Below are 115,343 nucleotides of genomic sequence, written 5' to 3'. Positions count from 1 at the left end.
GCGCGGCAGGATGTTCACGTGCAGGTGGTTGTCGCCGATATGCCCCCACGCCGCCGACTCGAGACCCGCGTCCGCAAGCGTCGAGCGGTAGAGCGCTATCACGTCATGGAGGCGCCCGTCGGGTACCGACATGTCGCTGCCGAGCTTGGTGATCGCCGGATCGGTGCGGCGTCGCTCGTCGATGAGCATGTTGACGCTTTCCGGCACCGCATGACGGAAGAAGCGCAGCGTCTCGCGGTCTGTATCGGTCCTCGCCACCCACGTGTCGGCGACGCTGCCGCCGTGCGCGACAAGGATCTTCCCGAGCAGCGCGAGGTCGCTGAGGGCGCGCTCGCGCTCGGCGCAGGACAGCTCGACATAGACGCAGCACGACCAAGCATCAGCGAGCGGGGGCAGCGCCGAGAACGCCGCACCGAGAGCGCGCTGGCGACGCAGGATGTCGAGGGCGTCGGCGTCGAAATACTCGATCGCCGTCGTATCCGAAATGGATGCGCGAACCGCCTCGGTCACCTCGCAGGCCGCCCGCTCATCGGCAAGAAAGCAGCTGACGCCCCAGGTGAAGGCGGGTACCGGCGATAAGGCGAGCTCGAGCTCGCTGATGATACCGAGCGTGCCGTCCGACCCGATGAACAGGTCGATCGCGTCCATATCGTCAGCGATGTAGTAGCCGGATGCGTTTTTGGCCTGCGGCATATCGTAGGTCGGAAGCGACAGGTCGAGCTTTCTTCCCGACTCCGTCTGGAGCCGCAGGCGTCTGCCGCAGGCGCGCACCTCCCCTCGACGCAGCGCGATGACGTCGCCGTCGGCGAGCACGACGCGCATCCCGCGGATGTGGGGGCGCATGGGGCCGTAGCGAAAGCTGCGCGCACCCGAAGCGTTGCAGGCCGCCATGCCTCCGAGGCACGCGGAGGTCTCCGTGGGATCGGTGGGAAAGAACTGCTCGGGCCCCGCGTACATGCGCTCGAGGGCGCGCAGGTCATCGGAACTCCACCCGTGCACGGGAAGCGACTTGTCCGCCAGATGACGGCGCAGCTCCGCCAGGACGACCCCGGGTTGGACGCGCAGGCAATACACCCCGTCCTCATCCACACGCAGCCCCAGATACCGGTTGGCGCGCGACAGGTTCATCACGTGTCCGCCGCCCGGAACGGCTCCCGCCGCCAAGCCCGTGCGCGCACCCTGCACCGTCACGGGTGCGGGAGCCCCATCGCCGGCAGCCTCGCGGATGCGCTGAAGCACCGCGACGATCTCCGCCTCGTCGCGCGGGAACGAGATGGAATCGGCCGAGCCGGTGCTGCGCGACTCGTCGCGCAGATAGGCCTCGTGCTCGGTATCCATAGGTATGAGGGCAACCATAAGCGGTCCTTCTTTAGTGCGATAAAGCAAATCCGAATCAACTATAGCGAACGTCCCGGCACCCCGTCCGCACGCTGCCCCGTGTTGACAGGCTCGTAACCTATGCGACATCGCCGGCGTCGGGCGATCGAGCGCGGCACATCCCTTGCGAGCGCGCTCCGGTCTGCTACGATGCCATCGTCGAACAACTATCGTCGGCGTCGCGCGCCGCGCGGCCCGACCGCACATCTTGGCGGAGCCGGATTCATATGATCATCGGATTGGGAACGCTCATCAACGTCGCCTGCATCATCGCGGGCGGCACCGTCGGCCTGTGCGGTGGCCGCTTCCTCGTGCCGCGCATGCAGGACACGATCATGAAGGCAACCGGCCTGTGCATCCTGTTCGTGGGGCTCGCCGGCACGCTCGAGCAGATGCTCGCCGTCGAGGGGGACCATCTGACAAGCGGGGGAACCGCGATGATGATCGTCTCGTTTGCGCTGGGCGCCGCCATCGGCGAGGCCATCGACCTTGACGACCGCTTCGAGCAGCTCGGCATATGGCTCAAGCGCAAGACGGGAAGCGACGACGACGCGAGCTTCGTCAACGGCTTCGTGTCGACATCGCTCACCGTCGGCATCGGGGCGATGGCGATCGTCGGCTCGATTCAAGACGGCATCCTGGGCGACTGGTCGACCCTCGCCCTCAAAGGCGCGCTCGATGCGGTCATCGTCTGCGTGATGAGCGCATCGCTGGGCCGCGGCTGCGTGTTCTCCGCCCTGCCCGTCGCCGTGATTCAAGGCAGCATCACCCTGCTCGCGCTGCCTTTGCGCCCCATCATGACCGAGGCGGCGCTCGCCAACCTCTCGCTGGTAGGGTCGATGCTCATCTTCTGCGTGGGCGTGAACCTCATCTGGGAGAAGACCTTCAAGCCGGCGAACATGTTGCCAGCCGTCGTGATCGCGGTCGTCTGGGCCCTTGTGGCCTGATGTCGCAGCGTTCTAGATGGCGTCGTACGGCAGGCGATGGCGCCGCGGATAGTACAGCGCGAGCGTCACGATGCCGACGGGAGGAAGCGCGATGAACACCGCGAGCAATACGAGGCGCGCCACATAGAAGCGCACGCGACGAAAGCCGAAGCGCGGACGCGTCTCGCAGGTCATGTGGACAAAGCCCGACCCGGGCGTGCGACCGTCGCGCAGCCAGGGCACGATGCCCTCCACCACCAGGTAGGACACGGCGAGCAGGATGCACGGAACGGCCAGCGGCAGACTCGCCCCGGGCTGCGTCAGCGAGGAGGCGAAGATGGCGACCGCCGTCATGATCGCCGTCGCCGCAACGATCAGGATGAGATCGAGCAGCAGGGCAACCAGGCGGCGCACGAGACCGGGTTTCTCGGTGACGTCATCATCGTCGGCCTCGGGATCGACCGGCAGGGCAAAGGCGATGAGCGCAGCGGCGGCCCAGCCAATGACCGCACCGCCCGTGTTCCACATGAGGTCGTTGATATCAAACGTGCGATAGGCGTACGGATACAGCCCGTAGATACCCGTGAGCTGCGTGGTCTCGATAGCGAGCGACGCCAGGAAGCCGATGACCGCCGACGCGATGAACCCGCGGCGGAAGACACGGTGGCAAAAGAAGCCGAACGGCATGAAGAACACGACGTTCGCGAGGATCTGGAACAGCGCCGCGGGACCTCCGTAGCGCAGGTCGTCCACGAAGCGCAAGGGATTCAGCTGAGGGGCGATACCGTAGGTGATACCCGGCCCCGACGTGCCGCTCGGCAACGGGTAGAGCGTGAAGCACGCGAGCGACAGCACATAGAGCACGGCCAGGTAGACGCTTACCGCCGACCAGGCGCGCAGCTTTCCGTCGCGATGGTACAGATAGGCCAGGATAGGGAGGGTGAGCACAAACGAGGCGACCGGCCACAGGCCGATCGCCAGCGCAAACTCATCGGTAAAGTTGAGCAGAAACCTCATGGATCGGCTTAGACCAGCTTGCCGTTGCAGTGGTCGATCATGTGCTGGACCATCTGGGCGACCCAGCCGGTGAAGTCGCGGCGGCGCGGCTTGAGCTCGCCGTCGACCAGCTCGTCGTAGCTTACCTTGGCCTTGGCAAAGCGCGTGACCTTGAAGTCGTCATCGTGCGACAGGCAGCGCTCGACCGCCTTGTACGCGCCGAGGCCGAGCAGCAGCTTGGGGTTGTACATGACGTGCGCGGCGCCGCTGTCGTCCGTATAGGCGACGATGGCCTTGGCGACGCCGATCTGATTGGCGGCCAGGCAGGCGGCGTCCTCGGTCGCCGCCATGGTGTCGAGCAGGTCCTGAGCGATCGCCGCGTCCTCGGCGGTCGCCTTCTCGCAGGGCTGAGAGAGGATGGCGTCGTCGTTCACGAGCTCCTTGATCATGAGGGTCATCCCTTCGGTAGGCATATAGGTGTATGCGCTCAGCGCGCCACACGATAGTATCGTAAGACGGCGGCAAACGACACGCATGCACGGGATATGTATATCATGGTCGGCAGCGCATGCGCGATACGGCGGGTTCCCGCCAACACGGCGCGGCGCGCAAGAGAGGAGAAGGCATGCTCAACGTGGTCCTCGCGGGACCGGAGATCCCCGCCAACACCGGCAATATCGGCAGGACCTGCGTGGTTGCCGGCGCCCGGCTTCATCTGGTCGAGCCGATCGGCTTTTCGCTCGACCACCGCATGCTGCATCGAGCGGGCCTTGGCTACTGGGAAAACCTCGATGTGACGGTGTATGCCAGCTGGGATGATTTTCTTGCACGCTGTGGGCTCGCGCCGGACGGCAACGACCCCAGACTGCACCTGCTCACCAAGAAGGCGCGACGCACCTACGCCGAAAGCACGTATCGCGATGGCGACTACCTCGTATTCGGCAGTGAGAGCTCCGGCATCCCGGAGGACGTGCTCGCGCTTGCCCCCGCACGCTGCGAGCGAATCCCCATGCTCGCCGACCGCACCTCCCTCGCCAATCGCGACGCTTGGGAAGCGCGCGACCGCACGCTCCATCCCGACGGCGACGAGGACGCCTCTCCCCTGCTCAGGCAGGACATCTGCGGCAATTTCGTCGACGTGCGCGACTACCGCATCAGCGCGCTCAACCTCTCGAACGCCGCCGCCATCGTGCTGTATGAAGCCTTGCGACAGACCGGGTTTCCCGGAATGGAATAGGCAGCACGCGGCGCACGGAACGATGCGCAGCTTGAGCGAGCGGGGCGTCCGGGTGAACCGGACGCCCCGCTCGCTTGTAATGTTTTATATTATCTGCCCACCAGCCGGAAACGCTACCCCCGTTTAGGGTGCGATTTTGCGGCGTGCCTCCACGTAGACCGAATGCTCGCATCGCTTCTACCTGCAGGTTCTTTACAGCAAGCGCCCAGCCTACTCGACCGGGCGCCTCAAAACCGAACCCTAAACGGGGTTTTCGAAATCTACGGGTGCCGCAACCGTCGCTGAGGCGAATCGAAGCGATCTACTCCTTGCCGTCCCAGCAGTACGTGCAGACCTTGGTGGGGTCGATACCGATGGCCTCGAGCATGCCGGGCAGCGACTGGTAGCCCAGGCTGTCGAAGCCCAGCTGCTCGCAGATGCGGCGCAGCATGCAGCCGCCGCGCTCGGTCGAGCTGTCGGCGTACTCGTCGAGGTGCTTGTCGCCCTCGGGGCCCTCGAGCTCGCGCACCACGCGGCGAGCGATGAGGTCCATATCGGACTTGCCGCGCGAGAACGACAGATACTTGCAGCTGAACATGATGGGCGGGCATGCGGAGCGCATGTGCACCTCTTTGGCGCCCGCCTCGTACAGGAAGTTGACGGTCTTGCCGAGCTGCGTGCCGCGCACGATGGAATCGTCCACGAACAGGAGCTTCTTGCCGTTGATGAGCTCGGGCACGGGGATCTGCTTCATCTCGGCGATGCGATTGCGCACGCTCTGGTTGGCCGGCATGAACGAGCGCGACCACGTGGGCGTGTACTTGATGAACGGACGGGCGAACGTGGCGCCGCACTCGTTGGCGTAGCCGATTGCGTGCGGCAGGCCCGAATCGGGCACGCCCGCAACGTAGTCGACGTCGGGCAGCGTGCCGGCAGCCGCCTCGTCGCGCGCCATGATTTGGCCGTTGCGATAGCGCATGACCTCGACGTTCTTGCCCTCGTAGTTGGAGTTGGGGTATCCGTAGTACACCCACAGGAACGCGCAGATCTTCATCTGGTCGCCCGCGGGGGCCACCGTCTCATAACCCTCGGCGGTGATGCGCACGATCTCGCCGGGACCGAGCTCGTAGGAATCCTCATAGCCGAGCTTGTGGTAGACGAACGACTCGAAGGAGATGCAGTAGCCGTTGCCCTCGAGGTCGCGGCCGATCAGCACGGGGAGGCGACCCATGCGGTCACGCGCCGCGAAAATCGTGCCGTCCTCGGTCATGACGAGCAGCGTGAGCGAGCCCTCGACCGCGCGCTGGGCAAACATGATGCCCTCGACGAGGTCCTCTTTCTGGTTGATGAGCGCCGCCACGAGCTCGGTGTTGTTCACCGCGCCGGAGCTCATCGCCATGAACTGGGCACCGCCCTGCTCGAAGTACTGCTCGATGAGTTGGTTGGCGTTGTTGATGATGCCGACGGTGGTGATGGCGAACACACCGTGGTGCGAGCGCACCAAAAGCGGCTGAGGGTCGGTATCGCTGATGCAGCCGATGCCGCTCGTGCCGTGGAAGCGGGCAAGGTCCGCATCGAAACGCGAGCGGAACGGCGTGTTCTCGATCGAGTGGATCTCCTTCTGGAACCCTCCGGTGCCCTCGCAGAACACCATGCCGGCACGACGCGTGCCGAGGTGGGAGTGATAGTCGACGCCAAAGAACACATCGAGCACGACGTCGCGCTTAGACGCCGCACCAAAGAATCCGCCCATACCATGCCCTCCTGATAGGTTTTAGCGAACTCGCATAGTATAGAATGCCGAGCCTTCCCGCGCGGGCAAAATCGCAGATTATACAAGGTGCCGCGAGAATGAACACGAATGGGTCACGGCGACGCCGCGAAAGCGGCGGCGCTGACGCGGGCTCAACGGTTCAAATCCGAAGGCAATCAGCCAAGGCACTGGCCGCATGGAGCGTAGCCCACGTCTTCGGCCTGGTCGAGCGAGCCGGTGAACTCCTTGCGGTTCGACGGAGCGATATCCTCCGCACCGGGACAGGCGGGATCGTGAACCTTATGGGAGTTGGTGTTCAGGATGTACGACCCGACTTCGCCCGATGCCGCATCCTCGGCAGCCTGGGCGTCCTCGTCGGCAAGGCGCGCGTCGCCGGTGGCGTAGTCGATCTCGACACCGGGCTGCACGTTGGGGCACCACACGGAATAATCGATGCCCCGGCCGTCGTCCTCAAGCGAATAGGCCTCGACCTGAACTCCGCGGCACACGAGCTCATCGCCCTCGAACACCGGCGTCGAGCGGTAGAGCACGTGGTTGTCAGTGTCGTAGATGTAGCCCGCGACCTCTTCCTCATAGATGCGCATGACGTCGGCGTTCATGTAGCGCGTGCCCGTCACCAGGTTGCGCTCGTTGGCGTTTTCGGCCGACAGCGCCCAGCCGATCAGATGGCTGCGGTTGTAGAGCGACTCGCCCTCGACGAAATCGTAGCGGATGGAGTGCCAGCCCGACGGATGCACCTCGCTGATGCTCTCGCGCTCCTCGCCGTAATCGGGGATGGTCTCAGGACCCAGACATGCCTCGGCCTCGCCGCAACGGCCCAGGCCGTCCAGGTCGCTGTACGATTCGTACCCAAGGTTGTCCTCGGCGTACGCGATTTCCTCTTCGGTAAATGACGCCTGCTCGACGGACGGCTCGTCGGACAGCTCGACATACGAGCCGGATTGCGAAGCAGCCTGCCCGCAGGCAGAAAGCGCCAAAGCGAGCAACAGCGAGATGAAGGCAGACAGGAACCGCGCGGGCATGCATCCTCCTTGTAGGCAAAACAAAACGAACCCTATTGTTCCATAGGAGGGCCCGCCCGCAGGGCGGTTCAGCCAACGGTTCGCATGGACTCCAGAGTCAGCGGACGGCGAGGAGCCTGGCGCTCAGTGAGGGCCACGACACCCGGCTCGTGCGCGATCGAACCTATGCGGCCCGTCCTTGTCTGACGCTTGTGTTCGCGCTATTCGCCGAGGTAGCGGTCACGAAGTTCGGCACGGGCGGCGGCATCGACGCCGAGCGCCCGCTCGATGTAGCCGAGCATTCCTCCGAACTCCCGGTCCACAGCATCCTTCGCCGCTGCAAGATAGCGCCGGTCCACGCCCTCGAAGGGGTCTGCGGGAATCCCGTCCTCAACGGCAATGCCGTAGAAGCGATTCGTCGCCATATAGTCCGCCTCGATGACCTCCCAAGGCACCCCGAGGGCGCATTCGATGAAAACGCTCGCCATGCCGCAGCGATCCTTGCCCGCGGTGCAGTGCCACAGGGCCGCCCCTTCGGTGCACGCCAGAATCTCGCGGAAAAACGCCGTGTACGCCTCGATGCCGCAATCGTCGAGCAGCATGTGCGGATAGAGGGTGATCATCAGCTCGGACGGTTCGGCCGCGCCGCGCGCCACCTGGGCGCGCACGCGGTCCATGTCCGCCTGGCTGCGCGATACGCCGGAGGCAGCCTCCTCGAACACCGGAAGATGGACGAAGCGCAAACCCGGAAACGCATCGATGGGGTCGGGGCGCTCGGCGCACTCGTCATTCGTGCGCAGGTCGATGTCGAGCCGCAGGTCGTACTCATCGCGCAGGCGCGCAAGATCGCCGTCGGTCGCCCGCGCGAGCAGACCGGAGCGAAGCAGCAGGCGCGGACGGATGCGGCAGCCGTCCGAGGTGGGCATGCCGCCCAGGTCGCGCGTGTTGGGAAGCCCCTCGAACGCGATGATGCCGTTGTCGGTATGCCCTGCCGTCTGCGCTGCGTCCAGTGCCACGTGATCTCCTCCTCCGCTTTCCGCTGCGCCAACCTTACCAGAGGCGAGACGCCTTGTTGTCAGCCGCAGGTAAAACATCACACGCAGTGCCCGTCTACCGCGCCCCACGTTCGCCCGCCGCTTCGCCTCGCTCACCCTGCCGGCGAATTGACGTCCCCGCTCACCATTCTTCCAGTTCCGAGCAGATTCTGCTCGGCATCCTCGCGCTGTCGTTGCTGACCATCGTGATGAACCGCGTCATGGTCATCGGTCGCTCGCAGGTCCAACTGCTCATCTTCTCGCCCGAATACGAGCGGATCCGCGAGCTGATTCTTGGCGAACAGGACGCTGGCGCCACGATGCTCCCCATCGAGCAGGGCTATACGCGCACCGACAGCAAGGCCGTGCTGTGCGTGATTCCGCGCCGCAAGCTGTGGCCCATGCGCGAGATGATCAACACGGCGGATCCGCACGCCTTCTGGGTCATCTCCGAGGTCAGCGAGGTCCGCGCGCGAACTCGGCCGCTGCATGGCGTAGCGACAAGATTGCGACAAGATTGAACCCGGCGCCAACTTGTCGGGCTACCCGAAGATCTTTGCCACGGCAGCCTGGTAATCAGCGACCGTGCGAACCTTTCTGACAGCCCGGTGAACCGATACGGGATCATCGAACGCATGCTGAGCGTAGGACCACCACTCCTTCATGCGAAAGACCGCATTCCCGCCCATCTGCGCCTCATAAGCATCGAACAGCTTGTCATGGAACCGCTTGAGCTCGGCGAGCATGAGCGCCGGACCGCCGTTCAGCATGCGTGCCAGCGCCGGGTTGTACAAAAGCCCACGGCCCAGCATCACGTGGCGCGTCTCCGGATAGGCCGCGAGCAGCGCGTCCCTGTCGCCGCAGGTGAAGATATCCCCGTTGTACGCTACGGGAAACGGCGCGCGACGCAGGGTCTCGCCGTAGGGCTCCCAGCGCGGCTTGCCCCGATAGAAGTCCTTCCGGACGCGCGGATGCACGATGAGCTCCGCCAGCGGATGGCGGCAATACACATCGAGAATCGCTCCGTACTCCTCGTCGTTCGCGACGCCGATTCGCGTCTTGACCGACACCGGAAGAGGCGACCGGCTGCACACCTCGCTCAAAAACGTATCGAGAGCGTCCAGATCGCGCAGGAAGCCCGCTCCCCTGCCCTTGCCGACAACCGTGCCCGAGGGGCACCCGACGTTCAGGTTGACCTCGCGGTAGCCCATCTTCGCCAGAAGCTCGGATGACCACACGAACTCGTCGGCATTCTTCGTCAATAGCTGTGGAACGACATGGAGGCCTTGGTTGTTGGCTGGATCGACCTCTCCGCAGTCGCGCTTGCCAAACGAGCTGCCGACGCGCGGCGGCGTGAGAAACGGCGTGTAGTAGCGGTCGAGCGCACCGAAGCACTCCGCATGGATTCGACGGAACGTATGGCCGGTCAGCCCCTCCATGGGGGCAAGCGACAGCAACGGCTTCCGCGGGCCAGACGTGGTGCCCGTCTTCGACATAATGACACACTCCTCTGCTCATTTTCTGGAGCCATATTACCCCAGACACACGTCGCGCCACGGGAAGCAGGTTACTTGACGCCCTGCGAGGAAAGCAGGCGCTCGCGGTAGAACGTCGCGATTTGATGGTCGAGCTGACGAGAAGTCCGGTGTTCGTCAGCAGCAGCGTTCATGTAGAACTCGCGCTGCTCCTGGTTGGGAATACGCATCAACCTGCGATAATGCGTCCAGCTCAATTCTTGACGCAGCGCGTCAAGAATCGGAAAAGCTTGGTGGAATTTTCTCATGTTGGTAAGGTTGGTGTAGTCAAACCCCTTTCCGTACTCCGACGTCAACCTCTCAGCGAGGTACTGCACCAAGTGCTTCCCATACTCAGCACGCTCTCCCGTTGCCTCGGAAATCTGGCGCCCGATCTCCCAATATGCCTCGACCATGACGCTGTTGACGGAACGCTCCACCTTACCGCGCGCAGACTCCAGCGTCTCGCGAACAGACACGTAAACCCGCTCGTCACTGCTCTCGTCATATCGCTTGATGGAATTCTTGACCATACCGAACCCTCCGTCCCACTCACGGCAGAAGCCTGTTTAGCATGTGAGCTCCGGACTTTGCGGGTGCCGGAAAACGGAGGCGCGCAACCGTCCGAGAACTTCAAGTGCAATCAACCCGTGTAGCCCTGATCGCCCGCAAGCACGCACCATTGGGGGCCTCCGTGCCGCTCTTGTCGTTCCCGTACCTTGTGGAGAAGCATATCATAATATAGAACATATGTTCGTGTCAATTAGTCCAATTTGTCCTTTTTAGAATACCGGCTCCTGACCGGCCGAAATCTATCCCATTTCGGAAAAGCCACGGCCCCGTTTCCGCACATTTGGCGAAAACGGGGCCGCAAAACCGCTAGTCTTGGAGAAAATCAGGCGAAAAGCTATTCCCATTCGATCGTGCCGCAGGGTTTCGGCGTCAGATCGTAGGCGACGCGGCAGATGCCCGGGACCTCGGCGAGGATGCGGTCGGTGATCTTCTTGAGCAGCGCCCAGTCGAGCTCAGGCACCGTGGCGGTCATGGCGTCGACGGTGTTGACGGCGCGGATGATGGCCGGCCACGCATAGAGGCGCTTGCCGTCGCGCACGCCGGTGGCGCGCATGTCGGGCACCACGACGAAGTACTGCCACACCTTGCCGACAAGGCCGGCCTCGGCAAACTCCTCGCGCAGGATGGCGTCGGCTTCGCGCAGGGCAGCCAGGCGGTCGCGCGTGATGGCGCCCAGGCAGCGCACGCCCAGGCCGGGGCCGGGGAACGGCTGGCGCTCGACCATGGACTCGGGCAGACCCAGCTCGCGGCCGACGACGCGGACCTCGTCCTTGAAAAGCAGCTTCACGGGCTCGCAGAGCTCGAACTGCAGGTCGTCGGGCAGGCCGCCCACGTTGTGGTGGGCCTTCACGCCGTCGGACTCGAGGATGTCGGGATAGATGGTGCCCTGCGCCAGGAAGCTCACCTGGTCGCCGACCTTGCGGGCCTCCTCCTCGAACACACGGATGAACTCGGCGCCGATGATCTTGCGCTTCTTCTCGGGCTCCTCGACGCCGGCAAGCAGGTCGAGGAAGCGATCGGTCGCGTCCACGTACACGAGGTTCGCATCCATCTGGTTCTTGAACACGTCGATGACCTGCTCGGACTCGCCCTTGCGCATGAGGCCGTGGTTCACGTGCACGCAGATGAGCTGCTTGCCCACCGCCTTGATGAGCAGGGCAGCGACCACGGAGGAGTCAACGCCGCCGGATAGCGCCAGCAGGACGTTCTTGTCGCCGATCTGCTCGCGGCACGCCGCCACCTGCTGGTCGATAAACTCGCGAGCCAGATCGGGGGTGGTGATGCGCACCATATCGTCGGGACGCTTGTTGGGATCCATGGGCTCCTCCTTTGCCGAAAATGATCGTTACCGCGCATTGTATCCGAGACGAGAGCTCGCATCGCTGCCGCATCCGGCAGTCGCACCGTCCTTTCTGCCAGCGGAGACGCGCATATCACAGGTGGGCGCGACGTCGCGTGAGCTGCTACCATGGCAGCAGGCGATCACACCGAACGCCTTGCGCCACCGAAGGGAAATCCCATGCTCGATGTATGCCGCGTGCTCAAAAGCGCCGTCGCGCCCAAGCCGGGCAAGCTGACGGAGCTGCCCACCCCCTGGGGCGAGCAGCTCGATCGCGCCCACCCTCTACCGGAACACCCCCGCCCCACCCTCGTGCGCGACCGGTGGGCCTCGCTCAACGGGCCGTGGGAATACGCATTCGTCGCACTCGATTCCGCCAAACCCGAACGCGCCCTCACCGCTCGTGAAGCGATCGAGACCGTCCGCGCGGCTCGCATGCCGCACGGATTCGATAGCACCATCACGGTGCCGTTCTCCCCTGAAGCACCCCTGTCCGGTGTCGGCCGCGTTCTTTCGCCATGCGAACTGCTTTGGTACCGGCGCAGCTTCGAGACGCCAGCGCTCGGTTCGCGCGAACGACTCATCGTGCACTTTGGGGCGGTCGATTGGGTTTGCGCGCTGTTTGTAAACGGTCAGATCGCGACGACGCACCAAGGTGGCTATCTCCCCTTCTCCCTCGACATCACGCCGTTTCTTACCGCTACCGACATCGAGCTTGCGCTCTGCGTCTACGATCCCAGCGATGCCGGCAAGCAGCCGCGCGGCAAACAGCGCCTCGACGCGAGCGGCATCTGGTACACGCCTCAAAGCGGAATCTGGCAAAGCGTATGGTATGAGATCGTCCCCGATGCATACCTGACGTCGCTTACGCTCAATGGCGCGGCGGATGGAACGTTGCGCGTCGACGCCTTCGCGTGCGATCCGAACGCGCAACTGGGTGACGATTCACAGCTCGTCGTATCCGTGAGCGACCACACGGGCGCCGAGGTCGCCCGTGGCGCCCTTGCGTTCGAGCGCGCGGCCCAAGCACACAGCGCATGGAGGGCGCGCGGGTGCATCCTTGTGGAGCACCCGCACCTTTGGAGCCCCGACGACCCGTATCTGTACGGTATCCAGGCAACGCTCATCCCGCAGGCGAGTGAAACCCCCGTGGATATCGCACGCAGCTACTGCGGCTTTCGCTCTGTCGAGGTGCGGCGCGACCGTGAAGGCGTCTCCCGCTTTTTCCTCAACGGTGAGCCCCTGTTCATCAAAGGGGTGCTCGACCAGGGTTACTGGCCCGACGGCCTCATGACCGCCCCGTCCGACGAGGCTCTTGTCCACGACATCCAGCAGCTCAAAGATGCCGGCTTCAATATGCTTCGCAAGCACATCAAGGTCGAGGCGGCGCGCTGGTACTACCATTGCGACCGTATAGGCATGTTCGTATGGCAAGATGCGGTGTCAGGCGGAAAGACCTATAGCCCATGGTATTCAAGCCGCAAGCCCACGCTGTTCTCCGCGTCATGGGGCGCCTTCCGTGACGACACGCCCAAACACCGTCGCGCGCTTGCCGCAGATGACGAGGCATATCGCACCGAATGGAGCGAGACCTGCACTGATATGGTCAAGCTGCTCGCCGGTCATCCGTCCATCGTCACCTGGGTGCTCTTCAACGAAGGCTGGGGTCAGTTCGATGCAGACAAGGCCGCCGAGCAGGTTCATCGGCTCGATCCGACACGCCCTATCGATGCCGTAAGCGGCTGGTATGACCAGCATTGCGGGGACTACCTTTCGCACCACAACTACTTCCGCCCGCTTACCGTCGCCCAAGACCGTCGTGCGCTTCAGGGTTACGCCGCCGCCCATGGCTGTCGAGCGTTCGTGATATCGGAGTTCGGCGGCTGGACGCAGCGCATCGAAGGACACGCTGCCACGGCGACCAGTTACGGCTACGGCAACTTTGCGGCCCTCGACGCGTGGCGCGAGGCGGTGCGACGGACGCTCGCGCAAGCCGAGGCGCTCGTACCTCGTGGCCTTGCCGGCTACGTATACACACAGCTCTCAGACGTGGAGGGCGAGCTCAACGGCATCCTCACCTACGATCGGCGCGTCAACAAGCTCCTCGACTAGCCTATTCGTCCGTACCGTTCACCTCGGCCCCAGCGACATCTTCGACATCCGCATCGGTTGCGTCCGCCTCGCCGCGCGCCTCGTCGAACTTCGCCTTCATCGTGGGGTTGCCCCACGTGAGCTTGCGAATCGTGAGTCCTTGGGCCTTGTCGTTGGCCAGACGCAGGTTGTTCTCGGACGAGATCAGGTTGTCCTTCACCTTCTGCAGGTGCTTGATGGTGGTGTCGATCTCGTCGATCGCGGTCTGGAACTTGCGGCTCGCCAGCTCGAAGTTCTTGGAGAACCCGTCTTGGAACTTGCCGAGCTTCTCCTCGAACTTCGTCACATCGATGTTCTGCTGGCGCACGATAGCGAGCTCCTGCTTGTACTTCAGCGAGTTCAGGGCGGCGTTGCGCAGCAGCGTGATGATGGGGATGAAGAACTGGGGACGGATCACGTACATCTTGGGATAGCGGTAGCCCACGTCGACGATGCCCGCGTTGTACAGCTCGCTTTCGGGCTCGAGCAGGCTCACGAGGATCGCGTACTCGCAGCCCTTCTTGGTGCGGTCCGCATCGAGCTTCTTGAAGAAGTCCTCGTTTTTGTGCTTGGTCGCCGTGGCATCGTTCTCGTTTTTCATCTCGAACATGATCGAGATAATCTCGTTGCCGTCCTTGTCGGCCTCACGGAAGATGAAGTCGCCTTTGGTGCCCTCGGAGGCATCGTTGTCCTTCTCAAAGTAGGCGTGGGGAAACGCCGTCATGCGCAGGCGGTTGAACTCGGTCTCGCAGTGCTGCTCGAGCGACTCTCCCACCATCTTGGTGGACAGACGGACCTTCATGTCCTTCAGGCGCTCGATCTCGTCGTCCTTGTAGCGCAGCAGCTCCTCGGTGTTCTTGCGAACCTGGGCGAGCTCAAGGCTATGCGCCGTCTCCATCTGCTGCTTTTCGGCGTCGCGCACCGCCAACTCGCGGGCGAGCTCGGCGCGTGCTTCATCGCGCTCGCGCTCCGACGCGGCAACCGCCTGCGTTACCGCAAGCTCACGCTCGGCGGAACCGGCGGCGAGCCGCTGCTTGAGTTCGGCGATCTGGGCGTCGCGGTCGGACAGGCAGCGCTGGTACTCCTCGCGCGCGGCATCCTCCGCCGCCCGTGCCTCCTCGCGCGCCTGCGAGCCGGCCTGCTGCACCGCCATGCTCTGCGCATCGGCGGCGGCGGCCAGCTTCGCGTTCAGCTCGGCGATCTGGGCGTCGCGCGCGGCAATGTCGCGCTCGAGTTCCTGACGCGCGCTCGCCTGCTCCAAGGCCGATGCGTCCTGCTGCTGCTTGAGCTGCGCCTGGAGCTGGTCGATCGTGCGCTGGAGCTCGGCCGACGTCTTGCCCGCCTGCTCGCGCGCCTCCGCCGCCGCCTTGTCACTCGCAAGGGCGCGCTCCTGCTCCGCCGAGGCGAGTTTGGCGGTCAGCTCGGCGATCCTCGCGTCCCGTTCGGACAGGCTATCGGCGAGCTGGCCGGCAGCGGTCGCTTTGAGCTCGGCAACCTGCGCGTCGTGCTCGGCTTGGATGCTCTGGATGCGCTTGTCGGCCTCGGAGCGCTCCAGCTGGAGCGCCTGCTCGTGCTCGCGATGCATGATCGCCTCGCGCTCATGGAGGTCGTGCGTGAACTGCTCGTCGCGCACCTGACGCACGATGTCCGCATAGCTGTTCTCATCGACCGTAAAGACGGCACCGCACTTCGGGCACTTGATCTCGTTCATATCCGCACTCCTCGTCTGCGCGTCGCGCTGCTCATCCGAATGCTACTACACCCATACCGCATACCAAAGCCGGCAGACCGCTTTGCGCGCTCGCCGATCAGCGGGCGTCCGTCACGTACAGGCCAACACGCACCTGATGCCACGGGCTCCGCTCGGGTGCCACCTGCTGCACGCGGCACTCGAAGGCATCGCCATGCCCAAAGAACAGCATGGTCGAGATGAGCTCGTTGTGGTCTGCCGGCACATACCCCAGCTTGACGCCGTCGAATCGCACCGCGACCGCGGCGGGATCATGCGGGTTGTCCGTCTCGGGCACCAACGTGAGCTTTGTTCCCGGCTTCAGCTGGTCGAGCACGGTCGCGCCGTCCCAGTACTGAAATCCCGCGATATGGAACGAAGAGAGATTGCGTGACGGTTCGTACATGATGGCCTCCTTGGCTCGTTAAGCGCCCCGCATGTGCGGGCGTTTCCCCATGCCATCAATCTACAACCCCTCGTGGACACAAAATCGCCCATCCCCGTGTGCAACGGCGACGGGCCCAGCCGCATACCGAACATGCGCAGCTGGGCCCGTTACTATTCCACCCGTCAAAGCGAGGTGCCGCACGATCGCACGCGGCGGCGATCCTACTCCCCGTCCGCGCGCAAATCGTCGGCGTCGATTGCCTGCATCCAGGCGATGTAGACGTTGGGATAGTGTCCGTAGAGCACCTGCATGGGGTCGACGTCGGCCAAAAGGTCATGAACCAGTGAGGCGATGCCGCCCACCGTGGTGATGTCTTCGGCCGTCGGCACCTCGCGCGCGATGTCGTCGATCAGCTTGTCCACACGCTCGCGGTCCTCGGGCACATACGGGCTCTCGGTGCCGACGTTGGCCTTGAACGCCGCGCGCATGTCGTCGTAATGCTCGTCGAACGCCTCGTCGCCGTAGCCGGGCAACCACAGGTCGTGGCCGTAGCGCGCATACCCCCAAGCCGCCAGCGGCAGACGCGGCACCATGTCGCTCGGGTTCATGATGTTGAAGATGTTGTCGTACAGCTCGTCGTGCACGTTGCCGAACTCCGTGACCTCGGGCGTGGCAAACGTGTAGCAGTAGATGTTGTTGAGCGATGCGAGCGCGCGCAGACCCGTGGTCATATCGTCGGCGTACGACGCGGCAAGGTTCGCCGTCGCAGCGCCGCGGGAGTGGCCCGTGAACAGCAGGGCGATGTCATCGCCGCCACCGTCCTCGGAAAGGCGCTCGGCCAAATCGCTCACGATCTCGTCGGCGGCGCGCATGAAGCCCTCGTGATCGATGGCGTCCATCTCGTAGTCGGCGGCGTCGCCCATGTTGAAGTCGCTCAGCCACTCGGACCCGTAGCTGCCGCGCACGGACACCAGGTAGAGGGTCTTCTCCGCACCGTCGGCGTTCTTCACGCGCTTGGTGGCAACCGAGTACGCCACGACGTCATCCGTACCGGCGAAGAAGTCGACGATCTCGTCGAACACCTCGCTGCGATACTGGTAGGACGCGGTCGAGATATCATCGAAGCCGAGCGCGGCAAGCGCCTGCTCCATGTAGGCGGGCGCGTTGGATCCGGCCTGGTAGTAACCCGACTCCGAGTTGGCGATAGCCGAGAGCACCGAGCACGTGGTGGCGAGCTCGTGGTTGTAGACGGTCGGATCCTCGAAGAACCACGCGTCATCCCAGGCGATATCGGTCGCCACCTGGTGGCCGTCGGTCTCGGCCATGCTCGTGTACTCCACGTGCGCCGTGAAGGCACCCGTCTTGCCGCTGGAGTTCTCGAGCTCCTCGGGAGCGCTCGGGGGCTGGACCGCCCCGAGCCCCAGGCGCTCCTGCTCCTGGCGATGGCGGACGGCCACGGTGATGGCGATAGCCGATCCGACCACCAGCACGGCGAGCACCGTCACGATGCGGACGAACCATTTGTGACGACGATAGAACGAGGGGCGCGCCTCGGGCGCCTTGGCGTCCGCCTTGGGCGCCTTCTCGTCCTCGGGGTGCTGCTTGTCTTCTGCGGTCGATGCCATAATCCGTCGCCTTTCCGTCGGCGGTTTTCCCTGCAATGCGCGGGGCATCCCCATGCCCTCGTGCGCTTCGTAACCTTATAGCATATCGGAACGATGCGTCTGCCTTAGAGCAGGTGAACGACTGTCAACCTTTGTTTGTCCAAAGCCATTCGCGGTCAGCGCGCAATAGGCTAACGGGACCTTCTACCCGACGATGTAGGACTCGACGCGCGGCGCCAAGCGCTCAGCGAAGGCCGCGCGCATGGCCGCAAGGTCTTCGCCGCCCGTGAGCGAACGGGCCCCGGCGGGACAGCCCACGATGCAGCGCATGCAGGTGATGCAGGCGTCCGTATCGGTTGAAGCGAGGTTCGCCGGGTCGATCGCGCCGGCCGGGCACTGGCGGGCGCAGGAGCCGCAGCCGGTGCAGACGCCCGCATCGGCTTGAGCCCGGAAGGGCGAGCCGGCAAAGTCACGATACGGGCGGTTGCCGGGGATGTCGGCCAGCTCGGCATCGCGGGCGTCAGAAATGCGGGCGAGCTTGTCGAGCACGGCGTGGGCAAGGTTATCGACCGCCTCAAGATCCGTCTTGTCGGGCCGACCCTTTGCAACATCGATCATCAGCGAGTGATGCGCACAGATGGCACCGAGCGCAACCGGGATGAAGCCGCGCTCGCGCACCGTGTCCGCCAGCTCGAGGAAGGTGTCGTCCACCGCGCGGTTGCCAAAGGTGATGATGAGCACGGTAGGCGTGTCGTGGCCCTCGCACCGCGCAAATTGCGCGAGCGCCGGCGCTGGCACGCGCCCACCGAAGGACGGCACCGCGAAAACAGCGAGGTCGTTGGGGTCAAAAGTGGGGACGTCGGAACCTGCCGGCGCGATGTCCGCGGCGCGGGCGGGGATGCCCGCCGCCTCGATCGCAGCGGTGAAGCGCTCGGTGATGGTACGGGTCGTCCCCGCGCCGGTAAAGTATGCGGCGGTGCAGGCGCTAATGTTCATGTTGTCCCCCATATCCCCTGTTCATCAGCAGTCGCCGACAAGCCATTCAAGCGCGATAAAGCCCCAGCGAAGCACCTTCTATACGCAACCATAATAGGGCGAAGCAACGCCGAAAGATCAATATCGTCGACGACTCGCAGCAACGCAAGAGTTTTCATCCCATTGAAAACTCTTGCGGAAATAGCAAAAGCTTTCAATGGGATGAAAACTCTCGCGCGAAAACATCTCGCCTGCACGCCCGCCCAGAGAGAAGAAGCATTACCATCCAACATGAGAGATCCCAATCGAATGGATGGACGACCCATGGCTATCGAAATCTACGGCGGCCTCGACCTATCGGTGGAACGCGCCGTCCGCAAAGCCCCGCAGGACTACGCTCCTGCATACGCATGGTTCATGGACCATGAGGGATTTATCGGTCCGCGGCCTTGGCGCGACCATACCCCCGCGAATATCGATATCAAGCTCTGCGCACAAAGCGGAATTCAGAAGCCGGCAGGTCACCCTTACGCCATCTCTATCTCCACGGCGGGCAACTCGGTGTATTCCGACGATACGCTCCATCATTTCGACGACGGAACGTGGATCATGGAGTATTGCGCGCACCGCCTCAACCTCGGACAGCGCGATTCCAACGTCGGCTATAACGACGCGCTCCGCCGTTGCTTACAGAGAGGACTGCCCGTCGGCGTCTTCGCCAAGGAAAGAGGCAGCGATTACCGCTGTCTCGGCCTTGCATTTGTCGAACGCTACGATTCGAATAGCGGCACGTTCTTGCTTCATGGTCCCGTGAGATCCGAGCAAGACGATCGACTCTCCCCGTTTTCCCAAAGCGAGAAAAAATGGATGGAGGATCGACTTGAGTCAGGCACGAAGACCCCTGATTTCCATGCAGACGAGATCCTCGATTTGCCGATCGATCCGCTATCCGATGACCAGGATGAACGGGAACGCGTGCTCGCATGGATTGTCCGCAGAAAGCGCCAATCCGAATTCAGAAAGCAGCTGCTCAATGCCTACGGCGGACGATGCGCCGTCACCCTTTTCGATGTTGAGCCTGCACTGCAAGCTGCGCATATTTCATCTTACCTTGGCCCAAAAAGCCAATCGGTCAACAATGGGCTTCTTCTTCGCGCGGACCTGCATATCCTATTCGACAATATGCTGATTTCCGTCAATCCTTCTGATTTCCACCTTGCCATTAGCAAGCAACTCGAAAACACAGATTACTCGGCCTTTGCAAACAGGCCGTTGACCCTGCCTCACAGCAAAAACCTTTATCCTGCAGAAGATAGATTGGCAGCGCACCACACTGCCTTCCTGCGACATGAAGCGGATCTGACTTCTGTCACTGATGCGGCTATCGTATAAAGGAGCCCCCGATGATCCGTCCCATCGTCACCTCCCCCATCATGCTGCGCATGCCGAGCGTCGATGCGACGCCGGAGGATGCGGCCACGGGCCAGGACCTGCTTGATACGCTGGCCGCGCATACGCACGAATGCGTGGGCATGGCGGCGAACATGATCGGGCAGCGCAAGCGCATCATCGTGGTGCAGGACGGACCCCGGGCGACACTCATGTACAACCCGGTCATCGTCGAGCGCGCCAACGAATACGAGACCGAAGAGGGATGCCTCTCCCTTCCTGGGACGCGCCCAACCACCCGTTACCGCCGCATCAAGGTGAGTTACCTCGACGAATCGTTCCAGCTGATCACGAAGACCTTCTCCGGCTACACCGCACAGATCATTCAGCACGAGATCGACCACTGCAATGGCGTGCTTATCTGAGGCGAGAAGCCACATGAAGCCCGAAAGGACAACACGAACGAGCGGCAGCCTTCCTGCGGCGGCAGCTTGCCCTCTTGTTTTTGCAGATTTTTCCTAGTTGTGTACCGCCTGAATTTTGACCCGTTCGGAGGGACACCCGATCGGCGACTTTTTCCAAGGATTGCAGCTGCCCAACTGTGCCGTTTTGGCCGGCATGAAAATTCACGTGTACATAACGCGTAAAAATCTGCAGAAGAGCAGGCACTGTCTGCCGTAGATCTCAGTGCGCCGCCGATATGCCACATGCGCTATCTTTTTCGCAGGCGTCAGCCCCGCACGCACGAAAGGAGGGCCTGCCATGCATGACATATGGAATCCCTGGCACGGCTGCACGCGTGTGAGCGAAGGCTGCGACAACTGCTACATGTATTACAACGACGAACGACGCGGCATCGACGGGTCGCGCGTCGTACGCACCAAGAACTTCGACTACCCCGTCCAGCGCACGCGCTCGGGGTCGTACCGCGTCCGCCCCGGCGAGCTCATCCGCGTCTGTATGACGTCCGACTTCCTCGTGCCCGAGGCCGACCCATGGCGCAACGCAGCATGGGACATCATCCGCGAGCGCCCTGACGTGCGGTTCTATATCCTCACCAAACGACCCGAGCGCTTTGCCGCCTGCCTTCCCACCGACTGGGGCGACGGCTGGGACAACGTCATACTGAACGTCACCTGCGAGAACCAGCGCCGCGCCAACGAGCGCATTCCCATCCTGCTTGCCACGCCCGCTAAGCATCGCGGCATCATGTGCGCACCGTTCATCGGGCCCGTATCCGTAGAGCATGCCGCGCCCGGCTGCCTAGGGCCCCACGGCATCGAGCAGGTTATCTGCGGTGGCGAGAACTACGGCGGGGCTCGCCCCTGCGATTTTGCCTGGGTGCGCTCCCTGCGCAGCGAGTGCGTGGCCGCCAACGTGACGTTTGCGTTCATTGAGACGGGCAGCGTGTTCGTGAAGGACGGGCGGACCTATCGTCTGCGCGGCAAGAAGCCGCAAAGCCAGCAGGCCTGGAAATCGGGCATGGGCTACCAGGGCACGCCCATCTCATGGCGCCTGACCGACCGCCTTGGCCTCGAGATCCCCGAGCAGGACCTCTATCAACCGGTCTATCACGAGCAATGCGGGCAATGCGGCAGCCGCCTGATCTGCAACGGATGCGGCTCGTGTGCTTCATGCTGGATGCGGTAGCTTGCCGACGTCATCGGCACGGCGACCGTCCGCTCGCACTGGCGCAGGAGACGTCTGCCGATTGAATCCGTGCTCGCAAGACCCCCACGCTGCTGTGTAAGGTTGCTGTTGGATTCCTACCTATATTCATCAGCAAATGTACGCGCTACGCTGTCCTCCTCCTATACACCAGCATATAGATATTCGCGAGGAGGGCTCCATAAGACCGATTCATAAGGTGCGAAAACGCAAAGAACAACGATGAAGTCATCGTACAATTCTTCAGCGAAACATGGCGCAGCTCGATATCGGCGAGATCGGAACCTATATCAGCGAGACCCCCGCGAGTCCAAAGGCGGCCAACCGAGCCGTCTCCGCAATCGCCAATCGGGTGAACCTCCTCGCTGCGTTCCCCCATTCCGGAACGCTGATTGAGCTGCCAGAATCTCCCGACGCCGAATACCGCCGCGTCTCGGCGCAGCACTATGTGATCATCTACCATGTTAAGGACGACGCGGTCTATATCGACCGTGTTGTGCACGAATCAAGCTCCTATTTCGATGCCCCGTTGGACTGAGAAGTTTTCCAAATCAAACATACTGTGAAGGTCCTGAGAACTTTTAGGAATCAGTCTCAATATGAGTCTGGTTCATCACGATTTGGTCATAATTCTAACTGTACGGCGTGCCGCCCGGAGAGGGTCCATACGGACCGGGAGCGCACGCAATCGCCTGTGATCGAAAGGGAAGATCATGAAGTTCGTTTGCCCCGTTTGCGGTTACGTTGAGGAGTTCGACGGCGATCAGCTGCCCGAGGGTTTCAAGTGCCCCCAGTGCGGCGTCTCCGGCGACCGCTTCACCAAGATGGACAGCGATATGACCTGGGCCGCTGAGCACGTCGTGGGCGTTGGCAAGCTCCCCGAGGTCCCCGAGGACATCGTCGCCGACCTGCGCGCCAACTTCGAGGGCGAGTGCTCCGAGGTCGGTATGTATCTCGCCATGGCCCGCGTCGCTCACCGCGAGGGCTATCCCGAGATCGGCCTGTACTGGGAGAAGGCCGCCTATGAGGAGGCCGAGCACGCTGCCAAGTTCGCTGAGCTGCTGGGCGAGGTCGTGACCGACTCCACCAAGAAGAACCTCGAGATGCGCGTCGAGGCCGAGAACGGCGCCACCGCCGGCAAGACCGACCTTGCCAAGCGCGCCAAGGCCGCCAACCTTGATGCCATCCACGACACCGTGCACGAGATGGCTCGTGACGAGGCCCGTCACGGCAAGGCGTTCGCCGGTCTGCTGAAGCGTTATTTCGGCTAAGTCGCAGCGTAACCACGCACGCACATATTACGTGCCGCCAGGGCGGTCCGGAGCAATCCGGGCCGCCCTTCTTTTGTGCAGCATGTCCGAGTGGACTTGCTAAGAGTCGGTCGCGTTCCCGCAGACTGGGAAAACATCCGCGGCGCCGAAATGCCGATTCCAAGCGCAGATTCGCCCCAGTCGACAGCCCGATCTACGCGAAGTGAGTGCTTCGATTCGCAAACGGCGAGTAGCTAGATGGACTGAGGGAACAAAAGCGCAGGTACATAAATTGCCACCCATACGGTATACAAAGGTTTTCCGAATCTACACACTCACTTCGCGAGTCAAGGCGCCACAAAGCAACAGAATCGCGGTAAGCGGCCGCCGAACGAGACTACGGCCGCCGAGGAAGGGCGGCACACCACGTTTCGAGACGCACCTCAAACTCCGAACGGAAGGACTGACTTCGGTAGCTGTAAGACCGTTTTGGCCATGCTGCCAACTGTCTAATCGCTCATCCTCAACTGTTTTTTGAACACTCCTTAAACCCTGCTCTTTTTCCCTGCTTGTAGAGATAATTAACAGGTTTGAAATAAGCTGCTCTGCACAAGCACAGGAGGGAAGATGCAAACAATTACACGGAGGCAGTTCGGGGCCGCCGCGCTCGCTGGCGTCCTCGCGCTCGCCGGGCTCGCCGGCTGCACCGATGCCGGCAGCTCGACGGGAAGCGCCAGCGGCTCGTCGCCGATAGCAACGACGGCAAGCTCCGACACCCTGCGCGTAGGCGTTCGCGCCGACATCGTCGGGTTCGGCTATCTCAACGAGAAAACCGGCAAGTACTACGGCCTCGAGATCGACATCGCCAACGAGCTGGCAAACCGTCTGGGCTACAAGAACGTCGAGTTCACGACGGTCCTGCCCGACAACCGCAAGGAGCTCCTGCTCGAAGGCGAGGTCGATGCGCTCGTCGCGTGCTACTCCATCGCCGATGCCCGCCTCGAGAACTTCGACTTCTCCCCCGCCTACTACGATGACAAGGTCATCGCCGTCGTCCAGAACTCGTCGCTGTTCGAGACGATCGACGACCTCAAGGGCTGCACGTTCGGCACCATGAGCGGTGCCAACGCCGCCCCGCTGCTGAACATCAAACTCTACGAAATCGGGTTCTCCGACGGCGAGGTTCGCTCGGCCAACGAGGACAACAGCGACGTGCAGTTCGATCACTGGCGTCTAGTTCAGTACCCTTCCTATCAGGAGCTTTCCGACGCACTCGAGGAGGGCGAGATCGACACGATGGTGCTCGACGGCGCCATCGCGCAGACCTACATGAACAACGAGCGCCACATCCTCGATGACTTCGTGGTCGAGGAACAGTCCTTCGGCGTCGCCACGCAGAAGGACTCCGAGCTCTCGCCCAAGGTCGCCGACGCCATCCAGGGCATGCTCGACGACGACACCATCGACACGCTCATCGACAAGTGGAACTAGGAGGCGTCGGCATGTCCAAACATCTTAGAATCAAGATTACTGCGTTGTTGATCGTCGTCGCAGCCAGCATGATCGTCATGGGCGCCCTGCTCACCAACATGCAAAGCTCGCTCAGCCACGGTAATTATGACGAGGAGATGAAACAGGAGGCCGTCCAGCTCGAACGCCTGCTCGCCGAGGCGGACGAGGAGACCGTGCAGAACACCGAGCAGTTCGACGCCATCTACCAGTCCAAGGCCGCTCAGGTCGCCTATATGGCGCAAAACGACGCCGGCTACGCCGAGACCGACGCCAAGATGGTCGAGCTGCGCGAGCTGCTCGACGTCGACAACCTGTTCGTCACCGACCGCGACGGCGAGGTCCTCGCGCAGTCCGGCGAGACGAAAGCCGATTTCACCTACGCGCGCTTCAACGCGCTGCGCGACACCTTCCGCACGCATGAACCCTCCGCTGCCGTCGAGATCGAGCTGCCCGAGCAGGACTGGCTCATGCGCTACTACGCCGACCGCATCGACGACGACACCATGGTGATCGTCGAGCAGAACCCGACCGAGCTGCGCGAGCTCATCGAGGCGACCGGCTCTACCGCGAGCGTGCTGCGCAACATCTCGATCGGCCAGCATGGCTACGTGTTCGCCGTCTCCGCCAAGGATTTGGTCATCTCCTATCACCCCGACGAGGACCTGATCGGCGCCGACGCGATCGACGCCGGCCTCAATGTCGCCGACCTCGAGGACGGCAACACCGGAATCATGAAGATCGACGGCGAGGAGCTGTTCTGCCGCGTCATGCTCCAGGGTGATACCTACTATATCTCCGCCGTTCCGGAGTCCGACACCGCCGCCTCCGGCAGCGTCACGGTCGGCGTCATCCTGTTCGTGTTCTTCGCGGTCATCGCCGCCGTCACCCTCTACGGCATCTTCGTGCTGCGCGACGAGGCCCGCCACGAGAGCGAGGAGGGATACGAGGAACACTATGTCGACCACGGCGCCTTCCGCTTCAACCGCTCCGTCGCCGGTAAGGCCGCCGTGCTCTCGATCGTCGGCTTCATCTGCGTGCTCGTGGTCTCGTTCTACATGCAGACCCTGTTCGCGCTGTCCTCACAGTCGCTCACCAACAACGAACGCGTCGAGCAGATCGCCTCGACCATCAAGCGCAGCCAGCAGCGCGCCGACGAGCTGACCGAACAGTACGGCGAGCGCTACCTATCCAAGGCCCAGGTCGCCGCCTATATCATCGATAACAACCCTGAGCTCGCCACCCGCACGAAGCTCCAGGAGCTCGCCGACGCCCTCCAGATCCAATACGTCTTCACGTTCGATGACCGGGGCGTCATGACCGCCACCAACTCCAGCTTCACCAACTTCACGCTGTCCGAGGATCCCGAAGAGCAGTCCTACGAGTTCCGCAAGCTGCTGCAGGGCGTGGAGTATCTCGTCCAAAAGCCGCAGCCCGACGAGGTTTCCGGCGAGCTGCGCCAATATATCGGCGTGACCACGCATGACAAGGAAGGCGAACTCACCGGCTTCGTGCAGCTGGGCATCCGCCCGACACGCCTCGAGAACCTGCTCGAGATCGTCCAGATCGGCAACGTCCTGGACGGCGTGCAAGCCGGCGTCGACGGTTTCGCGTTCGCAATCAACAAGTCCGACGGCACCTTCGCCTACTATCCGGACGACAACATGGTCGGCAAGAAGGCTACCGATTGCGGCATGGCCGAAGACGAGCTCAAGGACGGCTTCAGCGACTACATCACCATCAACGGCAAGCAGTACTACGCCTCCGCTACCGAGACGAGCGACTACTACGTGTTCGTCGCCGGCACCGAGGGCGCGCTCATGAACGAGCGCGCCCCGCTGACCATCACCACCGGCGTCGTCGCACTCGTGTGCCTGGCGATCGTGTTCTGCCTGCTCACCTTCGACACCACCATGCCCGCGGAGGAGCAGACCGCCGAAGGGAACGAACCCGAGGAGAACCGTGACAACAGCCGCATCGTCAACGTGAACGTCGGCGACCGCACGGTGCGCTCCGAGTCCGCTGCCAGCCGCTGGCTGAATCGCTCCTTCAACTGGGACGAGATGACGCCCGAGCAGAAGGTCGGCAAGGTGCTGCGCTGGTTCGGCAGCGCCGCGGTCATCATCGTGTTCCTGGCGATTATCTTCAAGGATGCCGTCTTCGGCGAGGACTCCCTGTTCTCCTACATCCTCGGCGGTTCGTGGGAGCGCGGCCTCAACATCTTCGCCATCACGGCGAGCCTCATGTTCGCCTGCGAGGCGCTGACCATCTCGGCCATCATCCAAAAGATCCTGCAGATGATCTCGAGCGTGCTCGATGCCCGCGGCGTGACCATATGCCGCCTCGGCGTGAGCATCGTCAAATACGCCGCCATGATCGGCATCCTGTACTGGTGCCTGGGCCTGCTCGGCGTCGACACCGCCACGCTGCTCGCCTCTGCCGGTCTTCTGACCTTTGCCGTCTCGCTCGGTGCCCAGGGCATCGTGTCCGACATCATCGCCGGCCTGTTCATCATCTTCGAGGGCGAGTTCCGCGTCGGCGACATCATCCAGGTCGGTGGCCAGCGCGGCACCGTCATGGAAATCGGCGTGCGCACGACCAAGATCAACGACGGCTCGGGCAACATCCTCGTGCTGCGCAACTCCAACATCTCCAATGTGGTCAACATGACCAAGGAGCATTCGTTCGCCGCCGTCGAGGTCGGCATCGAATACGGCGAGAGCCTGGAGCGCGTGGAGAGCATCCTTTCCAAGGAGCTGCCCAACATCAAGGACCGCCTGCCGGCCATCGTCGACGGTCCGTTCTACAAGGGCGTAACGATGCTCGCCGACAACTCGGTCAACATCAAGATCGTGGCCGAATGCGCCGAGAAGGACCGCGTCGTGCTCACCAGCGATCTGAATCGCGAGATGAAGCTGCTATTCGACAAGTACGACATCTCCATCCCGTTCCCGCAGGTCGTGGTCAACCAGCCGATTAAGTTCAAGAAGGCCACCGCCGCAGAGAAGGCCGCTGCCGACAAGTTCAATGCGGAGCAAAAGGAAGCCTTCAAGGCATACGTGGACGAGAACGAGGACTTCGACGACTTCAACGACACCGATCGTCACTAGGGCGACGCCGTCCGGCACCGTATGCTGAAAGGACCCTGGAACAACATTGGTTCCAGGGTCCTTTTCGTGTCGAATAGTCCGTGGTGCGGCGATACTCTGCCGACGGTATGCGGCCGATTTGTCGATTAGGGACGCCCTTACTCGTTGAACATCCTTTTAAGCAGGGAAAACTCCCTGGAAACAAAGCGATCGAGACGTTCGTACTTCTCGCCTTGCTTACCCTTGAGCGTCACCACGCATATGGGAATCGGAGGAGCATCTGCGGGATCGATCTTGTGCATGGCGGCAAGCGGTTTGATATCGAGCGCCTTGAGATAGACGCCCAGCACGTAGCCGTCCCGATACTCGAGGAAATCGGCAACCTCGGCGTCGGTTTGGATCTCCACCACATCCGAGCTGAGGCCGCTGCGTTGACATGCGGACAGAATCGTATCGTTAAATGAATCGATGTCTTTATTGAACAGGACCGGATAGGGCTCCAAGTCATCAAAGCTCACAAGGCGCTTGCGGCGAAGAGGATGCTTCTTGCCCATGAAGGCACCGACCGATACGTTGCCGAGCGCGCGGGTGACACAACGGGGATTCGAAAAAGCACCGATCGTAATGAGTGCGTCGATGTTGCCGGCACGCAGATCGGCCAGCGCATCGGCTCCCCTGCCGATTGCAATATGGGTCTTCGTGCCGATCATGTGGGAAATCAGTTGCGAAAGCGCGCTGCACACCAGCTCGTATTTTGCAAAGGGGGGCGATACGAGCATGATACGGAGGATCTGCTGCGACGCGTCGCCATCAGCCATGCCATACGATTCCGCCGCCCTGCCCACTGCATCGAAGCTCGCAACCGCCTCACGAGCAGGACCGACCATCGCTTTGCCAAATCCCGTGAGGGAAATACTTCTCCCCTCACGGAAAAATAGGGATTGCCCCAGCTCTTCCTCAAGCTCGATGATGGCCTTGGATACCGCTTGGACCGAAACGTCCTCGGCGCGAGCGGCCTCGGAAAAGCTGCCGTAACAGGCAGCGAGGTAGAAATACTGAAGCTGGCGGATGTTCATGCCTCAATCCCAACATGACACGTGCGCTTACGGCTGCGGAACAGCGGATCTCGGCGTATCGCCAGAATTCCGGTATTCTTCCTTAAGAATACGTCTCTTGCAAGATTCGGGATGATGGCGAGACGGCATTCGTCAACCAAGTATTGACGATAAGGCCGCTTCCTCATGAAGAACGGCGCCTGTCCGCACATCAATGCAGACAGGCGCCGTTACGGATTCGGACAACCGCGCGGCTTTCGGCCATCGACATCAGACTACTTGTCGCCGTTCAGAACGCGCGAGGCGGCGACGATCGCCACGAAGGAGAATACAGCGTAGATGAGGTTCATGTAAATCGAACCACCCTCACCGCTCCTGAACGTGAGGCCGATCTCGGCGAGGTTCAGCACGACGATGAAGGCGGAAATGTAGATGAAGGGCTTGAGCAGGTTGTCGTGCTTGGCGGCGCGCAGACCGATGATGCCGGCGACGACCATGAACAGGCCGATGATGGCGAGGATGATGCCGAACATCATGGCGATCTCGGTACCGTCTTCCATGCTGGACTCGGCAAGCGGTGCCCCGAAGAACATGACGGCAGCCGTTATCAGCGCGATGATGCCGAACACCAGATAGAACAGCCCGGTGCCCTGAACGATTCGACGATTCGGTGACATGTGTTTCTCTCCCTTTCCCGTGTGTTCGGACCTCCTAGGCCCAGTGAAAGGCATGACAGAGGATACACGCCTTTCGCAAAACCGCGTAATCGTATCGGGAGGTCGTTTCCTCGTCAAAGAGAACAGAAGATCGTCAACGAAATGGTTGACGATCGACGTGGGTTATCCGTATGGTTCGCGAACGTTATCCCCCGATACGGTACACTTTGATAGTTTGCATGCTTAACCTGCGGATAAAGGATCGCTCATGACCGATATCACCCCGTCCGACGGCAAGGGGGCCGCCCAGGGCGCCACCGCGAATTCCACGAAGGAAATCCCGCTCATTCTGAAGATCTACGGCTTCCTCTGCATGGCAGACGGTATCATCACCGTCCCGATGATCTTCATCTTCGGCGCGATGGTCATGTGGGCGCTGCAGACGAATCCCGAGCTTATCGCTGTCGGCACCGACCCGACCCTGCCTGTCGTGCTGCTCGCGATCTCGATCGTCGTCACGCTCGGTAACGGCATCGCGCTGATCATCTTCGGCCATTCGCTGCTCAAGGATCGCCGCCGCAACGCCGCGCGTTGGTCCTATGCGCTCATCGCGACCACGCTCGTGCAGATCCTTCTGCGCATCATGCTCGAGGGCATCGGCACGAATCTCATCCCCGACGCCATCCAGCTCGTCATCCTGCTCACCCTGTCGGTGACCGTCGACCCGACGCTACGCCACGAGCGCCATCTCGAGCGCACCGCACGCGATCTGACCGATCGCCAGGCGGCGCGCATGGGCATGCTCGGACGCGACCTCGAGGGCAAGGGCTACATCGAGCTCAACTTCTTCAACCTGTTCTGGGTATTCGTGGTCTGCTGCGTGCTCGGCCTGATCATCGAGACCATCTACCACATGGTCGTCGTCGAGCCGGGCGTATATCAGGATCGCGCCGGCATGCTGTTCGGCCCGTTCTCCCCCATTTACGGCTTCGGTGCCGTGCTCATGACCGTGGCGCTCAACCGCTTCTACAAGGCCAACCCCGTCATCATCTTCGTGGTGTCCGCCATTATCGGCGGCCTGTTCGAGGCGGCCGTGAGCTGGTTCATGCAGACCGGCTTCGGTGCCGTGGCGTGGGACTACTCGGGCTCCACGATCTTCGGGCTGTTCCCCGACCCGGTGGCCGCGCTGTTCGGCGGGCGCACGAGCACGCTGTTCATGTGCATGTGGGGCGCGCTCGGCTTCGTGTGGATCAAGCTCTGCCTGCCGTGGCTGCTCAAGCTCATCAACATCATCCCGTGGAAGCTGCGCTACTCCTTTACCGCCCTGTGCACTGTGCTCATGCTCGTCAACGGCGTCATGACGCTGCAGGCTCTCGACTGCTGGTTCGAGCGCCTGTCCGGCGTGGCGGGCACGACCCCGGTCGAAGCGTTCTACGCGAAGAACTTCGACGACGCCTACATGGCGCACCGCTTTGAGAGCATGACCATCACGCCCGGGGACTCCGGCCGTATCGACAGCGAAGCCGTAGCCGAACAGCCTGCGGGCGACGCGGCTGCCGCCGGGTCTTCAGCGCCCGCTGCCGTTTAGCTCAGACTGGACACGGGTCTTCGCCCGCCGGCTGTGTAGCGCTGGCTCGACACGGGCCTGTACTCGCTGCCGTGTAGCGCGGGCTCGACACGGGTCTGTACCCGCTGGCTGCATTTTGCGATTGCCGCCCGCCTCCGGTTCCTTCCGGAGGCGGGCTTCTTTTATGGACGCGCACGGTCCTAAGCTTGACCGGCGGCCCGCAACGGACCGGGTAAACCATTTACCCGGTCCGTTGTGACACGTTTCCGGGCAAATCTGTCACAACAGACCGGGTAAACATTTTATCGGGCGGGCCTGCCGAGCGCGCCCGGCTGCCGGCGCTTCGCCGACAAGAAAAGACCCCAGCCGGCTCATAGCCAGCTGGGGAAAACAGGGACAGGCATCTTTTCCCCATCGGGAAAGAGGGGCAGGCCACATGCTGATGGGTAAAGTGCCTGTCCCCATTGTCCCACTCGCATAACGAAAAACCCGACCGGCGCAAAGCCGATCGGGTTTCGTATATCGCTATGACGCGTGGCGGGGCGCCTAGAAGCGGCCACCACGGTGGTTGCCGCTGAAGCCACCGCGACCACCACGGTCGTCGCGGCCACGACCGCCACGGGGGCCGAAGTCTCCACGCGGGCCGCGGTCGCCACGGGGACCGCCGAAACCGCCGCGCGGGCCACGGTCGTCACGGCCACCACGGGAACCGCCGAAGCCGCCGCGCGGGCCACGGTCGTCACGGCCACCACGGGGTCCACGCGGACCACGGTCGCCGCGGGGACCGCCGAAGCCGCCGCGCGGGCCACGATCGTCGCGACCGCCACGCGGGCCGCGGTCGGCGTCGAGACCCATGGCGACCATCGGATCGATGATCTGGTCGAGCAGGGAGAGGATCTCGTTCGCGGAATCCGCGGAGAGGGTCGGGATGAGCTTCTTGCGCTTGTTGCCCATCGCCTCGGCCAGCTCGGCGGCATCCTCGGAGGCGAACACGACGATCTTGCGCATATCCTCCTCTTCCGGCTCGATGCGGGCGACGATATCGTGCTTCTCGGCCTCAATCATGAGGGCGTTGAGCTCGCGCAGACGCATGCCCATGAGCTCGGCCATCTCCTTTTGCTCCATGCGGGGCTTCAGCTCGAGGAGCTTCAGGGCGCGCTGTAGGTCGCGAAGACGGGCAGCGTCCTCCTCGGCCTCCTCGCGCATCATGTCGCGACGGCCGCGCAGCAAGCGGGCGGCGCGATTCACCTTGTCAAACAGTTCATCATCGAGATTCGCGACGTCTGCCTTGGGCTCGGCGTCCTGCTCCTCGGCAGCCTCGGCCTCGGGAGCCTCCTCGACGGTCTCGTCGTCGGCGACCAGCTCGGACACGGCCTCGGTCTCGACGACAACCTCGGCCGTATTCTCGACGGCCACTTCCTCGTTCTCGTTCTCGGTCACATTCACGTTGGTTTCGCTGTACTCAGACATGCGTTCCTCCTGCGCCCTCGGCGCTCTACAGGCGGCAATCCTTCCTGCCGCGATCTCACACAGGCCTTCCGGCCAGATTGCAAGTGTAGAGGTAGCAGCGCAAATACGTCACGAGAAACCGCATGCACACAAAAGCAGCGCCGACCAGGCACACGCAAGGAGCGCCGCACGCGGTCGACGCGTACCTACCGGATGCACCGGCCCTCGCATACAAAAGCCGGCCTTGGGGCAAGCGCCTCAAGGCCGGCTCTCATAGCAACCGGCGCAACGAATCCGAATAAACCCGGGCGCCTACGCCTGACGATATGTGGATAGGAAGTCGGCCAGGTCGTTTACGGCGTCACGCAACACGCCCATGCGCGGCAGGTACACGATACGGAAGTGGTCGGGCTCCGGCCAGTTGAAACCGCCACCGCGCGTGATGAGGATGCGCTTCTCGTGCAGCAGGTCGAGGGCGAACTGCTCATCGCTCGTGATGTTGAACTTCTTCACGTCGAGCTTCGGGAAGATGTAGAACGCCGCCTTGGGCTTGACCGCCGTCACGCCATCGATCGCGTTGAGCGCCTCGTACACGTAGTTGCGCTGCTCGTAGATGCGGCCGCCCGGTTCGATATAGCGCTCGACGCTCTGATAGCCGCCCAGCGCGGTCTGGACGATGGACTGGCCGGGAACGTTGGAGCACAGGCGCATGTTGGACAGCATGTTGACGCCGTACATGAAGTCCTTCATGCAGCGCTTGTTGCCTGACAGAATCATCCAGCCAATGCGGAAACCGCACGCCATATGCGACTTGGACAGGCCACAGAACGTGACGCAGGGAACGTCGGGGGCGAGCGCCGCAGTGGACACGTGCTCCAAACCGTCCATCACCAGGCGGTCGTAGATCTCGTCGGAGAAGATCATGAGTTGGTGCTTGCGCGCGATCTCGACGACCTGCTCGAGCAGGTCGCGCGGATACAGCGCACCGGTGGGGTTGTTGGGGTTGATGATGACGATGGCCTTGGTGCGGCTCGTGATCTTGGACTCGATGTCGGCGAGGTCGGGGTTCCACTCGGCCTGCTCATCGCACATGTAATGCACGGGCGTGCCGCCGGCCAGTGCGGCGCAGGCGCTCCACAGCGGATAGTCGGGCATGGGGATGAGGATCTCGTCACCGTTGTCGAGCAGCGCATTCATGCACAGCTGAATAAGCTCGGAAACGCCGTTGCCGGTGTAGATATCCTCCATGGACACGTTGGGGATCTTCTTGAGCTGCGCGTACTGCATGATGGCCTTGCGGGCGCTGAACAGGCCGCGCGCCTCGGAATAACCCTCGCACTCGGTCAGCTGGTGACGCATGTCCTGGATGACCTCTTCGGGTGAACGGAACCCAAACGGCGCGGTGTTGCCGATGTTCAGCTTGAGGATGCGCTGACCCTCGGCCTCCATGCGGGCGGCCTCATCGGTGAGGGGTCCGCGCACATCGTACAGGACGTTGTCGAGCTTGGTGGATTTCTTGAATTCGCGCATGTATGTGCTCCTTTTGCTGGCATGCCGGCTCTGTTCCGGCTGCTTGGTGCCGACGGTGGGGGAAGCGGCCTCATGCCGCGCGCTAGCTCGCTCGCCCGCGGGTACCGAGGCCTGAGCGGAGCCGCCTGCGTCCGCGAGCTCGCCCGACAGCCACGCGGCATCGACCTCGAGAATCTGGGCGAGCAGGCGCAGCATGTCGCGGCGGGGCATGGTTTTTCCGCTCACGTACTGGCTCATCTGGCTTTTCCCGAGTTTGCCGCCGAGCTCGGACGCGGCGCGAATCATGTCGGTCTGCTTGAGGCCGCGTTGCCCCATGGCCGATTTGAGCCGCTCGGCGAACATCTGGTGGTCCATGCACCCTCCGAAGTTCAAGACAAAACAGAAATTGAACTACTTGCTTACCTGAAGTTCAAAGTTCAATTTGATGACACTCTATCATATCTTGAATTGAACTTCCCCAGAAATCCGCTGGCGCGGTATCATCGTTGCAAATTCCCCATTCGCCTTCACACGCAAGGAGCGCATCATGGCCAACAACTACCTTGTCGTCATCGATATGCAGAAAGACTTTGTCGACGGCTCGTTGGGCACGCCGGAGGCACAGGCGATCGTCGACGACGTCGCCGCTTACGCCCGCGCCTTCGAGGGCACCGTCGCGTTCACGCGCGACACCCACGAGGCGGACTACCTTCAGACCCAGGAAGGCCGCAACCTGCCGGTTGAGCACTGCATCCGCGACACGGAAGGCTGGCAGCTCGTTCCCGCGCTCGAAGCCGTACGCGCCGACCGTCAGGCGCCCGTGTTCGACAAGCCCACGTTTGGGTCGGTCGAGCTCGTCTGGTGGCTTGCGCAGCAAAACGACGACGCACCCATCGACTCCATCGAGGTCATCGGCCTGTGCACGGACATCTGCGTGGTGAGCAACACCCTGCTCATCAAAGCCCACTTCCCTGAGATTCCCGTGCGCACGCACGCGCATCTGTGCGCCGGCGTCACCCCCGCTGCGCACGAGGCGGCGCTTGCCACCATGCGCAGCTGCCAGGTGCAAGTTTCCGAGTAGTTTTCGACAGTAACGGGCCTGTTTCGCGCCTTGATACGCCCGATTTCGCGTGCGCGCGGGCCATGCAAAACCTAAATCGCGTTTACGGTTCGGTTTTAACGGCACCCCTTGAGTAGCCACGCCCTTCCCACCAACAAACCCGCTGGTCAGAGAAGCACGTATAATTCGGCTACTCGGCAGGTCGCCCCAAAACCGAACCGTAAACCACTATTTTGACACGGCTACGCCAACCCGAGAAGCATGCCGATCGCGTGCACCGCGAAGGCCACGATCCACGCCACACCGCACTGCATGAGCACGACGATGAGGGCGTAGCGGCGACCAAGTTCGCTGCGCACCGCGGAGATGGCGGCCACGCACGGCGTGTACAGCAGGGTAAACGTCAAAAACACGAAGGCGGTAAGCGGCGTGAACAGCTGTGCGAGCGCGGCGGTCGAGCCGCCCATGAGCACGGTAATGGTCGCCACCACGTTTTCCTTCGCGCCGAATCCAGCCACAAGGGCGGCGGCGGAAATCCAGTTTCCAAAGCCGAGCGGGGCAAACACCGGGGCGATCAGCGCAGCGAGCGCAGCCAGCATGCTTTGGGCCTGATCGTCCACCACGTTGAAGCGAATATCGAACGTCTGCAAGAACCAGATGATGACGCTCGCCACGAAGATGATCGTAAAGGCCTTGGTCGCAAAGCCCTTCGCCTTATCCCACGCGAGCAGCGCCGTGGTCTTCACGGAAGGCAGGCGGTAGTTGGGCAGCTCCATCACGAACGGAACGGGATCGCCGCGAAACGCGGTGTGCTTGAGCACGAGCGCCACGAGCACGCCCACGACCATGCCCATGATGTACAGGGAGATCATGACGAGCGGGGCGTGGTCCGGGAAAAACGCCGCCGAGAACAGGGCGTAGACCGGAAGCTTGGCCGAGCAGCTCATGAACGGCGTGAGCATGACCGTCATCTTGCGGTCGTGCTCGGAGGGCAGGGTGCGCGTGGCCATGATGGCGGGGACGCTGCAGCCGAACCCGATCAGCATGGGCACGAAACTGCGGCCAGAAAGGCCAAGCTTGCGCAGGATCTTGTCCATGACGAAGGCGACGCGGGCCATGTAGCCGGAGTCCTCGAGGATAGAAAGCAGCAGGAAGAGCACGACGATAATGGGCAAAAACGACAGCACGCTGCCCACACCCGCGAAGACGCCGTCGATCACGAGCGAGTGCACCACCGGGTTCACGCCAAAATCGCCGAGCGCCGTGTCGACCACCGCGGTGAACTCGCCGATAGCGATCTCGAGCAGATCGGACAGGCGCTGACCGATCACGTCGAAGGTCAGCCAGAACACGAGCGCCATGATGCCGATGAACACCGGAATGGCGGTGTACTTGCCGGTGAGCACGCGGTCGGCGGCAACGGAGCGCAGATGCTCGCGGCTCTCATGCGGCTTAACGACGCACGCCCCGCACACCTGCTCGATAAACGAGAAGCGCATGTCGGCAAGGGCCGCCATGCGGTCGGTGCCCGACTCCCCCTCCATCTGAGAGATGATGTGCTCGGCGGCGTCGAGCTCGTTTTGCTCGAGCGCCAGCGCCTCGATCACGAGGCGGTCGCCCTCGATAAGCTTGGTCGCAGCGAAGCGCACGGGGATGTGCGCGGCCTCGGCGTGGTCGGTGATCAAGTGGATGAGGCCGTGGATGCAGCGGTGCAGCGCTCCCCCGTCGGGGCCGTCGGCGGCGCAGAAGTCGATGCGCCCCGGACGCTCACGATAGCGCGCGACGTGAATCGCGTGCTCGGTCAACTCGCCGATACCCTCGTTCTTGGCGGCCGAGATGGGCACGACCGGGATGCCGAGAGCAGCCTCGAGCGCGTTGACGTCCACGGTGCCGCCGTTGGCATACACCTCGTCCATCATGTTGAGCGCGAGCACCATCGGCCGGTCGAGCTCCATGAGCTGCAGGGTCAGGTACAGGTTGCGCTCGATGTTGGTGGCGTCAACGATGTCGATGATCGCGTCGGGCTGCTCGTCCAAGATAAACTGGCGGCTTACGACCTCCTCGCTCGTATAGGGCGACAGCGAGTAGATACCCGGCAGGTCGGTGATGGTCGCGTTGGGATGACCCTTGATCTGACCGTCCTTACGATCCACCGTGACGCCCGGGAAGTTGCCGACATGCTGGTTGGAGCCTGTCAGCTGGTTGAACAGCGTCGTCTTGCCGCAGTTTTGGTTGCCGGCGAGCGCGAAGGCAAGCGGTGCGCTCTCGGAGAGCGCGGCACCCTCGCGACGCGGCCGGGCGGGCTCCTCGCCCAGCGCCGGATGCGCCGTGGCGGATGGCGAGGCGTTGCGGTAGCGCAGCTCGTGCGCATCATGGACGTTGACGAGCTCGATGCGCGATGCATCATCGCGACGCAGCGTGAGTTCATAGCCGCGCAGGCGGATCTCCATGGGATCGCCCATGGGGGCGTATTTCATCATGGTGACTTCGGTGCCCGGCGTGAGCCCCATATCAAAGATGTGCTGGCGCAGCACCGCATCGTCGGATTCCACGGACGCGATGATGGCGTCCTTACCGATCTCCAACTCGTCAAGCGTCATGCTCTATCGCTTCCCTCGGTAAACCAATCGTTCGTACTCTAGCACGAATCGGCGAAACACGAGCCGACAGGCCGTCCGGGGCGGGCGCGTAATTTCACCCCAGGGGTTTTGTTGCACCGGGCAGCACATTGCACTGCCCGGTGGATGGGTCATTTGGGGACGTGTTCCCTCCAACCCATTGGCGGCCTTCACGGCCGCCAATGGGTTGGAGGGAACACGTCCCCAAATGACCCATCACTAGGACTGAAGGCAGCGCGGCTGGTGGATCTCGTCCGGACCGATGGCCACATGGTCCCGCACGTAGTCGACAAAATCGCTCATATGCGACGGCAGCGACTTGCTGTTGGGATACAGGCACCATGTCCTGCGCACGAGCGGCGAGCCGTCGCGGTAAAACAGCGGCGTCAGGTGAAGGTCGCGACTGTTCTTGAAGTTCTCGGGCACGAAGCTCAGCGCATAGCCCTTCCCCTGTGCCACGAGCTCCCACGTGAAGTCGATGTAGCCCACGTTGCGCCCCGGTGTCATGTCCGTGCCGAAGCGCTCGCGCCACCACGCCTGGAGCAGCTCGATCGACTGCTCGTTGGTCCGAAAGTCAATGCGATCGAGCGCAGGCAGATCGTCGATATCCACCGGACCGCGGCTCACCAGATACGCCTGGTTGCAGTCGACGAGGATGCGCCGCACGGGTCCCTCGAAATCGCCGCGCACGAACACGATATCGACCTCGCCGTCGAGCAGCTTGCGAAACAGCGTATCGCTCTGTTCGTTGACCACGTCAAAGCGCACCTCGGGGTCGCCGACCTCGGTGTATCCACCGAGCACGCCCCACAGGCTGTACTTGTTGAACGTGTAGGACGAGCCGATCCGAACCGTGCGCTGGCGCTCCTGCTCAAGCTCGGCCAGGCCGCGCTTGGTCTGCTCGACGAACTCCTTGTGCTCAGCGGCACGACCCGCCAGATACGTCCCCTCCGGCGTGAACACGAGGCCCTTCGGCGTGCGCTCGGCGATGCTCACCCCGAGCTCGCGCTCGATATGCTGCAGGCGCTTGGTGAGGGTCGGCTGGGTCATATAGAGCGCGGCAGCGGCGCGCGAGACGTTGGGATTGCGATACAGCTCGTCGATGATCTCCCAATCGGAATCCCTCATGCGGATAGCCCTCCTCCGTACAGCGCTGCCTGCATTTCATTATCGGCCAATACGGAGCCGAGGATCTATATCAAATAACAATAGCCGCCCGCGGTGCACCGGATCCGGGCAGCTGAACCCGGCGCATCGCGAGCGGCTATGGCAATCAAAACGGAGCAGGCCGCTTGTGGAGCACAGCAGGTAGGCAGCCCTGCCCCGCATCGATCGAAAGGAAACAGGCCACACGCGTCGACAGGACGCTCCGTCGCTTACGCGTTCGCCGCGGCGTCCTCCTCGGCGAGCTTGGCCTTGAGCAGACGCAGCTGGCCGCCGGCGAGCACGACCTCCATCTCGGCGTCGGACAGGTCGAGCGTCACCCCGAACTCGAAGTGACGCGTCTTGTTCTTGACGACCACGCGGCGCGTCGGGATCTGATCGAGCAGGCCCTCGATCTCGAGCTCGTCGCCCTGCTCGATGGAATCGTAGGCAGCCGGGTCCTCGAACAGCATGGGGATGATGCCGTGGTTGATGAGGTTGCCCTTGTGGATGCGCGCCATGCTCTTGGCGATCACGCAGCGTACGCCCAGGTACATGGGGTTGATGGCGGCATGCTCGCGACTCGATCCCTGGCCGTAGTTCTCGCCGGCGATGATGATGGACTGGCCCATCTCGCGCGCACGCTCGGCGAACTCGGGGTCGTAGCGCATGTAGCAGTACTGGGACATGAGCGGGATGTTGGAGCGCATGCTGGAGAGCTCGGCCGAAGCGGGCGTGATGTCGTCGGTCGAGATGTTGTCGCCGCCCTTGAGCGAGACGGGCACGCACAGGTGCTGGGTCGGCTCGTCGGGAATGGGCAGGAACTTGATGTTGGGACCGCGGACGATCTCGACCTGCTCGGCCTCCTTCGCGGGCAGCGGCTCGATGAGGAGGCTGTCGTCGACGGGATAGGAATCAGGCTCGCAGATCTTCCCGAGCTGCTCCACCTCGTCGCCCAGGATGTCGCGCGCGCTGGCGAACGTGCCCACGACGGCCGTGGCCGCGGCGCTCTCGGGGCTCGCCAGGTAGACCTTGGCGGTCGGGCTGCCGGCACGGCCGCGGAAGTTGCGGTTCGAGGTGCGCACGGCGACGCCGTCGGTAGCCGGCACCTGGCCGATGGCGCAGCACGGGCCGCAGGCGAACTCGAGCAGGCGCACACCGGCATCGAGCAGCATGTCGATGTAGCCGTCGTGCAGCAGCTGCTTGTAGACCTGCCTGGACTGGATGGCGCAGGTGCAGCTCACGTTCTCGTTCACATGGTGGCCGCGCAGCACGAGCGCCGCCTTGGCGATGTCGGAATAGCTCGCGTTGGTGCAGCTGCCGATGAACACCTGCTGGACGGGCACCTTCTCGACCTCGTCGAGCTTGTGCACGTTGTCGGGCAGGGCGGGGCAGGCCATGAGCGGCTCGAGCGAGGAGAGGTCGAGCTCGATGCGCTCGTCGTAGACGGCATCCTCGTCGGGCAGCAGCTCGAGGTACTGGTCCTCGCGACCTTGGGCGGCCATGAAGCGACGAACCTGCTCGTCAGCCGGGAAGATCGAGGTGGTGGCGCCCATCTCGGCGCCCATGTTGGCGATGCTGCAGCGCTCGGGGACCTCGAGGGTCTCCACGCCGGGGCCCACGTACTCAAACGCGCGGCCCAGGCCGCCCTTGACGCCTACGCGGCGCAGCATCTCCAGGATGACGTCCTTGGCGTTCACGCCGGGCTTGAGCGAGCCGGTGAGGTACACCTGCACGACCTTGGGCATGACGAGGCGCATGGGCTGACCGGCCATCGCGGTGGCGACGTCCATGCCGCCCACGCCGATCGACAGCATGCCCACCGCGCCGCTGTGCGGGGTGTGCGAGTCGCCGCCGAACAGCACCTTGCCGGGCACCGCGAAGCGCGCGGTATGGATGGCGTGGCAGATGCCGTTGCCCGGGCGCGACACGTACACGCCGAAGCGCTTGGCAGCCGACTGCAGGTAGATGTGGTCGTCAGGCGTTTTGTTGTCGATGTAGAGGAGGTTGTGGTCGAGGTTGGACACCGACAGCTCGGTGCGCACGCGGTCGAGACCGAGCGCCTCGAAGGCGAGGTAGGTCATGACGGCGTTGATGTCGTGCGTGAGCGTCTGATCGACGCGCAGCAGGATCTCCTCGCCGGGCTCCATGCTGCCCGAGACGAGATGCGACTCGATGATCTTCCGTGTAAGCGATGCTCCCATGGTGCGTACCTTTCCGTGGAGTTCGATGCTACCCAGCTTTATAGTGCGACCCCGACGTCTGCACGTCCCCGAATGACCCGTTAGCCTTTGCGGTTGTAGTTGATCAGGCAGCCGTCGAGGATGATCTGGCGCTCGTCATCCGTCATCGGGTCGAGCAGCAGCGTCATGGTGCCCGCCACCTCGCCACCGTGGATGACATGGGCCTCAAGCTCGCCCGCGCCGGCCTCGACCGCCGCGCGCACGCCCGGGATATACAGCCAGTCCCCTACCTCGAACGACAGCTCGTCGTCGGTACGAAAGGGCAGCAGACCCCAGTTGATGAGGTTCGTCCGGTAGCGCTTGGTCGCGTATTGGCGACACACGTTGACCAGGCCGCCGAGCACGCGCTGGCAGCTCGCCGCCTGCTCACGGGCCGAGCCGTCGCCGGGCTTGGTCGCGTACAGCATGCCGCCGATCTCGATATCCACCGCGCGGACGTCGGGCGTGATGCGCTTTGCCACGGCAAACACCGCCGCGCATCCCTCGTCGAGGCGCCCGGCAAGACGGCTCTCCTCGTAGCCGCGCGTCGTCTTCGCGCGTCCCACGTACTCGGGATCGCGGCCCGAAAGCGTGAACTCGGCGAGTTTGAACGGGTCGGAGCGGTAGCACGACGCCTCGCCGGAGGGCACGAACTCGTCGGTGTTGGTCACCGGGTCCAGGATCTTGGTGCACACCTGCACGAGTGCATGCTCACCCAGCGGCTCCATCTCGGGCCAGTCCTTGATGTTGGGGCCATAGACGAGCGGCTCGTCGGGCAACGGGTTACCGAAGCCGTTGTACACGCGATGCGCGTAGGGCGCGGAATCGTACTCGTATTCGGGTACATCGCCCCAGCAGTCAAGGGCGGCGGCGCTCGTCAACACGCCGCCGTTGGCCGCCGTCGCGGCGATGGAGCGGGCGTCCATGAGGGCGGCCGCCGCCATCTGCCCCTGCCCCGCCTTGGAGCCCTCGCGGTTGGGGAAGTTGCGCGTGTTGTGGCGGATGGACAGCGCGTTGTTCGCCGGCGTATCGCCCGCCCCGAAACACGGGCCGCACATCGCCGTGCGCACGACGGCGCCCGCCTGGATCAGGTCGGTGATGGCGCCCTGCTTGACCAACGCCGACATGATCGGCATCGACGCCGGGTACACCGACAGGCTGAACTCGCCGTCGCCGCAGCTGCGTCCGCGCAGGGCGCGCGCCGCCTGCATGATGTTCGTATACGTACCGCCCGCGCAGCCCGAGATGCTCCCTTGCTGCACGTGCAGGCCGGCGGCGTCCACCTTGCCGCGCAGGTCGATCGAACCCGCGTACCCGGCGATCTCGTCGGCACGAGCCTCGATGGAAGCCAGGATCTCATCCAGGCTGTCGTACAGCTCGTCGATGGCGTAGACGTTGCTCGGGTGGAACGGCAGCGCGATCATGGGACGGACCTGCGCCAGGTCCACCCGCACGCAGCCGTCGTAGTAGGCCACCGACGCCGGCTTGAGCTCGGTGAACTCGTCCTCGCGACCATGGGCGGCAAGGAAGCGCCGCGTGCTGTCGTCGGTCACCCAAATGGAGGACAGCGCTGCCGTCTCGGTCGTCATGACGTCCACGCCGTTGCGGAAGTCGCAGGTCATGCTCGCGACACCGGGGCCGACGAACTCCATCACCTTGTTCTTGACGTAGCCGCAGTCGAACACCGCGCGGATGATAGCGAGCGCGATATCCTGCGGACCCACATATGGCGCCGGCTTGCCCTCGAGGTACACGGCGATGACCTCGGGTGCGGGGATGTCGTAGGTCTTGCCGAGCAGCTGCTTGACGAGCTCGCCACCGCCTTCGCCGATAGCGAGCGTTCCCAGGGCGCCGTAGCGCGTGTGGGAGTCGGAGCCGAGGATCATCTTGCCGCACCCCGCCTGCGTCTCGCGCATCACCTGGTGCAGGACGCCCAGGTGCGGCGGTACGAAGATGCCGCCATAGCGCTTGGCGGCGGACAGGCCGAAGCGGTGGTCGTCCTCGTTGATGGTGCCGCCCACGGCGCACAGCGTGTTGTGGCAGCAGGTGAGCGTATAGGGCACGGGGAACTCCGTGAGCCCTGAGGCGCGGGCGGTCTGGATGATGTTCACAAACGCGTTGTCGGGCGAGGTCAGCGCGTCGAACCGCAGACGCAGGGAGCCGTCGTCTTGCGACGTATCATGTGCACACAGGATGTGGGCGGCCATGGTGCCCATACGCGCGGCGACAGGATCTGCCTTGCTGCCCGTCATGCGCTCGACGGCGTCCCCTTCCGCCTCGGGCACGATCAGAGCGCCGTCGACCAGGTACACGCCGCCGTCGTAGAGCTTCACCGCATCCATCGTCAAGACCCCTTTATCATAAGATAGAAGTCGCAATCTTTCCCTCATTATGGAAGGGCGGCACGCCGCAATCCAATTGAAAGGCGCTATACCTTTATGCCGAACTCGTATGGCGATATGCGAGCCGGCATACTGCCGCCGCCCTATAATGCAGGCGTTCATTAGCGCTGTTGCAGGAGGTAGCTATGGAAGTCAAAGCATGGAGCTACGAGGAGTTTCCCGAGTTTTGCGATGAGGTCGACGGCGCGACGCTCATCGAGACGACCGGCGACGAGGTCGAGGTCCAATACCTGCACGACGTTCCATATGCCACCGCCGATGGCGTGGAGCTGCGCCTGCAGGTGCTCAAACCCCGCACGCGCAACGGTATAGACGAACCTTTGCCCTGCATCGCCTTCGTCAAGGGGTCCGCATGGCGCCCGCAGAAGCTGTACGCCCTGATTCCCCAGCTCGCGCGCATCGCCGCACGCGGCTACGTTGTCGCGGAGGTCGAATACCGCCCCGCCGCCGACGCGGCCTTTCCCGCGCAAATCATCGATGCACAAAACGCCATCCGGTTCCTGCGCGCCAACGCCGAGCAGTTCGGCATCGACCCCGACAAGATGATCGTCGCAGGCAACTCCTCCGGCGGCCACACCGCGGTGTTCGCCTCGTTTTTAGACGCGGGCGGCAGCGCCTATCCCGGCATTTCGGCCACCGTTTGCGGTGTCATCGACCTGTACGGCGCCGTGAGCCTGATCGCCGACGACGCCTTCCCCATCACGCCGGAACACCACACGCCGGGAAGCCCCGAGTGCCTGCTCATGGGCAACATCGACATGTTCGAGCACCCCGAGCTGCGCGAGAAGGGCTCCGTTGTGACCTACATCACGCCCGAGCTCGCCATTCCGCCCGTGCTCATCGCCCACGGCACCAAGGACCGCAAGGTCAACACGCGGATGTCCGTCGAGCTGTTCGAAAAGCTCCGCGCGTGCGGCAAGGACGCCGAGCTCTACCTGGTGCAGGGCGCCGACCACGGCATCGCCGAGTTCTACACCGACCGGATGATCGATATCTACGAGCGCTTCATCCGCCGCTGCCTAGCATAGGAGCCACCCGCGAAAGAGCCCCGGCGTCATTTCGCATACATCCAAGCAGCAACCAGATTGACCCCGGGGGTCCTGCCATCCGCACCATGTATGCCGATAGCAGGACCCCCGGGGTCAATTCCCTGTGTGGGCGCCGAGCGGCGAGACGAGCAGATGGAGCTGCCGCCATCCACCCGACATCACCGCCCAGCAACCTGACACTTTAGATTGTTCTACGCCGCACTCCATAGCTCAAATACTTGTTTGCAATCTAATCCATAGGAACAGCCAATATATAAAGCGGGTACGTGTTCCCCGAAGAAGCGATTTGCGTATAAAGCACCCCCTCGGCGCGCGAAGTGAGTGCTTCAAATTGGAATCGGTGAGTATGCAAGGTGTCTGTACACACAAAAAGGCCCGGTGCGCTTGAGCGGGGCGCACCGGGTTGGAAAAGGGAAAAGGGAAAAGGCAGATTACTGAGCACACGAGGTGTGCAGGGGCCCGGACCCCGTCGCTGCCCTACGGGCGTCCGGGCCTGATGGAGAGGCGCGTAGCTTAGATCAGCGGGATGGCGCCGGTGAGCACTGCGACGACGCAGTAGATGACAAACATCGGGAGACCCCACTTGAGGATACCCTTCTGGTGCTCGCCGAAGTCGACCTCGCAGCGCTCGATCAGGATCCAGATCCAAGCGATGAGCGGGGTCGCGTAGTAGGTGGCCAGCGGGATCATGGCGCCGACGCCCATGGCGGTGGCGGAGATGCCGTACTGGGTGGCAAGGCCGGCGAGAACCGGCAGGATGCCGAAGTAGTAGCCGTCGGAGGACAGGAAGATGAGACCCGGAATACCGAGGATGGCCACGAACAGAGGCAGCAGGTTCTCCATGCCGGAGGGAACGAGACTCGCCAGGAAGATGGCGATGTCGTCACCCATGCCGGAGTTGGTAAGGATACCCATGAGGAAGCCGGAGGCAACGATCATGGCAGCGGCGGGCATGCCGTCCTCGAGGGCGGCAGCCAGACGATCCTTCTGCAGGTGGAAGTCAATGCCGAAGTTCACGAGCAGGGCGAGGGCGAGGCCGCCGCCGAACAGCACCGCGGAGTTGGCATAGCCACCGATGAGCAGGACCATGATGACCACGGAGAGGATCAGGTTGAACCACACGAGCTTGGGGCGCTTGTACTCGGGCTCGTTGTTACGGACGATGTCGCACATCTTCTCGAGTTCCTCAGCGGTAATCGAAGCGGCCTTGTCATGGGTGTACCCAAGACGAGCGCGCTCCTTCTTACCGAGGAACCACGCGACGAAGACGCAGTAGATAAGCGCGACGCCCATACCCGGAAGCAGCAGCGGGAAGAGCTCGGTCACGTCGAGGTTCAGCGCGGAAAGCACGCGGGCAAGCGGGCCGCCCCACGGGGACATGTTGAAGACCGACGTGGGCAGGCAGATGAGGATCGCCAGGTAGGGCGTCTTGATGCCGAACTGCTTGTACAGCGGCACGAAAGCGGCCGTGGTAATCAGGACCGTGGAGGTACCGTCGCCGTCAAGGGAGACGCCGGCAGCGACCAGCGTAGAGGCGATCATGATCTTCATGGGGTCGCCCTTGACCAGCTTGATCATGGCGATGACCAAGGGATCGAACAGACCGACCTGCATCATAAGGGTGAAGTAGGTACAGGCGAACAGGACCATCATCGCGGAGCGAACGGTACCTGCGGAGACCTCGCCGTCCTCAACGGCGTAGAACACGCCGCTGTACACCCACTCGAACACATCGAGCACGTTCTGGCCGGTGATGAGGCAGAAGATGATACCGGCAGCCAAAGGCACGACGGCGAGGCCGACGTACGGGCTGAGCCAGCGCTTCATGACGCCGATAATGAAGATCAGAATCATGATGAGGCCGACAGCTGCAGCAAGAGTCATGGATTCCCTCCTTCAAAGTAGCGGGTGATTCCCATGCGGGAATCGAACACAGTTCCATTGCGTATATGAAGCCAAGCGCGCGGGCCAGCCTGGCAGCTATAAAGCTGACCCGCGCGCTCGCGCGTCACCTAGTTGCGACGGTTGTAGTTGATCAGGCAACCGTCGAGAATGATCTGGCGCTCGTCATCCGTGAGCGGGGCGGTGTAGAGGGCCATGGTGCCGCACACCTTGCCGTCGCGGATGATGTGTCCGACAAACTCGCTCTTGCCGTTGGCGATGGCCTCGCGCACGCCGGGCACGAAGATCCAGTCGCCCGGCTCGAAGGCGGGCTCATCATCGGACTGGAAGGGCAGCATGCCCCAGTTGATGACGTTGGAGCGATAGCGCTTGGTGGCGTACTGCTCGCAGATGTTGGCAAGACCGCCAAGCACGCGCTGGCAGCTCGCCGCCTGCTCGCGGGCAGAGCCGTCGCCGGGCTTGATGGCGTAGACCATGGAGCCGATCTCGGTGTTGGAGGCATCGGCCTCGGGCACCACGGTGCGGGCGGCCTCGTAGACGTCGGCGATGGCGGCGGGTACGGCGCCCTCCTTGCGCTCGGCCTCGAGCGCGGCGGTGTCCTTGGCGCGGCCGACGTATGCCGGGTCGCGACGGGACAGGGCGAACTCGGCCAGGCCCAGCGGGTTGGAGCGATAGGACGAGGTCTCGCCGGACGGGATGAGCTCGTCGGTGGTGGTCACCGGGTCGAGGATCTTGGAGCAGACCTGGAGCAGGGCGTTCTCACCGAGCGCCTCCATCTCGGGCCAGTCCTTGATGTTGGGGCCGTAGCACAGCGGCTCCTCTTCCTTTGCCGCGGAGAAACCGTTGAACACGCGGTGATCGTAGGACGAGGCGTCAAACTCGTGCTCGGGCACGTCGCCCCAGCAGTCGAGCGTCTCGGCGGAGGTCAGCACGCCGCCGTTGGCCGCGGTCGCAGCGATGGAGCGGGCGTCCATGAGCGCCACGGCAGCCATCTGCCCCTGACCGGGCTTGGAGCCCTCGCGGTTGGGGAAGTTGCGGGTGGTGTGACGGATGGACAGCGTGTTGTTGGCCGGCGTGTCGCCCGCGCCGAAGCAGGGGCCGCAGAACGCCGTGCGAATGATGGCACCGGCCTGCATGAGGTCGAAGATCGCGCCCTTCTTGACCAGGTCGGCGAAGACCGGCTGGGAGGAGGGGTACACGGAGAGGTTGAAGGCGCCGTCGCCGCAGCTCTTGCCGCGCAGGGCGTGGGCAGCCTCGATGACGTTGGTGTAGTTACCGCCCGCGCAGCCGGCGATGGTGCCCTGTTGCACGTGCAGGCCGGCGGCGTCCACCTTGCCGCGCAGGTCGAGCGAACCGGCGCGACCGGCGATCTCGTCGGCGTGGGCCTCGACGGATGCCAGGATCTCGTCCAGGTTGCCGTTGAGCTCGTCGATGGTGAAGACGTTGCTCGGGTGGAACGGCAGGGCGATCATCGGGCGGATCTTGGAGAGGTCGACGCGCACGCAGCCGTCGTAGTAGGCGACCTTCTCGGGATCGAGCTGACGGAAGTCGTCGGCGCGGCCGTGGTCGGCGAGGTACTTCTGCGTGTCGGCATCGGTGCGCCAGATGGAGGACAGGCAGGTGGTCTCGGTGGTCATGACGTCGACGCCGTTGCGGTAGTCGGTGGTCATGCTCGCGACGCCGGGGCCGACGAACTCCATGACTTTGTTCTTGACGTAGCCGCACTCGTAGACGGCACCGATGATCGCGAGCGCGATGTCCTGCGGGCCGACGTAGGGAGCGGGCGCGCCCTCGAGGTAGACGGCGATGACCTCGGGCGTGGCGACATCGTAGGTTTGGCCGAGGAGCTGCTTGACGAGCTCGCCGCCGCCCTCGCCGATGGCCATGGTGCCCAGGGCGCCGTAGCGGGTGTGGGAGTCGGAACCGAGGATCATCTTGCCGCCGCCGGCCATCATCTCGCGCATGTACTGGTGGATGACGGCGATGTGGGGCGGAACGTAGATGCCGCCGTAATGCTTGGCCGCGGACAGGCCGAAGAGGTGGTCGTCCTCGTTGATGGTGCCGCCCACCGCGCACAGCGAGTTGTGGCAGCAGGTGAGCACGTACGGGATCGGGAACTTGGTCAGGCCGGAGGCCTTGGCGGTCTGGACGATGCCGACATACGTGATGTCGTGGCTCGTCAGCGCGTCGAACTTGATCTTGAGGTTCGCGGCGTCACCGGACGTGTTGTGGTCCTGCATGATGCGATAGGCGATCGTGCCCTTGCGCGCGGACTCGGCGTTCACCTCCTCGCCGGTCATACCCTTGATGGCATCGACCTCGCTTGCGGGAACGACGGTTTCGCCGTCAACGAGGTAGATGCCTCCTTCGTACAGCTTTACTGCATCCATGTGCACTCCCCTACGTCGAATGTGGACGTTCGATGGGTTAAGTATCAGTTCACAGAGTGTCCACAACAAATACGATGTTTGGATGGGCTTCATAATGCCCAACCTATACGCGCAGGTAGATAGGTGTGTTAGTCCTTTACTACTTATTGACGTTGGCGAAATTCTCCCGCTGAGCGGCAATTTGTCGGCTACTGTTTCAGTCAGGAAACCGATGTGGCAGCAAGCGCCGGACGAGGGAGGTCACGTGAACGATCGGGAACTCACCTACGTGAAGACCATTGCAGAGGAGGGCAGCGTGTCGGCAGCGGCACGCAAACTCTATATCGCCCAGCCCTCGCTCTCGCAATCGCTCCAGCGCATCGAGGAATCGCTCGGCGCCAAGCTGTTCGATCGAACCTCGTCGGGCCTTCGTCTCACGCAGGCCGGCAAGATGTACCTCGCGATGGCCAACCGTGTGCTCAAGCTGTACGAGGACCTGCAGACGGAGCTCTCCGACATGGAGGCGCTCGCGTCGGGCAGCGTCAGGTTCGGCACCACGCGCCTGCTCGGCAAGATGCTGCTGCCCGAGGTGCTCCCGGCGTTCCACAAGCGCTATCCCAACATCAAGCTCGAGATCGTCGAGGGAAACTCCAAACAGCTCGACCGCGCCCTCATGGCCTGCGAGATCAACTTCGCCGTGATGCACCGCCTTACCGGAGAGGGCAGCCGCCACATCGAATACGACGTGTTCTGGAAAGACCCGTTCATCGTGACCGCCGCGGCCGATAGCCCGCTGGCCGCAAAAGGCGTCGAGCGCGAAGGCTATCCTTACCCCGTGATCGACATCCGCGAGCTGAACGATGAACCCCTCATAGCCGTTCCCTATGGTCAGCGCATCCGTCAGGTATGCGACACGTCGTTCATGCAGGCGGGTGTGCGCCCCAATATCATCTTGGAGGTGCGCGACTACACGACCGCGCAGAGCCTCGCGGCGCGCGGCATGGGCTACACTGTCGGGCCGCAGAGCTACACGAAGCTCGCAAACCTCGAGGACGCGGACGTGAAGTTCCTGTCGCTCGACGAGAAGCGCAACGCCGCATGGGCGCTATGCATCGCCACCTTTGGCAACGGGTCACTCTCGCGCGCCGACTCCGAGCTCATCCGCTACTTTGAGGATGTCATCGCAAGCACGATGGAATAGGGTGTTCCGGCCTCGGCAGGGTTTATGCACGCCTTCGCGTCGAATTTGCGGGACGAGGGACGCTCGTTTTCTCATTTGTGGTCACAAATGAACGATTACTGATCGCGAAGGTAGCTCTTGAGCGCCGGAAACGGACGGTTGCTGGTCGCGAAGGCGGCTCTTGGACCCCGGAAGGGGCCTGTATGGATGCTCGGATGCTCTTTTCGTTCGTGCAAGCGAAAGGACTGCGCAACACGGCGCCGTATTTCATCTGATTTCGGACGGAATGTCTGTATATTTTAGCTTTGAATTTGTATATTGCCGCCTAGCCCTGATTCGCCTGACAGTAAACGTCAGTTCTGTGCCACAACCGCACCAACGAGCGACGGGAGGGCCGCTCCGGATTCGTGACAGGCGCGGGCGCACTGAGAATTCCCTGTCCTCGACGCGCCCGCGAAAGCGATGGTTATATCCAGAATCGCTGTTATTTGCGCACGTAGACCGTGCCGTCCATGATACGACAGGCGGTGCGCTGAACCGCGACGCTGGGCAGCTCATACGACCCGTCGGCACCCTCGACGGTCTTGAATTGCCTCATGGCGCACTCCTTATACATGCTCGCAAACGGGGTGTGCCCTCACTCGCGCGAGGGCACACCCGAAAGATCGTCTTTTTTTACCCGAGCTTCTGGATGGTCTCGATCAGGTAATCGGTAAAGTCAGTCGAGGTCGGGCCGTCGCCGAAGCCCATGACGACACGCCGCTCGGTGTCGCAGCAGATGTCGAGCGCCTGCTCGAGCTTTGCGCGACGCTCGGGGAAGCCGATGTGGCCCACGAGCAGGCCGGCGGCACGGATGACGCTGCAGGGGTTCGCCCACGGCGACAGACCCTGCTCGGCCAGCGTGGGGGCCGTGCCGTGGATGGCCTCGAACAGCGCGTGCTGGCTGCCGAGGTTGGCCGACGCGGCGGAGCCCAGGCCGCCCTGGTGCTCAGCGGCGATGTCGGTCACGATGTCGCCGTAGAGGTTGGGCAGCACGATGACCTGGAAGTCCTTGTTGAAATCGGGATCCATGAGCTTGGCGGCCGTCGCGTCGACCAGACGGGTCTGGACGGTGATGTCGGGATATTCGCGCTCCGCGACATCGCAGATAATCTGCTGGAAGTTGCCGTCGGCATGCTTGACGATGTTGGCCTTGGTGATGACGGTAACAGTCGTCTTGCCGTTGGCACGCGCGTAGTTGAGCGCCATGCGGGCGAGGCGCTCGGTGCCCGGCAGCGTGCAGACCTTGAAGTCGACGGCGAGGTCGTCGTTGACCTGGATGCCCTTGTCGCCCCAGATGTACTCGCCCTCGAGGTTCTCGCGGAAGAAGGTCCAGTCGATGCCCTTGTCGGCCATGCGAATGGGGCGCATGCCCACGAACAGGTCCAGACCGCGACGCAGCAGGCTGTTGGCGCTCACGAGGTTGGGATACGGGTCGCCGGGGCGCGGCGTGGTGAGCGGGCCCTTGAGCAGCACGTCGCACTCGAGGGCGGCGTCCAGGACATCCTGCGGCAGCGACTCGCCGAGCGCGGCGCGGCGCTCGATGGTCAGGCCCTCGATGTGGCGGAGCTCGACGCGACCGGACTCGATCTGGTCGGCAAGCAGGCACTCGAGCACGCGGACCGCCTGGCCCACGATGGTGGGGCCGATGCCGTCGCCGGGCAGGATGCCGATGGTGATGTGGTCGAGTTTCGTGTAATCCTTGGGCGTGCCGTCCTGGCGCACGCGCTCGATGCGCTCGAGCTCACCGGCGATCAGCTCGCCGAACCGCTTGGTCGCACGCTCGATGGCTTCCTGATCGGCTGCGTTCATGGTGTCCTCCCTGCCGTTCGCTTGTTCACTCAGGGCCGAATCCGGCCCTGAGTATATGGTGCTACGGCCAGGACAGCCAATCCAATTGAAAGCATGCATGCACCTATGCCACCGCGGCATGACGGGTCATTTGGGGACGTGCTCCATCCAACCCATTCGGCACCAAGGGTGCCGAATGGGTTGGATGGAGCACGTCCCCAAATGACCCGCGGGCGCGGATGTGATTTCACCCCAGGGGTGAAATCACATCCGCGCGCCTGAGCTTACACGTCCTCGCGCCAGCCGCGACAGACGTCGACCCAGCCCTCGGCACGCGTCGCCAGCTCGAGCTCGGGAATCGTCAGGCGCACGCCGCTGTGGTCGTTGCCGCAGGCGGGATACACCACCTCGAAACGGCGCAGCGACTCGTCCAGAAACACGCGGGCAGCCGGCTTGGCGCCGAAGGGGCACACGCCGCCCGGCGCATGGCCCACGAGCCCCTCGACCACGTCGCCGGGGATCATCTTGGCCTTGGTGTGAAAGACCTGCTTGAACATGCTGTTGTTCACGCGCGCATCGCCGGCGCACAGCACGAGCACTGGCGCCTCGTCCACCAGGAACGCCATCGTCTTGGCGATGTGCTCCGGCTTGCACCCGAGCGCCTCCGCTGCCTCCTCGACCGTCGAGCTCGGCGCCTCGGTCGCGATCACGCGATCGCTCAAACCGATGCTATCCAGATATGCCTTTGCGACATCAAACGACATGCCTTGTCCATCCTCTCGTTCGGCAAACCTTCCAATACCCTAAAATCGCGGCGCACGGACCCAGAGCCGTGCGCCCGCACCTGCGGCATGGGTTGAAACGAACACGTCCCCATCCAACCCGTCTATGGCACGAAAACCACCCACATGGCAGCCACGGGCACAAAGGTCCAGAGGTTGTCCGCGAGCACCGCTCCGAACTCGCGAACGATGGACCGCAGCCAGGTATCGCGCCGTGTCGCAGAACCCATGACCTCGGCATCAAGGCCCATCCGGCGCGCAAGGTACAGGCAGCGAAACACATGGAAGTCGCTCGACACCAGCGCCACGCGGTACGGCGAGCCGGTCGCCAGGCCATCCATGATCGTACGCGAGAGCTCGAGGTTCTCGCGCGTCGTGGTGGAACGGTCCTCATCGGCGAGCTGCTCCTCGGGAACGCCGCGGTCGCGCAGGTAGGAATGCATGACGCTCGCCTCCGAGGCGACCTCGTCGGAGCCCTGCCCTCCCGACACGACGATCACGCCCTGCCTATCCTGACGCTCCCACAGCGTGTAGGCGCTGTCGAGGCGGTCCATGAGCAGCGGCGAGGGTCGCGCGCCCGCGAGGGCGGCGCCGTGCACGAGGATGAAATCGAAGGGATGCGCGCGGTCGGGAACCATCTCGCGCCCGGCGACCCGATAGGCCAGCGAGCACAGACAAAGCGCCGTCAGGGCAAACGAAACCCACAGCCCTTCGAGGGCGAACAGGTTCACCACCGCGTCGATAACCGCGCTGTTCGCAGCATCAACTGCCTGCGGGACCAGCGTGTACAGAATCGCGATCGCAAACGCACCCGCAATCGGCGCGCCGGACAGAGCCGTCACGTGTCCGTCGCGGATGAGCAGCATGACGCCGTTGAGCGCGAGCAGCTCGACGGCGATCAGGGGGAACACGAGCATGAGTGAGTAGGCAGGAATCGCAAAACCGTTCTCGCCCCAGCACGTCAGCCCCACAAGGGACAGGAACAGCGCAAGGGCAAAGGGCACCGCCGCCCGATGGAACACGCGCGCACCCATGCGAAACGCCACGATGAGCCCCACCAGGCAGATGAGCGCCACGGGCCCCAAGATCATTTCCTTCGTGATGTCGATCATCGCGTCCGTCTCCTTCGTGTCCGCGCGCCCCTACACGAGCCCCCTGCGGTCCAAGAAATCAAAGGCCAAGTCGACCCAAGCGCGAACGGCCTGAGCGCGGTCCTCATTATCGCAGCGCGTGTTGACGTTCGCCACGGACAGCCCATGTCCTCCTTGGTCAAACACGTGGAGCTCGTGGACGACACCCTCGCGCGCCATCGCCTGCGCCAGGTCGTACACCTGGCAGATAGGGCAGGTCCTGTCGTCGGCGGCACCCCATACGAACGTCGGAGGCATGTCGCGCGTGACGTGCGAGGTCGGGCAGACCTCGGCCATGCGCTCGTCGGTCGCCTCGCGGCCGATGACCATGGCGATGTAGTCGTTGAGCAGATCGCGCCCGGTCTTGCCACCGGTCTTGGGAACGCGCAGGTCGATGCGCGGGTCGCGCGTCTGTTCGTCGCGGATGACGCGCATGTCGAGCAGCGGGTAGGCAAGCACCGCGGCGTCGGGACGAAGGCGCTCGGGGCGCTCGCCCGTAAGCGCGGCAAACGGACCGGCCTTCCACTGCGCCGCCAGTGAGGCGCAGATGAAACCGCCGGCGGAGAAGCCGACAACCGTCACCTTGTCGGGGTCGACATGCCATGCCTTGGCGTTCGCGCGCACGGTCGCGACCATCTTGGCGAGGTCGGCCTCCGGATTCGGAAAGGATACGTTGCCGGTGGAACTCGTCACGTAGTCGAGCACGAACGCCTGGAAGCCGCGATTGAGAAACTCGAAAGCAACGGGTTCCTGCTCATGCGCGCTGATGGCGGTAAAGCTTCCGCCACCGCATATGACGACGGCAGGGCGCGGCTCGTCGGCGCGGGCGGGCACAGGCTCGGCCAGATACGCCGTATAGGTCGCCGGATGCTCCGCGGTCGGTTCATCGCCCCACAGGGCGTGCTGTTCTACGATCATCGATTCCTCGCGTTCGTCGGTTGTGTCGTCCGTCTAGGGTATACCAATTCGGGCCCAGCGGGACACAGCGACCCGTCCGCTATGCACGATGTGGAGCAAGGCGAGCGGGCTGCCGTGTCCCCTGATGGGTACATAGACGATATCCGGCCAACGTCCGGCCAACGCGAGAAAGGAAGAGCGATGGATGAGGTCCTGGCGTATCTGAAGAAGAACCCGACGTATTTCCTGGCAACCGTCGACGCCGAGGGCAACCCGCAGGTGCGGCCTTTCGGCACGATCGCGAAGTTCGAGGACAAGCTGTACATCCAGACCGGCAAGATCAAACCGGTGTCCGACCAGATGCTCGCGCATCCGCGCATCGCGATCAGCGCGGTTGACGCCGAGGGCGGCTGGCTGCGCCTCACCGCCGACGCCGTGCCCGACGACCGCCTCGAGGCGCGTCAGGCGGTTTTGGGTGAATACCCTGAGCTTCAAAGCATGTACGCCGCCGATGACGGCAACTGCGAGGTCTTCGCCCTCGAAAACGCCACCGCAACGTTCTGCTCGTTTACCGCCGAGCCCAAGACCGTCACGTTCTAACTTCACGCCGTAACATGGGGCTGGGTGGGTCTGGGTTGGTTGGGGACGTGTTCCTTCCAACCCAGACCCACAAGCCCGAAACATCGCTGGCTGGTATGATGGTGGGCGGCCAGTCTATCCGCTCATATCTAAGAACAGAGGTCTTTATGGATCGCACCAAGATCGCCCAGCTCTACGCCGATGCCGAGGCACTCGGCGGCAGCCGCGTCACCGTCGCCGGATGGGTCAAGTCCGTCCGTGACATGAAGAACTTCGGCTTCGTGACCGTCAACGACGGCAGCTGCTTCAAGGACCTGCAGATCGTCATGAACCGTGACGACCTCGCCAACTACGACGAGATCGCGCACCAGAACGTGTCCGCCGCGCTCGTCGCGACCGGCACCGTCAAGCTCACGCCCGACGCACCGCAGCCCTTCGAGCTCACCGCCGAGACCATCGAGGTCGCCGGCCCCTCCGCGCCCGACTACCCGCTGCAGAAGAAGCGCGCCACCGTCGAGTTCCTGCGCACCCAGCAGCACCTGCGCCCGCGCACGAACCTGTTCCGCGCCGTGTTCCGCATCCGCTCCGTTGCCGCCGCCGCCATCCACCGCTTCTTCCAGGACCGCGGCTTCGTCTACGTGAACACGCCGATCATCACCACCTCCGACTGCGAGGGCGCCGGCGAGATGTTCCACGTCACGACGTTTGATCCCGCGCACGCCCCCACCACCGACGCCGGTGAGACCGACTGGAGCCAGGACTTCTTCGGCAAGGCCGCCTCGCTCACCGTGTCCGGCCAGCTCAACGCCGAGAACTTCGCCATGGCCTTCGGCGACGTCTACACCTTTGGCCCCACCTTCCGCGCCGAGAACTCCAACACCACGCGCCACGCCGCCGAGTTCTGGATGATCGAGCCCGAGATCGCCTTCGCCGACCTCTCCGACGGCATGGACCTCGCCGAGGCCATGCTCAAGTACGTCATCAACGACGTCATGGAGAAGTGCCCCGACGAGCTCAACATGCTCAACAAGTTCGTGGACAAGGGCCTCATCGCCCGCCTGACGCACGTGGCAAGCTCCGACTTCGCGCGCGTGACCTACACCGAGGCTGTTCAGATCCTCGAGGCCGCGGTCGCCGCTGGCCACACGTTTGAGTATCCCGTGAGCTGGGGCATCGACCTGCAGACCGAGCACGAGCGCTTCCTCACCGAGGAGCACTTCAAGTGCCCGACGTTCGTGACCGACTACCCCGCCGAGATCAAGGCGTTCTACATGCGCATGAACGACGACGGCAAGACCGTCGCCGCAGCGGACTGCCTGGTGCCCGGCATCGGCGAGATCATCGGCGGCTCCCAGCGCGAGGAGCGCCTGGACGTCCTCGAGCGCCGCATTGCCGAGCTCGGCATGGACGCCAGCCAGTACAAGTACTATCTTGACCTGCGCCGCTTTGGTACCTGCAAGCACGCGGGCTTCGGCCTGGGCTTCGAGCGCCTGGTCATGTACCTCACCGGCGTGGGCAACATTCGCGACGTCATCCCGCATCCGCGCACCGTCGGCAACGCCGAGTTTTAGAGTCCGCTCAACCTGATCGGCCCGCTGCAGCACGCCGCCTTGCCCCTCAGCTTCAGCGGCATGGCCCATAAGGCCTATGCCGCCTCGCTTCGAGACAATCCGGCGTGCTGCAGCGGGCCGTTTCCTTTGTCGATGTGATTTCACCCTAGGGATTTTCTTACATTGGGCAGGGCAAACCCTGCCCAATGTAAGAAAATCCCTAGGGTGAAATCACATCCCGGGGAGCGTGGCGGGGCAAGCTCCGCCCAATGTCACAAGGACCCGGAAAGAAATCGCATCCGAGCATCGGCAAGCGCGGTGTTTCTCTCGCCCACCGGCGCGAAGATTAACAATTGGTGTCACCCAGCTCGAGCGTACCGGGCGCGCGGAGCCCACCCCTATCATGTTGGCTTACTTCGCACTATTGGACCGGAGCGCCGCCTGGCGCCCACGAGACAGATTGTTCGGGATATCCCGAGGAAGGAAGGTTGCGCCCATGAACCGGCTTAAGACCATCGCCTCCGCCGTCGTTGCGGGAACGCTCGCCTTGGCGCTCGCCGCGTGCGGTGGTGGCGGCGAGACCTCCGAAGGTAGCTCTTCTGCCGCCGCGAGCGGCACCACGTACAAGATCGGCGTCCTGCAGCTGACCGAGCACGCCGCGCTCGACGCCTCCAACGAGGGCTTCGTGGCAGCGCTCGACGACGCCGGCATCTCCTACGAGATCGACCAGCAGAACGCGCAGAACGACCAGTCCGCCTGCCAGACCATCGCGAGCAAGCTTGTAAACGATGGCGACGACCTCATCCTCGCCATCGGCACCCCGGCGGCACAGGCCGTCTCGAGCGCCACGAGCGACATCCCCATCATCGGCACCGCCATCACCGACTTCGCCGAGTCCGGCCTCGTCGCCTCCAATGAGGAGCCCGGCGGCAACGTGACCGGCAGCTCCGACCTCACGCCCGTCACCGACCAGATCGAGCTGCTCGAGCAGCTCGTGCCCGACGCCAAGACCGTGGGCCTGCTCTACTGCACCGCCGAGTCCAACTCCGAGGTCCAGATCTCCATGGCCGAGGAGGCGCTCGACGCCGCAGGCATCGCCCACGAGCGCTACACCGTGTCCTCCTCCAACGAGATCCAGCAGGTGATCGAGTCCATGGTCGGCAAGGTCGACGCGATCTACACCCCGACCGACAACACCATCGCCGCCGGCATGGCGACCGTGTCCATGGTTGCCAACGAGAACGACCTGCCCGTCATCGTGGGCTGCGACACCATGGTCGAGGACGGCGGCCTAGCCTCCTATTCCATCAACTACTACGACCTGGGCTACAAGGCCGGCGAGATGGCCGTCGAGATCCTGACCGAGGGCGCCGATCCCGCCGAGATGCCCATCGCCTATCTTGAGGCTGAGGACTGCCAGCTCATCGCCAACCAGGCGACCGCCGACGAGGTCGGCATCGATATCTCCGGCCTCGAGGACGCCGAGATCGTCTAGCACGCCATGCGCAGGGGCGCACGCCCGGCGCATCACACCCTACAGCATCCGCAGGGACCAAGGAGGAACGTCATGAACCGCAACACGATTTCCCGTCGCACGTTTGCCAAGGGCTTCGCCGGCATGGGCGCCGTCGCCCTCACCGGTGCGCTCGGCCTTGCCGGCTGCGGCGGTGAATCCACGGGCAACGGATCGGCCGCGCCTTCCGGCGATGGCACCACCTACAAGATCGGCGTTTTGCAGCTGACCGAGCACACCGCGCTCGATGCCGCCAACGCCGGCTTCGTCAAGGCGCTCGACGATTCCGGCATCTCCTACACCATCGAGCAGCAGAACGCCCAGAACGATCAGTCCGCCTGCCAGACCATCGCGCAGACCCTGGTCAACGACGGCTGCGACCTGATCTTGGCCATCGCGACCCCGGCGGCCCAGGCCGTCGCGGGAGCCACGAGCGACATCCCCATCGTGGGCACCGCCATCACCGACTTCGCTGCCTCCGGCCTTGTCGAGGACAACGACGCGCCCGGCGGCAACCTCACCGGCACCTCGGACATGAACCCCGTGGCCGACCAGATGGACCTGCTGCAGCAGCTGCTCCCCGACGCCAAGACCGTGGGCCTGCTCTACTGCACCGCCGAGTCCAACTCCGACATCCAGATTGCCATGGCCGAAGAGGAGCTCGACGCACTGGGCATCGCGCATGAGCGCTACACCGTGTCCTCCTCCAACGAGATCCAGCAGGTCGTCGAGTCCATGGTCGGCTCCGTCGATGCGATCTACACCCCGACCGACAACACCATCGCCGCCGGCATGACCACGGTCGCCATGGTGGCCAACGAGGCGGGCGTGCCCACCATCTGCGGCGAGGTCGGCATGGTTGAGAACGGCGGCCTGGCGAGCGTCTCCATCAACTACGAGGAACTCGGCTACCGCGCAGGAGAGATGGCCGTCGAGATTCTGACCGAGGACGCCGACCCGGCCGAGATGGCCATCGGCACGATGACCGCCGACGAGTGCGACCTCGTCTACAACCAGGCGACCGCCGACGAGGTCGGCGTGGATGTCTCGATGCTCGCCGAGGAGGGCGGCACCGACGTGAGCGCGTAAGGCGCACACCAGCACACGCAACCGATTAGGCGGCCGGGACAAACGCGTCCCGGCCGTTTTTTCAAAGCGACAAGATGGTGCCAGGTACAGACTTGTCGCTCTTGCGGCCGGCCGCAACCTGACGTTTGGCCCCGTCGTTTCAGAAGGGTTACACGGACCGCGTCCCCTGACCGTCCCTGCATAAAGTGATACACTTGCGCGGTGTATCTGCATCGTTTATGCGATGAACCCCGACGGGCGTGCTCGCCGGGGTTCATTTGGCTCACCTGAAGGAGGGAACGATATGGGGCTTGCTCTGCTAGGCGCCGTATCTCAGGGTATCCTCTGGGGCATCATGGTCCTGGGCGTGTTCATCACGTACAAGCTGCTTGACATCGCCGACCTGACCGTCGACGGCAGCTTCGCGCTCGGCGGCAGCGTGTGCGCCGTGCTCGTGGTCGCTGGCATGGACCCCTTGTTGGCGATTCTTATCGCCATGCTCGCCGGCATGGTCGCCGGTGCGGTCACGGGCTTTTTGCACACCGTGTTCGAGATCCCCGCGATTCTCGCCGGAATCCTCACCCAGATCGGCCTGTGGTCCATCAACCTGCGCATCATGGGCAAGTCCAACACGCCCTTGCTCAAAAACGACACCATCTTCTCGCGCGTCACCGACGTGACCGGCCTGTCCACCAACGCCGGTGCCATCATCGTCGGCCTGATCGTGGCCGTCGTGATCATCGTCGCGCTGTACTGGTTCTTTGGCACCGAGATCGGATCGGCCTGCCGCGCCACCGGCAACAACGAGGCCATGGTGCGTGCGCTCGGCGTCAACACCAAGGTCACCAAGATGATCGCCCTCATCCTGTCGAACGGCCTCGTGGGTCTCTCCGGCGGCCTGATCTGCGAGAGCCAGAAGTACGCCGACATCGGCATGGGTACGGGCGCCATCGTCATCGGCCTTGCCGCCATCGTCATCGGCGAGGTGCTGTGGCGCGTTCTGCCCGGCGCCAAGCTGCATGCATTCGGCGGTCGCCTGGCGTCCGCCGTCGTGGGCTCCGTGGTCTACTTCCTCATCCGCGCCATCGTGCTCCAGATGGGCATGGACGCCAACGACATGAAGCTGCTGTCCGCCATCATCGTTGCGCTCGCCCTGTGCATCCCGGTCGTGTGGGAGAAGTACCAGCTGAAGCGCTCCTACACCCGCGCCTCGCGCCCGGAAGGAGGTCGATAGGCCATGCTGAACGTCAAGGATGTCTGCAAGACCTTTAACGCTGGCACCATCAACGAGAAGCGTGCGCTCGTCAACGTGAACCTGCACCTGGCCCCCGGCGACTTCGTGACCGTCATCGGCGGCAACGGCGCCGGCAAGTCCACCCTCATGAACATGGTGGCCGGCGTGTACCCCATCGATTCGGGCGTGATCGAGCTCGACGGCAAGAACATCTCGCTTTTGTCCGAGCCCGCGCGCGCCAAGTACCTGGGCCGCGTGTTCCAGGACCCCATGATGGGTACCGCTGCTGACATGCAGATCGTCGAGAACCTCGCCATGGCAAAGCGCCGCGGCAAGACGCGCACCCTTGCCTGGGGCGTCACGAAGGCCGAGAAGGACGAGTACGCCGAGCGCCTGCGCGAGCTGGGACTGGGGCTCGAGAAGCGCCTGACCAGCAAGGTCGGCCTGCTGTCCGGCGGCCAGCGTCAGGCACTGACGCTGCTCATGGCGACCCTCACCGAGCCCAAGCTGCTGCTGCTCGACGAGCACACCGCCGCTCTTGACCCCAAGACGGCCGCCAAGGTGCTCGAGCTCACCGAGAAGATCGTCGGCGAGCACCATCTGACCACCCTCATGGTCACCCACAACATGAACGACGCCATCCGTCTGGGCAACCGTCTGATCATGATGCACGAGGGCCGCATCATCTACGACGTGGCCGGCGAGGAGAAGCGCGCGCTCACCGTGGCCGACCTGCTCCAGAAGTTCGAGGAGGTCTCGGGCGGCGAGCTCGCCAACGACCGCATGCTGCTCAGCTAGAGCTCCGGTCTCGGACATCAAAGCACTGCCCTCCGGCCAGCCGGGGATGAAAACACCCTAGGGATTATTTTACATGGCGTATTTTAAAAATACGCCATGTAAAATAATCCCTAGGGTGTTTTCATCCCCGGCTGGCATGCCCCAGGCGTCTTAGTACCATCTACCCTTCGAAGGCCTCCGCGCAGTCGCGCAGCGCATCGATGATGTGGATGTGCTGTGGGCATGCCGCTTCGCACTGACCGCACGCGATGCACGCGTCCGCCCTGCCCGCGCCCTCGACGCCGGCAGCCTCCTCGTAGTCCTTTTTCGCCTGCTCGTTAAGGCCCCATACGGTCTGCTTGTTCCGTGCGGCGAAGATGCTCGGGATGGGGATGTGCATCGGGCAGCCGTCCGTGCAGTACCGGCACGCCGTGCAGGGGATGGAGTCCATGCTTGCGAAGACTTCCTGGGCCGCACCGATCACGCGCTGCTCCTCGGCGCTCAGAGGCTGGAAATCGCGCATGTACGAGATGTTGTCATCGACCTGCTCGAGGTTGGACATGCCGGAAAGCACCGTGATGACGCCCTCGAGCGAGGCAGCGTAGCGGATCGCCCACGAGGCGAAGGACGCGTCGGGGTTCGCCGCGCGCAGCAGCTCCTGCACCTGCGGAATCGGGTTGGCGAGCATGCCGCCCTTGACCGGCTCCATGATCACCACGGGCTTGCCGTGCTTACGGGCGATCTCGTAGACGGTGCGCGACGCGACCTCGGGGTGCTCCCAGTCGGCATAGTTGATCTGCAGCTGCACGAACTCGGCGTCCGGGTGCTTGGTCAGCAGCTCCTCCAGCAGCGCCGGGGTACCGTGGAACGAGAAGCCCCAGTGGCGGATCGTGCCGGCCTCCTTCTGCTCACGCACGAAATCCCATAGGCCGTACTCGTCGTATGCGCCGATGTTGCTCTCCTGCACCGCATGGAGCAGGTAGTAGTCAAAATACCCGGCGCCCGTGCGCTCCAGGCTCGTAGCGAGCTGCTGGCGGGCGTCTTCGGCCGAGGTCGCGACCCGTGCATTCACTTTCGTGGCGACGGTGAAGCGCTCGCGCGGGTAGCGATCGACGAGCGCCTCTTTAAGTGCGCGTTCAGAGCCGCCCTTGTCATACACGTACGCGGTATCGAAATACGTCAGTCCCGCATCCATGAAGCGGTCGACCATGGCTTTGATTTGCTCGATGTCAAACGAGCCGCCCTCGAGCTTCGGCAGGCGCATGAAGCCGAAGCCGAGCTTGGGCGTCGTCTCTCCCAGATACCGTTCCTGATCCATATCGCTCCCCTCCTCGCGCACCGACCACACGGCAGCGCGCACGACATACGACCAAGTATATTCCCCGTTCGCGTCCGTTCGCGCAGCACATCCGCACGCAGCCGGCACAAAGCGGACACGGCGAGCACGTTTTTCTTGCGGCAGGTATCATAAAAGCAACGAACCGACCAGGGAGACCCCATGCCTGACCTTGCCAACACGGTGCTCAGCATAATCAACATGCAGATCGTCCAGCAGATCTTCTGGACCATCGTGCTCGGCGCCGCGACCATCGCGGTGTCGCGCGCGGCGGCGCGCGCCCTGCGTCACCTGCTCAACAAGGACAGCAATCCCCTGCCCTCATCGAGCATCATCGTCAACATCGTGCGTGCGGTCATCTGGGCGGTCGGCGCGAGCATCATCCTCGACAGCGTCTACGGCCAGAACTCAAACGCCATCATCACTGCCCTTGGCGTCGGCGGTATCGCCGTCTCGCTCGGCTTCCAGGACACGCTGTCAAACCTCATCGGCGGCCTGCAGATGGCGTTCATGGGCATCATCAAACCCGGCGACAACATCCAGGTCGACGCCGAGATCGGCGTGGTACAGGACATCTCGTGGCGCCACACCACGATTAAAGACCCGCTCGGGCAAACCGTCGTCATCCCCAACTCGGTGATCTCCAAGACGGCGCTCGTGCACCTGCTGCCCGCCAGCCGCGTCTCCGTGCCGTTTGCCATCCCGCGCTACCGCAGCGATGGCACCGAGACGAGCACGTCGATCGATGCCCTCTCCGATGCGCTGATCGCACTCGCGCGCGACGCCGCGCAGGGCGTGTCACCGGTGGTCGACGGCCCGAGCGTCTTTTTCTCCGAGATCACCGAGCTCGGCATCAAGGGCAAGGTCATCCTGCAGATCGAGGATCCCGCGCAGGTCTCGAAAGCCGCCGACGCCGTCGTGCGCGCCATTGCCCAGCTGCTTGACTGAGATCATCTGACGGAGACGACGGCAGGCGTCCGACATCGCGCAGGCGCATACGAAAGCGGGCGGTACCGGCTCTCCCGATTCCGCCCGCTCGCATGTGGCGGGGTTTCGCGCCCCTTTATCGTGGGCGACTATCCGCGGCGGCGACCGCCGAACAGGTTGCGCGTGATCTGTTTGGTCGCCTCGCGGCCAAACGTGCTGAACAGGGTGGTGGCAACCTTGCTGATGCCCTTCATGACCTGCTCCTGCTGCTTCTCGCGGGCGCGCTGCTTGCGCACCTCGGCGCGGATGGCGGCTTTCTCGGCGGCCTTTGCCTTGGCCCTTTCCCTGATCGCCTTCTCCTCCTCGCGCTTCTTGCGCTCTTCCTCTTCCTTGGCTTCCTTCTCGGCCTCTTCCTTCAGATCATCGATCTGCTCGAAGGCGCTCTCGCGGTCGACAGCGTCGCCGTACTTCTTCATCAGGTCGGCTTGGCCATCGAGCGCAGCCTTGAGGTCGGCTTCGGGAGCTGCGGCCATCAGGCACTGCGGCGGAAGGATCTTGGCGCGCTCGACGATCTCGGGCTGGCCGTCCTCGTTCAAGAACGAGACGAGCGCCTCGCCGGTACCGAGCTCCAAGATCACATCTTCGCTCTTGAACGCAGGGTTATCACGGAAGGACTCGGCAGCGGCGCGCACGGCCTTCTGCTCGGCCGGCGTGTAGGCGCGCAGGCCGTGCTGGATGCGGTTGGAAAGCTGCGCCAGCACCTCGTCGGGAATGTCGGAAGGGCTCTGGGTGATGAAGTACACGCCCACGCCCTTGGAGCGGATGAGCTTGACCACCTGCACGATCTTGTTGAGCAGCTCGCTCGGCATATCGTTGAACAGCAGGTGCGCCTCGTCGAAGAAGAACACGAACTTGGGCTTGTCGAGGTCACCCTCCTCGGGCAGGGTGTCGAACAGCTCGGAGAGCATCCACAGCAGGAACATGGCGTAGATCTGCGGGCTCTGGATGAGCTTGGCGGCGTTCAGGATGTTCACGTAGCCCTGGCCGTTCGGCGCGCACGCAAACCAGTCGGCAAGGTCGATGTCGGGCTCGCCGAAGAAGATCTCGCCGCCCTGATCCTCGATGGAGATGAGCTGGCGCAGGATCGCGCCGATCGACTGGCTCGAGACCTTACCGTAGGTGGTCTCGTGCTCCTTCGCATGCTCGGACACGTAGGCGAGCATCGAGCGGAGATCCTTGAGGTCGATGAGCAGAAGCTGCTTGTCATCGGCGATGCGGAAGACGATGTCGAGCACGCCCTCCTGCACCTCGGTGAGTTCCAGCAGGCGCGCGAGCATCGTGGGGCCCATGTCGGAGATGGTGATGCGCACCGGAATGCCCTGGCCGCCCGTCATGTCCCACACGCGCGTGGGGCAGCCCTCATAGGTGAAGCCCTCGAGGCCGAACTTCTTGATGCGCTTCTGCATGTCCTCGGTGTCCTCGCCCGGCGCGCACATGCCGGTGATATCGCCCTTGACGTCAGCCATGAAGACCGGGACACCGGCCTTGGAAAAGCCCTCGGCCATGACCTTGAGCGTGACCGTCTTGCCCGTGCCCGAGGCGCCGGCGATGAGGCCGTGGCGGTTGGCCTGGTTGAGCAGCAGGTTCACGTGGTTGCAATCGGGCTCGGCGCCCACACCCATCCAGATGGCGTTATCTTGCAGCATGGTTGCTCCTTATCGCATGGGGTCCTGCGGGCAAAGCCGCCGACCCGAAACATAACCGCTGATAACGATAACAATAGGAGTGCTTAGGGCGCCATGCGCACCGCATGTCTCAACGGATAGCTCATGCCATGCCAGCGGGGATTCGCCGCCATGCGCCCGACGGAAGGCACATGGCGGCGCGATCGCTCCTTGCCGGGGTTAAACACCCCGGTTATTCGTCGCGCGGCGCACGCTTGGGCAAACTCTGGCGCATCGCCTGCATATCGGCGCGGCTCACCTTCAGACGCTGGGCACGCGACGAGATCATGCGACGCGGCGCATCGACGTTGATGCCCAGCAGCAGGTTCGCCATCCAGAGGAAGAACAGAAGCACCAGTATCGGGATGATGCACGACGTGACGATCATCACGGCAACGCCTTCGATCAGGCGGTTCACCTGCGAGAGCATCTCATCGGCGACACCCGTCGCGGCGTCGGCGATTTTCTCGGGGATGCTGATGATGAAGTCGATCGGGCTGCCGCCCTCCTCGGTGTCTTCCTCAGCTTCCGCCTCGGCCTCGACTCCCTCCACGCTCTCCGTCGCATAGGAGATCTCGTAGGTCTGATCGATCATGTTGGTCACCGCGACGCCCGCCGGAACCGTCACCCACAGCACGAGCGCCAACACCAGAAGCTTGCGCGCCACCAGGGCAAATGACCCGCTCAAGGTCGAGCGGCAATACAGCACGAGCGAGATGACGAAGCACGCCAGAGCAGCGGGGATCAAAATGCCAAAGGCTGCGAAGCCGAAGACGGTCAGCAAGTATTTCTCGAGATAGATGACGGCGAGGACGAGCATGAGGTTCGTGCTCAGGTCCATGAGCTTGTCGGCGATAGGCGTTCCGACATCGTCAGGGATAGCGGTGATGGCTGCCGAGGCGCCGGTCGACGCAGCGACCATGCCGAGCACGTTGTTCTTCTTGTCATCAAGCGTTGCGATGGATGTGGCGTAGGTATCCGGAGAGGAGAACACCGCGCGCAGGGGAAACGCCGACACAAGGCCGAGCACGACCAGCAGGCCGATGATAAAGAAGCGGAAACGCATGATCGTGTCCATCGGACCGGGGGTGTCGTCGACTTCGTATATCACCTGCGCCTCTCTGGGCACTTCGGCGGTCTGGATCTCCTTGCACTGCATACGCGTCCCCTCTCATAGGCTGCCCTGTATATCTTATGCCAAGAGCGAACCATGGCACGAAATGGGTACGGGCCTCAGGCCGCCCGCGTCTTCATGCCGCGGGGCGAGGTGGTCCATTCGCTTCGCCCCACAGCATGAAAACGCACGGCGCGCAGCCGAGACGCGCCGCTACCGCCGCAAATCTTCTTCAGGCGTGGAGATCGGCGCAATGCCGAATTGCTTGACCAGGTAGTCAAGAACGCCGGGCGACACGAACGCGGGCAGCGTGGGACCGAGCTTGATGTCGCGGATCCCCAGGTACAGCAGCGTCAACAGAATACAGACGGCCTTCTGCTCATACCAGGACAGGATGATGGAAAGCGGGAGCTCGTTCACTTCGCATCCAAACGCCTCCGAAAGCGCCATGGCGACGCGGATCGCGCTGTACGCATCGTTGCACTGCCCCATGTCCATCAGGCGGGGCAAGCCGGCAACGGTCCCCAGGTCCAGATCGTTGAAGCGGTACTTTCCGCACGCCAGCGTGAGCACCACGCTGTCTGCCGGCGTCCGCTCCACCAGCTCCGTGTAATAGTTACGCCCCGGGCGCGCGCCGTCGCACCCGCCGATCAGATAGAAATGCCCAATCTCGCCCGATTTGACGGCATCCACCACGTGGTCGGCCACCGCCAGCACGGTACCGTGGGCAAAGCCGGTCGTCACCGTGGCTCCGCCGTTGATACCGGTGAACTGTCGATCTTCTGCATATCCTCCCAGCTCAAGCGCGCGGCGAATGACGGGGGCATAGTCGCGCTCCTCGCCGATATGCACCAAGCCTGGATAGGCAACGACCTCGGTGGTGAACACGCGGTCGGCATAGCTCGCGCGCGGCGGCATCAGGCAGTTGGTGGTGAAGAGCACGGGCGCCGGGATATCGGCGAACTCCTTCTGCTGGTTTTGCCAAGCGGTGCCAAAGTTGCCCTTGAGATGCGGGTACTTCTTGAGCTCGGGATACCCGTGCGCCGGCAGCATCTCGCCGTGCGTGTACACGTTCACACCCGTACCCGCCGTCTGCTCGAGCAGTTCGTGGAGGACGAACAGGTCGTGTCCCGACACGACGATGAACGGACCCTTCTCCACCAGCAGCGGCACCGTGGTGGGCACCGGCGTGCCATAGGCGCCCGTATTGGCAAGGTCGAGCATCTCCATGCACACGAGGTTCTTCTCGCCCACCTCGAGTGCGAGCGACAGCAGCTCGTCGGCGTTCAGATCCTCGCCAAGCGCGCGAAGGGCACGCAGAAAGAAACGGTCAAGCTCGTCCTTCTCGTAGCCGAGCACCCAGGCATGATAGGCATAGGCTGCCATGCCGCGGATGCCGAACAGGATAAGTGACTTCAGCGATCGGATATCCTCGTCGGCCATCCAGATTCCGACCATGTCGTAGTCGGCGCCCGCAGCGCCTACGTCGCCCGCAGCCGCCGCGTCGCGCTCGGCGTGGACGCAGTCGATCAGCTCGCGCAGCACCTCCGCGTCAAAGTTGACGTTCGTCACCGTCGCGAACAGGCTCTCCAGCACGAGCCGAGCCCTGCCCGGACGCTCCCGCGCACCGTCCGCAGCGCGCGCCAAGCCGATAAGCGCGCCGGTCAGCTCGTCTTGCAGGCGGGCGACGTCCGCCGTCTTACCGCACACGCCCGCGCGACCGACACAGGCGCTACAACCGGCGGTCTGCTCGCACTGAAAGCAGAACATCGGGGTTTCCATTGTCTTCATTGAGCCCTCCTTGCTCTTGGCAGGCGGTCGCGTAGCTTTTGCGACCGCGCGTCGCCTAGGTATATCGCCGAGGGACCCATGGGTATGTTGTTGTGACAACGGATTGGAGAAACCGATGAATTGCGCATCCCTTACACATCATGCAATCTTCGACGGCATTACCGCCGACGAAATCGAGGCGATGCTCCCCTGCCTTGAGGCGCACACGCGAACGTACGACAAGGGAGAGGCCATCCTGCGCGCCGGAGACGAAGTGCGCTATCTGGGGCTTGTCCTTGCGGGAAGCGTCAATATCGTCGCCACGTACTATTGGGGAGCCAGCGACATCTTCGTCCATGTGGCTCCGGGACAGATCTTCGGCGAGGCTTACGCCGTCAGTCCGCAGCAGAAGATGCTGGTCGACGCCGTGGCGGCGCAGCCCACAACCGTGCTGTTCCTCAACGCGGAGAAGCTCCTTACCGTCTGCGGGCGCTCGTGCGCGCAGCACCATCGCCTCATCCAGAACCTTGTGCGCATCTCGGCGCTCAAGAATCTCGCCCTATCGCGCCGTATCATGCACACGGCCGCAAAGACGATCCGCGGACGCGTCATGTCCTACCTGTCCGAGCAAGCGATCGAGCACCGATCAAACAGCTTTGCGATTCCCTTTTCGCGCCAAGAGCTCGCCAACTACCTGGGTGTTGACCGCAGCGCCCTGTCGGCAGAGCTCTCGCGCATGCGGCGCGACGGCCTCATCGCGTTTCACAAGAACCACTTTGAGCTGCTGTGAAAGGCGAATGGACGCGTCATGCAGCGCACCCGACGCAAGCGGTGCCGCTCGACGCGCACCACGCGCTACTTTCCGGCGAGCTTATCCAGAAACGTCGCGCGCTCCTCAGGTGTGGACAGGTCCATGCCGCCGAAGTTCTCCCACGTGCCATGGCCGATGCCGAGCTGCCACAGCGTGCCGTCGATGAACATGCGCTGGATGGCGTCGCCGGTCTGCTCGCGGATGAACGCGGTGGGGTTCGAGGACGCCGTGTAGACCTCGGCGGATTCGATGTAGGTGAGCGTGCCCTTGAGGCCTGCGCCCGTAGCCTCCCATGAGAAGCCGGCAAGCATGACCTTGTCGAGCCAGCCCTTGAGCATGGCGGGCATGTCGTTCCACCAGATCGGGAAGATGAACACCAGGCGGTTCGCGCCGGCAACGAGCTGCTGATAGCGCGCCACGAGCGGATCGAGCGCGGTACCGGCGTTGTAGACCGCGAGCTCGTCGCGCGTAAGCACCGGGTCGAAGCCGTCGGCGTGCAGGTCGATGACCTCGTACGGCACGCCCTCGCGCTCGTAGCGACCGGTGAGCGCCTCAAGCATGGCATGGCAGAAACTCTGCTCGTACGGATGGCAATAGACGATCAGGGTGTGCATGGCGACCTCCCGCTGAGCAATGTGACGTACGAGTCGCAGTATAGCGCGAGCGCAATGGCGGCCCGTTGAGCTAAAGAGCTGGAAACAGTTCCGGGGCTTCAGGCGACCGGAGCTTTGCAACCAATTTCCAGGATATAGGACGGCGTCCCAACCCGCATGTCTTATCATAATTATGATAAGACATGCGGGCGTAGGGAGAAGATCATGCAGAGCATCCGCCCCATATCGGACCTGAGAAACAAATTCGCCGACGTCTCGCGCGAAGTGCACGCAAGCGATGAACCGGTCATCTTTACCAAAAACGGTCGCCCTGACATGGTCGTCATGAGCGCCGAGGCGTTCAATCGTATGCTGGCCGAGCAAGACGAACTCCGCTCCCGCGAAGAGCGCGTTTACCGCGGAATTCTTCAAGGTATCGAAGAGTTTCATAGTGGCGATACGACGCCCGCAAAGGACGGCTTTGCCGCCATACGCGAGCGCAAGGGCTGGCACTGATGACGTACCGGGTGACGTTTGCAAACAGCGCTCTCGATTTTATCGAGGAACATGTGTATTCCGAGCGTATTCTCGAACGTATCGAAACATATGCCGAGCTTCTTGCCGACTATCCTCGTATTGGCACAGTCTACGAACCAAGCTATCCTGCAGCAAAGCTTCCCCTTCCCTGCAGGTACATCAACATCCCCGACACACCCTTCACGTTGTTCTATTCCGTCGATGACGCTGTGCAGGAAATCGATGTGTTATACGTCAACTTCTCTGCAGGCAATCCGAGAGGACGTTTTTAGGGGACTTAGCCCAACCCGCCCCATCTATTCAAACGATAGGCCTGATATCCGTCAGCATCATGTTTAGATATCTGCTGAACCCGAACTATGCAGACGCCGAAGTCATATATTACGGATAAACGCTACAAACCGAGAAGCTGCCTCTTTTTTGCGTCGAATTCTTCCTGTGTAAGTATTCCACCATCAAGCAGCTCTTTCAATTTAATCAGAGTGTCTAGGGGATCTTCTGATTTGGTGACAGTCTCCGTTTTAGCATCACTCGCCGATTCGGCGTCATTCGTCGAACTCGATTGACCTGCATCCTTGCCGGATTTGGAGGCCGCTTCTGACAACACATCGGAAACTGCCCGCACGCCAGGGAAGGCAGCGGACACGACTTCTGCGGCAAGAGGGACGAACGGCTTCGCCGCATCGGCAGCATCTTTGATAACAGGCTTGGCCGAATTGAGCGCGCCAGATAGCACTTTTCCAACTTTGACGCCCTCGCGCCCTTTCATCGGAGAAACTGCCGACTTCTTCGATGAAGCCCCGAACGCAATCTCATTGGCGGCATTGACCAAATCATCAATCGCCACTCTCTTCAACAGTGGAATTTCAAATGTATATTGCTGGTCAAGGGCGTAAACAGTCATGGAAAACGGCCCGCCGAACGATTTCGGCATACTGATGATGATTTGCAATTTGTTATCGCGTGAACGAATCTGCGACAAAGCTATTGAAACTGACTCCTGATGCTTCTTGAACGTACCCTCCTCCCAGCAGAATAAGAGCCGCTGATTGGTCAGCGCGAGCAAACCGATTCTGTTTGGAGAATCGATCCACTTTGCTAACCCTTCTTGAGAAACGTGAAATGTAATGCCGTCAACGGTGCGCAGCACGGCCTCATCTTTTGTCAGATTAAAGTCGTAATCCATTGCCATAGCTCTTCACGTCCTATAGTCCACAGCGGTTTATTGATTTAGCGAACGCCCCGCCCTTCAGCAAATTGAGAGTTCGTCTCATTCAGACTGTAAAGGGAGCTTGCTTCGTTACATTTTAATACACCCCTTCCGAGCACTCTTACCCTTCCGGCACAGGCGGTGGAGCAAGCGCCACAAGCCGCAGCACTTCCGGCAGATCCTCGGCGAGTCTCCAATTAGGCATGCCAGGTTTCCAAACGTAGGTCTCCTTGGTCACGCGCTTCTCGGCAATCAGGCGCGAGAGCTCGGCGAGGGAAAGCGGCCCTGTCGCCGAACCGTCAAGCACCGCATACCAGACCGGCTGCTCGCCGGGCAGCATGGCATTATCGGCGCCCGGCGTCACCATACTCTGGAGCCCGATATTCATCGAGTTCGCCATCTGGGTTGCCACGGCCATGCTCAAACCGAACTCCACCAAGCGATCGATGGAGTAGAAGCTGCCCTCGTCCATACTTCTCTCCTTACGCAGTCGGCGGGATAGGCGGCATGCTGGCGGACGTGCTGCCATCGAAAACGGAAGCGAGCTCATCCACATCCCCCGCGCAGCGCCATTCGACCATTCCGGGTTTCCATACGAGGCTATCGGCGCTAAACGTACCCGCCGACAGCATCTGAGACAGCATCGGAATGGCAAACGGACCGGTAGCGGCACCGTTCACCGCAACGTGATAGCCAACCTGCGGAACCGGAGGAGGCACGGCACCCGGTGCAGATGTAGCACCAGCCTGCCCAAGCCCTCCCATCATGCCGTTCATCATGCCTGCAACGTTTTGACCAACGGCACCTCCAACGGCCATGCCGGCCATCATCGCGGCTGGATCGAATCCACCAGCACCACCGGCACCGCCCATCTCGGTCGCGCCGTTTGCGCCCATCTGGCCGAGCGCTTGAGCGCCCGCAATGCCAACCTCGGCCTGTTTCTCCACCTGGAACGCGGAGAAGTTCGCGCTCTCCGTGGCCAAGCGCTGCATGCGCTGCGCCTCCTCACGCTGGATGCGCAGGGTTTCCTCGAGATTCTCGGCGTTGATGCGCTGCTGATCATGCAGGTTCTTTATGTTCACATCGGTTTGCGCCTGGACGGTCCGCTGCTCGACATCACGCGTGACCGACATGAGCTGACGGTATCCTTCGCTCGTCTTATCGATTTCGAGCGCCGAGATATCGATGCCAGATACCTCGATACCGAAATTCTCACTCATGCGCTCAACGATTTGCGGCGCCACCGCGTCATGGATCTGCGAGATGCCGCGCTCAATTTGCACGACAGGAATACCAAGGTCAGAGGGAGCGTTCGCGACCGTTGCCTTAATGTAGCGGCATATCGCATCGCGAACCTGAAGCTTAAACTGATTGAGATCGAATTCATCCAGACGATGCAGCTTGATGAACTGCCGGTAATCCTTGATACGGAACGTGAGCGTTCCACGGGCCGCCACCGGCACCCCAAAATCGAGGAAGCGTGGGTCGTAAACATCGAAGAACGGCACCCCGAACCGCACTTGGATGATATGAGCGAGATTGATGAAGTAGACCTCTGCCTGGAACGGCGTGCCGCCCTCGTACGCAAGCCCAACAACGCTGGCAAGCACAGGCAGATTTGCAGTCTTCAGAATCTCGTCGTACGGCCCCTCGATGAAGTCTTCGCACGTACCGTCCTTTTGGTGGTAGACGAACACCGCAACCGACCCATCGCGCACGCGCAGGGAAGAGCCCCAACGGATCGCATTCTCGCGCCCCAGAGCATTGGCCTGCGAGCCCGCAGGACGCCATTTCCAGATTAGATAATCCGGTTCATCGCAGCGGATCTGGTCCATAAATCCGCCGGTAGAAACATTCTTGCCAAACATAGCAGCTCCTATCGCGCGCTACTTCTTTGATTGAAGTGCCATCAATTTGATGGAGCCGATTACAGAGAGAATCATGATCAAACCGCCGCCCAATTGGTATAGGGAGCCATTGGCACCCTGCGATTCAAGCACGTTGCCCAATCCGAACGAGAAGAAGCCTCCGGCAAAACCAAGGATGCACCCAGTTGCTCCGAGCTTCCCGAACACGGCAATGCCCGTCGAAACGAGCAATACGAGCATACCGACGAGCTCGAATAACGAACCATTCTCTCCTCCCAGCTCCTGAAGTGCGCCGCCGGCCATGATTGCCATACCGACATATATGCCTGCGGTTTTAGTAACAAATTGACCCACCCGGACAAGCCGTGCGCGCTTCTTTTGAGAGTCGATTTCGCTTTGAATGGATGAGACGAGCTGCCCTATCCGATCGCTCCCACCCTTATCCAACGCAAGCTCGGCTTTCTGGATGCACTGATCAAACTTCGCACACCACGCATCGAATTCATTTTCATCTCCGCAATGGGCGACGTTTGTAGAAACGAGAATAAGAAACTCGATAATGTCCTCTTTGGTGTTAGGAACAGGAAACGCCGCAACGACTCGAGCGCGTTCAGTTGCATCCGAACAGCCCATGAGCGCATCGCCGAACCTACGTACAGCACCGGCAACCTCAACGTCTCTGAGTTCATAACCGCAAGCAGGGCAAAACGCCGAAAACGAAGGAAGGGCTTCTCCGCATGAAGGGCATTTCTTTATACCTCCTGCCCAAGTTTCAGTACGTCTGCCTGCCGATTCCGCATGGGATGACGGCGCGGGCTCACCGCATTTCACGCAAAACTGCGCACCATCCTTCAGCTGCATGCCGCATTTCGAGCACTGCATATTGTCAATCTCCTATCAGCTCCACGACAAGACAGCATTGTTGATATAGACGAAAGCGATAATTGCTAAAACCACGACGACTATCGCAGCGAGCATCTTGGCATTCATGAAATACCCCTCCAACCGTGCACGGCAATTACGACAAAGCTATCTGGCTTCATTTTCAGTTGGTTCTTCACGCCAAACGAATTCAACGTCGTATTCATCGCCCAGTGCGGCATAAAAAAGGTTCGTCAGACGACTCTCCGCCTCAAGATGAGCTTCCTCCAGCAAGCCGTTTTCTATAGCCTCGCTCTCGCTTTCCTCCTCGCACAGTCTTTGGAATTCGTCAACATCCTCAACATGGATGGGGTTCAAGATGTTGTTGTTTTCTTCAAGCGCACCCGACTCATCCATATCGGGATCATTCGAGATGATGTATGCAGGATCGAGCTCAATAATGATTTTTGCCCCTTGTTGCTCAATGCCCGCAGTCTCCAAATTCACTCCAGCTTTAATAGTCCCGGTATAGCGATACCAAAAGCTGTTTTCAGTAAAGGGAATATCGAACCAATCGAAAAATGTATTCGCATCCCGAACTTTATCGACGATGTTGTAGTCCTGAGATACCGATACAAGTTCGCTTCGCGAAACGATCCGATCGAAAACAATCGACGCATCCGCAAATGTTTTCTCTTCGTCGGGTGGATTATAGTTCGCCACGAACAGCGTTCCGACGATGCCAAAGACAAGCCCTACGGAGGCTGCAATCGCCCCCACTTTGATTGTCCTTATCTTGCTTTTCGGAAGCTTGAACACCATGGCGCCACTCCTTCGCTCATCATATCTAGATATGCTCTCTATAGAGAGCATTCTCCAATCTTACCGCACGTATGCTTGCAACATGGACAACGTGCGCGAAAAGCGAGCCCTCGGCTCCAACATCCAGGCCGCGCGCGCCGAACGCGGCATCTCACAGCGGCAACTCGCCCTTATGACAGGGACAAGCCGCTCCTACCTTTGGAGGATCGAGATAGGAGCGGCCGATGTCGGTATTGACGTTCTCATCCGTATTGCACAGGCTCTCGATGTACCTCTGCACGAACTCATCGACTTTTAATTACTGGGCGACTTCCAGAAGCTTTTGATTAATACGAGTCTGAACTTCGATGAAATACGCCTGGTCTTCGGGTGAAAGGCTATCCTCATCGATCGCATCCATCGCCTCCATCGTTTCGGAGTACTGCTTCATCATGTCACCGTACTTCGCTATCAACTCCAAAGATGTCGGGTCCTCGTTATAGGCTTTCATGAACTCAACGTACTCGTCAAAGTAAGCCTCATACTCATCCATGCTTGCCTTGAAATCGTTTGAGACCCCTGAAGCCGTCGCTTCACTAGACGCAGGCTCCTCGAACTCCTGGGGTTCAGGCTCCTCAGCAGGCTCGGGTTCCGGAGTCTCCTCCGCTTCCTGTGCTACGTCATCCGCTTCCTCGGGATCAGGTGTCTCGACCTTAACGGTCATGATGTTAAATCCTTCGTATCCCAAGCTGATACGGTTGCCGTGAGCGTCATCGGCAAAATAAGATGTTTCATTTCGATCGTAATCAACTGTAAAGCCAGCGTCTGCGCACGTGTCGACATACGCGTTGTATTCATCTATCGAAGTGTCTCCGACATACGCATAGAAGAATGTTGAACTATCAGAGCTGATCGAACCTGTTGTAGAACTCGGCACCGGAGCGAGAGAACCGGCACCACCTGTCGGCCAAGTAATTGCCGACATTTCCATGGGAGCATCGAGATAGACCTGGATATCACCATCATCAGATCCATAATGGGAGAGGCGCAGACTGTATCCCTCATCCGAGTACGCATCATACGAAAGAGATGCAGTTCCATCAGCGTCGACGGTATACCCCATCTCCTTGCAGGCATCGACATACTCATTAAAAAGTTCGTCCGAACAGTCGCGGAACGTGGCGCGAAGCGACTCATCATCCATGTCGACCGACTCGACAGCGCCAACCGGCGAGGGCAATTTCGCCGCCAATCCATCAGTCGGCCACTCAGCAGTCTCCTTTTTCTCACCCATGCAGCTACTCAACGCAAAGAACGCAATCATGGCCAGCAAAACGATTCCAGCAATATGGATTTTTGAGAGCTTGAAAGCACTCGATCCTTCCTTCTTCTTCATTGGAACCTCCGTCTCTTCATTCGTCTTTTACTGCATATTCGCCGAGAGTGTTAATGCTTCCAGCGAGTATCATCCGCACATCTTTCAACCTTCCTATCGACATCCATCCGTATCCGCTACGCAGGCGCGTGCTGCCTGCGCGAAGAACGCAAACGATCCGTTCCCAAAGACGAGCTCGATCGGCACGCCGTTTTCCGCTTCAGACAAAAACGTCGCGAGCGCACAAACGGCAAACCGGGAGGCGGCGTCGCCAACATCCGCAGAACCGCGCACGTCATCCGCCCCGTCCCTGTCGGCATCCGACACCTGGCCGCACGCCACCTTATGCGCGATGTCCCATATGACTTGCTTGGCTGCCGTGCACGTCGGGGCAGCTCCGTCGGCAACGAGCTCGACGATGCGCCCAACGAGTGCGGGACACTCCGAGCAGCAGCCCGTCGCATCCTCGTCTCCACGCAGCACACCGAGTAGCCAAGCGACTGCCCTATCCAGACCCATGCGCACGCGCGCGGCGACCTTGGCATCCACGTCCAGGACGTGAGCTGCCGTCTCGATCGCACGCTCCACGCTGCGCACCAGTGCCGCCTCCATCACCGCAAACAGGCGCTCCGTAGGCTGTGCTGCCACGGCGTCGGCCAAGCACTCGAGCGCCGCCAACTTGCCGTCGTATTCCGCACGACGGTCGTGTAGCATCCGCGCCTTCGCGCGCACCGTCTGCTCGAGCGCATCCCCGTCCTCGAGGATGTCCGACACCGAGGACTCAACCTCCGCCAGGGTGAACCCCGCCCGCTTGAGTTGACCGACGAGATAGAACATATACAGGTCGCCCTCGTCAAAGCGCGAGTACCCGGGCTTCGATACCGCCGGCTCCCAAAAGCCCAAGCCGCCACTTTTGGTGTTGTGGTAGCACAAGTCCTGGATCATATGCCGACTCAGCCCTGTCAGTTTTTCAACCTGCGATCGTTCCCACATCGTCGCCTCCCTCCCACCACATGCTGTACCGTCCGGTAACAGGACGGCAAGAATGCCGCGACGAAGACGCGCATCGTCCGTCGGCTGACGATGCGTGTGGCGGTGCGGCCGTTCTGCCGCACCTCGGTTGTCGAGCCTGCCCATACGCAGCCCCTTCCTGGATCATCTCGGCCCAAGATCCACTCGGGCCCTTCCAGAACGGTGCTTGCGATTTTCGCGAACGACGGCGCGACATTCCTCAGTTCCCAACTGAGGAATCCGATGGGGATTTGTGCATGGGAGGGCCGACGGGCGCACAATAATGGCCCCGCGCGGTCGCTTATCCGCGCGGGGCAGAACAGACCATATTCGGTTTTATGACATGGTGACGAACGAACCGGTACCCAACCTGGGGCAGCGCCAGGAAATCATCCCGCGAACCGCATCCCTACCAGGGCATGGCGTACACCTCGACGGTCTCGTAGGCAGGTGGACGGCTGAGCCTCACCTCGAAGGTGGCTGTCTCGCCCTCGTCCGGCAGCGTGGCGTAGCCTGTGTCGCCGAACACCATGGCGCCTTGCGCATCACGCAACACGACGCATAGCGCCACGGTCGAAGGGTCAAGCCACATGTCGCCACCAGCCTCGTCGAGCGTCACCTCGCCGACCACGCTGTCGTACCCGGTAGAGTCGGGGACAACCGACACGTTGTCGATAGTAAACGAGCTTTGCCGCTCGTCGGTGCGCGCAACTTCCTGCGAGCTGGGGCGCGTGATGGTGAACTCAACGGAATCGGGTGCGACATCGTTGCCCGCGATGCCTCCGAAATACTGCACCTGGCCGGGGAAGATATCGCTCATGACCTGCCTGTCGACCGACACGATGTCACCCGATGCGTCCCTTCCGGTCAGCGTCACCTCCGTGAAGTCAATCTTGAGGTCCTCGCTCGTGTTTTTGATGCCGTAGGCGAAGTGGAACAGCCCGTCGGTATCGCGCTCCCACCACGTCTCGACGAGCTCCAGCGAATCGAGCGGGTCGACGTCCACGGGGCGCTCGACGCTGTCGGACAGCGCTTGCCCGCCACCGACGGGCTCCCCCTCCCCTTCGGCATCCCCTGCGACACCGGAGTTCCCTTGGGCATCCGCGTCGTCGGCACCATCTGCCCCGTGCGCAACAGCGCTCGCGTCGTCTTGCCGCTGCGCCCGCGCCGTGATCTCGAACACGGCGATACCTGCCGCGCACAGCGCCAAGACGACGGCAAGTGCGAGCAGCACGAACTTGATGGTCCGGCGGTCTTTCGCCGTGGCGCGGGCAACGGATGCGGACTCGGCGGAAGCGCGCCGGTCATCCTGTCTGACCTGCCAGCGATGCGGCGGCTCCCCGCCGACTGCCGTATCGCCCCCAGCGCCCGCGCTGGCTGCCGTATCGCCAGGGACACCGGCATCCGTTCCAGAGGACCCGTGCTCCGTGGCACCCGGCGCTTCCCCCACGCAGAGACGCAAGGCGTGTGCCAGGGCCTCTGCGCTCGCAAAGCGTCGGCTCGGCTCGAAGTCACATGCCTGCTCGATAACGTCGCGCAACGTCGGCGTGACGCGCGCGTCATCGGCAAGCCGCTCCTCGTACGCCTCGTCCTCGGAATCAACGCCCGTCAGCATATATCCCAAAACGCATCCGATCGCATGCACGTCGCTGCGCGCATCGGCGCGACCGAAGAACTGCTCGGGCGCGGCGAATCCGACCGTGCCTTTGGGTCGATCTTTTTTCTTGCGCGCATCCGTCAGCATGCAGGCGATGTCCATGTCGATCAGATGGGCGCCGTCGGCCGCCAGCACGATGTTTTTCGGCTTGATATCGCAGTGGACGATTCCGTGCGCATGCAGCTCTCCTGCGGCCTCGCACACATCGAGTGCGATGCGGACGGCCTCGGACGCGTCCAAGGCTCCCTGCTGCTCGATGCGCGTCTCGAGCGTCTCGCCGGGAACGTAGGCGTACACGACGACGAACGTATCCGGCAGCTCATATGTCGCCGAGATCTGCGGCAAGCGCAGGCACGTGCAGGAGGAGAGCTCCGCCCACACCGAGCGATTCGCCTGTTCGAGCGGAATCTTCTTGCGGATAAACGGGCCCGCACCGTCGAGCGTCACGCGCTCCGTCACAGCACCGTCGCGCCTGCTCGCAAGCACGCGCTCCACATGGTAGGCCTCATCGAGCCCCAGCCCATGCATGACCCGTTCGTCATCCATCTCCATCAGCCTTTCAGCCAGTTTTCACATGACGAACGGGCACCCCGCCGTCATTGGTATCGTAACGGAACATCGCATGTGCGTGCGGCAGCATTGCTCTTTATCGAGAGCAATGCTGCCGATCAAAGCGCGAGCTCGGCGTCGACAAGCGTCTTCTCCCCCAGGCGCCACAGCTCGTCATCGCAGGTGGCGAGACCTTTTCCCTGCTCGATGCACCAGATGATGATGGCGTCGCGGCGCTTCTTGGGCCACAGCTCCGCCATGCCGGACAGGCGCAGCAGCCGCTGGGTCTGCTTCAGCGAGCAGCGCAGGCCAAACGCGAGCTTGATGGCATTGTCGCGACCCGGTTTGCTTTTGCCCTGAAACATGTCGTACACGAAGGTGCTGTTGAGCTCGGACTCGCGAATCACATCGGCCTTCGACATGCCCTGCGCGGCGCGCAGCTGCTCCAGATAGTCCGTCAGCTCCTGAGAAACCAGCCGCTCATGGTCGAGATAGTCCTCTGGGCGGTCGGCGGCGAGCAATTGCTTCAGCAGATCGTCCGTCAAGCGCTCCTCGGCCATCGCTCGCGCCCTCCTTCCGCGCACAAACGCACCCCCCGCATTACCGTGCACCACCATACCATCAAAGCAGACGCGCCGGCGCATCCCGCGGGGCGGAAATGCGCCGGCGCGCCGTATGGTCGTCAGAGCCGCGCGCGGGGTACGGCCGCCTTGCTGCGCCTACTGCAGGCGCGCCACCACGGCATCGCCCATCGCGGCCGTGCCGAGGATCTTGTCGGCAGGCGTCGAGGCATCGGCGATGTCGCGCGTGCGCAGCCCGTCGTCGAGCACGGCGGTCACCGCGGCGCGGATGGCGTCGGCGGCATCGCCCATATCGAGGCTGTAGCGCAGCATCATCTCGACAGACAGGATCTGCGCCAGCGGGTTGGCGATGCCCTTGCCGGCGATATCCGGTGCGCTGCCGTGGCTCGGCTCGAAGAGCGCCACGCCGTCGCCCAAACTCGCGCTCGCGAGCATGCCGAGCGACCCGGTGATCTGCGCCGCCTCGTCGGACAGGATGTCGCCGAACATGTTCTCGGTCACCACGACATCGAAGTCGGCCGGGCGGTTGATGAGCTGCATGGCGGCGTTGTCCACGAGGACGTCCTCGAGCTCAACGTCGGCGTAGTCGGCATCGTGCACGCGATGGACGATCTCGCGCCACATACGGCTCGTCTCGAGCACGTTGGCCTTGTCCACGCTCGCCACCTTGCCGCGGCGCTTGCGGGCCGCCTCGAAGGCCTGACGGGCGATGCGCTCGATCTCGTATTCGCGGTACTCGAGCGTATCGTAAGCGCGCTGGCCGGGCTTGCCATCGGTGCCGGCGCCCTCCTCGTCATAGAAGCGCTCGCGGACGCCGAAGTACAGGCCGCCGGTGAGCTCGCGCACGATCATCATGTCCACGCCGTCGATGACCTCGGGCTTGAGCGTCGAAGCGCCGGCCAGGGCGGAGAAGATCTGCACGGGGCGCAGGTTGGTGTACAGACCGAGCTCCTTGCGAATCTTGAGCAAGCCCTGCTCGGGGCGGGGCGCCGCGGGGTCGGTGGTGTCCCACTTGGGGCCGCCCACCGCCGCCAGCAGCACGGCGTCCGAGGCGCGCGCGGCCTCGAGCGTCTCGTCGGGCAGCGCGGTGCCAGTCGCATCGATGGCGGCGCCGCCGATCAACGCGTCGTTGCACTCAAACGCGCATCCGAAGCGCTTGCCCACGGCGGCGAGCACCTTCTTGCCCTCCGCCATGATCTCGGGGCCGATGCAGTCGCCCGGCAGGCAGCAGATGGTATAGGTCTTCTTCACGTTGCAACTCCAACTCATCGAACTCGGACCAGATGCAAACGGGTTGTCGAGGGGCACAGCAACCCTCCTTCCGCCATGGGAAAAAGTGCCTGTCCCTATTTTCCCAGGTTCTTTTTGGTGCGGTTGACGATACCGCCCGCCTCGATGATCTCGGCGATGAAGGGCGGGAACGGCTCGGAGGCGAAGGTCTCGCCCGTGTCGACGTTCGTGATCGTGCCGGTATCGGTATCCACGGAAACCTGTGCGCCGTCCGCGATGGCGTCGACCGCCTCGGAGCACTCGAGGATCGGCAGGCCGATGTCGATGGCGTTGCGGTAGAAGATGCGCGCGAAGCTCTTGGCGATCACGCAGGACACGCCGGCCGACTTGATGGCAAGCGGCGCGTGCTCGCGGCTGGAGCCGCAGCCGAAGTTCTCCTCGGCGACGATGATGTCACCAGGCTTCATGCGCTCCACAAACGTATCGTCCAGATCCTCCAGGCAGTGCGATGCCAGGTAGGCCGGATCGGAGCTGTTGAGATAGCGCGCGGGGATGATGACGTCGGTATCGATATCGCGTCCGTAACGGAACGCGGTGCCTTCGAAATGCATGGGCTTTCCTTTCTCGGTGTTCGATCCTGACAAGGGACGTACCGCATTGTCAGGGCGCATGTCAGACGGTGTGGATTACAGGTCGGACGGAGCGGCGATGTGGCCGGCCACGGCACTTGCCGCAGCGACGGCCGGACTCGCCAGGTAGACCTCGGAGGTCGGATCGCCCATGCGGCCGACGAAGTTGCGGTTCGTGGTGGACACGCAGCGCTCGCCGGCGGCCAGGATGCCCATGTAGCCGCCCAGGCACGGGCCGCACGTCGGCGTCGAGAACACGCAGCCGGCATCGATGAAGATGTCGGCCAGGCCCTCGGCCATGCACTGCTTGAAGACCGCCTGCGTCGCGGGGATCACGATGCAGCGCACGTTGGGGTTGATCGTGCGACCGCGCAGCACCTCGGCGGCGGCGCGCATATCCTCGATGCGGCCATTGGTGCAGCTGCCGATGACGGCCTGATCGATCGTGATATCGCGGCTCTCGCTCACCGGATGGGTATTGCCCGGCAGATGCGGCCAGGCCACGCACGGCTTGATGTCGGCGGCGTCGATATGGATGACCTGGGCGTACTCGGCGTCCGGGTCGGCGTGGTACTCGACGTAGTCGCGCTGGTTGCGGCCCTCGAGCCACGCGCGGGTCACATCGTCGACCTCCATGATGCCGGCCTTGCCGCCCGCCTCGATCGCCATGTTGGAGATGGTCATGCGACCCTCCATCGACATGCTGTGAATGGCCGAGCCCGTGAACTCCATGGCCTGATACAGCGCGCCGTCCACGCCGATCATACCGATGATGTGCAGGATGACGTCCTTGGCCGACGCGCCGTCGGTCAGCTCGCCGTCGATCACGAACTTGATGGTCGGCGGAACCTTGAACCAGCAGCGGCCGATGGCCAGGCCCACGCCCGCGTCGGTGGAGCCCACGCCGGTGGAGAAGGCGCCCAGTGCACCGTAGGTGCAGGTGTGCGAGTCGGCACCGATGATCAGGTCGCCCGGCACGACGGTGCCCGTCTCGGGCAGCAGCGCGTGCTCGATGCCGGCACAGCCCTGCTCCCAGTAATGGGTGATCTTCTGCTCGTGGGCAAACTCGCGCATCTTCTTGGTCTGCTCGGCGCTCTTGATGTCCTTGTTGGGCGCATAGTGGTCGGGCACGAGGCAGATGCGGTCGCGATCGAACACCTCGGTCGCACCGAGCTCATGGAACACATCGATGGCGATGGGCGCCGTGATGTCGTTGGCGAGCACGATGTCGAGGTCGCATTCGACGAGCTGGCCGGGGCGCACCTCGTCGAGGCCCGCGTGGGCGGCCAGGATCTTCTCGGCGACGGTCATGGGTCTTGGCATGGGTCGTTCTCCTTCAATTGCTCAGTGACAGGATGGTGTCAGCTACAAACTTGTCGGGTTACTTGGAAGCCGCCTCGCGCTGATCGGAAATCAGACGGTTCAGCGCATTGATGTAGGCCTTGGTGGAGGACACGATGATGTCGTTATCGCTGCCACGGCCGATGTAGACCTCGCCGCTGGCGGCCGTCACGCGCACCGTCACCTCGCCCAGCGCGTCGATGCCGCGCGTGATGGACTTGATCGAGAACTCGGACAGGTCGTTCTCCACCGCCACGATCTGGTCGACCGCCTTGTAGACGGCGTCCACCGGACCGGTGCCGTACGCAGCGACGGTGTGTTCCTCGCCGTCCTCGTCCACCAGCGTGAGCGTCGCGGTCGGGGTGAGCGGGAAGCCGCAGGAGACCTGCACCGCACCGAGCGTCCAGATGGCCGAGCTCACGCGCTCGCGCTCGTGCACGATGGACTCCAGGTCCTCGTCGTAGACTTCCTTCTTCTTGTCGGCCACCTCGAGGAAGGCCTGATAGATATTCTCGAACTCCTCGTCGTTGAAGGTGTAGCCGAGCTCTGCCATGCGATGGCGCAGCGCGGCGTGACCGGAGCGGGCCGACAGGATGATCTGGGAGCCGGCAGCGCCCACGTCGGCCGGATCGATGATCTCGTAGGTGTCGCGGGCCTTGAGCACGCCGTCCTGGTGGATGCCCGAGGAGTGCGCGAAAGCGTTGGCGCCCACGATGGCCTTGTTGGGCTGAACCATGATGCCGGTGATGGAGCTCACGAGCTTGCTGGCGTGGCACAGTTCCTTGGTGACGATGTCGGTGTGCGCATCGAGCTCGGCCTCGTGCATGCGGATGGCCATGACGACTTCCTCGAGCGAGGTGTTGCCGGCGCGCTCGCCCAGGCCGTTGATGGTGCACTCGATCTGCGTGGCGCCGTTGCGGACGCTCTCGAGCGCAAGGGCGGTTGCCATGCCCAGGTCGTTATGCGTATGGACCGAGATGGTCACGCCCTCGATGCCATCGACGCGCTCGCGCAGGTCGCGGATGCGCGCGCCGAACTCCCACGGCATGTTGTAACCCGTGGTGTCGGGGATGTTGACGACTGTGGCGCCCGCCTTGACGGCGGCCTCGATGATGCGAACGAGGAAATCCTGGTCGGCGCGGCCCGCGTCCTCGGCGTAGAACTCGACGTCGTCCACGAAGTTGCGGGCGAGCTTGACCGCATGGATGGCGCGCTCGATGGTCTGGTCTTCGGTCAGGCGGAGCTTATCGCGCAGATGCGAAGGCGATACGCCCAGGCCGGTGTGGATGCGCGGACGCTTGGCGGTCTTGAGCGCCTCGGCCGCGACCTCGATATCCTTGTCGACGGCGCGCGTCAGGCCGCAGACGGTGCACTTGTCGCCCGCGATACGGCCGATCTCGGCCACGCTCTTGAAGTCGCCCGGGCTCGAGATGGGAAAGCCCGCCTCGATGACATCGACGTTCATGCGGATGAGCTGGCGGGCGATGATGAGCTTTTCCTCAGTGTTCATGCTTGCGCCGGGCGACTGCTCGCCGTCGCGCAGGGTGGTGTCGAAGATGGCGATCTTCCTGGTCATGGGGTCCTCCTGTAGCTCGTGACGTGGTCGTTGCGTGTCGGGCTTGCAGGAGGTGGCGTTGCCGTTTTGCAGATCTACGGATTAAAGCACCCCGTCGCGCGTCACGCCCTGCAAGGCGTCGGTCAGATGCGCGGTTGGGGTGCTTCTGGAAAGTTGGCTTGAGCCGTACGTGGAACGAAGAACCCTAGCGCGCATCGGCGGCTAGTAGCGCTAGGGTTAGGTTCAGCGACATGCCGAAAGCGGCCGTCTCGGCCTGCTTGGATGTGCTGTACGCCCTGCGCGCCATGCGTTCCGTCCTTTCGTGCACGCGACCCGATGCGGGCCGCCACTGCAATGTAATGCAGTGTAGCAAACTAAAGCGTCCATGCAAGCGAGAATCCCGCAAACGGTCCCCTGTGGGAAAATGGTGCCTGTCCCCTTTTTCCCGTGGGAAAAAGGGGACAGGCACCATTTTCCCGCGAAGGAGCGAGCCATGATCGACCTGAGAAGCGACACCCTCACCAAGCCCACGCCCGAGATGCTCGAAGCCATTCTTGCCGCCCCGCTCGGCGACGACGATCGCACCCACGAGCTCGGACGCGGTGAAGATCCGACCGTCAACGAGCTCGAGGACCACGCCGCCCGCATCACCGGCAAGCAGGCCGCCGTGCTTGTGCCCTCCGGCTGCATGGCCAATACCGCAGCGGTGCTCGCTCAGGTCAAGCCTGGCTCTACGCTGCTCGTCGACGAGCAGCAGCACCTCATGATCAGCGAAAAGTACTTGTTCGATCCCGTGCTCGGCCGCATGAGCCCTCAGACCTACCGCCACGACGAGCACGGGCAGCCGAATCTGGGCGATATCGCCGCCGCGCTCGACGCGGGCGGCATCGACCTGATCTGCGTCGAGAACTCCCATAACTACGCCGGCGGTGCGGCCATCACATGCGAGCGCCTGGCCGCCATTCACGAGCTTGCCCAGGCGCACGGCGTTCCGGTCCACATGGACGGCGCGCGCCTGTTCAACGCCGCTCTTGCGCTGGGCGTCGACGTATCCGAGCTCTGCCAGCACGTCGATACCCTCATGTTCTGCCTCTCCAAGGGCCTGTCGGCGCCCGTCGGTTCCATCGTCTGCGGAGACCAGGACACCATCCTCGAGGTACGGCGCATGCGCAAGGCGCTCGGCGGCGCCATGCGCCAGGCCGGTGTCATCGCTGCTCCCGGCATCTACGCGCTGCGCCATACCGTCGAGCGCCTCGCCGAGGACCATGCGAACGCCCGCGCCTTCGCCGATGCGATTGCAGACCTCGAGCGCACGCACATCGTCGGCGATGTGGTCACCAACATCGTGGTCATCGATGTCAGCGACATCACCGACGATCCGCTCGCCTACTGCGAGCGCGCCGCCGAGCGCGGCCTGATCATCCGCCCGGTCATGAAGCGCTACATCCGCTTCGTCTTCTACCGCGGCATCACGCGTGAGGATGCCCTTAACGCGGCCGCGATTGTGCGTGAGCTCGATGCTGGACTCTAACTGCGGTCGACTCCCTGAACCCAACCGAAGCCCCTACGAAAGCGGGCGGGCGCCCCTGGTGCGCCCGCCCGCTTGCATACACTGCTGTCCCTACGTGTCCTGAAAGCTCCTAGGGCCCCGCGCGGCTGGCTAGTCTCCCAGCTCCGCGTAGTCGGTCACGTCGTCGAAGAAGCGCTCGGCCGAGAGGTTTTTGAAGACCTCGTTCCACGTGCCCTCGGAAGCGAGCAGCGTGTTGTCGATCGTCACGATCGTATTGCCACTCACGCGTGCCAGCGCGCCTTCCACCATCGTGCGCTCGAAACGGTACGCGTCGACGTCCTTGGGATGGTCGTCGCTCTCGTGCACCGTGATCTCGATCGTGCTCACGGTGTCGGGATAGGCCGCCATGATAGCCACGACGTTGTAGGCCAGCGCCAAATCGATTGCATCGCCCTCGACATCGTGGTTGATCGAGGCGTACTCGATGCTGACGGTACCGTTGGCGTAAGAAGCCGCCTGGGCGTTTGCGCCCATCGGCAGGGCGCCTACGAACTCGCTCAGACCGGACCCGCTCGCGGGATCCGTTCCCGCATAGGCCTGCGGAATGGAGGCCGGGCTCGACTCGATCTCGCTCGCGAAGGCCATCGTGGCCTCGTATTCGCGCACATCCTCCGGATCGCGGTCATCGGCATCGGCAAGCCGCGGCATGATGCGCTCAGCCGCCTCGCCGATCTGATTGCCCTTGGGCGTCTGGTTATCGGCGGTTGCGCCGTCGTTCGCCTGCGCGGAGCCGTCCGTCTGGGCCTCAGGCTCCTTGGATTCTGCCTGCGGCCTATCGGCAGTCGGCGTATCCTCGATCACCGTGACGTCGATGGGCTCGGGCTGCGTGGTATTGCCGCCGGTAAGCCCCATGCCGAGGGCGACTGCACCGCACAGCACGAGCACCGCGGCAGCTGCACCGACGACGATCGGCCACTTCTTGCGCGCCGTCGCCTGTACGGGCGCCTGCTCTGCCGGACCGGCAGCGGCCACGGGGGCAACAGCGGCCACGGCGGGAACCGCCTGCGTCGCGTCGGTCGCGGGCGCGGACGGCATTGCGGGCAGCTGCTCGGTCAGATCCGCCGCCGGCTCCTCTGCCTGCGACTGCGCCTCATCCTCATCGGACGCGTCGGTCGTACCGCTCAGGACATCATCCACGCTCGTGATGCTCTCCTTGGTGCGCGCGAGCGCCTCCTCCTCAGAAAGGCCCTGCGCCACGTAGTCCTCGAAGCGGGCCACCAGATTGCCGTAGATCTCTTCCTTGAGCTCAATGTTATCTGCGGTCAGCACCTTGCCTTCAAAGAGGTGCTCGACGTACATGCGGAGTTCGTTCACCGTTCTCCCCCCTCCTGCTTCAGCAGACGGTCGATGATGTTGCGGACGCGCACCCAGCGCTCGGTGGCCTCACCGAGCTCCTCGGTGCCATCGTCCGTGATCCGGTAGTACTTGCGCCGTGCGCCCTGCGTCTCGTTGCCCCAGTAGCTCTTGACAAAGCCCTGGTTCTCAAGGCGCTTGAGACTCGTGTAGAGCGACGGCTCCTTCATCTCGTACTCGCCTCGGCTCGTCGACGCGATCTCCTTGAGAATCTCGTAGCCATAGCTGTCGCCGCTCGAAAGCGTGCACAAGATGATGGCATCGATGTTTCCCCGAATGAGATCGCTGACTGCATCCCTCGTGGACATTGCGTCACCTCCTGCGGTCTTCCCTGCTTTCTGACAGCTTCACTGTAACACAGATTACTATGTGTGGCGATGTACATTTATACGCGAGGATAGACGGCAGAAAAAGGAAGGCGAACGGTGGGTAATTGTAGAAAGAAGAGGCCAGGACGCCGACGTTGCTCCGCAAACAAGAAAACCCGGTCCCGCAAGACGCGGAACCGGGTTCGAAAGCGACACCATATGTGCGGTATCTGTTACTCCTCCATGAAGTTGCGCTGGATGGCGGAGTCCACCTTGACGCCAGGGCCCATGGTGGAGGTCAGCGTGATGCTCTTCACGTAGCGACCCTTAGCGGAAGAAGGCTTGACGCGCAGGATCTCGGTGTAGAGCGCGGCGTAGTTCTCGACGAGCTTCTGATCGTCGAAGGAGCACTTGCCCAGGGGCACGTGGCAGATGCCGTAGCGGTCGGCGCGGTACTCGACACGACCGGCCTTGAGCTCGCCGACCATCTTGGCGACGTCCATGGTGACGGTGCCGAGCTTAGGGTTCGGCATGAGGCCACGGGGGCCGAGGATCTTACCGATGCGACCGACCTTGGCCATCATGTTGGGGGTGGCGATGGCGGCGTCGAAGTTGATCTCGCCCTTCTGGATGTCGGCGATCAGCTCGTCGGAACCAACGACGTCGGCACCGGCGTCGCGGGCCTCGTCGGCCTTAGCGCCATCGGCGAACACGGCGACGCGAACGGTCTTGCCGGTGCCGTGGGGCAGCGAGATAGAGCCGCGGATGTTCTGATCGGCCTTACGGGTATCGATGCCCAGACGGAAGTGGGCCTCGACGGTCTCGTCGAACTTGGCGGGAGCAAGCTCCTTGACGAGCTTCACGGCCTCAAGCGGCGTGTAGAGGTTAGAGCGGTCGACCTTCTTGGCGGCCTCGATGTAGTGCTTACCATGCTTAGCCATGATACTTACCTCCTGTGGTCAAACGGGCAGCGCCCTCCCACAACGATGTGTGCCGGATTGCACACGAACGGGCGCGTGACCTCCACGCGCCCGAAGAAAACAACGGAATCGCTACTCGGCGATGGTGACGCCCATGGAGCGGGCGGTGCCGGCGACGATCTTCTTGGCGGCCTCGATGTCATTGGCATTGAGGTCCGGCATCTTGATCTCGGCGATCTTTGTGAGCTGCTCGTCGGTGAGCTGGCCGACCTTGTCGCGCTGCGGAACGGCGGAGCCGCTCTTGAGCTTGAGCTCCTTCTTGATCAGGTGAGCCGCAGGCGGGGTCTTGCAGATGAAGTCAAACGAACGATCCTCGTAGACGGTGATCTCGACGGGGATGATGTCACCGGACTTGTCCTGCGTGGCGGCGTTGAACGCCTGGCAGAACTGCATGATGTTGACCTGCGCGGCACCCAGGGCGGGGCCGACGGGAGGAGCGGGGTTCGCTGCGCCAGCGGGAATCTGGAGCTTGATGACGGTGGCAACCTTCTTCTCAGCCATTGTCATTCCTTCCTAAACACGAACGTGTCGAACAATTCATATCGTCAGCGCGAACCCGTTAGAAGCATGCCAGACCGGTGAGCAGCCGGGAGGCGAAGCGCGCACGCGCAGATACGACAGCCTAGCTGATGACCGCGATCTGGTCGAACGTGAGCTCGACCGGAGTCTCGCGACCAAAGATGAGCAGGGTGACCTTGACCTTGCCGGCCTCGGCGTTGACCTCGGACACCTTGCCGTCGAAGTCGGCCAGCGGGCCAGAGATGACCTTGACGGGCGTCCCGACCTCGATGCTGACGGACGTGCGCTTGGGCGTGCCGCCCTTGTCCGTCTTGCGCATCATCTTGTTGTACTCGTCGCGGGAGAGCGGAGCGGGCTTGCCGTTGGCTCCGAGGAAGCCGGTGACGCCGGGCGTGTTGCGGACGCACGTCCAGGCATCATCGTCCATCTCCATGCGGACGAGAACATAGCCGGGGAAGATCTTGGAATCCTTGACCTCGCGCTTGCCACCCTCTTTGATCTCGGTGACACGCTCGGTCGGAATCTGGATATCAAAGATACGATCGGTCATGCCCATGGTCTCGATGCGATGCTCGAGATCGGTCTTGACGCGATTCTCGTATCCGGAGTAGGTGTGGACGACATACCAGCGCTTGGACATCTTTACCCCCTCAGACCAGAGAAGAGGACAAGGCCGCCGCTGATGACGGAGTCAAGCACCGCGATGACGACGCCGACCGCGATCAGCGAGACGACGACCGCCACGGAGTAGTTGACAAGCTCCTTCTTGGACGGCCACACGACGCGCTTCATCTCAGAGCGGACCTGGGCGAAATACTTCTTGGTGCGGGCAAGGAAGCCGGGCTTGGCGTTCTTCTTGTCCTTGGTGGTCTTCTTTGCCGAAGTGGCCTTCTTAACGTTGGCGTCCTTCTTAGCGGCAACAGCCTTCTTGGCCTGAGCCTTCTTGGGAGCGACCTTCCTGGCCTCAGCTGCCTCAGAAGCAGGAGAAGCCTGGGTGCTCTTCTTGGACTTCTTGTTGGCCATGATGTTTACCTCCGGCCTAAACCACCTATACATTAGAAACCGTAAGCCTCGCGAGGAGGCTTACGGATTAGAGACTGGCACGCCAGGAAGGACTCGAACCCTCAACACTCGGTTTTGGAGACCGATGCTCTACCAATTGAACTACTGGCGTATGTTAAGAAGACTAGCGGGTCTCCTTGTGCACGGTGTGACGACGGCACCAGGGGCAATACTTCTTGATCTCCATGCGGTCGGGCATGTTCGCCTTGTTCTTGGTCGTCGTATAGTTGCGACGCTTGCACTCGGTGCAGGCAAGTGTAACGAGAGTACGCATGTGTCTAATAACCTCCATTAACCGTCCCATGCGGGCACGGTGGAACACAATATCATCTGGTGGCGGGGCGTGTCAATCCCCGCTCTCAATCAGCGCCCATCTGCAGATTCGTTCCACAACCTCAACAAATGGGTCGGCGCATAAAAAACCCGGCTCCCCCGAAGAGGAGCCGGGTTCAGGTTAGCGATCAGCTACGAGCAGCTAAAGTTACTCGATGATGGTGCTGACGACGCCGGAGCCAACGGTGTGGCCACCCTCGCGGATAGCGAAGCGCAGGCCCTCCTCCATGGCGATCGGGTGGATGAGCTCGCCCTCGATGGTGATGTGGTCACCAGGCATAGCCATCTCGGTGCCCTCGGGGAGCTTGACGGAACCGGTCACGTCCGTGGTGCGGAAGTAGAACTGCGGACGATAGCCGTCGAAGAACGGCGTGTGGCGGCCGCCCTCCTCCTTGGTCAGAACGTAGACCTCACCGGTGAACTTGGTGTGCGGGGTAACCGAACCGGGCTTGGCCAGAACCTGACCGCGCTCGATCTGCTCGCGCTTGATACCACGGAGCAGGATGCCGACGTTGTCGCCAGCCTCGCAGAAGTCCATGGTCTTGCGGAACATCTCGATGCCGGTGGCGACGGTGGACTGGGTCTCCTTGATGCCGACGATCTCGACGGGCTCGTTCAGCTTGAGCTGACCGCGCTCGACACGACCGGTGGCAACGGTGCCGCGGCCGGAGATGGTCATGACGTCCTCGACAGCCATCAGGAACGGCTTAGCGTCATCACGCTCGGGGGTCGGGATGTAGGAGTCGACAGCATCCATGAGCTCACGGATGGAGGCGTACCACTTCTCGTCGCCGTTGAGGGCGCCGAGGGCGGAGCCGCGGATGACGGGGATGTCGTCACCGGGGAAGTCGTACTCGGAGAGGAGCTCACGGGTCTCCATCTCGACGAGGTCGATGAGCTCCTCGTCGTCAACCATGTCGCACTTGTTCAGGAAGACAACGATGTAGGGAACGCCGACCTGACGGGCGAGCAGGATGTGCTCGCGGGTCTGGGCCATGGGGCCGTCGGTGGCGGCGATGACCAGGATAGCGCCGTCCATCTGGGCAGCACCGGAGATCATGTTCTTGATGTAGTCGGCGTGGCCCGGGCAGTCAACGTGAGCATAGTGACGCGAAGCGGTCTCGTACTCGACGTGAGCGACGGAGATGGTAATACCACGCTCGCGCTCCTCGGGAGCCTTGTCGATGTTCTCGAACGCGGTGAAGTCGGCCTTGCAACCCTCGGTCTCGGAGAGAACCTTGGTGATGGCAGCCGTCAGCGTGGTCTTGCCGTGGTCGACGTGACCGATGGTGCCGATGTTGACATGCGGCTTAGTGCGCTCGAACTTTTCCTTGGCCATGAAGCCTCCTCCTTAAGGTCGTCCCCGATGGGACATGCCTTTAAACCTAAGTGGCCTCCCTAGATTCTAGGAAAGCCACCGTGTTACCTGGTAGCGGTGACTGGATTCGAACCAGTGACGCCACGGGTATGAACCGTGTGCTCTAACCAGCTGAGCTACACCGCCGTACTGGAGCCTGCAACCAGACTTGAACTGGTGACCTCTTCGTTACCAACGAAGTGCTCTACCGACTGAGCTATACAGGCAAGAACTGGTGGGAGCTATAGGATTCGAACCTATGTAGGCATAGCCAACGGGTTTACAGCCCGTCCCCATTAACCACTCGGGCAAACTCCCACTGTGTCCTCACTCGCTTGTGCGGCTCAGCCGCGCTCACGAGCAAAGGCATATTACGACGCGCGAGGGGCCGATGTCAACCAGATTTCTCTAATACACGGTGCCGGGCGTATCTCTATGCTGTGACCTGCGCGAATAACGGGCTTTAGCATGGTGAGGTTATGGAGGGGGTTCCTGGGTGGCATGCCCCTCCCCTGCTCCGTGGACAAGATTTCAGGCGGGGTGTCTGCCGATCAGCGTAGGCCCTTATTGACGAAGCGGGCCCGGCGCCGCGACGGCACCGGGCCCGAAGCCCTCCTATGGAGCCAGCGACAGGAATCCGCGCGGCTCGGCGCCGCGCGTTCGCTGCGGGCGGCTCGCGCCGTTGGCTTCGCTGCGCACCCGGAACCGGGTTCGATCCCTGTCGGCATCCGCATGGAACGGGCCCGATACCGCGACGGCACCGGGCCCGAAGCCTTCCTATGGAGCCAGCGACAGGAATCGAACCCGCAACCCAGTGATTACAAATCACTTGCTCTACCGTTGAGCCACGCTGGCACGCTTGGCGCTTGTGCGCGAAGCTTCTACAGGATACTGAAACGCGCATGCGTCTGCAAGACGCCGCACGCGCGTCGCCTCTCTATATATGTAGGGCTATGCGTTGCGAAGTGACTCGAGCTTGGCCAGGCTCTCGGGCGACAGGCGGCTGCCGAGCGTCATCTTGACCTGCGGGGCCTCTTCCGCCTCCGCCACATCGGCGTCGACCTGCCGAATCTCGTCCACGAACATCCGCGCCGAGATGCGCGCCACGCCCTTCCCCATCACGGTCGCCTGGATCGTGCCGTCGCTCGTGACCACGGTGCAGGCGCGCCCGGCCTCACGCGCCTCAGTGCATAGGCGCTGCACGACGGTGTCCGCCGATACGCCCGTCGGCGAGAACTCGATGCGCACGCCCGCCTGAGGCAGGTTAGGGCGGTCGGCAGAGACGTTGCCCGCCCCGTCGAACACGATAACGGGCTCGTAACGCCCCTGCGCGAAGGCCGCGACGTCGGCAATCAGCGAGGTGCGGGCGCGATCGTACACGTCGCCGGAGTACGGATCATCCGAGTGATCAAAGATGAGCCGCTCGTAGCGCGGCGTCGCATGGATCACGTTGTAGCCGTCGACCACCAGCAGCTCGCGCTGGCCGCTCACGTTGGAGCCGCGCGGGACGTCCGGCGTGGAGAACGCGGCGGAAAACGCGTTGCCCACTCCGTAGGTGCTCGCGTCGACGAATTTCTGCGCGGAGCCCTCGCCAAAGCGCTTCGCTTTGGACTTGGCCCGGTTCTTCTTGGTCATCTCATCCTCTCGCGTGAAAGTGCGTCCGACGACACTTCACGTCCTAAATCGCATCGTAGTTGCGGCGCATCCACTCAAAGCACAGGGCGGTCGCCGCCTGGGCGACATTCAGGCTCTCGATCTCGCCGCGCTGCGGCAGCTTGGTCAAAAAGTCGCACTTCTCGAGCACGAGGCGCGAGATGCCGTCGCCCTCCGAACCCATGACGAGCGCGATGCGACCCTGCATCGGGGCGTCCCAGCACACCTGCTCGGCGTGCTCCGAGGCGCCGCAGGCCCAGAAGCCGGCTTCTTTGAGATCCTCGAGGGCACGCGCGATGTTGGGAACCTGCGCGATGGGCAGGTGCATGACCGCGCCGGCGCTCGTCTTGAAGGTGGCCACGGTCACCTCGGCGGCGCGCTTGGACGCGATGACGACGCCCGCCGCGCCCACGACCTCGGCCGAGCGCACGATGGCACCGAAGTTGCCGGCGTCGGTCACGTGATCGAGCACGACCACGAGGGCAGGGCCATCTCCAGCGCGGGCGATGATGTCAGCGAGATCGGCATACGGATAGGCACCGACCTCGAGCGCTATGCCCTGGTGCGCACCATGGCTCGAGATGGCCTCGAGCTGATCGCGCCCCACGAACTGCACGGGGATGTTCGCCGCGTAGAGCGCCTCGACCAGCTGGTTGAGCGTCACGTCCTTGGACGCGCCCTCGCCCACGAGCGCCCGCTTGATCGGAAAGCCCGTGCGCAGGGCCTCGGCCGCCGCGCGACGTCCCTCGATGAAGTTGCCCGCGGGACGGGGCGCCGCCTGCTGCGCGCGCGACTGCACAGTGCGCGCGTCGCGACTAGGGCGCTTCTGGTCGCCCTTGGGTCCGCGTGCCTGATTTGGCCTGCCGGTGCGGGACTGGCTCGACCTTGCGGTGGGGTGGCCCTGGTTCTTCCGTCTCTCTGCCATGGAGTCTCTTTCTCTCGTTGCCGCACCCAGTATAGCGTGAGCGGTTCGATGAGCCTGCGAGAGGAGACACGTTGAGGTAGGTGAAGTTACATCAGACGTTTTTCCCACATGCCTACGTTGAATTGTGCAACAGCTGTTGCACAATTACCCATTCACTTCGCACATAAACCTAGATGTGCATACTCGGCATGCAAAAAGCCGCCCTTCCTGCTGGAACGGCGGCTCGTCTCGTGCTCTACCTGTGCAATGTAAAAAAATCCCTAGGGTTATTTTACGTGTTTGATGCGGGAGCCGGCGGCGGTGTCCTCGATCATGAGGCCCATGTCGCGCAGCTGATCGCGGATGGCGTCGGCCACGTCCCAGTTCTTGGCGGCACGTGCCTCGGCGCGAGCAGCGAGGATGCGCTCGGCGGCCTCGTTCACGTCGTCGCCCGTGTAGGCGCACAGGCCCGCGGCCACGCCGAGCAGCCCGACCGGCAGCTCCTCCTCGGGCTCCGGCAGCTCGATGCCCAGAACCGCGAACGCGCCGGCGATGCTCGCGGCGGCACCGGCAACAACGTCCGTATCGACCGCCGAACCGGCCTGGTCGAGATACGTGTTCGCCTCGGTCACCAGCTGGAAGTACGCAGCCACCGCGCCCGCCGTGTTGAAGTCGTCGTTCATCTGCGCCTCGAACTCGGCCTTCGCCGCATCGACGGCAGCGTCGAGCTTCGCCGCGAGCTCGGCATCCGGCTCGCCCTCGGCATGCGAGACAGCCCAGCGCAGGTTCTGCACCGTGCCGGCGATGCGGGCGAGCGAGTTCTCGGCGCCCTCGAGGCGCTCCCAGGAGAAATCGAGCGGCGAGCGGTAGTGCGTCTGCAGCATGAGCAGGCGAAGTGCCGCCGCGGAATGCTTCTCGAGCACCTCCTCCAGCGTGAAGAAGTTGCCGAGCGACTTGCTCATTTTCTCGCCGTCGACGAGCAGCATGCCCGTGTGCATCCAGGTGTTGGCGAAGCCCTCGTGCCAGGCGCAGGTTGCCTGCGCGCACTCGTTCTCGTGATGCGGGAAGGCCAGGTCGGAGCCGCCGCCGTGGATATCGATCGGCGTGCCCAGATAGCGATGGACCATCGCCGCGCACTCGGTGTGCCAACCGGGACGGCCCTTGCCCCACGGCGAGTTCCACATGGGCTCGCCGGGCTTGGCCGCCTTCCACAGGGCGAAGTCGAGCGGGTCGTTCTTGTCCTCGTTCTCCTCGATGCGCGCGCCCACCATGAGGTCGTCGATCTTGCGGCCGGAGACCTCGCCGTAGGCAGGGTCACTGCGCACCGCGAAGTACACGTCGCCGTTGTCGGCCGCATAGGCGTGACCCTGCTCGATGAGCGTCTTGATCATGCCAATCATGGGGCCGATCTCCTTGGTCGCGCGCGGACGCACATCGGGGTCCATGACGTTGGCCTTGTGCATGACGGCGATGAACTTGTCGGAGAACTCGGTCGCCACTTCCTCGGCCGTACGGCCCTGCTCGTTGGCGCGGTTGATGATCTTGTCGTCCACGTCGGTGAGGTTCTGCGCGAACGTGACCTCGTAGCCGGAGGCGATCAGCCAGCGGCGAATCACGTCGAAGCTGATGAACGTGCGCGCGTTGCCAATGTGGATGTTGTCGTAGACGGTGGGGCCGCACACGTACATGCGGACCTTGCCCTCCTTGATGGGCTGGAAGTCTTCCTTCTTGTGCGTGCTGCTGTTGTAGATCTTCATGGCTGGAACCCTTCTGGGGAGGTCTGCTGGATTCGCCCGGCGCTCGGGCAGTCCTGACTCGCGACGAAGGCGCCGATGGCGCCTTCTGCTCGTGCGGAACTCGCGGCGGGCGAATCCAGCAGACCTCCTTGCATGTCGAATCAATAAAGGCGACTAATCCCCGCCCTCCTCGATGAACCTTGCGGCCCATCGAGGAGGGCAGCTCCTTGGCGGAGAGGAAGATGGGGAATTCAGCGGAGCTAAATTCCCAGTACTAGATACATCGTGTGAGGAGGCAGACGGCCCAGGCGCCGATGCCCTCGCCTTGGCCTTCCCAGCCGAGCTGCTCGGTGGTGGTGGCCTTCACGCCGATCTGCTCGACGTCCACGCCGAGTGCGCGGGCCAGGTTGGCGCGCATGGCATCGCGATGCGGGGTAATCTTGGGCGCCTGCGCAGCGATCGTGCAGTCGGCGTCCACGAGCTCAAAGCCCAGCTTACGAGCGAACGCCATCGTGCGCTCGAGCAGCACGAGCGAGTCCGCGCCCTCGTAGGCAGGGTCGGTATCGGGGAACAGCTTACCGATGTCGCCTCCACGGCAAGCGCCGAGGATGGCGTCGGCAAGCGCGTGCGCGAGCACGTCGGCATCCGAATGGCCAAGCAGGCCCTTCTCGTACGGGATGTCAACGCCACCGATGATGCAGCGTCGTCCTTCGACGAGTCGGTGCACGTCGTACCCATGTCCTATACGCAATGCGGGCAGCTGCATGAGGAGCCTCTCTTACTCGCGAATCTCAAACCAGCATCATAGCATGCACCGCGCACGGCACCCGGCGGGCACGGACCCGAAAAGGCAGCGAAACACCCGGAAGAAACCGACGCGAGGACACCGAAGCGCTCTCTACGAGCGCCCTGAAGGCCCACTGTTCGCGAAGTGAGTGCTTCATTTTAGAAACGCCCGATATACCGGGGACCAGTTTGGTCAAACTCGCAGGTACATGAATTGCTACTGGCACGGTATACAAACGGTTTCCCAAACGACACACTCACTTCGCGCACATCGCCAGCAAGCGAGCAAGCAAGACGCGTGCGCAGACGGAAAACGCGCCGAAACCCTATCCGCGCGCCCGCAGCATAGCCTCGATGGGGACCAGATCCTCCGGCAGCGTCACCTTAAGGTTGTCGCGCGGGGCCTCCACCACACGGACGCGCCCGCCGGCTCGCTCCACGAGTGAAGAGTCATCGGTCCCGGCAAATCCCTGTTCGTCGGCAACCTCGTAGGCGCGTCGCAGAGCGTCCGCGGTAAACACCTGCGGGGTCTGGACCGTCCAGAAGCGCGCGCGATCGGGCGTCTGCACGACCATGCCGTCCTCGACAACCTTGAGCGTATCGACCGAGGGCTGGCCGCACACCGCGCCGTCGAGCGCAGGGTCGTCGCGCAGCGCCGCTACAGCGCACTCGATGGTCTCGGCGGAGATCAGCGGACGGGCACCGTCGTGCACAGCGACGTAGCGCATCGAATCCGGCGTGGCATGAAGCCCGGCGCGCGTCGAATCCTGTCTGGTCTCGCCTGCCGGTGCGAACACCACGGGCGTCGTGAACCCAAACGGCTCGACGGCAAGGCTCCGCACGCGCTCGGTGCGCTCAACCGGGCAGACCACCACGATGACACCCACGCTCGGCGCGCGGTCAAACGCCTCGAGGCACCAGGACATGAGCGGTCGGCCCGCCACTTCCATGAGCTGCTTGCCGTCCGGATTGCCGAAGCGCGTTCCGCTGCCGCCGGCAACGATGACGGCGCTGACGTCGGCAGGCATGATTACGCGCCCTCGCGCTTGCCCTGCATGCGGGCGAGAGAGTCGGCCAGGATGGCGGGGTTGTTGACGCCGAAATCGCCCAGGCGCTCGGGATCCTTCTGGATGTCGCCCATGAGCTCCTGCAGCGAGCCATATTCGTCCACGATCTTCTCGGCCACACCGTCGCGCACGACCGACACGCGCGACAGCGTGCGCAGGCCGAGCGGCGTCATGATGGAGTCCTCGTCCAGATCGTCGTAGCCAAGCACGCGGGCGACGCGCGTGGGGCTCGAGAGCTCCTCGGGCGTCATCTCGCTGAAGCGCGCGCGGATATTGCGCGCGTTCTCCTCGGAGGAGTCGCTGGCGTAGTCGCGGATCATCAGGTCGTACTCGGTGTCCATGCTCGCACCGGCGAGCTGCTCCATCTGCATCTGGACGAGCTTGCCTTGGTTGCCCAGCTTGACGATGCAGCTCTTGAGCTCGGTTTTCGCCTGCTGCATGATCTCGAAGCTCGAGAAGATGTCGGTGATGTCCGCCAGGGTGACGTAGTCGTCAAGCTCGAGGGCGGTCAGGCGGACAAGCGAGCGGTCGAGGGTGCTGCGCGTGGTCTGCAGCGTGGCGATGAGCTGGTTGACCGAGCCCATGATCATCGAGACGGGCTGGAGCTCGTAGGCCTTGCCCTTCACGTACACGTTCACCACGGAGCGGCGCGACGAGACCGAGATCATGATGGCGTCGGTGAGCACGCTCATGCGGGCAGCGGTACGGTGGCGCATGCCGGTCTCGTTGGTCGCGAGCGACGAATCGGGGTTGAGGTGGAAGTTCGCGCGCAGGATGTGCGACAGGTCCTCGTCGATCACCACTGCGCCGTCCATCTTGGAGAGCTCGAAGAGGCGGTTGGAGGTAAACGAGATATTGAGCGGGAAGCCGTCGTTGCCGGCGGCGAGCACGTTCTCGGTGTCGCCCACGCAGATGAGCGCGCCGAGGTGCCCGGCGATGATCATATCCAGGGCGGTTCGGATGGGCTGCCCCGGGGCGGTCAGCCGGATCGCCTGGTCCATGCGCTTTTGAATCTCGTTCTTATCCAACGTGCTGCTCCATCTGCCTCGTCGTCCCAGTCATGGTTGTATTGTCTCATGGACCACTGGCCGCTATTCAGACGATTTGAAACTCAAAGAAAAACTGACGTTGAGCTAACAGCATATTGATACAAGGCTGCCGAGCGGCACTTGGCTCCTGAGGACCCCGTGACCGTCGTCCGGCGCACGCGGGCGCCCATCGGAATCCGAAACACCCACCGCGACAAGATGGTGCCGGGCGCAAACTTGTCGCAAAAGCGCCTGGCAAGGATGCTTGAAGCCCCATACCCCCGTTTACGGTTCGGTTTTACGGAGGGGCGTCGGATAGACGAGCCTCATGTCTCGACAAAACAGCAGGTGACGAAGTTGCGACTTTCGCGCCTACTCGACTGGCCCCACAAAAACTGAACCGTAAACGGGGGTTCTGCTCACAGCGAGCAACGCGCGCGATAAGTTTGTCCCCGGCACCGTTTTGTCGCGACAAGATGGCGCCGGGGACAAACTCGTCGCACGCATCAAATTGTGCAAACCTGCAGCAAAGCAACGGGCCGGATGCGTGCTTGCATTCGGCCCGTTCAAAGACTGCGCTTGAAACCCGAAACTTAGTGCGCACCCGATGCCGTCTGGGCAACACCGCCCGGACCGGCACCGGTCAGGGCAGGGGCTCCGCCGGCGTTGCGCGGCGCGGGCTCAAACGAGGCACCGAGCGTCCCCTTGGCGCGCGGTGCGGGAATCTCGCCCGTGCCGTGGCTGAACACGAAATGGCCGTCGGCAACATCGGCAAGCACCGTATCGCCTGCGTTCCACTCCCCTGCCAGCAGCTCCTCGGACAGCGGGTCCTCGATCAGGCGCTGGATGGCACGGCGCAGCGGGCGGGCGCCGTTGGTCAGATCGGTTCCTTCGGCCACGATCTTGGCGAGCGCGGCATCGGTCAGCACGATGTTCATGCCGTTGGCGATCAGGCGCTGGCGCAGGTCGTCCACCAGCAGCTGGGCGATCTTCTCCAGCGACTCGCCCGTGAGCTTGCTGAAGACCACGATGTCGTCCACGCGGTTCAGGAACTCGGGGCGGAACAGGCGCTTGAGCTCGCCCATGGCGCGCGTGCGGATCTCGTCGGTCGAAAGGCCCGCCTCGCCGGTGGTGCCGAAGCCCACGCTGGAGTTCTGTGCGATCTCGCGTGCACCGACGTTGGAGGTCATGATGACCACGGTGTTGCGGAAGTCGACCGTCTTGCCCTGGCCGTCGGTCAGGCGGCCCTCATCGAGCACCTGCAGCAGGATGTTGAAGATATCGGGATGCGCCTTCTCGATCTCGTCGAACAGCACCACCGAATACGGATGACGGCGCACGGCCTTGGTGAGCTGGCCGCCCTCCTCGTGGCCCACATAGCCCGGAGGCGAACCGATGAGCTTGGAGACCTCGTACTCGCTGGAGAACTCGGACATGTCGAAGCTGATGAGCGCGTCCTTGCTGCCGAACAGGTACTCGGCGAGCGTCTTGGCGAGCTCGGTCTTGCCCGTGCCGGTGGGACCCAGGAAGATGAACGAGCCGCCGGGACGACGCGGGTCTTTGAGCGGCGAGCGCGAGCGACGGATGGCCTTGGCCACGGCGCGCACGGCCTCGTCCTGGCCGATAATGCGGGTCTTGAGCACATCCTCGCAGGCGAGCAGGCGGCGCGACTCGTCCTCGGTGAGTGAGGAGACCGGCACGCCGGAGGCGACCGACACGATATCGGCGATCTGCGGCACGTCGATGGTGAGCGGGCTCGCCTCCATCTCGGCGTTCCACGCGGCGCGCGCCTCGGACAGCTCGATCTCGGCGGCATGCTGCTGCTCGGTGAGCTCGGCGGCGCGGTTCATGTCGTCCTCGCCGGTCGCCTGCTCCACGGCAGCCTTGAGCTCGGCCACGTGCTGCTCGGCGGCGCGCACGGGCTCAGGCGCGCGGTTCGCGGCGATGCGCGCGCGGGCTCCCGCCTCGTCGATGAGGTCGATAGCCTTGTCGGGCAGGAAGCGGTCCTGGATGTAGCGCGACGACAGGTTGACGGACGCCTCGACGGCCTCCGGCGTGTAGCGCACGTGATGATGCTCCTCGTAGCGGGGCAGCAGCGCGTTTAGGATCTTGATGGTGTCCTCGATGCTCGGTTCCTCGATGTCGATGGACTGGAACCGGCGCTCGAAAGCGGGGTCCTTCTGCAGGTGCTTGCGGAACTCCTCGGCGGTCGTGGCGCCGATGATCTGGAACGCCCCACGGGCAAGCACCGGCTTGAGCATGGAGCTCGCGTCGATGGAGCCCTCGGCGGAACCGGCGCCGATCAGCGTGTGCATCTCGTCGATGAACAGAATGATGTCGTCGGCTTCGGTCGCCTCGGAGATGACGTTTTTCAGGCGCTCCTCGAACTCGCCGCGGTACTTGGCACCGGCGACAAGGCCGGGCAGGTCGAGCGACCAGATGTTCATGTTGAGCAGGTTCTCGGGCACGTCGTTCTCGGCGATCTTCTGCGCCAGGCCCTCGACGATAGCCGTCTTGCCCACGCCGGGGTCGCCCAGGATGAGCGGATTGTTCTTGGTGCGGCGGGAGAGGATCTCCATCATGCGGGAGATCTCGCGCTCGCGCCCGATGACCGGGTCGAGCTTGCCCTCGCGCGCCTCGGCGGTGAGGTTGGTGGCGAACTGCTCGAGCGTGCTGGCGGAAGCGTCCTGCCCGCGCGAGGACTCGCCGGAGAAGAACGGCAGGCCCGCGCCGGGACGGCCCGAGGCGGATCCGGCCATGGGACGCTTGCTCCCCTGGTCCTTGGCGGTGAGCTTCTCCACGGCCCCGCGGACCGAAGCCGCCGACACGCCCAAGCGCTGGAGGATGTCCATGGCCACGCCGTCGCCCTCGTCCACGATGCCCTGAAGCAGGTGCTCGGTGGACACATAGGTCTGGTTGTTCTCGCGCGCCAAGCGGAAGCTGCGCTCCATGACGGAGATGACGCGCGGTGTGAAGGCGAGCTTGGCCGCCTCGGCGGCCTCCTCGGGCGCGGCCGTCGTGCGGATCTCGTTGAGCTGCGACAGGATGTCGTCGTAGGAAATCTCGAGCGAGCGCAGCGCCTCGGCGGCGATGCCCTCCTGCTCCTTGGCGAGCGCGAGCAGCAGATGCTCGGTGCCCACCTTAGAGGAATGCTGCGCGAGCGCCTCCTCCTTGGCGAGAGACATGACGCGGCGCGCGCGGTCGGTGAATCGATCTAACATGCGCTTACCTCTTATGTGCTCATGGGTGTCGTTGTCGTATACCGAACGACCTGTACCCTAAAGAAGAAATATCTTAACCGAAACGGCAGCATTCACGCACGAAACACACGTATCGCCGCAATCGTGGGCGACAAGTCGGTGCCAGGTGCAAACTTGTCCGCCTAGCGGCGCGCGGCTATGAGCGCGGCAACCTCATCGGCGGCGGGAACGGCCTGCTGCGCGCCGAGGCGGGCAGTGGCGAGCGCCGAGGCGCAAGTCGCCCACTCCACGGTCTCGTCGAGGGGCAGCCCGCGTGCGCTGCCCATGGCGAGCGCGCCGATGTAGGTATCGCCGGCGCCCGTCGTGTCGACGACGCGCACCGCAGGCGGCCTGGACTCGATAATCCCGCCCTCGCTCAACACGCGCGAGCCCTGTGCCCCGAGCGTGAGGGCTGCCACCTCGACGCCCCAAGAGGCCAGCTGTTCCAGCGCGCGCCTCGTGGTCACCTCGTCGCCGGGGAACACACCCGTCACGATCTCGCACTCCGTCTCGTTCAGGCAGATCGCGTCGATGACCGGCCAGACCTCGCGCGGGATCTCGACGGCGGGTGCCGGATTGAAGATGGTGTACAGCCCGCGGGCATGCGCGCAGGCGAGCGCCTCCCAGGTGGCCTCCAGATCGCATTCGAGCTGCGTCACGAACACGTCGCCGGCGGTCGCGACCTCCTCGAGCGCGACCGCGACATCATGCCCCGTGAGCACGTGGTTTGCACCGGGATCGAGCACGATGCAGTTGTCACCGCCCACCCGCGTGATGGAGGCCACACCGGTCGAAATCCCCTCGATATGGTGGATGCGCCCGCATGCGACCCCCGCCCGCTCCAGCGATGTCACAAGGGCGTCCCCGAACACATCGGCGCCCACCGCGCCGATCATGAGCGTGTCTGCCCCGAGGCGCGATGCGGCGACGGCCTGATTTGCGCCCTTGCCGCCGGGATTGAGCAGGAAGCCGCTTCCCGTGACGGTCTCGCCCATGCGCGGCTGCCGCGGACACTCGATCGTCAGGTCCATATTGAGGCTGCCGAAAACGATTACCTTGTCCATCGTCGCGCACCTGCCTTGACGTCTGCGCCCGCCACGCCCCGTGCCGGGTCATCGGTAGCATACCCTCCAGCCGACAAGTTTGTACCTGGCACCATCTTGTCGGTCAGAAATTTGTAATGTACCTAAATGTTTTTGAAAACTACTTCTAATTCGGAAGCGATTGGGTATTGTTTACAGGTCATTCAACCGTTCGTGGAAAATAGGTCCTCGCGTCATGTCCGATACCCTACTCACCGCCTGCCCGCCCCCCGCCGAACCGAGCGCTCCGATGCTGATCGGTCTCGACATCGGGTCGACGACGGTCAAGACGGTCGCGGTCGACCCCACGAGCAACACCGTGATTCACACGAGCTACGAGCGCCATCATGCCCATCAAGCAGCCTACGCCGCAGCGGCCCTTCGCGCGGTCGCGCACAAGTTTCCCGACACGCCGTTTCGCCTCGCGGTAACCGGATCGGGCGCGGCGCCTGTCGCTGAGGCATGCGGCGCCCCCTTCGTCCAGGAGGTCGTCGCCGGCGCCAAGGCCGTCTGCGCCCTGTACCCGCAGGCCCGAACCGTCATAGAGCTGGGCGGCCAGGACGCCAAGATGATCTTTCTCGCTGAGAATCCCCAAGGCGGAGCGCCTCGCGTCGACGACATGCGCATGAACGGCACGTGCGCGGGCGGCACGGGCGCGTTTATCGACGAGATCGCCTCGGTGCTGGGCGTTGCAACCGAAGACTTCGATGCGCTCGCCGCAGCTGGAACCACGGTCCACGAGATATCCGGGCGCTGCGGCGTCTTTGCCAAGACGGACATCCAGCCGCTGCTGAACCAGGGAGCCTCCAAGGAGGACATCGCCCTGTCGACGTTCCATGCCCTGGTCAAGCAGACGATCGGCGGTCTGGCGCAGGGCCTCGACATCAAAGCGCCCGTCGTCTTCCAGGGCGGCCCGCTCACCTTCAACCGCACGCTCATCCGCGTGTTCGCCGAGCGACTGGGGCTCGACCCCGACCAGGTCATCATCCCCGAGCATCCCGAGACCATCGTCGCGCGCGGAGCGGCGCTGTGGCTTGCCGGCGACACGTCTGAGGCGGGTTTGGCCGTACGCGACCTCGAAAACGTCGCGGACGCCCTCGACGCCCTGGCCGCAGCACCACGACGCCAGCATGCTGCCACGCCGGCGTTTTTCTCCTCCGACGAGGAGCGCCTCACCTTCGAGCGCGACCATGCGCTGATGCCGATCGAGGCGCCCGTGCTGCACCGCGGCGACACGCTGCCGGTATACTTGGGCATCGATGCGGGCAGCACCACGACCAAGCTCGTGCTGCTCGATATGGACGGCACGCCTATCGACTCGTTCTACTCGTCCAACCAGGGCGAACCCATCGACGTCGCCCGTGATGCTTTGGTCGAGCTGTGCGACCGCTACGCCGCACAGGGCGTGACCCTGCAGGTGCGCGCCCTCGGCACCACCGGCTACGGCGAGCAGCTGTTCGCCCGTGCCTTCGGCGCCGACTACCACACCGTCGAGACGGTCGCCCACGCCCGGGCCGCCCTCGCCTTTTGCCCCGACGCCACGTTCATCCTGGACATCGGTGGCCAGGACATGAAGGCCATGTGGGTCGACGATGGCGTCATCACCGACGTTATCGTCAACGAGGCCTGTTCGTCGGGCTGCGGATCGTTTTTGGAGAACTTCGCGCGCTCGCTGGGCATCGAGGTCGCCGACATCGCCGCGACCGCCTTCTCATCCAAAAGCCCCGCTGTGCTCGGCAGCCGCTGCACGGTGTTCATGACGAGCAGCGTGATCTCGGAGCAGCGCGACGGCAAGACGCCCGCCGACATCATGGCGGGACTCTGCCGTTCCATCATCGAGAACGTCTTCACCAAGGTCGTGCGCGTGCCCAACATGGATGCGCTCGGCGAGCACATCGTGGTGCAGGGCGGCACGTTCACGAACGACGCCGTGCTGCGCGCTTTCGAGCAACACGTCGGCCGCAGCGTGACGCGCAGCCCCTACCCCGGCCTCATGGGCGCCATCGGAGCGGCGCTGCTCGCCAAAGAGCAGCTTGAGCGACGCGGAGCCGACGCGCCGGCGGCTGATGACGGTCCGACGGCACCGGGCACCGAGGCCACGGCACCCGGCTCCTTCTTTATTGGCTTCGATGCCGTACGACGCCTGTTCTTCTCCCGCGAAGGCAACGTGACGTGCCCGTTTTGCGCCAACCACTGCGCGCGCACGATCGTGAGCTTCTCCACGGGCGAGCGCTTCGTCACCGGCAACCGCTGCTCGCGCGGCGAGGTCATCGGCGACCCGCACGACGACGAGGTCCGCAGGCGCGCAAAGCAGGCGGCAGACGCAGCGAGGCGCGTGCCCAACCTGTTCGAGGAGCGCACCCGCCTGCTGTTTGCCAAACCCGACCACGCGCAGATCCTGCCCGACCGCGGCATCCGCATCGGCATTCCCCGCGTGCTTGCCATCTGGGATTCCGCGCCGTTTTGGACGGCCCTGCTCGAGTCGCTCGGCTTCACCGTCGTGCTGTCGGGCATGAGCTCGCACCGCATGTACGAGCAGGGGCTGTCGGCCGTATGCTCCGATACCATCTGCTTCCCGGCCAAGCTCGTCCACGGGCACCTGCGCGATCTGGCCGGCAAGCACGTCGACCGCATCTTCATGCCGATCATCACCACCGTCGCGCCCGAAGGCACGGCCGAGACCGCCGAGTCCATGTGCGCGGTGGTGAAGGGCTACCCCATGGTGATCCGCTCGTCGGACAACCCGACGCAGCGCTTCGGCATCCCCTTCGACTCGCCGCTGTTCCACTGGTACACCGCCGAGGATCGTGAGCGCCAGCTCGCGCAGTACCTGGCCGCCACCTTCGATATCCCCGCCGACGCGACCCGCGCCGCCCTCGCGGAAGCCGACCGCGCGCAGCAGGCCTTTACCGACGCGCTCGAGCGCCGCGGCGCCGAGGTGCTCGAACAGGTCCAGGCGCGCGGCGGCACGGCCGTCGTGCTCGCGGCGCGCCCCTACCAGACCGACCCGCTCGTCAACCACAACCTGCCCGGCATGTTCGTGGAGCAAGGCGTCCCGGTGCTCACCGCCGACGCCGTCCCCGGCATGCGCGAGGTCGACCTCACGCGCAGCCGCCTGGACATCGCCAACAACTACCACGCGCGGATCCTGTCGTGCGCGCTCATCGCTGCGCGCACCGAGGGGCTCGAGTTCGCGCAGATCGCGAGCTTCGGCTGCGGGCATGACGCCTACCTGGCCGACGAGGCCGCCCGCCTCATGCACGAGGTCTCGGCCAAACGGCCCCTGTTGCTGAAAGTCGACGAGAGCGCAGCCGAGGGCGCCCTGCGCATCCGCGTCCGCTCGTTCTTGGAGACCACGCGCATCCGCCGCGAGCGCGGCGAGGGCGATGCCGATGAGGTCCGTGAGCTCGGCGATCCCTACCCCGTCAAGTTCACCCGCGACGAGCGCGACACCTACACGGTGCTCGTGCCCAACACCTCGCATGCTTTCTCGCGCCTCATGGCGGCAGCCTTCACCAAGCAGGGCATCAACGCCGTCTCGCTGCCGGTCGGCCGCGAGAACGCCATCCGTCTGGGCAAGCGCTACGTGCACAACGACATCTGCTTTCCCGCACAGATCGTGATCGGCGAGGTCCTCGACGCGCTCGTCAACGGCGACTACGACCTCGAGCATACGGCGGTCATGATGGCCAAGTACGTGGGCGACTGCCGTCTCACGCACTACTCCGCCCTGCTGCGCAAGGCGCTCGACGACGCCGGCTTCGCGCACGTGCCCATCATCACCAACGATCTTGCTGACGACCACGATCTGCATCCCGGCTTTAAGATGAGCCTGCTCACCGCCATGCGCATCGCCTACGGCCTGCCGATGATCGACGCGCTCGAGGAGCTGCTGCGCAAGATGCGCCCCTATGAGCTTGAGGCAGGCGCCTCCGACCGCGCGTTTGAGATTGCGCTCGACCATGTGATCGACGGCTTCAAGCGCCACGGCGTGCGCGGCGGCATCGCCGGGTTCAAGCGCGCCATCCAGGTCATGGCGGACGTGAAGATCGATCGCAGCGTGCGCCGCCCGCGCGTTTTGATTGTGGGCGAATACCTGCTCAACTTCCATCCCGGCGCCAACCGCGACATCGAGCTGTACCTGGAGCGCAACGGCTTTGAGGTCATCGAGGCCCGCATGACCGACGTCATCCGCAAGACGTACTTCTACAAGCACGCCCAGGTGCGCGAGTTCGGCATCCATAAGCCGCTTTCGCAGAAGGCAGAATGGGCGGTATCCGATGACGCCTTCGAGTTCGCTCAGGACGCGACCGACCGCATCGCCCGCCGTCACCCGCTCTATGAGCCGCCCGCGCGCATGGACGAGCTCGTGCGCGCGAGCGACGATATCGTGCACCACACGTTCGACGCCGGCGAGGGCGTACTGATTCCCGCCGAGATTCTGCACCACGCGAAGAACGGCTGCCGCGCCTTCATCATCCTGCAGCCGTTCGGGTGCCTGCCCAACCATATCGTCGGGCGCGGCATCGTGAAGAGCCTGAAGGAGCGCTATCCCGACGCGTCGATCCTGCCGCTCGATTTTGACCCCGACACCAGTCAGGCCAACATCGAGAACCGCCTGCAGATGCTCATCATGGAGGCCCGCGAACAGAGGTGACCTCCCCATCCGGTCCGGGAGCGCGAAAAGCCGGCGCCCCTGTATTTCACGCTCAGCGTCCTCGCGCTTCGCGCTGCGGAATGCTTCGCTTAGAAATACGGGGCGCCGGCTTTTCGCGCTCCCGGACCTGCGGGCACCCTGTTCGAGCACGGGCTACCGGGGGGTGTGGTAGGTAAGGGGCCTTTAGGCTGTGAGGGGCTTGGACAGGATGGTGCCTTCGGGGAAGGCTCGGCGGAAGAGATAGCGGGCGACGGGCCCGGCGATGAGCAGGTTCCAGGGTAGAGCGGCGGCGAAGTTCCAGGGGATGTTGGAAATCCATGCCGGCAGGATCATCGCGGGATCGCCCACGTGGGTGAAGGCCTCGATTGCGCCGTAAAGTGACATGAACAGCACCATCGGGAAAACCATCATGGTGCTGATCGCCAGCGTGATGGCGAGCTTGGAGCTCTTGCCCGGCACCACGAGGAAGCGGAAGGCGAACCACTTGGCGAAGCGGCTGGCAACGAGCACATCGAGTAGCATGGCCACGATGTAGGCGGGTGGGAATCCAAGCCAGGCGTCGGCAAGCGCCTGCAGGTTGAAGGTCCAGTCATGGACACGGGCAACGTTGTAGACCGACATCCAGAGCACCATGCAGAAGCACATGATGATCGTGAAGATGAGGCTTTCTCGCTTGTTGGTCGGCATGTGGCTGACAATCCTTTCTCGACGGATGCATGACGTGGCTACCCAAACGAAAAAGCCGGCGTACCGATTCGCGCGGGCACGCCAGCTTGGTATGTGTGTCGATTCGAGCAGCTGTAGGCATTACCCTAACAAGATTCCCGCGCCCTCGTAAGCGTTTTGTTTGTGGAGCACCGATCCCATTTGTCATGACAGGGCGTTCATCGAATCGTTAATAGACTGGTTGCAGCAGATACAAGCCGGTATAGTCTCAAGCGGGCGATACGCCCCCATCGATATCGAAAGGATCACCATGGACATCAAGGCAATCGCAGATCAGGTTATGGAGCACCTCGGCAACAGCCCCGAGGCCATCAAGGACATCCTCTCCGATCCCGCCGGCGCCATCGAGGGCATCACCGGCAACAAGCTCGAGGGCGCCGACCTCTCCGGCGTCATCGACCACGTCAAGGACGCCGTCATGGGCGGCGGCATCGAGCTGCCCGAGGGCCTGGACCTCGGTAACCTCGATCTGGGCAACATCGCCGAGAACCTGGGCGGCGTGCTCGAGAACTCCCCGCTCTCCGGCATCGCCGAGGGCCTGGGCGGTCTGTTCGGCAAGAAGTAGGCTGACCGCATCATTCGATGCGCACCATTCTGCCTTCATTTGAGCGCACCGGGCGCGTGACCCGAACGGGTCGACCGCGCCCGGTGCGCTTTTTGCCGGTTGCGTCGCGAAGTGTGTGTCTCAAATCGGAACCGCCGAGTAGACAGGGCGATACACATCGCAAAACCCCAGCTCAGCGAATTGCCACCTCGCCGGTATACAAAGGGTTTCCAAAACGACGCACTCACTTCGCGCATGTCCGATGTTCTCTTGCCTCTTTGGGGACATCGCTGGCGCCTTTTGGGGCATCAGCCCCTGAGTCGGGCGCTTGCCGCAAACTGCAGCAGCAGGCCAACTGCCGCTACCGCCCACAGCGCGAGATAGCCGCCCGCCGTCAGCACGGCGCCGCCGAGGGCGGAACCCACGCCGCCGCCCGCAAAGACGCCGAAACCGATAAGGCCGGTGCACAGGCCCACCTGAGACGGGTCGGCATCCATCGACAGCGTCACCAACGAGGGCTGCACCGAAATATAGCCAAATCCCAGACACGCCGCGGCCGCAAGGGCGGGAACCCACAAGCCCGAAAGCGTCGACACCATAAGGGCGCAGACCGCCAGCACGCCGGACAGCTCGCCGATCCGAATGACGCCGCCGATGCCCCGTCGCGCACCGAGCTTGCCCGCCACGGACCCTCCGAACAGGCAGCACACGCCATAAAACATCATGACGAGACCCGCTTGGGTCGAGGTCAAACCGCACACCTGGTTTAAAAACGTGCCCATGAGCCCATAGACGCCCAAAAACAGCAGGCCCGTCGAGCACGCGAGCAGATACACCGTCCGACGCGTCCCTAAAAAGATACGTATCGCCGACCGAAGAAACACCGCGACCGGGTTGCCCGCACGCACGGAGCCCGACACGACAGACGGACGCGCAGAACCGTCGCCGGACACATCGCTGCGGGACGGCTCGCGCAGACCCAGAAGCCCCAGCCACGCCAGCGCTGCCAGCACGCCGAACGTCGCAAACGCGGCGCGCCAGCCCACGACATCGGTCAGGATGCCGCCGAGCCCGGCGGAAAGTCCCTGTCCGGTGAAGGTGATTCCCATGAGGATGCCCACCGCTCCCCCGCGCTGCTCGGGTGCCACCACGTCGCTGACGAACGCCTGCGACACCGCGATGATACCCGCCGCGAAACAGCCGGTCACGATCCGCGCGACGACCAGCAGGGGCAGGCTCGGAACGACGGCGCACAGAAACGTTCCCGCGCACAGCCCCAGCACGATGATGCGCAGCAGGCGCAGCCGCCCGATGCGATCGGCGATGGATCCGCAGACCGGCTGCAGAGTGCCATAGGGCAACATATATGCCGTCAGGATGACCGTTGCTGCCACGGGCGCCACCGAGAGCGTCTGGGCAATCGCGGGCAGTGCCGGCGACACGAACCAGTTGTCGGCAGCGGACACCAACCCGCAAAACCCCAGCGTCGCCACGACGCGCAGCTGTGCCGGCGTCAATCCGGCAGCCGCGTGCCGCGAAGCTCCGTCCGTCTTGTCGTCCATATCCATGTCCCCTTTCCCCTATCAGCTTAGCGCTCTTGTGCGGCAGGGTCATCTCGCACCGCAAAGCGACCTCGCGCAGCGAAACGCATCAAGTGCAACAAGGGCCCTCACACGACAGGGGCGCGGCTGCACAACCTAATCGCTGCGCGCCGCAAAGCCAACATCGCACAGCAAGCCCCGGACAGTGATTTGCTCAAGAAGGGATTGGGGCGCCCTCAGACGCCCCATTCCCTGCGTAAGAAAAAGAGGATGCTCGGTTGTGTTCCTAGAACGGCAAGGCGCCCGTGACACCGTAGACCACAAGGTAGACCGCAAGCAAAATCAGGCCGTAATACTTGCCGTACTCCTTCATGAACTCGGCGAAGTTGAGCTTGCACTCGCCGCATAGCATATAGAGCGCAGGGATGACCGGACTCACCAATCGGAACGCCTGGCCCGCCATCGAAGCGACAGCAGCCTGCGTGGCGGTGATGCCAAACTGGGCCATGACGTCCTTCATGACCGACGCGATACCGAAATAGAACGCATCCTGCGGCAGGAAGCAGATGGCGGGCGTCGCGATAACGGCATAGATGGGCGCCATATGGCTCGAAAGCTGCGTCGGGATGACGCTGGCGATGAAATTCGCCAGCGCGGTCGCCATGCCGGAGCCCGTCAGCACGCCGGAGAACACGCCCGCACCGAGCGTGATCACCGCGGTCGGCAGCACGTCGGCGGCGAGGTCCTCGAGACGCTGCGAGCTCTCATCGACGTTCGGGTAGTTCGCCACGAGCGCGATGGCGGAGGCGAGCATGAAGATGGTCGAGCCGTGGATCTCACCCTGGATGAGCAGGACGACGGCGATAAGCGTGAGCACGAGATTGAACACGAACAGTTTCGGGCGCTTGAGCTCGATATCCTTGTCGCGCACGGCGGCGATCATACGGTCGAGCTGCTCGGGCGAGACGGATTTGGCGTCATCCGGCGACCAGCCAAGACGCTTGCGCTCCTTGCGGCCGATGAAATACGTGATGGCGATAACGGTGATCTGCGCGGCGATAAGACCGGGCAGGAGCGCGGCGAACAGCTCGTTGACCTCGATGCCCTGTGCGGTCGCCGCGGCGATGGTCGGACCGCCCCACGGGAGCTGATTCCAGATGCCGATGGGCGCCACGATGATGATGGCCAGGTAGATCAACTTGAGACCCAGCTGCTTGTACAGGTTGATGAACGCCGAGACGCAGATGATGATCGTCGTCGTGGTGTCGCCGTTAAACGCAACGACCGACGAGACCATGACGGTGGACATGAGCACCTTGAGCGGGTCGCCCTTGGCCATCTTGATGAAGAACGCGGCAACGGGATCGAACAGGCCGACGCCGAGCATGAGGTCGAAATACAGAATCGAGAACAGAATCGTCAGGCCGGGCGAAATGACACCCATCGACGTGCTCTGCGTCTCGTAGTTAACCGTGTAGAATACGCCTTCCTTGATCCAGGTAAACAGGTCGGAGAAGCTCGCGCCGGTGACAAACATCGCGATGACGCCAAAGACGAGCGGGACCAAGGTGAGCGCGTTAAAGACCGAGAGCTTCTTCATGGACAGCAGCACGATGAAGCACACGATCATCGCAAGAGCCAAAACGGTCAGCAAGGGGGAAGCACCTCCTAAAGCAAAGAACTATTGCATTGTCGAAACGAAGGAAATCCGTCCAAACCGAGACGTCACCTTAAGAAAGAGAAGGGCGCGGCGAAATAAAGACGCATGGATCGCCGCGCCCAGCAAAGAAGTGGGCGCTGCCCGTCCGCACACGGGTATCTTCAGCGCGAGAAGGGAAGGTGGGTCACCAGAAAAGACGTGCTACTTGATAAAGTGCACCTTGTCGTACAGATCGTCGAGCACGTCTTCCTTGCGCTCGTTGTACGTAACCTTGTTCTGCTCGAACAGGTTGTTGCCCTCGGCGTCGATGGAGACGATCAGCGGGCCGAGCTCGTTCACGCGGCAGGTCCACAGGGTCTCGGGCATGCCGAGCTCGCGCCAGTTGGCATCCTCGATCTCCTCGACCTCGGTGGCGGCGAGCACCGCGCAGCCCGCGGGGAACACGCAGTGGATGGCGGGGCCGATCTTGCAGCCTGCCTCGGTGTTGGGGCCCATACCGCCCTTGCCGACGATGACCTTGACGCCGGTCTGCTCGATGAACTCCTTCTCGAACTTCTCCATGCGCATGGAGGTGGTGGGGCCGAGCGAGATCATCTCGTGCGTCTCGGTACCGTCCTCGTTCTTCGTGCTGCGCACGATGGGGCCGGCGTGGAAGATAGCACCTCCGTCAAGGTCGATGGGCAGTTCGCGGCCGAGCTCGATGAGGCGACGGTGCGCGACGTCGCGGCAGGTGGTGATGTGGCCGGTCAGATAGACGACGTCACCGACGTGGATGTCCTTCAGATCTTCGGCGGAAACCGGTGTGTGGAGTACCTTTTTCACAGCTCAACCCCCTTGTGAGTAAGCAGCTCGTAGTTGAGATCGGAATCGATCACGATGGTGCCGCGGCGATGCGACCAGCAGCCCACGTTCACCGCGCAGGACAGGACGGACGGATGGCGCGCGGAGTTCTCGATGTGCACATCCATCACCGAAGCGGAGCCGCCCAGGCCCTGCGGGCCGAACCCGACCTTATCGATGGCGTCGATGAGCTCCTCCTCAAGCTGCGCGGCCAGCGGATTGCCGTTGCGGCTGCCCACCGGGCGCATGAGCGCGAGCTTGGACATGTAGGCCGCGGAATCGATTGAGGTGCCGATGCCGATGCCGACCATGAGCGGCGGGCAGGCGTTCAGACCGTAGGAGGTCATGAGGTCGAGCACGAACTTCACGACCGCCTCGTAACCCTCGCCCGGCATGAAGGTCTTGCCGGAACCGGGCAGCGAGCAACCGCCGCCCGCCATGTACACGTGGATCTTGACCTTGTCATCGCCCGGGACGATATCCCAGTACAGCCACGGGGACTTGGTGCCGACGTTGGTGTAGGTGTTCTTCTCATCGAAGGTCTCGACGGTGTTGTGGCGCAGCGGGGCCTTCTGCGTGGCGCGGAACACCGCCTCCTTGAGCACGTCGGCAAGTTCGTCGATGTAGGGGAACTTGCTGCCCACGCTCACGAACATCTGGATGAGGCCCGTGTCCTGGCACGACGGACGGTTGAGCTCCCACGCCTTTTCCTGGTTGGCGGCCATGGTCTTGTAGATCATCTGCGCCATGGGATTCGTCTCGTGCTCGCTCAGCTCCTTGAGCTTCGCCGTGACGTCGTCGGGCAGACGCTTGCCCACCAGACTGGTGAAGTCGGCGACGATGTTCGCCAGCCGCTCCAAGCTCTCGTTGTTCTCCACCTGCTCTACCTCCCTTATCTGGATGGGATTTGATTGCCCGCATGCCGTGACCTGCAGGTTATCTGCTGTCGTCGGGTTTTTTCGGGCTTCGACGATTTGAAGATTACGGCGTGGAGAAGCGAGGTTCCTTCCAATTGTGCAGGCGCTCTCCCGTCACGGCGATGCGCCGGGCGAACGGCGCGACACCACGACGCAGCACCCTGGATATAAAGGGCACCTTTCGACGCAAAGCATCATCTAGCTGCGATTATTCGGTATTATTGTCGATGAGGGCGGGAGATTCGACATGCACGGGAGCTAAAGATGTGCCGCATGTCGATTCTTTGGAAAACAGAATTCCCCGTACGTCAGGCGACACGCGGCGAACGGTCGACAAGCGCCGGTAAGCGGAGATGCACGATGGGGGCTAGAATGTCGGCGACCGTTCAGTGCGTTGTAAGCTCGGCGGCAATCGCCGTCGCCTGCTCGAGCGAGGAGCGCATCTCCTCGAGCGAACGCCGCAAATCGTCCAACGCCTTGTCATCGAAGGGAGTCGTTTTCCGCGCAACGGCCGCGGCGTCCCCATCCGATCGCCCGGCGATGTATCCCGCCAGCTTCATGCCGACGTATTCATCATCGGCGGAGACGAATACCTGTTTGAAGACCGTATCGGTCGCTCGATTGTCAGCGGACAGCAACCCGCGGTATTCCGTAGGCGACTTCCCGAAGGTCTTTTTAAACGCGGCATTGAACGCCTTGAGGTCAGCGAATCCATACTCGGCGGCGATATCGCTCACACGCGCATCGCTCGAGCTCAACGCCGCAGTCGCCGCCGCCAGGCGCACGCGCGTGAGGTAATCCGAGAAATTGATGCCGAGTTTGTCCTTGAACAATTGGGAGATGTAGCTCGTGTTGTAGCCGGTTTTGCGTGCAAGATCGGCCAAGGTGACGCGACGGCGATAGTTCCTCTCGATATAAGCGACCAACTTGTTGACCACGTCGTTGCCACCATGGTCGATCCGGAACGTATCGGCGTCTT

The 115,343-nt window shown here is 63.0% G+C and carries 96 protein-coding genes, 5 tRNA genes and 1 pseudogene (2 of these 102 cut by a window edge); 29 read left to right on the top strand and 73 right to left on the bottom strand.

What is annotated here, in order from left to right; translation table 11 throughout:
* A protein-coding gene (locus QUW00_RS05120) for an FAD-binding oxidoreductase (protein ID WP_289613312.1) crosses the window boundary here: on the bottom strand, nt 1-1,356 show its 5' portion. The gene continues 249 nt to the left of window position 1, outside the view; only the first 1,356 of its 1,605 coding nucleotides appear in the window; the start codon lies at nt 1,354-1,356; the stop codon falls past the left edge of the window.
* A 248-nt stretch (nt 1,357-1,604) separates the two neighbouring features.
* Here QUW00_RS05120 and QUW00_RS05115 point away from each other — a divergent pair, with 248 nt between their 5' ends.
* On the top strand, nt 1,605-2,324 hold the full coding sequence (locus QUW00_RS05115) for a DUF554 domain-containing protein (protein ID WP_289613311.1): 720 nt from the start codon (nt 1,605-1,607) through the stop codon (nt 2,322-2,324).
* Between the two features lie 12 nt (nt 2,325-2,336).
* Here QUW00_RS05115 and QUW00_RS05110 read toward each other — a convergent pair whose 3' ends face one another.
* Nucleotides 2,337-3,320, bottom strand: a complete 984-nt coding sequence (locus QUW00_RS05110; protein ID WP_289613310.1) for a VanZ family protein — start codon at nt 3,318-3,320, stop codon at nt 2,337-2,339.
* A gap of 8 nt (nt 3,321-3,328) precedes the next feature.
* Nucleotides 3,329-3,748, bottom strand: a complete 420-nt coding sequence (locus QUW00_RS05105; RefSeq protein WP_289613309.1) for a peptide deformylase — start codon at nt 3,746-3,748, stop codon at nt 3,329-3,331.
* A 176-nt stretch (nt 3,749-3,924) separates the two neighbouring features.
* On the opposite strand from QUW00_RS05105, the gene QUW00_RS05100 reads away from it, so the two are divergent.
* Nucleotides 3,925-4,536 carry a tRNA (cytidine(34)-2'-O)-methyltransferase gene (locus tag QUW00_RS05100; RefSeq protein ID WP_289613308.1) on the top strand — a complete coding sequence of 204 codons (612 nt, stop codon included), beginning with the start codon at nt 3,925-3,927 and terminating at the stop codon, nt 4,534-4,536.
* Between the two features lie 301 nt (nt 4,537-4,837).
* Here the strand turns inward: QUW00_RS05100 and QUW00_RS05095 are convergent, their stop codons facing one another.
* The 3 genes from QUW00_RS05095 to QUW00_RS05085 all read right to left on the bottom strand — a co-directional run bounded on the left by QUW00_RS05095 (nt 4,838) and on the right by QUW00_RS05085 (nt 8,306).
* The gene (locus QUW00_RS05095; RefSeq protein WP_289613307.1) at nt 4,838-6,268 is read right to left on the bottom strand and encodes an amidophosphoribosyltransferase; all 1,431 of its coding nucleotides are present in this window, start codon (nt 6,266-6,268) and stop codon (nt 4,838-4,840) included.
* 176 nt (nt 6,269-6,444) lie between these two features.
* Nucleotides 6,445-7,311 carry a DNA/RNA non-specific endonuclease gene (locus tag QUW00_RS05090; protein WP_289613306.1) on the bottom strand — a complete coding sequence of 289 codons (867 nt, stop codon included), beginning with the start codon at nt 7,309-7,311 and terminating at the stop codon, nt 6,445-6,447.
* Between the two features lie 200 nt (nt 7,312-7,511).
* Nucleotides 7,512-8,306 carry a tyrosine-protein phosphatase gene (locus tag QUW00_RS05085; protein ID WP_289613305.1) on the bottom strand — a complete coding sequence of 265 codons (795 nt, stop codon included), beginning with the start codon at nt 8,304-8,306 and terminating at the stop codon, nt 7,512-7,514.
* A gap of 53 nt (nt 8,307-8,359) precedes the next feature.
* Between QUW00_RS05085 and QUW00_RS05080 the strand changes: the two genes are divergently transcribed.
* Nucleotides 8,360-8,845 (top strand): YitT family protein, encoded by a 486-nt coding sequence (locus tag QUW00_RS05080; protein WP_289613304.1) that lies wholly within the window; start codon nt 8,360-8,362, stop codon nt 8,843-8,845.
* A 21-nt stretch (nt 8,846-8,866) separates the two neighbouring features.
* Here the strand turns inward: QUW00_RS05080 and QUW00_RS05075 are convergent, their stop codons facing one another.
* The 3 genes from QUW00_RS05075 to guaA form a co-directional block, all read right to left on the bottom strand.
* Nucleotides 8,867-9,820, bottom strand: coding sequence for a tRNA dihydrouridine synthase (locus tag QUW00_RS05075; protein ID WP_289613303.1), 954 nt, complete (start codon nt 9,818-9,820; stop codon nt 8,867-8,869).
* A 71-nt stretch (nt 9,821-9,891) separates the two neighbouring features.
* Nucleotides 9,892-10,371, bottom strand: coding sequence for a DUF1016 N-terminal domain-containing protein (locus QUW00_RS05070; protein WP_289613302.1), 480 nt, complete (start codon nt 10,369-10,371; stop codon nt 9,892-9,894).
* Between the two features lie 374 nt (nt 10,372-10,745).
* A complete protein-coding gene (guaA, locus tag QUW00_RS05065; protein WP_289613301.1) occupies nt 10,746-11,729 on the bottom strand; it encodes a glutamine-hydrolyzing GMP synthase in 984 nt (327 codons plus the stop codon).
* 201 nt (nt 11,730-11,930) lie between these two features.
* Between guaA and QUW00_RS05060 the strand changes: the two genes are divergently transcribed.
* Entirely contained in the window at nt 11,931-13,862 is a 1,932-nt protein-coding gene (locus QUW00_RS05060; protein ID WP_289613300.1) for a glycoside hydrolase family 2 protein, read from the top strand.
* 1 nt (nt 13,863) lies between these two features.
* On the opposite strand, the gene QUW00_RS05055 is transcribed toward QUW00_RS05060, so the two are convergent.
* From QUW00_RS05055 to QUW00_RS05040, 4 genes are all read right to left on the bottom strand, one after another.
* Nucleotides 13,864-15,591 (bottom strand): DUF2130 domain-containing protein, encoded by a 1,728-nt coding sequence (locus QUW00_RS05055; protein ID WP_289613299.1) that lies wholly within the window; start codon nt 15,589-15,591, stop codon nt 13,864-13,866.
* Between the two features lie 97 nt (nt 15,592-15,688).
* Entirely contained in the window at nt 15,689-16,015 is a 327-nt protein-coding gene (locus tag QUW00_RS05050) for an HIRAN domain-containing protein (protein WP_289613298.1), read from the bottom strand.
* Nucleotides 16,016-16,218: 203 nt separating this feature from the next.
* Nucleotides 16,219-17,622, bottom strand: coding sequence for a lipase family protein (locus QUW00_RS05045; RefSeq protein ID WP_289613297.1), 1,404 nt, complete (start codon nt 17,620-17,622; stop codon nt 16,219-16,221).
* Between the two features lie 183 nt (nt 17,623-17,805).
* The gene (locus QUW00_RS05040; RefSeq protein WP_289613296.1) at nt 17,806-18,597 is read right to left on the bottom strand and encodes a 4Fe-4S binding protein; all 792 of its coding nucleotides are present in this window, start codon (nt 18,595-18,597) and stop codon (nt 17,806-17,808) included.
* Between the two features lie 303 nt (nt 18,598-18,900).
* On the opposite strand from QUW00_RS05040, the gene QUW00_RS05035 reads away from it, so the two are divergent.
* The 7 genes from QUW00_RS05035 (at nt 18,901) to QUW00_RS05005 (ending at nt 27,502) form a co-directional block, all read left to right on the top strand.
* On the top strand, nt 18,901-19,968 hold the full coding sequence (locus QUW00_RS05035) for an HNH endonuclease (RefSeq protein ID WP_289613295.1): 1,068 nt from the start codon (nt 18,901-18,903) through the stop codon (nt 19,966-19,968).
* Nucleotides 19,969-19,979: 11 nt separating this feature from the next.
* Complete coding sequence (locus QUW00_RS05030; protein WP_289613294.1) at nt 19,980-20,390, top strand: peptide deformylase; 411 nt, start codon at nt 19,980-19,982, stop codon at nt 20,388-20,390.
* A 337-nt stretch (nt 20,391-20,727) separates the two neighbouring features.
* Nucleotides 20,728-21,615, top strand: a complete 888-nt coding sequence (locus QUW00_RS05025) for a DUF5131 family protein (RefSeq protein WP_289613293.1) — start codon at nt 20,728-20,730, stop codon at nt 21,613-21,615.
* A 271-nt stretch (nt 21,616-21,886) separates the two neighbouring features.
* Nucleotides 21,887-22,171: a type II toxin-antitoxin system RelE/ParE family toxin gene (locus QUW00_RS05020; RefSeq protein WP_289613292.1), complete on the top strand. Its 285-nt coding sequence runs from the start codon at nt 21,887-21,889 to the stop codon at nt 22,169-22,171.
* A 175-nt stretch (nt 22,172-22,346) separates the two neighbouring features.
* Nucleotides 22,347-22,904, top strand: a complete 558-nt coding sequence (locus tag QUW00_RS05015) for a ferritin family protein (protein WP_239458225.1) — start codon at nt 22,347-22,349, stop codon at nt 22,902-22,904.
* A gap of 606 nt (nt 22,905-23,510) precedes the next feature.
* On the top strand, nt 23,511-24,374 hold the full coding sequence (locus QUW00_RS05010; RefSeq protein ID WP_289613291.1) for a transporter substrate-binding domain-containing protein: 864 nt from the start codon (nt 23,511-23,513) through the stop codon (nt 24,372-24,374).
* 11 nt (nt 24,375-24,385) lie between these two features.
* Entirely contained in the window at nt 24,386-27,502 is a 3,117-nt protein-coding gene (locus tag QUW00_RS05005) for a mechanosensitive ion channel domain-containing protein (protein ID WP_289613290.1), read from the top strand.
* Between the two features lie 137 nt (nt 27,503-27,639).
* Here the strand turns inward: QUW00_RS05005 and QUW00_RS05000 are convergent, their stop codons facing one another.
* Nucleotides 27,640-28,557, bottom strand: a complete 918-nt coding sequence (locus tag QUW00_RS05000) for a LysR family transcriptional regulator (RefSeq protein ID WP_289613289.1) — start codon at nt 28,555-28,557, stop codon at nt 27,640-27,642.
* A gap of 254 nt (nt 28,558-28,811) precedes the next feature.
* Nucleotides 28,812-29,213, bottom strand: coding sequence for a hypothetical protein (locus QUW00_RS04995; RefSeq protein WP_289613288.1), 402 nt, complete (start codon nt 29,211-29,213; stop codon nt 28,812-28,814).
* A gap of 247 nt (nt 29,214-29,460) precedes the next feature.
* On the opposite strand from QUW00_RS04995, the gene QUW00_RS04990 reads away from it, so the two are divergent.
* The gene (locus QUW00_RS04990) at nt 29,461-30,780 is read left to right on the top strand and encodes a putative ABC transporter permease (protein WP_289613287.1); all 1,320 of its coding nucleotides are present in this window, start codon (nt 29,461-29,463) and stop codon (nt 30,778-30,780) included.
* A gap of 525 nt (nt 30,781-31,305) precedes the next feature.
* Here the strand turns inward: QUW00_RS04990 and QUW00_RS04985 are convergent.
* Nucleotides 31,306-32,229 carry a hypothetical protein gene (locus QUW00_RS04985; protein WP_289613286.1) on the bottom strand — a complete coding sequence of 308 codons (924 nt, stop codon included), beginning with the start codon at nt 32,227-32,229 and terminating at the stop codon, nt 31,306-31,308.
* A 291-nt stretch (nt 32,230-32,520) separates the two neighbouring features.
* Nucleotides 32,521-34,092 (bottom strand): aminotransferase class I/II-fold pyridoxal phosphate-dependent enzyme, encoded by a 1,572-nt coding sequence (locus tag QUW00_RS04980; protein ID WP_289613285.1) that lies wholly within the window; start codon nt 34,090-34,092, stop codon nt 32,521-32,523.
* Nucleotides 34,093-34,264: 172 nt separating this feature from the next.
* Between QUW00_RS04980 and QUW00_RS04975 the strand changes: the two genes are divergently transcribed.
* Nucleotides 34,265-34,798, top strand: a complete 534-nt coding sequence (locus QUW00_RS04975) for a cysteine hydrolase family protein (protein WP_289613284.1) — start codon at nt 34,265-34,267, stop codon at nt 34,796-34,798.
* A gap of 82 nt (nt 34,799-34,880) precedes the next feature.
* On the opposite strand, the pseudogene QUW00_RS09360 reads toward QUW00_RS04975, so the two are convergent.
* From QUW00_RS09360 to QUW00_RS04955, 5 genes and pseudogenes are all read right to left on the bottom strand, one after another.
* Nucleotides 34,881-34,943, bottom strand: a pseudogene (locus QUW00_RS09360) (DUF1496 domain-containing protein); the annotation flags it as partial.
* 76 nt (nt 34,944-35,019) lie between these two features.
* A complete protein-coding gene (gene feoB / locus QUW00_RS04970; protein WP_289613283.1) occupies nt 35,020-37,377 on the bottom strand; it encodes a ferrous iron transport protein B in 2,358 nt (785 codons plus the stop codon).
* A 237-nt stretch (nt 37,378-37,614) separates the two neighbouring features.
* Nucleotides 37,615-38,523 carry a LysR family transcriptional regulator gene (locus tag QUW00_RS04965; protein WP_289613282.1) on the bottom strand — a complete coding sequence of 303 codons (909 nt, stop codon included), beginning with the start codon at nt 38,521-38,523 and terminating at the stop codon, nt 37,615-37,617.
* Between the two features lie 248 nt (nt 38,524-38,771).
* A complete protein-coding gene (locus QUW00_RS04960) occupies nt 38,772-40,742 on the bottom strand; it encodes an aconitate hydratase (protein ID WP_289613281.1) in 1,971 nt (656 codons plus the stop codon).
* 80 nt (nt 40,743-40,822) lie between these two features.
* Nucleotides 40,823-43,102, bottom strand: coding sequence for a hydratase (locus QUW00_RS04955; RefSeq protein WP_289613280.1), 2,280 nt, complete (start codon nt 43,100-43,102; stop codon nt 40,823-40,825).
* Between the two features lie 185 nt (nt 43,103-43,287).
* Here QUW00_RS04955 and QUW00_RS04950 point away from each other — a divergent pair, with 185 nt between their 5' ends.
* Complete coding sequence (locus tag QUW00_RS04950) at nt 43,288-44,190, top strand: alpha/beta hydrolase (protein WP_289613279.1); 903 nt, start codon at nt 43,288-43,290, stop codon at nt 44,188-44,190.
* 534 nt (nt 44,191-44,724) lie between these two features.
* Here the strand turns inward: QUW00_RS04950 and QUW00_RS04945 are convergent.
* The gene (locus QUW00_RS04945; protein ID WP_289613278.1) at nt 44,725-46,095 is read right to left on the bottom strand and encodes a citrate:proton symporter; all 1,371 of its coding nucleotides are present in this window, start codon (nt 46,093-46,095) and stop codon (nt 44,725-44,727) included.
* Between the two features lie 128 nt (nt 46,096-46,223).
* Nucleotides 46,224-48,503: a hydratase gene (locus tag QUW00_RS04940; RefSeq protein ID WP_289613277.1), complete on the bottom strand. Its 2,280-nt coding sequence runs from the start codon at nt 48,501-48,503 to the stop codon at nt 46,224-46,226.
* A gap of 244 nt (nt 48,504-48,747) precedes the next feature.
* Here QUW00_RS04940 and QUW00_RS04935 point away from each other — a divergent pair, with 244 nt between their 5' ends.
* Entirely contained in the window at nt 48,748-49,683 is a 936-nt protein-coding gene (locus tag QUW00_RS04935; protein WP_289613276.1) for a LysR family transcriptional regulator, read from the top strand.
* Between the two features lie 654 nt (nt 49,684-50,337).
* On the opposite strand, the gene QUW00_RS04930 is transcribed toward QUW00_RS04935, so the two are convergent.
* The 4 genes from QUW00_RS04930 to QUW00_RS04915 all read right to left on the bottom strand — a co-directional run bounded on the left by QUW00_RS04930 (nt 50,338) and on the right by QUW00_RS04915 (nt 54,322).
* Nucleotides 50,338-51,513, bottom strand: coding sequence for an isocitrate/isopropylmalate family dehydrogenase (locus tag QUW00_RS04930; RefSeq protein WP_289613275.1), 1,176 nt, complete (start codon nt 51,511-51,513; stop codon nt 50,338-50,340).
* Between the two features lie 263 nt (nt 51,514-51,776).
* A complete protein-coding gene (locus QUW00_RS04925; RefSeq protein ID WP_289613274.1) occupies nt 51,777-52,256 on the bottom strand; it encodes a YbaK/EbsC family protein in 480 nt (159 codons plus the stop codon).
* Nucleotides 52,257-52,378: 122 nt separating this feature from the next.
* On the bottom strand, nt 52,379-53,386 hold the full coding sequence (locus QUW00_RS04920) for a YdcF family protein (protein WP_289613273.1): 1,008 nt from the start codon (nt 53,384-53,386) through the stop codon (nt 52,379-52,381).
* Between the two features lie 30 nt (nt 53,387-53,416).
* Entirely contained in the window at nt 53,417-54,322 is a 906-nt protein-coding gene (locus QUW00_RS04915) for an alpha/beta hydrolase (protein WP_289613272.1), read from the bottom strand.
* A 180-nt stretch (nt 54,323-54,502) separates the two neighbouring features.
* Here QUW00_RS04915 and QUW00_RS04910 point away from each other — a divergent pair, with 180 nt between their 5' ends.
* The 6 genes from QUW00_RS04910 to QUW00_RS04885 all read left to right on the top strand — a co-directional run bounded on the left by QUW00_RS04910 (nt 54,503) and on the right by QUW00_RS04885 (nt 61,043).
* Nucleotides 54,503-54,901 carry a pyridoxamine 5'-phosphate oxidase family protein gene (locus QUW00_RS04910; protein WP_289613271.1) on the top strand — a complete coding sequence of 133 codons (399 nt, stop codon included), beginning with the start codon at nt 54,503-54,505 and terminating at the stop codon, nt 54,899-54,901.
* A gap of 146 nt (nt 54,902-55,047) precedes the next feature.
* Nucleotides 55,048-56,451 carry an asparagine--tRNA ligase gene (gene asnS / locus QUW00_RS04905; protein WP_289613270.1) on the top strand — a complete coding sequence of 468 codons (1,404 nt, stop codon included), beginning with the start codon at nt 55,048-55,050 and terminating at the stop codon, nt 56,449-56,451.
* Nucleotides 56,452-56,926: 475 nt separating this feature from the next.
* Entirely contained in the window at nt 56,927-57,925 is a 999-nt protein-coding gene (locus QUW00_RS04900) for an ABC transporter substrate-binding protein (protein ID WP_289613269.1), read from the top strand.
* A 72-nt stretch (nt 57,926-57,997) separates the two neighbouring features.
* Complete coding sequence (locus tag QUW00_RS04895) at nt 57,998-59,032, top strand: ABC transporter substrate-binding protein (protein WP_289613268.1); 1,035 nt, start codon at nt 57,998-58,000, stop codon at nt 59,030-59,032.
* 283 nt (nt 59,033-59,315) lie between these two features.
* Nucleotides 59,316-60,245: an ABC transporter permease gene (locus tag QUW00_RS04890; protein ID WP_289613267.1), complete on the top strand. Its 930-nt coding sequence runs from the start codon at nt 59,316-59,318 to the stop codon at nt 60,243-60,245.
* Nucleotides 60,246-60,248: 3 nt separating this feature from the next.
* On the top strand, nt 60,249-61,043 hold the full coding sequence (locus QUW00_RS04885; RefSeq protein ID WP_289613266.1) for an ABC transporter ATP-binding protein: 795 nt from the start codon (nt 60,249-60,251) through the stop codon (nt 61,041-61,043).
* A 160-nt stretch (nt 61,044-61,203) separates the two neighbouring features.
* On the opposite strand, the gene QUW00_RS04880 is transcribed toward QUW00_RS04885, so the two are convergent.
* On the bottom strand, nt 61,204-62,340 hold the full coding sequence (locus QUW00_RS04880; RefSeq protein WP_289613265.1) for an aldo/keto reductase: 1,137 nt from the start codon (nt 62,338-62,340) through the stop codon (nt 61,204-61,206).
* A gap of 180 nt (nt 62,341-62,520) precedes the next feature.
* Between QUW00_RS04880 and QUW00_RS04875 the strand changes: the two genes are divergently transcribed.
* Nucleotides 62,521-63,306 carry a mechanosensitive ion channel family protein gene (locus QUW00_RS04875; protein WP_289613264.1) on the top strand — a complete coding sequence of 262 codons (786 nt, stop codon included), beginning with the start codon at nt 62,521-62,523 and terminating at the stop codon, nt 63,304-63,306.
* 128 nt (nt 63,307-63,434) lie between these two features.
* Here QUW00_RS04875 and QUW00_RS04870 read toward each other — a convergent pair whose 3' ends face one another.
* From QUW00_RS04870 to hcp, 3 genes are all read right to left on the bottom strand, one after another.
* A complete protein-coding gene (locus tag QUW00_RS04870; RefSeq protein WP_289613263.1) occupies nt 63,435-64,991 on the bottom strand; it encodes a helicase HerA-like domain-containing protein in 1,557 nt (518 codons plus the stop codon).
* Between the two features lie 211 nt (nt 64,992-65,202).
* The gene (locus tag QUW00_RS04865) at nt 65,203-66,168 is read right to left on the bottom strand and encodes a hypothetical protein (RefSeq protein WP_289613262.1); all 966 of its coding nucleotides are present in this window, start codon (nt 66,166-66,168) and stop codon (nt 65,203-65,205) included.
* Nucleotides 66,169-66,336: 168 nt separating this feature from the next.
* Nucleotides 66,337-67,914 (bottom strand): hydroxylamine reductase, encoded by a 1,578-nt coding sequence (hcp, locus tag QUW00_RS04860; RefSeq protein ID WP_289613261.1) that lies wholly within the window; start codon nt 67,912-67,914, stop codon nt 66,337-66,339.
* 115 nt (nt 67,915-68,029) lie between these two features.
* Here hcp and QUW00_RS04855 point away from each other — a divergent pair, with 115 nt between their 5' ends.
* Complete coding sequence (locus QUW00_RS04855) at nt 68,030-68,683, top strand: Crp/Fnr family transcriptional regulator (RefSeq protein ID WP_289613260.1); 654 nt, start codon at nt 68,030-68,032, stop codon at nt 68,681-68,683.
* A gap of 65 nt (nt 68,684-68,748) precedes the next feature.
* On the opposite strand, the gene QUW00_RS04850 is transcribed toward QUW00_RS04855, so the two are convergent.
* A complete protein-coding gene (locus QUW00_RS04850; RefSeq protein ID WP_289613259.1) occupies nt 68,749-69,318 on the bottom strand; it encodes an NAD(P)H-dependent oxidoreductase in 570 nt (189 codons plus the stop codon).
* A gap of 204 nt (nt 69,319-69,522) precedes the next feature.
* On the opposite strand from QUW00_RS04850, the gene QUW00_RS04845 reads away from it, so the two are divergent.
* Nucleotides 69,523-69,813: a type II toxin-antitoxin system Phd/YefM family antitoxin gene (locus QUW00_RS04845; RefSeq protein ID WP_289613258.1), complete on the top strand. Its 291-nt coding sequence runs from the start codon at nt 69,523-69,525 to the stop codon at nt 69,811-69,813.
* The gene (locus QUW00_RS04840) at nt 69,813-70,106 is read left to right on the top strand and encodes a type II toxin-antitoxin system RelE/ParE family toxin (protein ID WP_289613257.1); all 294 of its coding nucleotides are present in this window, start codon (nt 69,813-69,815) and stop codon (nt 70,104-70,106) included. Before QUW00_RS04845 ends, QUW00_RS04840 begins: the two co-directional genes overlap by 1 nt.
* A gap of 122 nt (nt 70,107-70,228) precedes the next feature.
* On the opposite strand, the gene QUW00_RS04835 is transcribed toward QUW00_RS04840, so the two are convergent.
* The 5 genes from QUW00_RS04835 to QUW00_RS04815 all read right to left on the bottom strand — a co-directional run bounded on the left by QUW00_RS04835 (nt 70,229) and on the right by QUW00_RS04815 (nt 74,595).
* Nucleotides 70,229-71,026, bottom strand: a complete 798-nt coding sequence (locus tag QUW00_RS04835; RefSeq protein ID WP_289613256.1) for an SHOCT domain-containing protein — start codon at nt 71,024-71,026, stop codon at nt 70,229-70,231.
* A 139-nt stretch (nt 71,027-71,165) separates the two neighbouring features.
* On the bottom strand, nt 71,166-71,516 hold the full coding sequence (locus QUW00_RS04830; protein ID WP_289613255.1) for a DUF4339 domain-containing protein: 351 nt from the start codon (nt 71,514-71,516) through the stop codon (nt 71,166-71,168).
* Nucleotides 71,517-71,526: 10 nt separating this feature from the next.
* Entirely contained in the window at nt 71,527-72,912 is a 1,386-nt protein-coding gene (locus QUW00_RS04825; RefSeq protein ID WP_289613254.1) for an SPFH domain-containing protein, read from the bottom strand.
* 18 nt (nt 72,913-72,930) lie between these two features.
* On the bottom strand, nt 72,931-73,794 hold the full coding sequence (locus QUW00_RS04820) for a zinc ribbon domain-containing protein (RefSeq protein WP_289613253.1): 864 nt from the start codon (nt 73,792-73,794) through the stop codon (nt 72,931-72,933).
* Nucleotides 73,795-73,941: 147 nt separating this feature from the next.
* The gene (locus QUW00_RS04815; protein WP_289613252.1) at nt 73,942-74,595 is read right to left on the bottom strand and encodes a DUF4230 domain-containing protein; all 654 of its coding nucleotides are present in this window, start codon (nt 74,593-74,595) and stop codon (nt 73,942-73,944) included.
* A gap of 82 nt (nt 74,596-74,677) precedes the next feature.
* Here QUW00_RS04815 and QUW00_RS04810 point away from each other — a divergent pair, with 82 nt between their 5' ends.
* Nucleotides 74,678-74,893 carry a helix-turn-helix domain-containing protein gene (locus QUW00_RS04810; RefSeq protein ID WP_289613251.1) on the top strand — a complete coding sequence of 72 codons (216 nt, stop codon included), beginning with the start codon at nt 74,678-74,680 and terminating at the stop codon, nt 74,891-74,893.
* Here the strand turns inward: QUW00_RS04810 and QUW00_RS04805 are convergent, their stop codons facing one another.
* From QUW00_RS04805 to QUW00_RS04770, 8 genes are all read right to left on the bottom strand, one after another.
* Nucleotides 74,894-75,970: a DUF6591 domain-containing protein gene (locus QUW00_RS04805; protein WP_289613250.1), complete on the bottom strand. Its 1,077-nt coding sequence runs from the start codon at nt 75,968-75,970 to the stop codon at nt 74,894-74,896.
* 93 nt (nt 75,971-76,063) lie between these two features.
* On the bottom strand, nt 76,064-76,894 hold the full coding sequence (locus QUW00_RS04800; RefSeq protein ID WP_289613249.1) for a hypothetical protein: 831 nt from the start codon (nt 76,892-76,894) through the stop codon (nt 76,064-76,066).
* Nucleotides 76,895-77,369: 475 nt separating this feature from the next.
* Nucleotides 77,370-79,163 carry a serine/threonine protein kinase gene (locus QUW00_RS04795; RefSeq protein ID WP_289613248.1) on the bottom strand — a complete coding sequence of 598 codons (1,794 nt, stop codon included), beginning with the start codon at nt 79,161-79,163 and terminating at the stop codon, nt 77,370-77,372.
* Nucleotides 79,164-79,285: 122 nt separating this feature from the next.
* Nucleotides 79,286-79,726 (bottom strand): helix-turn-helix domain-containing protein, encoded by a 441-nt coding sequence (locus QUW00_RS04790; protein WP_289613247.1) that lies wholly within the window; start codon nt 79,724-79,726, stop codon nt 79,286-79,288.
* A 159-nt stretch (nt 79,727-79,885) separates the two neighbouring features.
* The gene (gene leuB, locus QUW00_RS04785) at nt 79,886-80,998 is read right to left on the bottom strand and encodes a 3-isopropylmalate dehydrogenase (RefSeq protein ID WP_289613246.1); all 1,113 of its coding nucleotides are present in this window, start codon (nt 80,996-80,998) and stop codon (nt 79,886-79,888) included.
* 95 nt (nt 80,999-81,093) lie between these two features.
* On the bottom strand, nt 81,094-81,588 hold the full coding sequence (locus QUW00_RS04780) for a 3-isopropylmalate dehydratase small subunit (protein WP_289613245.1): 495 nt from the start codon (nt 81,586-81,588) through the stop codon (nt 81,094-81,096).
* A gap of 75 nt (nt 81,589-81,663) precedes the next feature.
* Complete coding sequence (leuC, locus tag QUW00_RS04775) at nt 81,664-82,929, bottom strand: 3-isopropylmalate dehydratase large subunit (protein WP_289613244.1); 1,266 nt, start codon at nt 82,927-82,929, stop codon at nt 81,664-81,666.
* Between the two features lie 58 nt (nt 82,930-82,987).
* Nucleotides 82,988-84,523 carry a 2-isopropylmalate synthase gene (locus QUW00_RS04770; RefSeq protein WP_289613243.1) on the bottom strand — a complete coding sequence of 512 codons (1,536 nt, stop codon included), beginning with the start codon at nt 84,521-84,523 and terminating at the stop codon, nt 82,988-82,990.
* A 472-nt stretch (nt 84,524-84,995) separates the two neighbouring features.
* Here QUW00_RS04770 and QUW00_RS04765 point away from each other — a divergent pair, with 472 nt between their 5' ends.
* Nucleotides 84,996-86,033, top strand: coding sequence for a threonine aldolase family protein (locus tag QUW00_RS04765; protein ID WP_289613242.1), 1,038 nt, complete (start codon nt 84,996-84,998; stop codon nt 86,031-86,033).
* A 129-nt stretch (nt 86,034-86,162) separates the two neighbouring features.
* Here QUW00_RS04765 and QUW00_RS04760 read toward each other — a convergent pair whose 3' ends face one another.
* From QUW00_RS04760 to QUW00_RS04660, 21 genes are all read right to left on the bottom strand, one after another.
* Nucleotides 86,163-87,386 carry a hypothetical protein gene (locus QUW00_RS04760; RefSeq protein ID WP_289613241.1) on the bottom strand — a complete coding sequence of 408 codons (1,224 nt, stop codon included), beginning with the start codon at nt 87,384-87,386 and terminating at the stop codon, nt 86,163-86,165.
* A complete protein-coding gene (locus QUW00_RS04755; protein ID WP_289613240.1) occupies nt 87,383-87,733 on the bottom strand; it encodes a PadR family transcriptional regulator in 351 nt (116 codons plus the stop codon). The genes QUW00_RS04760 and QUW00_RS04755 overlap by 4 nt, the downstream gene beginning before the upstream one ends.
* Before the next feature lie 233 nt (nt 87,734-87,966).
* Nucleotides 87,967-88,674 carry a 50S ribosomal protein L1 gene (gene rplA, locus QUW00_RS04750; protein WP_289613239.1) on the bottom strand — a complete coding sequence of 236 codons (708 nt, stop codon included), beginning with the start codon at nt 88,672-88,674 and terminating at the stop codon, nt 87,967-87,969.
* A gap of 111 nt (nt 88,675-88,785) precedes the next feature.
* A complete protein-coding gene (rplK, locus tag QUW00_RS04745; RefSeq protein WP_235421876.1) occupies nt 88,786-89,214 on the bottom strand; it encodes a 50S ribosomal protein L11 in 429 nt (142 codons plus the stop codon).
* A 121-nt stretch (nt 89,215-89,335) separates the two neighbouring features.
* Nucleotides 89,336-89,872, bottom strand: a complete 537-nt coding sequence (gene nusG / locus QUW00_RS04740; protein ID WP_289613238.1) for a transcription termination/antitermination protein NusG — start codon at nt 89,870-89,872, stop codon at nt 89,336-89,338.
* 2 nt (nt 89,873-89,874) lie between these two features.
* Nucleotides 89,875-90,255, bottom strand: coding sequence for a preprotein translocase subunit SecE (gene secE, locus QUW00_RS04735; RefSeq protein WP_289613237.1), 381 nt, complete (start codon nt 90,253-90,255; stop codon nt 89,875-89,877).
* Nucleotides 90,256-90,330: 75 nt separating this feature from the next.
* Nucleotides 90,331-90,406, bottom strand: a tRNA-Trp gene (locus QUW00_RS04730).
* Nucleotides 90,407-90,418: 12 nt separating this feature from the next.
* The gene (gene rpmG / locus QUW00_RS04725; RefSeq protein ID WP_079989048.1) at nt 90,419-90,568 is read right to left on the bottom strand and encodes a 50S ribosomal protein L33; all 150 of its coding nucleotides are present in this window, start codon (nt 90,566-90,568) and stop codon (nt 90,419-90,421) included.
* A gap of 207 nt (nt 90,569-90,775) precedes the next feature.
* On the bottom strand, nt 90,776-91,966 hold the full coding sequence (tuf, locus tag QUW00_RS04720) for an elongation factor Tu (protein ID WP_289613236.1): 1,191 nt from the start codon (nt 91,964-91,966) through the stop codon (nt 90,776-90,778).
* Nucleotides 91,967-92,054: 88 nt separating this feature from the next.
* Nucleotides 92,055-92,131: transfer RNA gene (locus tag QUW00_RS04715), tRNA-Met, on the bottom strand.
* 4 nt (nt 92,132-92,135) lie between these two features.
* Nucleotides 92,136-92,211: transfer RNA gene (locus QUW00_RS04710), tRNA-Thr, on the bottom strand.
* A 6-nt stretch (nt 92,212-92,217) separates the two neighbouring features.
* A tRNA-Tyr gene (locus QUW00_RS04705) sits at nt 92,218-92,302 on the bottom strand.
* 462 nt (nt 92,303-92,764) lie between these two features.
* Nucleotides 92,765-92,839: transfer RNA gene (locus QUW00_RS04700), tRNA-Thr, on the bottom strand.
* A gap of 96 nt (nt 92,840-92,935) precedes the next feature.
* Nucleotides 92,936-93,619 (bottom strand): NYN domain-containing protein, encoded by a 684-nt coding sequence (locus QUW00_RS04695; protein ID WP_289613235.1) that lies wholly within the window; start codon nt 93,617-93,619, stop codon nt 92,936-92,938.
* A 43-nt stretch (nt 93,620-93,662) separates the two neighbouring features.
* Nucleotides 93,663-94,562 (bottom strand): 23S rRNA (guanosine(2251)-2'-O)-methyltransferase RlmB, encoded by a 900-nt coding sequence (gene rlmB / locus QUW00_RS04690; protein ID WP_289613234.1) that lies wholly within the window; start codon nt 94,560-94,562, stop codon nt 93,663-93,665.
* 266 nt (nt 94,563-94,828) lie between these two features.
* Complete coding sequence (cysS, locus tag QUW00_RS04685) at nt 94,829-96,298, bottom strand: cysteine--tRNA ligase (RefSeq protein ID WP_289613233.1); 1,470 nt, start codon at nt 96,296-96,298, stop codon at nt 94,829-94,831.
* Nucleotides 96,299-96,551: 253 nt separating this feature from the next.
* Nucleotides 96,552-97,043 (bottom strand): 2-C-methyl-D-erythritol 2,4-cyclodiphosphate synthase, encoded by a 492-nt coding sequence (gene ispF, locus QUW00_RS04680; protein ID WP_289613232.1) that lies wholly within the window; start codon nt 97,041-97,043, stop codon nt 96,552-96,554.
* Nucleotides 97,044-97,389: 346 nt separating this feature from the next.
* Complete coding sequence (ispD, locus tag QUW00_RS04675) at nt 97,390-98,091, bottom strand: 2-C-methyl-D-erythritol 4-phosphate cytidylyltransferase (protein ID WP_289613231.1); 702 nt, start codon at nt 98,089-98,091, stop codon at nt 97,390-97,392.
* A gap of 2 nt (nt 98,092-98,093) precedes the next feature.
* Nucleotides 98,094-99,131 carry a DNA integrity scanning diadenylate cyclase DisA gene (gene disA, locus QUW00_RS04670; RefSeq protein WP_436232155.1) on the bottom strand — a complete coding sequence of 346 codons (1,038 nt, stop codon included), beginning with the start codon at nt 99,129-99,131 and terminating at the stop codon, nt 98,094-98,096.
* 620 nt (nt 99,132-99,751) lie between these two features.
* Nucleotides 99,752-102,379: an ATP-dependent Clp protease ATP-binding subunit gene (locus QUW00_RS04665; protein WP_289613229.1), complete on the bottom strand. Its 2,628-nt coding sequence runs from the start codon at nt 102,377-102,379 to the stop codon at nt 99,752-99,754.
* Nucleotides 102,380-102,540: 161 nt separating this feature from the next.
* Entirely contained in the window at nt 102,541-103,461 is a 921-nt protein-coding gene (locus tag QUW00_RS04660) for a ribokinase (protein ID WP_289613228.1), read from the bottom strand.
* 214 nt (nt 103,462-103,675) lie between these two features.
* Here QUW00_RS04660 and QUW00_RS04655 point away from each other — a divergent pair, with 214 nt between their 5' ends.
* Complete coding sequence (locus tag QUW00_RS04655; protein WP_289613227.1) at nt 103,676-108,136, top strand: acyl-CoA dehydratase activase; 4,461 nt, start codon at nt 103,676-103,678, stop codon at nt 108,134-108,136.
* Between the two features lie 183 nt (nt 108,137-108,319).
* Here the strand turns inward: QUW00_RS04655 and QUW00_RS04650 are convergent, their stop codons facing one another.
* The gene (locus QUW00_RS04650) at nt 108,320-108,823 is read right to left on the bottom strand and encodes a DUF2798 domain-containing protein (RefSeq protein WP_289613226.1); all 504 of its coding nucleotides are present in this window, start codon (nt 108,821-108,823) and stop codon (nt 108,320-108,322) included.
* Between the two features lie 289 nt (nt 108,824-109,112).
* Between QUW00_RS04650 and QUW00_RS04645 the strand changes: the two genes are divergently transcribed.
* Nucleotides 109,113-109,427, top strand: coding sequence for a hypothetical protein (locus QUW00_RS04645; protein ID WP_289613225.1), 315 nt, complete (start codon nt 109,113-109,115; stop codon nt 109,425-109,427).
* Between the two features lie 287 nt (nt 109,428-109,714).
* On the opposite strand, the gene QUW00_RS04640 is transcribed toward QUW00_RS04645, so the two are convergent.
* The 5 genes from QUW00_RS04640 to QUW00_RS04620 all read right to left on the bottom strand — a co-directional run.
* Nucleotides 109,715-110,968, bottom strand: a complete 1,254-nt coding sequence (locus tag QUW00_RS04640; protein WP_289613224.1) for an MFS transporter — start codon at nt 110,966-110,968, stop codon at nt 109,715-109,717.
* 265 nt (nt 110,969-111,233) lie between these two features.
* Entirely contained in the window at nt 111,234-112,601 is a 1,368-nt protein-coding gene (locus tag QUW00_RS04635; protein WP_289613223.1) for a citrate:proton symporter, read from the bottom strand.
* A 207-nt stretch (nt 112,602-112,808) separates the two neighbouring features.
* Nucleotides 112,809-113,429, bottom strand: coding sequence for a L(+)-tartrate dehydratase subunit beta (gene ttdB, locus QUW00_RS04630; protein WP_289613222.1), 621 nt, complete (start codon nt 113,427-113,429; stop codon nt 112,809-112,811).
* Nucleotides 113,426-114,325: a L(+)-tartrate dehydratase subunit alpha gene (ttdA, locus tag QUW00_RS04625; protein WP_289613221.1), complete on the bottom strand. Its 900-nt coding sequence runs from the start codon at nt 114,323-114,325 to the stop codon at nt 113,426-113,428. Before ttdA ends, ttdB begins: the two co-directional genes overlap by 4 nt.
* A gap of 425 nt (nt 114,326-114,750) precedes the next feature.
* A protein-coding gene (locus tag QUW00_RS04620) for a helix-turn-helix transcriptional regulator (RefSeq protein ID WP_289613220.1) crosses the window boundary here: on the bottom strand, nt 114,751-115,343 show its 3' portion. It continues 487 nt past the right edge of the window; 593 of the gene's 1,080 nt are visible here — the last part of the coding sequence; its start codon lies beyond the right edge, outside the window — the gene reads right to left on this strand; the stop codon is at nt 114,751-114,753.

Origin of the sequence: Collinsella tanakaei, assembly GCF_030373545.1 — a bacterium.
GTDB lineage: Bacteria > Actinomycetota > Coriobacteriia > Coriobacteriales > Coriobacteriaceae > Collinsella > Collinsella tanakaei_C.
This window is presented reverse-complemented; position numbering and strand designations above follow the sequence as displayed.

What these genes read in the sequence shown, in the direction of transcription:
- QUW00_RS05045 (WP_289613297.1), bottom strand. Translation starts at nt 17,622, where the DNA reads ATGGCATCGACCGCAGAAGACAAGCAGCACCCCGAGGACGAGAAGGCG.
- rlmB (WP_289613234.1), bottom strand. Translation starts at nt 94,562, where the DNA reads ATGGCAGAGAGACGGAAGAACCAGGGCCACCCCACCGCAAGGTCGAGC.
- QUW00_RS05090 (WP_289613306.1), bottom strand. Translation starts at nt 7,311, where the DNA reads ATGCCCGCGCGGTTCCTGTCTGCCTTCATCTCGCTGTTGCTCGCTTTG.
- QUW00_RS04875 (WP_289613264.1), top strand. Translation starts at nt 62,521, where the DNA reads ATGCCTGACCTTGCCAACACGGTGCTCAGCATAATCAACATGCAGATC.
- QUW00_RS04890 (WP_289613267.1), top strand. Translation starts at nt 59,316, where the DNA reads ATGGGGCTTGCTCTGCTAGGCGCCGTATCTCAGGGTATCCTCTGGGGC.
- QUW00_RS05030 (WP_289613294.1), top strand. Translation starts at nt 19,980, where the DNA reads ATGATCCGTCCCATCGTCACCTCCCCCATCATGCTGCGCATGCCGAGC.
- QUW00_RS04955 (WP_289613280.1), bottom strand. Translation starts at nt 43,102, where the DNA reads ATGGATGCGGTGAAGCTCTACGACGGCGGCGTGTACCTGGTCGACGGC.
- QUW00_RS04995 (WP_289613288.1), bottom strand. Translation starts at nt 29,213, where the DNA reads ATGTCACCGAATCGTCGAATCGTTCAGGGCACCGGGCTGTTCTATCTG.
- QUW00_RS04665 (WP_289613229.1), bottom strand. Translation starts at nt 102,379, where the DNA reads ATGTTAGATCGATTCACCGACCGCGCGCGCCGCGTCATGTCTCTCGCC.
- QUW00_RS04920 (WP_289613273.1), bottom strand. Translation starts at nt 53,386, where the DNA reads ATGATCGACATCACGAAGGAAATGATCTTGGGGCCCGTGGCGCTCATC.
- QUW00_RS05060 (WP_289613300.1), top strand. Translation starts at nt 11,931, where the DNA reads ATGCTCGATGTATGCCGCGTGCTCAAAAGCGCCGTCGCGCCCAAGCCG.
- QUW00_RS04695 (WP_289613235.1), bottom strand. Translation starts at nt 93,619, where the DNA reads ATGACCAAGAAGAACCGGGCCAAGTCCAAAGCGAAGCGCTTTGGCGAG.
- QUW00_RS05100 (WP_289613308.1), top strand. Translation starts at nt 3,925, where the DNA reads ATGCTCAACGTGGTCCTCGCGGGACCGGAGATCCCCGCCAACACCGGC.
- QUW00_RS04925 (WP_289613274.1), bottom strand. Translation starts at nt 52,256, where the DNA reads ATGTCGTTTGATGTCGCAAAGGCATATCTGGATAGCATCGGTTTGAGC.
- hcp (WP_289613261.1), bottom strand. Translation starts at nt 67,914, where the DNA reads ATGAAGACAATGGAAACCCCGATGTTCTGCTTTCAGTGCGAGCAGACC.
- QUW00_RS05075 (WP_289613303.1), bottom strand. Translation starts at nt 9,820, where the DNA reads ATGTCGAAGACGGGCACCACGTCTGGCCCGCGGAAGCCGTTGCTGTCG.
- QUW00_RS04795 (WP_289613248.1), bottom strand. Translation starts at nt 79,163, where the DNA reads ATGGATGACGAACGGGTCATGCATGGGCTGGGGCTCGATGAGGCCTAC.
- QUW00_RS05005 (WP_289613290.1), top strand. Translation starts at nt 24,386, where the DNA reads ATGTCCAAACATCTTAGAATCAAGATTACTGCGTTGTTGATCGTCGTC.
- QUW00_RS04845 (WP_289613258.1), top strand. Translation starts at nt 69,523, where the DNA reads ATGCAGAGCATCCGCCCCATATCGGACCTGAGAAACAAATTCGCCGAC.
- QUW00_RS04790 (WP_289613247.1), bottom strand. Translation starts at nt 79,726, where the DNA reads ATGGCCGAGGAGCGCTTGACGGACGATCTGCTGAAGCAATTGCTCGCC.
- QUW00_RS04975 (WP_289613284.1), top strand. Translation starts at nt 34,265, where the DNA reads ATGGCCAACAACTACCTTGTCGTCATCGATATGCAGAAAGACTTTGTC.
- QUW00_RS04840 (WP_289613257.1), top strand. Translation starts at nt 69,813, where the DNA reads ATGACGTACCGGGTGACGTTTGCAAACAGCGCTCTCGATTTTATCGAG.
- rpmG (WP_079989048.1), bottom strand. Translation starts at nt 90,568, where the DNA reads ATGCGTACTCTCGTTACACTTGCCTGCACCGAGTGCAAGCGTCGCAAC.
- QUW00_RS05105 (WP_289613309.1), bottom strand. Translation starts at nt 3,748, where the DNA reads ATGATCAAGGAGCTCGTGAACGACGACGCCATCCTCTCTCAGCCCTGC.
- rplA (WP_289613239.1), bottom strand. Translation starts at nt 88,674, where the DNA reads ATGGCTAAGCATGGTAAGCACTACATCGAGGCCGCCAAGAAGGTCGAC.
- rplK (WP_235421876.1), bottom strand. Translation starts at nt 89,214, where the DNA reads ATGGCTGAGAAGAAGGTTGCCACCGTCATCAAGCTCCAGATTCCCGCT.
- ispF (WP_289613232.1), bottom strand. Translation starts at nt 97,043, where the DNA reads ATGCAGCTGCCCGCATTGCGTATAGGACATGGGTACGACGTGCACCGA.
- QUW00_RS05025 (WP_289613293.1), top strand. Translation starts at nt 20,728, where the DNA reads ATGCATGACATATGGAATCCCTGGCACGGCTGCACGCGTGTGAGCGAA.
- QUW00_RS04800 (WP_289613249.1), bottom strand. Translation starts at nt 76,894, where the DNA reads ATGATCCAGGACTTGTGCTACCACAACACCAAAAGTGGCGGCTTGGGC.
- QUW00_RS04910 (WP_289613271.1), top strand. Translation starts at nt 54,503, where the DNA reads ATGGATGAGGTCCTGGCGTATCTGAAGAAGAACCCGACGTATTTCCTG.
- QUW00_RS04965 (WP_289613282.1), bottom strand. Translation starts at nt 38,523, where the DNA reads ATGAGGGATTCCGATTGGGAGATCATCGACGAGCTGTATCGCAATCCC.
- QUW00_RS04950 (WP_289613279.1), top strand. Translation starts at nt 43,288, where the DNA reads ATGGAAGTCAAAGCATGGAGCTACGAGGAGTTTCCCGAGTTTTGCGAT.
- QUW00_RS05015 (WP_239458225.1), top strand. Translation starts at nt 22,347, where the DNA reads ATGAAGTTCGTTTGCCCCGTTTGCGGTTACGTTGAGGAGTTCGACGGC.
- feoB (WP_289613283.1), bottom strand. Translation starts at nt 37,377, where the DNA reads ATGACGCTTGACGAGTTGGAGATCGGTAAGGACGCCATCATCGCGTCC.
- QUW00_RS04985 (WP_289613286.1), bottom strand. Translation starts at nt 32,229, where the DNA reads ATGTCTGAGTACAGCGAAACCAACGTGAATGTGACCGAGAACGAGAAC.
- QUW00_RS05020 (WP_289613292.1), top strand. Translation starts at nt 21,887, where the DNA reads ATGGCGCAGCTCGATATCGGCGAGATCGGAACCTATATCAGCGAGACC.
- QUW00_RS04855 (WP_289613260.1), top strand. Translation starts at nt 68,030, where the DNA reads ATGAATTGCGCATCCCTTACACATCATGCAATCTTCGACGGCATTACC.
- QUW00_RS04895 (WP_289613268.1), top strand. Translation starts at nt 57,998, where the DNA reads ATGAACCGCAACACGATTTCCCGTCGCACGTTTGCCAAGGGCTTCGCC.
- QUW00_RS05055 (WP_289613299.1), bottom strand. Translation starts at nt 15,591, where the DNA reads ATGAACGAGATCAAGTGCCCGAAGTGCGGTGCCGTCTTTACGGTCGAT.
- QUW00_RS04640 (WP_289613224.1), bottom strand. Translation starts at nt 110,968, where the DNA reads ATGGACGACAAGACGGACGGAGCTTCGCGGCACGCGGCTGCCGGATTG.
- QUW00_RS04805 (WP_289613250.1), bottom strand. Translation starts at nt 75,970, where the DNA reads ATGAAGAAGAAGGAAGGATCGAGTGCTTTCAAGCTCTCAAAAATCCAT.
- QUW00_RS04780 (WP_289613245.1), bottom strand. Translation starts at nt 81,588, where the DNA reads ATGCATTTCGAAGGCACCGCGTTCCGTTACGGACGCGATATCGATACC.
- disA (WP_436232155.1), bottom strand. Translation starts at nt 99,131, where the DNA reads ATGGACCAGGCGATCCGGCTGACCGCCCCGGGGCAGCCCATCCGAACC.
- QUW00_RS04830 (WP_289613255.1), bottom strand. Translation starts at nt 71,516, where the DNA reads ATGGACGAGGGCAGCTTCTACTCCATCGATCGCTTGGTGGAGTTCGGT.
- QUW00_RS04945 (WP_289613278.1), bottom strand. Translation starts at nt 46,095, where the DNA reads ATGACTCTTGCTGCAGCTGTCGGCCTCATCATGATTCTGATCTTCATT.
- QUW00_RS05000 (WP_289613289.1), bottom strand. Translation starts at nt 28,557, where the DNA reads ATGAACATCCGCCAGCTTCAGTATTTCTACCTCGCTGCCTGTTACGGC.
- QUW00_RS04650 (WP_289613226.1), bottom strand. Translation starts at nt 108,823, where the DNA reads ATGCCGACCAACAAGCGAGAAAGCCTCATCTTCACGATCATCATGTGC.
- QUW00_RS04660 (WP_289613228.1), bottom strand. Translation starts at nt 103,461, where the DNA reads ATGGACAAGGTAATCGTTTTCGGCAGCCTCAATATGGACCTGACGATC.
- QUW00_RS04870 (WP_289613263.1), bottom strand. Translation starts at nt 64,991, where the DNA reads ATGCTGCAAGATAACGCCATCTGGATGGGTGTGGGCGCCGAGCCCGAT.
- QUW00_RS04865 (WP_289613262.1), bottom strand. Translation starts at nt 66,168, where the DNA reads ATGCAGTGCAAGGAGATCCAGACCGCCGAAGTGCCCAGAGAGGCGCAG.
- nusG (WP_289613238.1), bottom strand. Translation starts at nt 89,872, where the DNA reads ATGTCCAAGCGCTGGTATGTCGTCCACACCTACTCCGGATACGAGAAT.
- QUW00_RS04885 (WP_289613266.1), top strand. Translation starts at nt 60,249, where the DNA reads ATGCTGAACGTCAAGGATGTCTGCAAGACCTTTAACGCTGGCACCATC.
- QUW00_RS05110 (WP_289613310.1), bottom strand. Translation starts at nt 3,320, where the DNA reads ATGAGGTTTCTGCTCAACTTTACCGATGAGTTTGCGCTGGCGATCGGC.
- asnS (WP_289613270.1), top strand. Translation starts at nt 55,048, where the DNA reads ATGGATCGCACCAAGATCGCCCAGCTCTACGCCGATGCCGAGGCACTC.
- QUW00_RS04915 (WP_289613272.1), bottom strand. Translation starts at nt 54,322, where the DNA reads ATGATCGTAGAACAGCACGCCCTGTGGGGCGATGAACCGACCGCGGAG.
- QUW00_RS04990 (WP_289613287.1), top strand. Translation starts at nt 29,461, where the DNA reads ATGACCGATATCACCCCGTCCGACGGCAAGGGGGCCGCCCAGGGCGCC.
- QUW00_RS04940 (WP_289613277.1), bottom strand. Translation starts at nt 48,503, where the DNA reads ATGGATGCAGTAAAGCTGTACGAAGGAGGCATCTACCTCGTTGACGGC.
- leuC (WP_289613244.1), bottom strand. Translation starts at nt 82,929, where the DNA reads ATGCCAAGACCCATGACCGTCGCCGAGAAGATCCTGGCCGCCCACGCG.
- guaA (WP_289613301.1), bottom strand. Translation starts at nt 11,729, where the DNA reads ATGGATCCCAACAAGCGTCCCGACGATATGGTGCGCATCACCACCCCC.
- QUW00_RS04960 (WP_289613281.1), bottom strand. Translation starts at nt 40,742, where the DNA reads ATGGGAGCATCGCTTACACGGAAGATCATCGAGTCGCATCTCGTCTCG.
- QUW00_RS05115 (WP_289613311.1), top strand. Translation starts at nt 1,605, where the DNA reads ATGATCATCGGATTGGGAACGCTCATCAACGTCGCCTGCATCATCGCG.
- QUW00_RS04930 (WP_289613275.1), bottom strand. Translation starts at nt 51,513, where the DNA reads ATGAACGCAGCCGATCAGGAAGCCATCGAGCGTGCGACCAAGCGGTTC.
- QUW00_RS04770 (WP_289613243.1), bottom strand. Translation starts at nt 84,523, where the DNA reads ATGACCAGGAAGATCGCCATCTTCGACACCACCCTGCGCGACGGCGAG.
- QUW00_RS04810 (WP_289613251.1), top strand. Translation starts at nt 74,678, where the DNA reads ATGGACAACGTGCGCGAAAAGCGAGCCCTCGGCTCCAACATCCAGGCC.
- QUW00_RS05010 (WP_289613291.1), top strand. Translation starts at nt 23,511, where the DNA reads ATGCAAACAATTACACGGAGGCAGTTCGGGGCCGCCGCGCTCGCTGGC.
- QUW00_RS05040 (WP_289613296.1), bottom strand. Translation starts at nt 18,597, where the DNA reads ATGAACATTAGCGCCTGCACCGCCGCATACTTTACCGGCGCGGGGACG.
- QUW00_RS04815 (WP_289613252.1), bottom strand. Translation starts at nt 74,595, where the DNA reads ATGGTGTTCAAGCTTCCGAAAAGCAAGATAAGGACAATCAAAGTGGGG.
- QUW00_RS04820 (WP_289613253.1), bottom strand. Translation starts at nt 73,794, where the DNA reads ATGCAGTGCTCGAAATGCGGCATGCAGCTGAAGGATGGTGCGCAGTTT.
- QUW00_RS05035 (WP_289613295.1), top strand. Translation starts at nt 18,901, where the DNA reads ATGGCTATCGAAATCTACGGCGGCCTCGACCTATCGGTGGAACGCGCC.
- QUW00_RS04980 (WP_289613285.1), bottom strand. Translation starts at nt 34,092, where the DNA reads ATGGACCACCAGATGTTCGCCGAGCGGCTCAAATCGGCCATGGGGCAA.
- tuf (WP_289613236.1), bottom strand. Translation starts at nt 91,966, where the DNA reads ATGGCCAAGGAAAAGTTCGAGCGCACTAAGCCGCATGTCAACATCGGC.
- QUW00_RS04835 (WP_289613256.1), bottom strand. Translation starts at nt 71,026, where the DNA reads ATGGCAATGGATTACGACTTTAATCTGACAAAAGATGAGGCCGTGCTG.
- ispD (WP_289613231.1), bottom strand. Translation starts at nt 98,091, where the DNA reads ATGCCTGCCGACGTCAGCGCCGTCATCGTTGCCGGCGGCAGCGGAACG.
- cysS (WP_289613233.1), bottom strand. Translation starts at nt 96,298, where the DNA reads ATGAAGATCTACAACAGCAGCACGCACAAGAAGGAAGACTTCCAGCCC.
- QUW00_RS04755 (WP_289613240.1), bottom strand. Translation starts at nt 87,733, where the DNA reads ATGTCCACGAGGGATGCAGTCAGCGATCTCATTCGGGGAAACATCGAT.
- QUW00_RS04880 (WP_289613265.1), bottom strand. Translation starts at nt 62,340, where the DNA reads ATGGATCAGGAACGGTATCTGGGAGAGACGACGCCCAAGCTCGGCTTC.
- QUW00_RS04765 (WP_289613242.1), top strand. Translation starts at nt 84,996, where the DNA reads ATGATCGACCTGAGAAGCGACACCCTCACCAAGCCCACGCCCGAGATG.
- QUW00_RS05070 (WP_289613302.1), bottom strand. Translation starts at nt 10,371, where the DNA reads ATGGTCAAGAATTCCATCAAGCGATATGACGAGAGCAGTGACGAGCGG.
- QUW00_RS05050 (WP_289613298.1), bottom strand. Translation starts at nt 16,015, where the DNA reads ATGTACGAACCGTCACGCAATCTCTCTTCGTTCCATATCGCGGGATTT.
- QUW00_RS04825 (WP_289613254.1), bottom strand. Translation starts at nt 72,912, where the DNA reads ATGTTTGGCAAGAATGTTTCTACCGGCGGATTTATGGACCAGATCCGC.
- QUW00_RS04655 (WP_289613227.1), top strand. Translation starts at nt 103,676, where the DNA reads ATGTCCGATACCCTACTCACCGCCTGCCCGCCCCCCGCCGAACCGAGC.
- secE (WP_289613237.1), bottom strand. Translation starts at nt 90,255, where the DNA reads ATGGCCAACAAGAAGTCCAAGAAGAGCACCCAGGCTTCTCCTGCTTCT.
- QUW00_RS04850 (WP_289613259.1), bottom strand. Translation starts at nt 69,318, where the DNA reads ATGCACACCCTGATCGTCTATTGCCATCCGTACGAGCAGAGTTTCTGC.
- QUW00_RS04900 (WP_289613269.1), top strand. Translation starts at nt 56,927, where the DNA reads ATGAACCGGCTTAAGACCATCGCCTCCGCCGTCGTTGCGGGAACGCTC.
- QUW00_RS05095 (WP_289613307.1), bottom strand. Translation starts at nt 6,268, where the DNA reads ATGGGCGGATTCTTTGGTGCGGCGTCTAAGCGCGACGTCGTGCTCGAT.
- QUW00_RS04645 (WP_289613225.1), top strand. Translation starts at nt 109,113, where the DNA reads ATGGACATCAAGGCAATCGCAGATCAGGTTATGGAGCACCTCGGCAAC.